91 protein-coding genes and 1 pseudogene (1 of these 92 running past the window's edge) are annotated in these 115,048 nt (G+C 70.9%); 40 read left to right on the top strand and 52 right to left on the bottom strand.

The window, feature by feature from the left end:
* Positions 1-6 precede the first annotated feature (6 nt).
* Entirely contained in the window at positions 7-525 is a 519-nt protein-coding gene (locus WMF12_RS09670; RefSeq protein WP_437870130.1) for an SUKH-3 domain-containing protein, read from the top strand.
* Between the two features lie 14 nt (positions 526-539).
* Here WMF12_RS09670 and WMF12_RS09665 read toward each other — a convergent pair whose 3' ends face one another.
* A complete protein-coding gene (locus WMF12_RS09665; RefSeq protein ID WP_437870128.1) occupies positions 540-725 on the bottom strand; it encodes a hypothetical protein in 186 nt (61 codons plus the stop codon).
* 450 nt (positions 726-1,175) lie between these two features.
* On the opposite strand from WMF12_RS09665, the gene WMF12_RS09660 reads away from it, so the two are divergent.
* From WMF12_RS09660 to WMF12_RS09650, 3 genes are all read left to right on the top strand, one after another.
* Positions 1,176-1,568, top strand: a complete 393-nt coding sequence (locus WMF12_RS09660; protein WP_437745300.1) for a hypothetical protein — start codon at positions 1,176-1,178, stop codon at positions 1,566-1,568.
* 680 nt (positions 1,569-2,248) lie between these two features.
* A complete protein-coding gene (locus WMF12_RS09655; RefSeq protein WP_437745299.1) occupies positions 2,249-2,884 on the top strand; it encodes a hypothetical protein in 636 nt (211 codons plus the stop codon).
* Positions 2,885-2,895: 11 nt separating this feature from the next.
* On the top strand, positions 2,896-3,483 hold the full coding sequence (locus tag WMF12_RS09650) for a cytochrome P450 (RefSeq protein WP_437870127.1): 588 nt from the start codon (positions 2,896-2,898) through the stop codon (positions 3,481-3,483).
* Positions 3,484-3,573: 90 nt separating this feature from the next.
* On the opposite strand, the gene WMF12_RS09645 is transcribed toward WMF12_RS09650, so the two are convergent.
* Entirely contained in the window at positions 3,574-3,699 is a 126-nt protein-coding gene (locus tag WMF12_RS09645; protein ID WP_437873985.1) for a hypothetical protein, read from the bottom strand.
* Positions 3,700-3,923: 224 nt separating this feature from the next.
* Between WMF12_RS09645 and WMF12_RS09640 the strand changes: the two genes are divergently transcribed.
* Complete coding sequence (locus WMF12_RS09640) at positions 3,924-9,476, top strand: AAA family ATPase (RefSeq protein ID WP_437870126.1); 5,553 nt, start codon at positions 3,924-3,926, stop codon at positions 9,474-9,476.
* 102 nt (positions 9,477-9,578) lie between these two features.
* Here the strand turns inward: WMF12_RS09640 and WMF12_RS09635 are convergent, their stop codons facing one another.
* The 4 genes from WMF12_RS09635 to WMF12_RS09620 form a co-directional block, all read right to left on the bottom strand.
* Positions 9,579-10,049 (bottom strand): SRPBCC family protein, encoded by a 471-nt coding sequence (locus tag WMF12_RS09635; protein ID WP_437745296.1) that lies wholly within the window; start codon positions 10,047-10,049, stop codon positions 9,579-9,581.
* Entirely contained in the window at positions 10,046-10,666 is a 621-nt protein-coding gene (locus WMF12_RS09630) for a TetR/AcrR family transcriptional regulator (protein ID WP_437870125.1), read from the bottom strand. Before WMF12_RS09630 ends, WMF12_RS09635 begins: the two co-directional genes overlap by 4 nt.
* Before the next feature lie 88 nt (positions 10,667-10,754).
* Entirely contained in the window at positions 10,755-12,236 is a 1,482-nt protein-coding gene (locus WMF12_RS09625) for a hypothetical protein (RefSeq protein ID WP_437870124.1), read from the bottom strand.
* Between the two features lie 607 nt (positions 12,237-12,843).
* Entirely contained in the window at positions 12,844-13,521 is a 678-nt protein-coding gene (locus WMF12_RS09620) for a hypothetical protein (RefSeq protein WP_437870123.1), read from the bottom strand.
* Between the two features lie 1,471 nt (positions 13,522-14,992).
* Here WMF12_RS09620 and WMF12_RS09615 point away from each other — a divergent pair.
* The 12 genes from WMF12_RS09615 (at position 14,993) to WMF12_RS09560 (ending at position 30,287) form a co-directional block, all read left to right on the top strand.
* Entirely contained in the window at positions 14,993-16,045 is a 1,053-nt protein-coding gene (locus tag WMF12_RS09615) for an NAD(P)H-dependent flavin oxidoreductase (RefSeq protein ID WP_437870122.1), read from the top strand.
* Between the two features lie 82 nt (positions 16,046-16,127).
* On the top strand, positions 16,128-16,517 hold the full coding sequence (locus WMF12_RS09610; protein WP_437870121.1) for a VOC family protein: 390 nt from the start codon (positions 16,128-16,130) through the stop codon (positions 16,515-16,517).
* Between the two features lie 245 nt (positions 16,518-16,762).
* Positions 16,763-17,695: a hypothetical protein gene (locus tag WMF12_RS09605; RefSeq protein ID WP_437870120.1), complete on the top strand. Its 933-nt coding sequence runs from the start codon at positions 16,763-16,765 to the stop codon at positions 17,693-17,695.
* 127 nt (positions 17,696-17,822) lie between these two features.
* Positions 17,823-18,728, top strand: a complete 906-nt coding sequence (locus tag WMF12_RS09600) for an ATP-grasp domain-containing protein (protein ID WP_437870119.1) — start codon at positions 17,823-17,825, stop codon at positions 18,726-18,728.
* Positions 18,729-18,878: 150 nt separating this feature from the next.
* Positions 18,879-19,412 carry a 2'-5' RNA ligase family protein gene (locus WMF12_RS09595; protein WP_437870118.1) on the top strand — a complete coding sequence of 178 codons (534 nt, stop codon included), beginning with the start codon at positions 18,879-18,881 and terminating at the stop codon, positions 19,410-19,412.
* Between the two features lie 153 nt (positions 19,413-19,565).
* Positions 19,566-21,275, top strand: coding sequence for a protein kinase domain-containing protein (locus tag WMF12_RS09590; RefSeq protein ID WP_437870117.1), 1,710 nt, complete (start codon positions 19,566-19,568; stop codon positions 21,273-21,275).
* A 139-nt stretch (positions 21,276-21,414) separates the two neighbouring features.
* Positions 21,415-22,410, top strand: coding sequence for a tetratricopeptide repeat protein (locus WMF12_RS09585; protein ID WP_437870116.1), 996 nt, complete (start codon positions 21,415-21,417; stop codon positions 22,408-22,410).
* Positions 22,407-23,555: a hypothetical protein gene (locus WMF12_RS09580; RefSeq protein WP_437870115.1), complete on the top strand. Its 1,149-nt coding sequence runs from the start codon at positions 22,407-22,409 to the stop codon at positions 23,553-23,555. The genes WMF12_RS09585 and WMF12_RS09580 overlap by 4 nt, the downstream gene beginning before the upstream one ends.
* Positions 23,556-24,047: 492 nt before the next feature.
* Complete coding sequence (locus WMF12_RS09575) at positions 24,048-27,068, top strand: carboxypeptidase regulatory-like domain-containing protein (protein ID WP_437870114.1); 3,021 nt, start codon at positions 24,048-24,050, stop codon at positions 27,066-27,068.
* A gap of 120 nt (positions 27,069-27,188) precedes the next feature.
* Positions 27,189-28,109, top strand: coding sequence for a LysR family transcriptional regulator (locus WMF12_RS09570; RefSeq protein ID WP_437870113.1), 921 nt, complete (start codon positions 27,189-27,191; stop codon positions 28,107-28,109).
* Between the two features lie 154 nt (positions 28,110-28,263).
* Complete coding sequence (locus WMF12_RS09565) at positions 28,264-29,358, top strand: 2Fe-2S iron-sulfur cluster-binding protein (RefSeq protein WP_437870112.1); 1,095 nt, start codon at positions 28,264-28,266, stop codon at positions 29,356-29,358.
* A gap of 32 nt (positions 29,359-29,390) precedes the next feature.
* Complete coding sequence (locus WMF12_RS09560; protein ID WP_437870111.1) at positions 29,391-30,287, top strand: sterol desaturase family protein; 897 nt, start codon at positions 29,391-29,393, stop codon at positions 30,285-30,287.
* A 32-nt stretch (positions 30,288-30,319) separates the two neighbouring features.
* Here the strand turns inward: WMF12_RS09560 and WMF12_RS09555 are convergent, their stop codons facing one another.
* Both WMF12_RS09555 and WMF12_RS09550 read right to left on the bottom strand, forming a co-directional pair.
* Complete coding sequence (locus WMF12_RS09555) at positions 30,320-33,670, bottom strand: HEAT repeat domain-containing protein (protein ID WP_437870110.1); 3,351 nt, start codon at positions 33,668-33,670, stop codon at positions 30,320-30,322.
* Positions 33,671-33,828: 158 nt separating this feature from the next.
* On the bottom strand, positions 33,829-35,499 hold the full coding sequence (locus tag WMF12_RS09550; protein ID WP_437870109.1) for a glycoside hydrolase family 30 protein: 1,671 nt from the start codon (positions 35,497-35,499) through the stop codon (positions 33,829-33,831).
* A gap of 304 nt (positions 35,500-35,803) precedes the next feature.
* On the opposite strand from WMF12_RS09550, the gene WMF12_RS09545 reads away from it, so the two are divergent.
* Entirely contained in the window at positions 35,804-36,589 is a 786-nt protein-coding gene (locus WMF12_RS09545) for a hypothetical protein (protein ID WP_437870108.1), read from the top strand.
* 47 nt (positions 36,590-36,636) lie between these two features.
* On the opposite strand, the gene WMF12_RS09540 is transcribed toward WMF12_RS09545, so the two are convergent.
* Together WMF12_RS09540 and WMF12_RS09535 are read right to left on the bottom strand one after the other, a co-directional pair.
* Positions 36,637-37,458, bottom strand: coding sequence for a metallophosphoesterase (locus tag WMF12_RS09540; protein WP_437870107.1), 822 nt, complete (start codon positions 37,456-37,458; stop codon positions 36,637-36,639).
* Between the two features lie 18 nt (positions 37,459-37,476).
* Positions 37,477-38,718, bottom strand: a complete 1,242-nt coding sequence (locus WMF12_RS09535; protein WP_437870106.1) for a radical SAM protein — start codon at positions 38,716-38,718, stop codon at positions 37,477-37,479.
* Between the two features lie 241 nt (positions 38,719-38,959).
* Here WMF12_RS09535 and WMF12_RS09530 point away from each other — a divergent pair, with 241 nt between their 5' ends.
* Positions 38,960-39,385, top strand: coding sequence for a putative metal-binding motif-containing protein (locus WMF12_RS09530; RefSeq protein ID WP_437870105.1), 426 nt, complete (start codon positions 38,960-38,962; stop codon positions 39,383-39,385).
* 83 nt (positions 39,386-39,468) lie between these two features.
* Here WMF12_RS09530 and WMF12_RS09525 read toward each other — a convergent pair whose 3' ends face one another.
* The gene (locus tag WMF12_RS09525; protein ID WP_437870104.1) at positions 39,469-40,875 is read right to left on the bottom strand and encodes a hypothetical protein; all 1,407 of its coding nucleotides are present in this window, start codon (positions 40,873-40,875) and stop codon (positions 39,469-39,471) included.
* Between the two features lie 204 nt (positions 40,876-41,079).
* Positions 41,080-42,270, bottom strand: coding sequence for an SMP-30/gluconolactonase/LRE family protein (locus WMF12_RS09520; protein WP_437870103.1), 1,191 nt, complete (start codon positions 42,268-42,270; stop codon positions 41,080-41,082).
* A 219-nt stretch (positions 42,271-42,489) separates the two neighbouring features.
* Between WMF12_RS09520 and WMF12_RS09515 the strand changes: the two genes are divergently transcribed.
* A complete protein-coding gene (locus WMF12_RS09515; RefSeq protein ID WP_437870102.1) occupies positions 42,490-43,470 on the top strand; it encodes a 2-dehydropantoate 2-reductase in 981 nt (326 codons plus the stop codon).
* Positions 43,471-43,581: 111 nt separating this feature from the next.
* Here the strand turns inward: WMF12_RS09515 and WMF12_RS09510 are convergent, their stop codons facing one another.
* Positions 43,582-44,229, bottom strand: a complete 648-nt coding sequence (locus WMF12_RS09510; RefSeq protein WP_437870101.1) for a hypothetical protein — start codon at positions 44,227-44,229, stop codon at positions 43,582-43,584.
* Positions 44,230-44,470: 241 nt separating this feature from the next.
* On the bottom strand, positions 44,471-45,136 hold the full coding sequence (locus WMF12_RS09505) for a hypothetical protein (protein WP_437870100.1): 666 nt from the start codon (positions 45,134-45,136) through the stop codon (positions 44,471-44,473).
* A 1,025-nt stretch (positions 45,137-46,161) separates the two neighbouring features.
* Here WMF12_RS09505 and WMF12_RS09500 point away from each other — a divergent pair.
* The 5 genes from WMF12_RS09500 to WMF12_RS09480 all read left to right on the top strand — a co-directional run bounded on the left by WMF12_RS09500 (position 46,162) and on the right by WMF12_RS09480 (position 52,552).
* Complete coding sequence (locus WMF12_RS09500; protein ID WP_437870099.1) at positions 46,162-48,210, top strand: DUF7507 domain-containing protein; 2,049 nt, start codon at positions 46,162-46,164, stop codon at positions 48,208-48,210.
* A 179-nt stretch (positions 48,211-48,389) separates the two neighbouring features.
* Positions 48,390-49,205: an SAM-dependent methyltransferase gene (locus WMF12_RS09495; RefSeq protein ID WP_437870098.1), complete on the top strand. Its 816-nt coding sequence runs from the start codon at positions 48,390-48,392 to the stop codon at positions 49,203-49,205.
* Between the two features lie 2 nt (positions 49,206-49,207).
* The gene (locus WMF12_RS09490) at positions 49,208-49,414 is read left to right on the top strand and encodes a hypothetical protein (protein ID WP_437870097.1); all 207 of its coding nucleotides are present in this window, start codon (positions 49,208-49,210) and stop codon (positions 49,412-49,414) included.
* Between the two features lie 245 nt (positions 49,415-49,659).
* Positions 49,660-50,781 (top strand): multiheme c-type cytochrome, encoded by a 1,122-nt coding sequence (locus WMF12_RS09485; protein ID WP_437870096.1) that lies wholly within the window; start codon positions 49,660-49,662, stop codon positions 50,779-50,781.
* Between the two features lie 148 nt (positions 50,782-50,929).
* Entirely contained in the window at positions 50,930-52,552 is a 1,623-nt protein-coding gene (locus tag WMF12_RS09480; RefSeq protein WP_437870095.1) for a hypothetical protein, read from the top strand.
* A gap of 90 nt (positions 52,553-52,642) precedes the next feature.
* Here WMF12_RS09480 and WMF12_RS09475 read toward each other — a convergent pair whose 3' ends face one another.
* Positions 52,643-53,047 carry a GFA family protein gene (locus tag WMF12_RS09475; protein WP_437745262.1) on the bottom strand — a complete coding sequence of 135 codons (405 nt, stop codon included), beginning with the start codon at positions 53,045-53,047 and terminating at the stop codon, positions 52,643-52,645.
* Positions 53,048-53,365: 318 nt separating this feature from the next.
* Between WMF12_RS09475 and WMF12_RS09470 the strand changes: the two genes are divergently transcribed.
* Positions 53,366-53,935, top strand: coding sequence for a hypothetical protein (locus WMF12_RS09470; RefSeq protein WP_437870094.1), 570 nt, complete (start codon positions 53,366-53,368; stop codon positions 53,933-53,935).
* Between the two features lie 239 nt (positions 53,936-54,174).
* Here WMF12_RS09470 and WMF12_RS09465 read toward each other — a convergent pair whose 3' ends face one another.
* The 10 genes from WMF12_RS09465 to WMF12_RS09420 all read right to left on the bottom strand — a co-directional run bounded on the left by WMF12_RS09465 (position 54,175) and on the right by WMF12_RS09420 (position 66,612).
* Positions 54,175-54,678, bottom strand: coding sequence for a hypothetical protein (locus WMF12_RS09465; RefSeq protein WP_437870093.1), 504 nt, complete (start codon positions 54,676-54,678; stop codon positions 54,175-54,177).
* 96 nt (positions 54,679-54,774) lie between these two features.
* Positions 54,775-55,755, bottom strand: coding sequence for a hypothetical protein (locus tag WMF12_RS09460; RefSeq protein WP_437870092.1), 981 nt, complete (start codon positions 55,753-55,755; stop codon positions 54,775-54,777).
* Between the two features lie 38 nt (positions 55,756-55,793).
* The gene (locus WMF12_RS09455) at positions 55,794-56,858 is read right to left on the bottom strand and encodes a hypothetical protein (RefSeq protein ID WP_437745258.1); all 1,065 of its coding nucleotides are present in this window, start codon (positions 56,856-56,858) and stop codon (positions 55,794-55,796) included.
* Positions 56,855-57,568, bottom strand: a complete 714-nt coding sequence (locus WMF12_RS09450; RefSeq protein WP_437870091.1) for a hypothetical protein — start codon at positions 57,566-57,568, stop codon at positions 56,855-56,857. Before WMF12_RS09450 ends, WMF12_RS09455 begins: the two co-directional genes overlap by 4 nt.
* A 220-nt stretch (positions 57,569-57,788) precedes the next feature.
* Positions 57,789-59,168 carry a DUF5050 domain-containing protein gene (locus WMF12_RS09445; protein ID WP_437870090.1) on the bottom strand — a complete coding sequence of 460 codons (1,380 nt, stop codon included), beginning with the start codon at positions 59,166-59,168 and terminating at the stop codon, positions 57,789-57,791.
* A 568-nt stretch (positions 59,169-59,736) separates the two neighbouring features.
* Complete coding sequence (gene purK, locus WMF12_RS09440) at positions 59,737-60,927, bottom strand: 5-(carboxyamino)imidazole ribonucleotide synthase (RefSeq protein ID WP_437870089.1); 1,191 nt, start codon at positions 60,925-60,927, stop codon at positions 59,737-59,739.
* A 65-nt stretch (positions 60,928-60,992) separates the two neighbouring features.
* Positions 60,993-61,496, bottom strand: a complete 504-nt coding sequence (purE, locus tag WMF12_RS09435) for a 5-(carboxyamino)imidazole ribonucleotide mutase (protein WP_173427451.1) — start codon at positions 61,494-61,496, stop codon at positions 60,993-60,995.
* Positions 61,497-61,611: 115 nt separating this feature from the next.
* Entirely contained in the window at positions 61,612-61,938 is a 327-nt protein-coding gene (locus WMF12_RS09430) for a TerB family tellurite resistance protein (protein WP_437551368.1), read from the bottom strand.
* Between the two features lie 258 nt (positions 61,939-62,196).
* Complete coding sequence (locus WMF12_RS09425) at positions 62,197-63,954, bottom strand: hypothetical protein (protein WP_437870088.1); 1,758 nt, start codon at positions 63,952-63,954, stop codon at positions 62,197-62,199.
* Between the two features lie 30 nt (positions 63,955-63,984).
* Positions 63,985-66,612: a HEAT repeat domain-containing protein gene (locus WMF12_RS09420; RefSeq protein WP_437870087.1), complete on the bottom strand. Its 2,628-nt coding sequence runs from the start codon at positions 66,610-66,612 to the stop codon at positions 63,985-63,987.
* Positions 66,613-66,861: 249 nt separating this feature from the next.
* Here WMF12_RS09420 and WMF12_RS09415 point away from each other — a divergent pair, with 249 nt between their 5' ends.
* Positions 66,862-67,863: an LLM class flavin-dependent oxidoreductase gene (locus WMF12_RS09415; RefSeq protein WP_437870086.1), complete on the top strand. Its 1,002-nt coding sequence runs from the start codon at positions 66,862-66,864 to the stop codon at positions 67,861-67,863.
* Positions 67,860-68,051, top strand: a pseudogene (locus WMF12_RS09410) (PfkB family carbohydrate kinase); the annotation flags it as partial. The gene WMF12_RS09415 and the pseudogene WMF12_RS09410, both read left to right, overlap by 4 nt.
* A 52-nt stretch (positions 68,052-68,103) precedes the next feature.
* On the opposite strand, the gene WMF12_RS09405 reads toward WMF12_RS09410, so the two are convergent.
* Positions 68,104-68,892, bottom strand: coding sequence for an FkbM family methyltransferase (locus WMF12_RS09405; protein WP_437870085.1), 789 nt, complete (start codon positions 68,890-68,892; stop codon positions 68,104-68,106).
* 478 nt (positions 68,893-69,370) lie between these two features.
* Here WMF12_RS09405 and WMF12_RS09400 point away from each other — a divergent pair, with 478 nt between their 5' ends.
* Complete coding sequence (locus WMF12_RS09400) at positions 69,371-70,324, top strand: alpha/beta hydrolase family protein (protein WP_437870084.1); 954 nt, start codon at positions 69,371-69,373, stop codon at positions 70,322-70,324.
* Here the strand turns inward: WMF12_RS09400 and WMF12_RS09395 are convergent.
* On the bottom strand, positions 70,303-71,709 hold the full coding sequence (locus WMF12_RS09395) for a PQQ-dependent sugar dehydrogenase (protein WP_437870083.1): 1,407 nt from the start codon (positions 71,707-71,709) through the stop codon (positions 70,303-70,305). The two genes, WMF12_RS09400 and WMF12_RS09395, sit on opposite strands and share 22 nt — an antisense overlap.
* Positions 71,710-71,760: 51 nt before the next feature.
* Between WMF12_RS09395 and WMF12_RS09390 the strand changes: the two genes are divergently transcribed.
* Both WMF12_RS09390 and WMF12_RS09385 read left to right on the top strand, forming a co-directional pair.
* Positions 71,761-72,936: a hypothetical protein gene (locus tag WMF12_RS09390; protein ID WP_437870082.1), complete on the top strand. Its 1,176-nt coding sequence runs from the start codon at positions 71,761-71,763 to the stop codon at positions 72,934-72,936.
* Between the two features lie 304 nt (positions 72,937-73,240).
* Positions 73,241-74,554, top strand: coding sequence for an inositol-3-phosphate synthase (locus WMF12_RS09385; protein ID WP_437870081.1), 1,314 nt, complete (start codon positions 73,241-73,243; stop codon positions 74,552-74,554).
* A gap of 35 nt (positions 74,555-74,589) precedes the next feature.
* On the opposite strand, the gene WMF12_RS09380 is transcribed toward WMF12_RS09385, so the two are convergent.
* Positions 74,590-75,414, bottom strand: coding sequence for a calcium-binding protein (locus WMF12_RS09380; RefSeq protein ID WP_437745245.1), 825 nt, complete (start codon positions 75,412-75,414; stop codon positions 74,590-74,592).
* 187 nt (positions 75,415-75,601) lie between these two features.
* Complete coding sequence (locus tag WMF12_RS09375; protein ID WP_437870080.1) at positions 75,602-76,597, bottom strand: diacylglycerol/lipid kinase family protein; 996 nt, start codon at positions 76,595-76,597, stop codon at positions 75,602-75,604.
* Between the two features lie 600 nt (positions 76,598-77,197).
* Between WMF12_RS09375 and WMF12_RS09370 the strand changes: the two genes are divergently transcribed.
* Positions 77,198-77,881, top strand: a complete 684-nt coding sequence (locus tag WMF12_RS09370; RefSeq protein WP_012234436.1) for a hypothetical protein — start codon at positions 77,198-77,200, stop codon at positions 77,879-77,881.
* A 34-nt stretch (positions 77,882-77,915) separates the two neighbouring features.
* Here WMF12_RS09370 and WMF12_RS09365 read toward each other — a convergent pair whose 3' ends face one another.
* Positions 77,916-79,430, bottom strand: coding sequence for an ATP-binding protein (locus WMF12_RS09365; protein WP_437870079.1), 1,515 nt, complete (start codon positions 79,428-79,430; stop codon positions 77,916-77,918).
* 99 nt (positions 79,431-79,529) lie between these two features.
* Here WMF12_RS09365 and obgE point away from each other — a divergent pair, with 99 nt between their 5' ends.
* Both obgE and WMF12_RS09355 read left to right on the top strand, forming a co-directional pair.
* A complete protein-coding gene (gene obgE, locus WMF12_RS09360) occupies positions 79,530-80,570 on the top strand; it encodes a GTPase ObgE (protein WP_437745242.1) in 1,041 nt (346 codons plus the stop codon).
* A 402-nt stretch (positions 80,571-80,972) separates the two neighbouring features.
* Positions 80,973-82,721: a hypothetical protein gene (locus tag WMF12_RS09355; protein ID WP_437870078.1), complete on the top strand. Its 1,749-nt coding sequence runs from the start codon at positions 80,973-80,975 to the stop codon at positions 82,719-82,721.
* On the opposite strand, the gene WMF12_RS09350 is transcribed toward WMF12_RS09355, so the two are convergent.
* Entirely contained in the window at positions 82,713-84,770 is a 2,058-nt protein-coding gene (locus WMF12_RS09350; RefSeq protein ID WP_437870077.1) for a CotH kinase family protein, read from the bottom strand. The two genes, WMF12_RS09355 and WMF12_RS09350, sit on opposite strands and share 9 nt — an antisense overlap.
* A 191-nt stretch (positions 84,771-84,961) precedes the next feature.
* Here WMF12_RS09350 and WMF12_RS09345 point away from each other — a divergent pair, with 191 nt between their 5' ends.
* Positions 84,962-85,600, top strand: coding sequence for a Uma2 family endonuclease (locus WMF12_RS09345; protein WP_437870076.1), 639 nt, complete (start codon positions 84,962-84,964; stop codon positions 85,598-85,600).
* 58 nt (positions 85,601-85,658) lie between these two features.
* Here WMF12_RS09345 and WMF12_RS09340 read toward each other — a convergent pair whose 3' ends face one another.
* Positions 85,659-86,549 (bottom strand): NAD-dependent epimerase/dehydratase family protein, encoded by an 891-nt coding sequence (locus WMF12_RS09340; protein ID WP_437870075.1) that lies wholly within the window; start codon positions 86,547-86,549, stop codon positions 85,659-85,661.
* A gap of 554 nt (positions 86,550-87,103) precedes the next feature.
* Between WMF12_RS09340 and WMF12_RS09335 the strand changes: the two genes are divergently transcribed.
* The gene (locus WMF12_RS09335; protein WP_437870074.1) at positions 87,104-88,594 is read left to right on the top strand and encodes a protein kinase domain-containing protein; all 1,491 of its coding nucleotides are present in this window, start codon (positions 87,104-87,106) and stop codon (positions 88,592-88,594) included.
* Between the two features lie 216 nt (positions 88,595-88,810).
* Here WMF12_RS09335 and WMF12_RS09330 read toward each other — a convergent pair whose 3' ends face one another.
* Entirely contained in the window at positions 88,811-90,319 is a 1,509-nt protein-coding gene (locus WMF12_RS09330) for a phenylacetate--CoA ligase family protein (protein WP_437870073.1), read from the bottom strand.
* A 104-nt stretch (positions 90,320-90,423) separates the two neighbouring features.
* Positions 90,424-91,452, bottom strand: coding sequence for an NAD-dependent epimerase/dehydratase family protein (locus tag WMF12_RS09325; RefSeq protein WP_437870072.1), 1,029 nt, complete (start codon positions 91,450-91,452; stop codon positions 90,424-90,426).
* A 159-nt stretch (positions 91,453-91,611) separates the two neighbouring features.
* On the opposite strand from WMF12_RS09325, the gene WMF12_RS09320 reads away from it, so the two are divergent.
* Positions 91,612-92,607: an ATP-binding protein gene (locus tag WMF12_RS09320; protein WP_437769327.1), complete on the top strand. Its 996-nt coding sequence runs from the start codon at positions 91,612-91,614 to the stop codon at positions 92,605-92,607.
* A gap of 37 nt (positions 92,608-92,644) precedes the next feature.
* Here the strand turns inward: WMF12_RS09320 and WMF12_RS09315 are convergent, their stop codons facing one another.
* Both WMF12_RS09315 and WMF12_RS09310 read right to left on the bottom strand, forming a co-directional pair.
* Positions 92,645-93,247, bottom strand: a complete 603-nt coding sequence (locus tag WMF12_RS09315) for a hypothetical protein (protein ID WP_437870071.1) — start codon at positions 93,245-93,247, stop codon at positions 92,645-92,647.
* Positions 93,244-94,008: a thiamine phosphate synthase gene (locus tag WMF12_RS09310; protein ID WP_437870070.1), complete on the bottom strand. Its 765-nt coding sequence runs from the start codon at positions 94,006-94,008 to the stop codon at positions 93,244-93,246. The genes WMF12_RS09315 and WMF12_RS09310 overlap by 4 nt, the downstream gene beginning before the upstream one ends.
* A 122-nt stretch (positions 94,009-94,130) precedes the next feature.
* On the opposite strand from WMF12_RS09310, the gene WMF12_RS09305 reads away from it, so the two are divergent.
* On the top strand, positions 94,131-95,645 hold the full coding sequence (locus WMF12_RS09305; RefSeq protein ID WP_437870069.1) for a hypothetical protein: 1,515 nt from the start codon (positions 94,131-94,133) through the stop codon (positions 95,643-95,645).
* A 63-nt stretch (positions 95,646-95,708) separates the two neighbouring features.
* Here WMF12_RS09305 and WMF12_RS09300 read toward each other — a convergent pair whose 3' ends face one another.
* From WMF12_RS09300 to WMF12_RS09285, 4 genes are read right to left on the bottom strand one after another with little or no spacing between them, the layout of a single operon-like run.
* Positions 95,709-97,271, bottom strand: a complete 1,563-nt coding sequence (locus tag WMF12_RS09300) for an acyl-CoA carboxylase subunit beta (RefSeq protein ID WP_437747959.1) — start codon at positions 97,269-97,271, stop codon at positions 95,709-95,711.
* A gap of 37 nt (positions 97,272-97,308) precedes the next feature.
* Positions 97,309-98,094, bottom strand: coding sequence for an enoyl-CoA hydratase/isomerase family protein (locus WMF12_RS09295; protein ID WP_437870068.1), 786 nt, complete (start codon positions 98,092-98,094; stop codon positions 97,309-97,311).
* A complete protein-coding gene (locus WMF12_RS09290; protein ID WP_437870067.1) occupies positions 98,091-99,029 on the bottom strand; it encodes a 3-keto-5-aminohexanoate cleavage protein in 939 nt (312 codons plus the stop codon). Before WMF12_RS09290 ends, WMF12_RS09295 begins: the two co-directional genes overlap by 4 nt.
* A gap of 24 nt (positions 99,030-99,053) precedes the next feature.
* Positions 99,054-99,542, bottom strand: coding sequence for a MarR family winged helix-turn-helix transcriptional regulator (locus WMF12_RS09285; RefSeq protein WP_437551312.1), 489 nt, complete (start codon positions 99,540-99,542; stop codon positions 99,054-99,056).
* A 34-nt stretch (positions 99,543-99,576) separates the two neighbouring features.
* On the opposite strand from WMF12_RS09285, the gene WMF12_RS09280 reads away from it, so the two are divergent.
* Positions 99,577-99,699 carry a hypothetical protein gene (locus WMF12_RS09280; RefSeq protein ID WP_437870066.1) on the top strand — a complete coding sequence of 41 codons (123 nt, stop codon included), beginning with the start codon at positions 99,577-99,579 and terminating at the stop codon, positions 99,697-99,699.
* A gap of 65 nt (positions 99,700-99,764) precedes the next feature.
* On the opposite strand, the gene WMF12_RS09275 is transcribed toward WMF12_RS09280, so the two are convergent.
* From WMF12_RS09275 to WMF12_RS09225, 11 genes are all read right to left on the bottom strand, one after another.
* Positions 99,765-101,135, bottom strand: coding sequence for an STAS domain-containing protein (locus tag WMF12_RS09275; RefSeq protein WP_437870065.1), 1,371 nt, complete (start codon positions 101,133-101,135; stop codon positions 99,765-99,767).
* A 34-nt stretch (positions 101,136-101,169) separates the two neighbouring features.
* Positions 101,170-101,580, bottom strand: a complete 411-nt coding sequence (locus WMF12_RS09270; protein WP_012234416.1) for a hypothetical protein — start codon at positions 101,578-101,580, stop codon at positions 101,170-101,172.
* A 34-nt stretch (positions 101,581-101,614) separates the two neighbouring features.
* Positions 101,615-102,106, bottom strand: coding sequence for an ATP-binding protein (locus tag WMF12_RS09265; protein ID WP_231864758.1), 492 nt, complete (start codon positions 102,104-102,106; stop codon positions 101,615-101,617).
* Positions 102,106-103,095: a PP2C family protein-serine/threonine phosphatase gene (locus tag WMF12_RS09260; protein ID WP_437745227.1), complete on the bottom strand. Its 990-nt coding sequence runs from the start codon at positions 103,093-103,095 to the stop codon at positions 102,106-102,108. The genes WMF12_RS09265 and WMF12_RS09260 overlap by 1 nt, the downstream gene beginning before the upstream one ends.
* A 48-nt stretch (positions 103,096-103,143) precedes the next feature.
* A complete protein-coding gene (locus tag WMF12_RS09255; RefSeq protein ID WP_012234413.1) occupies positions 103,144-104,061 on the bottom strand; it encodes a slr1658 superfamily regulator in 918 nt (305 codons plus the stop codon).
* A 24-nt stretch (positions 104,062-104,085) separates the two neighbouring features.
* On the bottom strand, positions 104,086-106,470 hold the full coding sequence (locus WMF12_RS09250) for a PP2C family protein-serine/threonine phosphatase (RefSeq protein ID WP_437870064.1): 2,385 nt from the start codon (positions 106,468-106,470) through the stop codon (positions 104,086-104,088).
* An 82-nt stretch (positions 106,471-106,552) separates the two neighbouring features.
* Positions 106,553-107,716, bottom strand: a complete 1,164-nt coding sequence (locus tag WMF12_RS09245) for a methyltransferase domain-containing protein (protein WP_437298817.1) — start codon at positions 107,714-107,716, stop codon at positions 106,553-106,555.
* Between the two features lie 71 nt (positions 107,717-107,787).
* On the bottom strand, positions 107,788-108,345 hold the full coding sequence (locus tag WMF12_RS09240; RefSeq protein WP_437534412.1) for a hypothetical protein: 558 nt from the start codon (positions 108,343-108,345) through the stop codon (positions 107,788-107,790).
* A 1,054-nt stretch (positions 108,346-109,399) separates the two neighbouring features.
* Positions 109,400-110,608: a tetratricopeptide repeat protein gene (locus WMF12_RS09235; protein WP_437870063.1), complete on the bottom strand. Its 1,209-nt coding sequence runs from the start codon at positions 110,606-110,608 to the stop codon at positions 109,400-109,402.
* Positions 110,605-112,167 (bottom strand): SpoVR family protein, encoded by a 1,563-nt coding sequence (locus WMF12_RS09230; protein WP_437870062.1) that lies wholly within the window; start codon positions 112,165-112,167, stop codon positions 110,605-110,607. The genes WMF12_RS09235 and WMF12_RS09230 overlap by 4 nt, the downstream gene beginning before the upstream one ends.
* A 6-nt stretch (positions 112,168-112,173) precedes the next feature.
* Positions 112,174-113,283: a DUF444 family protein gene (locus WMF12_RS09225; protein WP_044964401.1), complete on the bottom strand. Its 1,110-nt coding sequence runs from the start codon at positions 113,281-113,283 to the stop codon at positions 112,174-112,176.
* A gap of 188 nt (positions 113,284-113,471) precedes the next feature.
* Between WMF12_RS09225 and WMF12_RS09220 the strand changes: the two genes are divergently transcribed.
* A complete protein-coding gene (locus WMF12_RS09220; RefSeq protein WP_437870061.1) occupies positions 113,472-114,752 on the top strand; it encodes a hypothetical protein in 1,281 nt (426 codons plus the stop codon).
* Between the two features lie 227 nt (positions 114,753-114,979).
* Here WMF12_RS09220 and WMF12_RS09215 read toward each other — a convergent pair whose 3' ends face one another.
* Positions 114,980-115,048 carry the 3' portion of a hypothetical protein gene (locus tag WMF12_RS09215; RefSeq protein WP_437870060.1) on the bottom strand. Its footprint extends 675 nt past the window's final position, so the window shows 69 of its 744 coding nt (coding positions 676-744); its start codon lies off the right edge, out of view; it ends in the stop codon at positions 114,980-114,982.

The raw sequence follows: 115,048 nt of genomic DNA, 5'->3' as shown, positions 1-115,048 counted from the left end.
GGCTCGATGTCCGACCTCGATCTCCCCGCGCGTCTCGCCGCGTACCCCGCCGTCCTCGATGCCCTCGTGGCCGCCGGCTGGACGCCCGATCGTCGCGTGCCCCTGCCCTCCGACGCGCACCTGCCCGGCTTCGTGTGCCACGCGTACGCGGAAGCCTTCCTGGCGTCGTTCGGCGGCCTGCGCGTCCGAGTCCCCTACGCCGCCGGCGGCATCACCCAGCACCGCGGCTTCGACGTCGCGCTCGGGCCGCCGTTCGAGCAGATGGACGCCGTCCACCACGCGCCATACATCGAGGCCCTCGCCGGCACCGCCGTCGTCTACCCCGTGCTTCACTCCGGCGACGCCGGCACCTTCGTCCTCGAGGACGGCCGCGCCCTGTCCATCGGCCTCAACTTCCTCGGCTACGTCCGGGCGCGCGACCCGTTCCAGATCTTGGACTGGCACCTGCGCGGCCTCGACGCCGGCGTGCGCGTCATCTATCTCGCCGACGACGAGCGCCCGCCGGCCTGGCGCGGCGTCTGGTAGCGGCCAGAGGACCGCTAGAGGCTGCAGGCCGCGCCGTCGACGACCGACGTGACCAGCCCGTTCTCCGCCGCCACCTCGCGGCTGTGGCAGGCCCCCGGCGCGCGCTCAACGTACGCCTGCCGGCTGTCGTTGACCGCGCCCACCAGCGCGCCCGTCGCGTCGAGCGTCAGCGTGCTCGACGGCGACACCTCGTTCGACACCTGGCGGGCGGCGAGGTGACGATCAGGGTGCGCGATGGACTAGGGGGTTGCTGCGAAGCAGCCGTGGTGTTGGCGCTGGGTCAGGCGGGCGCGATGGAACCGCCGCCCGATTCCGCGCCGCAGATCTCGCCGGCACCACCGTCTCGGCCTGCGGCGGCGGACTCGACCACGGCGCCGCCGGTCGTCGTGCCGCCGGCTGCTGGCGCCGCCCCGCCCGCGCCGCTCGCGCAGCCTGCGGGAGAGGCGGGGGGCGTACCATCTCAGCTTCCGTCAGGCGTGAGGAGCATGCCACAGGCGGGGTATCCGCCGCCCGGGTACGCCCCGCCGCCCGACGGCTGGCGCGCTGGCCCATGGCAGCCCGGGAATCAGTGCCCGGGCACAAAGGGCACGTCGCGGCTCGTCTGGTATGGCTGGAAGCACGTCATCGTGCTCGGCGGGAGTCTCCTGCTCATGCCCTTCGCCATCGGCGCCGAGACCCCGGAGCTCCTCCTGGTGAGCCTCGGCGGCATGGCGTTCGGCGGCCCGATCATCCACGGCGGTCACGACAATTCCGGCAAGGCCTTGGCCAGCCTCGGCATCAACATCGGGGGCACGTTGGTCGGCGGCCTGATCGGAGCGGAGACCGCCGGCAAGGCCGATGAAGGTGATTGGTTCGATCCTTCGGTCACTGGCGCGATCCTCGGCGGCAGCCTCGGCCTGCTCGCGGCGAACATCGTCGATATCGCCGTCCTCCCGTACGAGGAAAGCGAACCGGAGAGCTATCGTTCCACCCGCCTCCGGCTCGAGCCCCAGATCGGCTTCGCGCCCGGCGGCGTCACCTTCGGCCTCGGCGGCACCTTCTGAGTCGCGAGCCGCTCGGGCTGTGGAGCCAGGGTCGAGAGGGTACCCTGGGCAACGGGGAAGTCCCCAACGACCCATATTCTCCCATGGGAGGATAGGCATGTTGGGAACGTGGCGTCGCAACCTCGTCCCCGCAGATCCTCGCAGGTGCCGACCGCACCGGTCCCACCGGTGACGTCGGCGCATCTCCGCCGTCGCCTGCGGGCGGTGGCACCGTGCTCGCTCGTGTCCAGGCGCTTCGCCCCGCTGCGCGGGCGCCTGCGGCGGCCCGGACACGAGCTGCGCGCGGTGCCTCACGTGAAACGTGGGCGACGGCGGAGGGGCGCTCCGCTGGGGGCTCGAGCTCGGGGCAGGTGGACCAGGCTGGCCGCGAGGCGAGGTCGAGCCGAGCGAGCTCATGACAGCCCGCGCAAAGCCATTCCGACCTGTCAAGAATTTCCCGCCAACGAATAGGCGTTTGCGGGACTGCGCCTGAGCAGCAGCGGCGGCGAGGTCTCGCACACGCCTATTCGTTGGGACACCTTCCGCCGGTCCCAGGTCCGAAGCGCGATCGTGGACGAGGAGGGCCGGACGGTCGCAAGGGATGTGCCCCCGTGCCTCGTGCTGTGGATGCTTCGTGCCCTGAACCACTGGGCGAAGGACCCCCCGCCGCGAGACGACGACTCAGCAGGGAGCAGCGACGCATGAGCGATGAGACCCGGTGCGACGTCTGCGGCGAGGCTGGGCGCCGGCGCCACGGCCGGCTATGCCCCGTCGGCTGGCTCTACGGCGTTGCAGGGGTTGACGAGTGCGTTGCCAGCGTCGACCCGCACTGCCTCGAGGAGACCTTCCGCGCCCCCGGTCCGTGCGACTTCTGCCAGGCGCGGAGCTCGACCGCATGGAGCGTGCTGCCAGCGGTCGCCGACGACCACGTCCCGCCGGCGGCCCGTGTCCTGTGGGCCTGCGGTCAGGCGTGCGTTGGCCGGCTCTCGTGCGTCGATGGCGTGCGGGAGGCGTCCCGAGGGCTCGGCCCCTGCGACTTCTGCGGCGCGGCGTTGGCGGCCGAGTGGCTGGCCTTCCCGACGCAGCACCACGAGCAGGACCCGCCCGAGGTGCGCGTGCTCTCGATCTGCGGCGTGCACGGGCCCCGTGTGTTCTGGCGACGAGGCCCGGGCCGGCGGGGCGCTCCCCTGAGGCGGCCAGCGGAGGGTGAGGTTGCCGGCACCGTCGAGCAGCCGCACCTCGCCGCGGCGAGCTGGCGCGAGCTTCAGCCGCGCCGCTGGGACGGGCTTCGCCGGCCCCAACCCGGATTGTGGCCCCGACGGACTCAACCCGGGTGAGGACTTTGTCGATGTTCCTCGCCGGGCACGAGACGACCTCCGTCGCCCTCGCGTGGGCGCTCCACTTCCTTGTCGAGAACCCCGACCTCCTGGAGGCGCTCGCGGCAGAGGTCAATGCGGCGCTCGGCGACAGGAAGCCCGGCTTCGCGGACGTCCCCAGGCTGCCGCTCGCGCTCGCGGTCGTGCAGGAGGCGCTCCGGATCTACCCGCCGGCGTACTGGATACCTCGCACCGCGATCGAGGACGACGAGATCGACGGCTTCCACATTCCCGCCGGCACCCTGGTGGGCGTCATGAGTTATGTCCTGCACCGGCACCCGGACCACTGGGAGGCCCCGACGCGCTTCGACCCGGGCCGGTTCACGCCCGAACGCGCGCGCGCCCGGCACCCGCTCGCGTTCATCCCGTTCGGGATCGGGCAGCGCCAGTGCATCGGCAAGGAGTTCGCGCTCATGGAAGGGCAGCTCATCCTCGCCCGGCTCCTCCAGCGCTACCGAGTCAGCGCGGTGCCGGGGCGGACGACGCGGCTGCACGTCGCGACCACGCTGCGCACGTCTGGCGGCGTGTGGCTCCGGCTGGAGCCGCGCCCGGGAAGGTGAGATGACCGAGGTGAGCAGGCGCCGAGCACGGCGCCTCCGTCTATCCTGATGGCGCCCTACGTCGAGATCGTCGGCGTGAGTTCGCGCAGGTCACCGCGCCCTGACCAGCTGCAGCTCCTTGTTCTTGAGGGTGACCTGCGCGAGCAGAACCGGGCCGTAGTGCAGCTCCCAGACGTCATCGGCGATCCCCCTTGAAATCGGCGTACCATGCGCCATTCGGCTGCTCGGCTGGAGCCAGCGGCGACGCCAAGGGGTGCGCCGAGCGTCCGGACTCCAGGGCGGCGTTCGGAGTTTCCTGACGACCTCACGCGCCTGCACACCCAAGAGTCGCACGAGCTGGGCGTGGGCCAAACTCCGCCGGTGCCAGGTCACACCCTTTGGAATATATAAGTGGCTGGTTGTAGTGCGTCGCATTGACGAGCGAGCGAGCAAGGTTTTCGATGATCGTCGAGAGAGGCTACGCGCTCCGCGAGAAGATCGAGGAAACCGCCGACTTTACCCTGTACCGCGCATGCCGCGAGGGCGACGGCGTTCCGGTCTTGCTGAAAGTCCTGCGCGCGGAAAGATCGACCGGCGCCGAGATCGCGCGCTTCAAGCACCAGTACGAGCGCATCGCGCGCCTCGCCTCGCCCCGCCTCGTCGCGCTGCGCGGCGTCGAGGCGCTCGCCGGCTCCTTGATCGTCGTCCTCGAGGACTTCCCGGGCCGCGATCTCGCGCGGATCCTCGCCGCGCGCCCGTCACGCAGGATGCCGGTCGGCGAGGCGCTCGATCTCGCGGCCGCGCTCGCCGAAGGTCTCGCCGCGGTGCACGCGGCCGGGCTCGTCCACCGCGATCTGCGCCCGAAGAACGTGCTCGTCGGCGCGCGCGGCGCGGTCAAGATCAATGGCTTTGGCGTCGACGCCGAGGTCACCCACGCGCACGAACGGCTCTACGCGCCGGCGGTCATCGCCGACGTGCTGCCCTACGTCTCCCCCGAGCAGACAGGCCGCATGAACCGCGGCGTCGACTACCGGACCGACCTCTACGCGCTCGGCGTCATCCTGTACCAGATGCTCACGGGTCAGCGCCCCTTCGAGGCCCTGGACCCGATGGAGCTGATTCACGCGCACCTCGCCCTCGCGCCCGCGCCGCCGTCCCGCGTCGATCCGACCATCCCCGAGGCCGTTTCCGACGTCGTGCTCAAGCTGCTCGCGAAGAACACCGAGGAGCGTTACCAGAGCGCCGAGGGCCTGCTCGCCGACCTCGAGCGCTGCCGCGAGGCCCTGCGCGGCACGGGGACGATCGAGCCATTCGTCGCGGGCCAGCGCGATCGTCAGGACCTCTTCCAGATCCACCAGAAGCTCTACGGCCGCGAGCAGGACATCGAGGCGCTCACCGCCGCGTTCGTGCGCGCGCTCGAGGGGAGCCGTGAGATCGTCCTCGTCTCCGGCTACTCGGGGATCGGGAAGTCCTCGCTCGTGCACGAGATCTTGAAGCCACTCGCGCGGAAGAAGGGCTATTTCACGAGCGGCAAATACGACCAATACAACCGCGACGCGCCCTACAGCCTGGTGATCCAGGCGTTCGACGGCCTCGTGCGGCAGATCCTCACCGAGAGCGATGCGCGCATCCTCCGCTTTCGGAGCGCGCTCCTCGAGGCGCTCGGGCCAACCGCGCAGGTCGTCTGCGACGTCATCCCGTCGCTCTCCCACGTGATCGGCCCGCAGCCGCCCGTCCCGGCGCTCGGCCCGATCGAGGCGCAAAACCGCCTGAACCGGTGCTTCTTGCTGTTCGTCTCGGTGTTCGCGCGGCGCACGCACCCGCTCGTCCTGTTCCTCGACGATCTTCAGTGGATCGACCCCGCGAGCCTCGGGCTGCTCCGCGCGCTCCTCGCCGACGACTCGCTCGATGCGTTCTTCTTCTGCGGCGCTTACCGTGACAACGAGGTATCGCCCGAGCACCCGTTCGTCCTGGCGATCGAGGAGCTCGAGCAAGCCGGGCTCGTCGTGCGCGACATCGCCCTCGCCCCGCTCGCGCGCCCTCACCTGATCGAGATGCTCTCGGATAGCCTCAAGCGCAGCGACTGTGGGCCGCTCGCCGATGCGGTGCAGAAGAAGACCGGCGGCAACCCGTTCTTCGTCAAGGAGTTCGTCCGGTCGCTGCACGACCACGGCGCCCTGGCGTACGCAGCCGGATCAGGCTGGCGCTGGGACCTCGCCTCGATTGACGCGCTCGGGTACACGGACAACGTGGCAGACCTCATGGTGCGCACCATCGCGCGCCTGCCGCCGGCGACGGTGAAGTCGCTCAACCTGGCCGCGGCGATCGGCAACCGGTTTGACCTCGACGTGCTCGCCGTGGTGAACGAGTGCTCGCCGGAAGACGCGTACGCCCGCCTCGATCCCGCCATGAGCGAGGGGCTCGTGATCGCCGGGCGCGGCGGCTACCGCTTCGCCCATGACAAGGTCCAGGAGGGCGCCTACGCCATGATCCCGGAGGCCGACCGACCGGCCTTCCACCTCCGGATCGGCCGGCTGCTCGCGGACAAGCTGGATCTCTCGGAGAGCCAGAGCCTCTTCGACGTCGTCGGCCACCTGAACAGCGCAGGCGACCTCGTGTCGGACCCCGTGGAGCGCTTGCACCTCGCCCACATGAGCCTCGAGGCCGCATGCCGCGCCGAGGACTCGGCCGCCTTCGGCGCCGCGCTGCACTACCTGCAGCTCGGCCTCCTGCGCCTTCCGGAGGACGCCTGGGCGTCACAGTACCTGCTCCGCCTCGAGTACGCGAAGAGAACCGCCCTGATGCTCTCGCTCTGCGGCCGGCATGACGACGCCCTCGCGATCCTCTCCGATGGCCTGGAGCGGGCCGCGAGCCGGCTCGATCGCACCGAGGTGCTCCGGCTCAAGATGAACGTGCAGGTGCTCAAGAACGACCTGCCAGCCGCGCTCGCGGAGGGGCTCGAGGCCCTGCGCCCGTTCGGGATCGACCTGCCTCCCTTCCCGGACGACGTCATGCTCGACGCCCAGGTGCGGGCGACGATGGATCTCGTCCGGGAAAGGACGCTCGAGGCGCTGCCAGGCCTGCCGCCGCTCGCGAACCCGGAGATCCTCGCCATGCAGGACGTGCTCCAGGAGCTCTTTCTCCCCTGCTACTTCCTGGCCACGAACAACCTCGGCATCACGGTCGCGAAGATCCTCGAGAACACGCTGCGCCACGGGCTCTCGAAGAACTCGATCTTCGGCTGCATGAACTTCGGGATGCTCCTCTGCGCCCGCGGCGACATCGCGCTCGGCTACCGCTTCGGCCGCGCCGCCATCGACCTCGCGGACCGCTACACGGACAAGAAGTCCGAGGCGATGCTCTGCAATATGTGGGGCGCCTTCGTGCAGCATTGGCGAGAGGGCTACGCCGCCTGCAAGGCGTCGCTGGTCGCCGGGATGCACGCCGGGCTCGAGACGGGCCAGTACATCTGGTCGTTCTACAACACGGTCAATGGCATCACGAACAGCCTCCTGCGCGGCCTCCCGCTCTCCGACCTCCTCGCCGAGGCGCAGAGCTACCAGCCGATGCGCAAGCTCGACGAGTTCAATGCCATCACCTGGGCGGTCGGCGCGGTCGGACAGATCGCGCACCAGCTCTCGGTCGAGGCCGAGCGCCCCGCCACGCTCAAGGGGGCGTGGGTCGATATCGACGAGGTGATCGCGGAGTCCCGCCGCATCGACAACCAGGCCTCGTTCTTCTTCGCCAACTTCTACATCGTCGTCCTCTGCGTGTTCCAGGGGGCGTTCGAGGAAGCGGCGCGCGCCGCGCTCTTGCCGAACATCGAAATCCCGGCCGTGGCGGCCTGGCATGGCAACCCCGCGTTCCATTGCTACGCAGGCATCGCGTTCACGCAGGCGGCGGACGTCGTCTCCCCAGAGGAGCGCGCGCTCTTCCTCGCCCGCGCCGAGGTCTCCGCCGAAAAACTCTCGCGCTGGGCGGACCTCTGCCCGGAGAACGTGGCGCACCGCCGCGCCCTCCTCCTCGCCGAGCTCGAGCGCGCCCGCGGCGACGCGCGCGCCGCCGCGGACCGCTACGACGAGGCGATCGCGCTCGCGCAGCGCGGCGGCTATCTCCACGACGAGGCGCTCGGCAACGAGCTCGCAGGCCTCTGCTTCCGCGCGCTCGGCAAGACCACCATCGCCGGCGCCTACCTCACCAAGGCGCACAGGGCGTACGGCCGCTGGGGCGCGACGGAGGCGATGCGGCGCCTCGAGCGCGCGTACCCCGACCTCGTCCCCGGCGAGAGCCTCCGCGGCGAGAGGAGCCCGCAGGCCGGCGCCGCGCTCGACGTCGGCTCGGTGCTCAAGGCCTCCCAGGCCATCTCGGGCGAGATCGTCCTCGACCGACTGCTCGACGCGCTCATGCGCATCATGGTCGAAAACGCCGGCGCGCGGCGCGGCGTCCTCCTGCTCCTGCGTGACGGACGGCTCGTCGTCGAGGCCGAGCACCACATCCGGGATGCGTCGGTCCACGTGCTCGGCGCGGCGCCCCTCGAGGGCCGCAGGGACCTGCCGGACAGCGTCGTCACGTACGTGGCGCGGACGCGCGAGACCGTCCTGCTCGACGACCTCGCGATCGACGGGCCGTTCGGGCGTGATCCCTGCTTCGCCGGCGGTGCGCCGCGCTCCTCGCTCGCCGCGCCCATCGTCTACAAGGGCCGCTTCGCCGGCGTGATCTATCTCGAGAACGACCTCACCCGCTCTGCCTTCACCCCCGATCGCGTCGAGGTGATCCGGCTCCTTTCGGCCCAGGCGGCCAACTCCATCGAGAATGCGCGCCTCTATGCGGATCTGCAGCAGGAGAACGCGGAGCGGCGTCGCGCCGAGGAGGTGCTCCGCCATTCCTACTCGCTCCTCGAGGCCACGCTCGAATCGACGACGGACGGCATCCTCGTCGTCGACCTCGAGCAGCGCGTCGTGCGTCAGAATCACAGGTTCGCGGCGATGTGGCGCATCCCGGACGAGATCCTCTCCACCGGGTCGGACGACACGTTCCGTACGTTCGTCTGCGACCAGGTCCTCGATCCCGAGGCGTTCCTGCAAAGGATCCGCGCTCTCTATGCCTCGCCCGAGGAGTCCGGCTTCGATGCCATCCCGTTCGCGGACGGGCGCGTCTTCGAGCGTTATTCGCAGCCCCAGCGCCTCGGCGGGCGCGTGGTCGGGCGGGTCTGGAGCTTCCGGGACATCACCGCGCGCGTGCGCGCCGAGCAGCAGCGCGATCGGCTCCTCCTGGACGAGCGGCGGGCGCGCACGGCAGCGGAGAAGGCCGTGCACCTGCGGGACGACTTCCTTTCTATCGCCTCGCACGAGCTCCGCACCCCGCTCACCAGCCTGCAGCTCGCCATTCAATCGCTGGGGCGAAGGCTCGCGCAGGGCATGGACGTCGAGCGCGTGCGATCCGCGGTCGCCCTCTCTGTCCGCCAGGTCAAGCGCCTCACCGACCTCGTCGATATGCTCCTCGACGTCTCCCGGATCCAGGCGGGGAGGATCGAGCTGGACACAGCGCCCGTCGAGCTGCGCGCGCTCGTCGACGAGGTCGTCGCCCACCTCGGCGATCAGATCGCGCAGTCAGGCAGCGCGGTCGCCGTGCGCGCGGAGCAGCCGGTCATCGGCCGGTGGGACCTGCACCGCCTGGAGCAGGTCGTGACCAACCTCCTCACCAACGCGATCAAGTTCGGGGAACGCCGGCCGATCGAAATCGCCATCACCCGGGAAGATCGGGTCGCGCGGCTCTCGGTGACGGACCGTGGGATCGGGATCCCGGCCGAAGTGCAGGCCCAGCTCTTCGAACGATTTCGCCGCGGCGTCTCGTCGAAGCATTACGGGGGGCTCGGGCTCGGCCTCTACATCACCCGCACCATCGTCGAGGCGCACGGCGGCCGAATTCGCGTATCGAGCGAGGTCGGCCGGGGCTCGACCTTCTGCGTCGAGCTGCCGCTCTCGACCGAGCGCGCGGGAGATCTGTCGTCGTAGCGGTCGCCTCGAGCGGCCTCGTGAGTGATCGTGCATCACGACAGAGAGGAGCGACTCACTGCGAGGCCGCTGCGCCGAGGTGCGCTCGAACGTCGGCACCATTCACGACGGATCGCGCTCCAGGTTCTCGCGCAGCTTACGCAGTCCGTCGCGCGCTCGACCGCGCATCACGCGGCGCAGGAGGGGGACCACAAGCCAGCGAAACCACCACCGCTGGTTGCGGCTGACCATGCGCCACTCGACGCGCGTCTCGTCGTCGGAGAGCGCCTCGAAGTCCACACTCATGCGGGCCAAGAGGAAGCCCTCACTTTCGGTCAGCAGACGCTCCCCGACGCGCGCCTCCTTCACCTCGATGTCGATCGTGCCGGTGCGCCCGAAGGGCATGCGCACGGTCTCCCGGTAGCGCTTGCCGACCTGCCCGTGTTCCAGCGTGTCGAGCTCGCGCATGGCTGCGACGCCCGGGAACCAAGTCGGGAAGTTCTCCATGTTGGACACGTACGCGAACGTTTCGCGCAGGGGCCGCCCGATCTCCACCGAGCCCTGCGCCAAAAGCTCCGGCTGCGCGCCGCTCACGAGCGCCTCCTCGGTGCCGTCTTCATCTCCATCGGCCTGAGCAGGCTCTGCTCCACGCTCCGGCGCATCGCGCGGACGTAGCGCGGCCGGGACCAGCTCCGCTCCTCGATGAGCTCCTGCCAGTTCCCGATCGACAGGATGGTGGCCAAGAAGTCCGCCGCATCCGGCGCCGACCATTCGTCGGCAAGCGCGCCTTCGGCCTGAAGCCGCGCCACGAAGCCCGCGCAGACGCCCGTGAAACCACGCATGCGGTCGCGCCACGCGAGCTCCGCGTCCTCGTCCGTGGCCCGTGCCACCCGCATGGCCCGCGCCACATCGGTGATGTGGGCGACGTAGCCCGCCCACGCGCCGATGAACTCGGAGAGGACCGCGCGCGCGTCGGGGAGGCGCTCGCACTTTCGGACCAGGTCGGCGAACCCATGCACCTCGTCGACGTGACGCACCAGCGCGACCAAGAGCTGGGTCCTGGTCTCGAAGTGCAGATAGACCGCTTGGCGCGACACCCCGGCCGCCGACGCGATCTCCGCCATCGAGACGCCGCGACGCCCCGGCTCGGTCACCAGCCGGCGCGCGGCCTCGAGAATCACGGCGCGGGTTTCCCCGTCCTTGCTTGACATGGTGTCAACATGGGGCATAGTTTACACTGTGTCAAGGCGGGCGCCACGTTCCCCTGATGCCCTTGTACTCCTCGCGCCTCCGCTCCCGTCAGGGCATCGGGTACACGAGCGAGAGCCCGGCGACGCACATCTCGTCGAACGTATTCCCCTCGCCGTAGGCCACGTCGATCGTCGAGATCAACTTCGCCTCCTTGAGCGCCTTGACCACGTACGGGTTCTCCGTCGAGTTATTGTACGTGCACCGGATCTGGAGCACGTCGCCCGGCTCGAGCGTCGGGAGCGTCTCGATGGGCGCGTCGTACGAGTACGAGCGCTGCCAGCCGAACTCCCACTTCGGCGCGTGCGCCAGGCACTCCTCCTTGGGTTGATCGGGTGAGCCGTTCGCCCGCGTGACCGTCACCTTCTCGTCGAAGCCCAGGTAGTGCATGTGCAGAAAGTCCCCATAGATGCGCGTGCCCGGCGGGAACGGCATCTCTTGCGATCCGGGCGAGTCCGGGGCCGGGACCGTGAACTGCTCCGTCTCCACGTGGTCCTTGCTGTCCGCGGGGATCAGGAACTCGACGCCGTTCTTGTCGCCCGGACCCGGTAGCAGCCCGAAGCCAAGCTCGCCGACCGGATCATCGAAGTTGCCGATCAGGTGGTACAGGAAGCCGTACTTCGGCTTCTCTTTGGTGAGCCTGAGCTGGATGCGCGTCAGGTCCGGGTCGGCCGTCGTGCCGGCGGGGTGGTAGTGGATCTGCATCATGATGAGCGACCCCTTCGGGATCAGCTGACCCACCCCCTCGGGCAGATCGACCGGGTCGGCGCCGGGAGCCCAGGCTGTGACCATCTGGAGCGCTCCAATCTCCGCGCCATTCGCGACCTCGCCGGCGCCACACGGAAAGCTCCCGTCGGGGCCGGCCAGGCTCGCGGACTTCCCCTCCGGATCGATGGAGATGATCCCATGGTGAACGACCTTGTGGTTGCCGGGCACCATCTGTAGACCATTCAGGTACTGGTCCTCGGTGAGCCCGGGATCGATGATGAAGCAGCGGAACTCGTCCTGCTCACCGGAGGTGACGTAGGGCTCGTTCGGATGAACCTCGAGGGTCATGCCCGGCAGGTCGGGGCTCTTCGGCACGAACGAGGCGGGCGCGTCCTTCGGATCACCCTTGGGGGTGCCGGCCTTGCTCCAGGCCTCCAGCGTGCTGATCTCCTCCTCGGAGAGGCGGATGTCGCCCTTCCACGCGTGACGGGTCGAGCACTCGTCCGTGTCACGCACGGCGAAGGGCGGCATCGTGCCCGCCTTGGTCGTCTGGACCATGAGCGCCGCGACAGCCCTGGCGTCGTCGTACGCGGTAAGGCTGAAGGGCGCGATATTGCCCGCGGAGTGGCAGCCCATGCAGCTCTTCTGCAGGATGGGCTCGACGTCTTTGTGGAACGTGGGGCTGCTCCCGGTAGCCTGGGGCTCCGTGGGCCCGTCGCCCCCGGAGCAGCCGGTGAACGAGGCGGCGGCTGGCAGGGCGAGGGCGAGGGTGAGGGCGGACAGCGAGGCTCGGGCGACGGAACGCGAACGTACTGAAGCAGGCATGAGACCTCCGGGCAGCCGGATCCTTCACGAGCGGAGGGCCCGGGCGCTTGGTAAGGAGCCACGTTTTGTTCGACTGCGTTTCAGATATGTGTACTATGCATATAGTCGCCCCTTCCGGAGCGTCAAGAAAATTTGTGCAAAATACACATATTAAAAAAAGCTCCGCGAGCTCCACGGAGCCATGGTCGATCTGATCGCGCTCATGAACCAGCTGCAGCGCGATCAGGCGCTGCTCGCGGAGGCGGGCATCTCGCTGGATCGAGCCCACTTTGCGCTGTCGTGGCGCTGAAGGACGCCGCAGGTAGATAGCCCACCTGCGGGAGTTGCCCGGTTCAGCAGAAGGACCGCCATGGCGGTTCGCTTCCCGTCCGACTTCCCGCGGTAGCACGTGTTTCGCTTCGTCGCGCAGCGCGGCCGGGAGAGGCAGAACAGCGCGTTCATGCAGTGCGCGACCGCCAGCGGGAGGACGTCCCAGCAGACGATCGATCAGATCGCCCAGTTGGCGCTCCGCCGCACGAGGGCGCGCCCACGAGGCCGAGGAGTCGAAGGGGCCGACCGGCCAGCTGCTGTCGGAGTTCCTGACGCGATCGAAGCCCTGACCGGGGCGTCAGCGCCCCGCGCGCTGGCGACGATCGATGAGCGCGGTCACGATCGGGAACAGCGGCAGCGCCATCAGCACGTAGAACCCCGGCTCATCGAACGCGGGCCCCCGCGGCCGGTAGATGCCGCCGCTGAGCAGACACGTCGCGAGGTACGCCGCCAGGATGGCCGCCCCGCACAGGCTCCACAGCCGCAGGTCGATCGGCGCTGGTGACGAGGCACGCGCGGCCCGCGGCGTGGCGTCCGGCGCGTCGAGGACGCCGCGCCACCGCTCGACGTCCCACAGCGCCAGCCCGACCAGGCCCGCGAACATCAGCGTGACGACCGTCGCCGTCGGGACGACCGCCGTGCTCCAGCAGAACGCCAGGATCGCGCCCGTCACCGGCAGCGCCATGAATGCGCCGGCCGTCGCGAACCGCTGCGTCATGAGCAGCGTCGCGGCCACCAGCTGGACCACGCCCACGAACGTGTAGAAGTGCCCGGTCGCGTGGAACGCGTGCAAGAACTCGTGGAACGGGCCGCGATTCCCCGGATCCGTGAACGGCTCGCCGAGGATCTTCTTCAGCCCCGCCGGCAGGAACGCGAAGCCGATCAGGATGCGCAGGTTCACCACGGCGAGGTGCGCCCACCGGCGCTGCCGGAACCAGGCGACCATCGCCTCGATGCGGTCCATCACGGAGTCCACGGGCCGCGCAGTGTAGCCGCGCCGCGCACCGGCGCGAGCTCCAGCCGCGCCGCTGGGACGGGCTTCGCCGGCCCCAACCCGGACTGGGGCCCCGACGGACTCAACCCGGGTGAGGGCTTCGCGTGGTGGGAGGCCACAAAAGGCAACGAACTGGTGGACTGTTCGACAGATCTTTCAACATAATCCGCGGTGGCCAGTCGACCCCGCACACCGGCGGCGAGCCGCGATCGGACGGCTCTGCTCCACGACCATGTTGAACGACTTACCGAACTGTCCACTGGACAGACCTCGTCCTGCGGCTTCGGCTGACCAATCGACTGATAGTTAGACAAACTAACCAACATGCGCATGAAGACGACACAAGCACCGCTACTCGTGATACTGCTGTTGCACGCCGGCTGTGCCCGAAATGGTCCGTCGCCGCTGCCCCACGGCTCTGCAACTCGACCGCCCGCCCCTGCGCAAGAGATATCAAATAGTAGCTTGCCTGCATCGAAACAGCCAAGCCCGCCAAGCGCTGCTGCGCAAGACGTTGTCAGCCTGCAAATCACCGCTGTCGCGAGCAGCCCTGGCTCCCACGCGTTCCGGCTTCGCGAACGAGCATTGGTATGGCTCAAGGCACCAGGGTGCCCTGCTACTGGTATCACGCCGTCACTTCGGCGAGACAGCACGGAATTGACGAGAATCGAGGAAGAGCGCACGATCGAGCTGCCGGCGGGGGTTTATCAACTCGGGTTCAGCTGGCCAGACGCCGGTGCCCCCAGAGACATCAGCAACTGTGCCGTCTTCTTCCAGGCGCGGTATCTCGCGGAGGCGCCATGCTCCGCGAAAGACGCACTATTTGGGGTTCTTCCGTTCGACAGCGAAGCGCCCAGCGTCGAGTCGATCGGCGACATCAACGCGGACGGCCGCGAGGACCACAGGGTGACATTCAGCGCGTCGCCAACACAAATGGGAACGCGCGTGGTGGTGTCCCAGGAGCCTCCGGCATGCGTTCGCACCGTATTCGACGGCGTTGGCCATGTGGTGCCTCTGCCTGAATCGAAACATGGCTGGAAGCGGCTCTACTTTCTGAAATCCGAGCATCTGGCGACTGGCGCCCCGGATTGGCTTGCAAGGACCCATGGATCAACGTGGTCCGTCACGTGGCACCTCGATTATGAATCCAGCTCCCAGTCCTACCGCAAGAGCGATGCCCCGGTTCGTTGCGAGAGAACTGACGGTGTTCAGCGCGCCCTCGGAGATCCAGGCCCGAATGCCCGAGCCACGCTCATCCCCAATACCTCATGTCGACCTTCGTACTGGCAGAGGAACGACTAGCGCATCGTGCAGGTGAGCATGTGCCGCCCAACCCGGCGTTGCTACCGATGGGCCCTTCGATTATGCTCAGGTCCCACGGCCGAACGCTCTCTGTCGGGCGAAATAGGGACAAAAGCTGGACTCTGCCTCGGCCGTGGATCTGGAGATTCTCATGACGACGCTGCAGGAGCTCCTTGGAATCGATTATCCAATCATCCAGGCACCCATGGCCGGCGTGCAGGGCAGCGCGCTCGCGGTCGCGGTCTCCAGCGCTGGTGGGCTCGGTTCGCTGCCCGGCGCCGTGCTTGGTCCGGACGCCCTGCGCAAGGAGCTGGCAGCCATCCGAGCGCAGACGACGAGGCCGTTCAACGTGAACTTCTTCTGTCACACGCGGCCCGAGCCCGATGCCGAGCAAGAAGCGATCTGGCGTGCCCTGCTCTTGCCGTACTTCGCTGAGCTCGGCGTCGACGCGAGCGCGATCCCGACCGGCCCCGGCCGGTTGCCCTTCAGCGATGAGGCCGCTGATGTGCTCGACGAGCTCAGGCCTGCTGTGGTGAGCTTTCACTTCGGCCTGCCCTCGGAGGCTTTGCTCTCGCGGGTGCGCCGCTGGGGCGCGAAGATCCTGTCCTCTGCGACGACGGTCGACGAGGCGCGCTGGCTGGAGGCGCGCGGCGTCGACGCGGTCATCGCCCAGGGCATCGAGGCGGGCGGTCATCGCGGCAGCTTCCTGTCCGACGATCTCAGCGTCCAGCTCGGCACCTTCGCGCTGGTGCCGCAGATCGTGGACGCCGTGAAGATCCCCGTCATCGCCGCGGGCGGCATCGCGGACGCGAGGGGTGTCGCAGCCGCCATCGCGCTCGGTGCGGCCGGCGTGCAGATCGGGACGGCCTACCTCTTGTGCCCGGAGGCCACCACGAGCCGGGTGCATCGCGCGGCCCTCGCGAGCGGCGCAGCCAGCATCACGGCGCTCACCAACCTCTTCACCGGGCGACCCGCTCGGGGCATCGTGAACCGCCTCATGAGGGAGCTTGGGCCGATGAGCGGCGCCGCGCCAGCTTTCCCCTTGGCGACGTCGGCCATCGCCCCCCTGCGCGCCAAGGCCGAAAGCCAGGGCAGCGGCGACTTCTCGCCGCTCTGGGCGGGGCAAAACGCCAGCGGGTGCAAGGAAGTGCCAGCGGCGGAGCTCACGCGACAGCTCGCGGGCGCACTCGCAGGCGCACGCTGACCCGCCCAACCTGCCGGTGGATCCGACGGGCGCCTGCGGCGCCCGCGGCGCATCGGCCGACGCCAGGCCGCAGGAGGAAGCGATGAAACGCACGTGGACAATCATCGGTGTTGCTGACGTTGCTCGTAGCTTCAAGTGGTATCAGTCGCTGTTTGGTCAACCGGAAACGAACCCCGCCCATGATGATTTCGGCCAAATACTGGACTCCGATGGAACGGTCTTGCTTTGCGTTCACCAGTGGGGAGCCCACGAGCATCCACCACTGACCAGCCCCGATCACGCTCAGCCTGGCAATGGGCTGCTCTTGTTCTTTCGTGTGGACGACTTCAATGAGACGCTGCTTCGGGCACGCGCCCTCGTCGCCGGACTGGAAGAGGAACCCCGTTTGAACCCCAGTACAGGCACCAGCGAATTTGCGCTCCGTGATCCTGATGGGTATTACGTCATGGTCAGTGCGCTCGCCGCGGCCTGACGATTCACTCCCATCGTGACGACCGTCGCGTCGTCGGATAGAGTCAGGGAGACGCTCCCAGCCCCGCTCGTCCTGTTCCCGAGCAACCCGCTGCCCTTGATCGCGCCGGACAGCGCCTTCGAGGAGGAAGCCCGACATGCCGCGAGCGCAGGGGCCCCGGCTGGACCTGCGCGCCGGCAGGTAACCGGGCGCCGCGCCAGGGGCCATGGGGTGAACGGCTCCTGTTCGTGTATCCTGCAGCGACCATGTGCTGCACCTTCTCCCCCGCGAGGCTCTCCAGCACCCTCCTCTATGCCGGCGATGCGCAGTGGAACGGCGCTTACGTCCACGTCCTCGCCTACCAGAACACGGCGTCGACCTCCGGCCCGAACGCCATGATCCTGCCGATCCCGGCCACGCGGATCGGCCCGCAGAACGCGGTCGACACGCGCCCGTTCCGCACCTTCCTCGAGGACATCCGCCAGGCGACGCGCCGGCCGATCCCGCCAAGCTACGGCCCGCCGCCGTTCGCCGCGCCCCCCGCCGCCCGGGCCGTGGTCTTCGACGTGGGCAGCTATGCGGTGGTGCTCGCCGAGTCGCCGCGCGCGGTCCTCTCCGTCCTCGGGCAGGTCCCGGAGCCCAAGCGGCCTGCGCTCAACGACCGCATGCTTCAGGCGCTCGAGGCCTACTACCCCGGCTGGCCGGTGGCGGTCTGTTGCTGGAACGGCAACCTCCAGCCCGAGCCGCTCCTGTGGTGGTACGAGCCCAGGTACCCGGAGTGGCTGTTCGCGCCCGCGCTCGACGCGCACGACGGCAACCCGCCCGATCTCCGGGCGACGGTCGAGGTCGATCACCACATCGCCTTTGGCTCGGCCCTGAAGCCCGAGGGCCAGCCGGTCCGTTACCGCGATGAGGCGGGGGCGCACCGGCCGCTCTTGCCCTCGAGCGTGCACGGCACGGAGCTGCGGTCCCGGATGAGCAACGGCGATTTCTGGGCGCGGCGCGACCAGCTCGGCGGGCCGGCGCTGCGTTGCGTGCCGGGCGACAGGGCGGGCGCGCCGATCGCGCTGAACGGCTGGGAGGGAGCTCCACCGCCCTGGCTACCGCCGGAGCCCATGGTGTTGGAACTGGAATCCGCCGCCGCCCCGCCCGCCCATGCCGCCGCGTCCCGATGGAAAGAGGCACTGCTCGAGCTGTGACTTCCTGCTCGATCCCTCGGCGAAGCTCTGCACCATGTGCGGAACGTGGATGGATGTCGAAGGAGCAGCCAAGAGCTGAGCTCGACGGCCACGGACGAACGATCTGAAATCGAATAGAGTCTGCGAGATGCTCCCAGCCCCGCTCGTCCTGTTTCCGAGCAACCCGCTGCACCCGACCACGCCGGACGGCGCCTTCGAGGAGGAAGCCCGGCATGCCGCCAGCGCAGGCTTCGACGTCGGCTTCATCGACCTCGACGTGTTCCTCGGCGGCGACGTGAAGCTCCGCCGGGTGCCGGAAGGCCCGGGCGAGGTGGTCTACCGCGGCTGGCTCCTGGGCCTCGACGCTTATCGATGCATGAGCGAGGTCGTCGCCGCGCGTGGCCGGCGGCTGATCACGGAGCCGGCGGCGTACCAGCACTGCTATCACCTGCCTGAGTGGTACGAGGCGATCGGCGGCGCCGAGCACACAGCGCGGTCGATCTGGATCCCGGGCTCCACGTTCGACCTCGAAGCCGTCGTCGTTCACGTGGGAGAGGCGTTCGGATCGGGCGCCGTGATCCTCAAGGACTATGTGAAGTCCCGCAAGCACGAGTGGTTCGACGCGTGCTTCATCCCAGCGGCGGACGACGAGGCCAACGTGCGGCGCGTCGTGGGCAACTTCCTCCGCCTCCAGGATGACCACGTCGTCGGCGGGCTCGTCTTCCGCGAGTTCGTCGCGCTGCGACGCATCGGGCTGCACCCGAAGAGCAGGCTGCCGCTGGTGAACGAACATCGCTTCTTCGTGCTCGACGGCCGGCCGTTCTACGCGGCACCGTACTGGGCCGACGGTGACTATCCGGGTGAGCCGCCGAGCGCCGACGTGCACGCGCCCGTTCTCGGCCACGTGCGCAGTCGTTTCTACGCGGCCGACGTCGCCGAGAAGGAAAGGGGCGGCTGGATGCTGGTGGAGCTGAACGATGGCGGGTCGGCGGGCATCCCCGAGGGCGGGGCCGCGGACGCGTTCTACCGGAGCCTGCGCGCGGCGCTCGGCTGAGGAGCGGCTCGTTGCTCGATCCGAACCATCCGCCGCGAACCGCCCCCCTGCGCACGCCCTGAGCGGGCCGTGAGCCGGAGGGGGCGCTCACGCGAGCTCCGGCGCGCGGCGGCTTGCCCGCGAGGCGCGGCGGCGCAAAGGGTGTCGGCCATGGCGCAAGAGACAGCGTTCGCCCTGTGGCTCATCCCCGGCGGAGCGCCGGCCGCGCGGCTCGAGGAGCTCATCGAGGCGCTCGCCCGGGAGACCGGGGGCCCGGCGTTCGCGCCTCACCTCACCCTGCTCGGCGGGCTGCGCGGCGACGGCGGCGCGCTCGCCGCGAAGCTCGGCGGGCTGCGCGGCGACGGCGGCGCGCTCCGCCCCGTCGCGCTCGAGGCGCGCGGCCCCGCCACCGGCAGCACCCGCCACCAGTGCGTGTTCCTCGACGTGACGCCGTCCGAGCCGCTCGCGGCGCTGCGCCGCGCGGCCGAGGCGGCGCTCGGCGCGAACGAGGCCCCCTTTCGCCCGCACGTGAGCCTCGTGTACGGCGAGCTGCCGGCCGCGCGCCGCCAGGAGCTCGCCGCGGATCCTCGGGTGCTTGCGCTCGCGCACGGGGTGTGGCGGGCCGACCGGCTGGAGCTGTGGGCCGTGGAGGGGCAGACCGAGCGGTGGCGCTGCGTCGAGGGCGTCGCGCTGGAACGCCGGTGAGATCTCGCCGGCGCGGGTGTCATGCCTGCCCACCACGCGCCCAGACGCACGGCTCCGCCGCAGCGGAAGCGTCGACGAGGGATTTCCGCCCTGCGCGCAGATCGCGGCGCGCCGAAGTATGTGATCTCGTGGATCTCGGCTAGCCTGGGGCCCATGGCGATGGCTCCCGTTGCTGTGGGCGACGTCCTCGCGGGCAAGTACCGCGTGGAGCAGATCGTTGGCGCCGGTGCGATGGGCACGATCGTCGCCGCGTGGCATCTGGAGCTCGAGCAGCGCGTCGCGATGAAGTTCCTGCACTCGCTGCGGGCAGATGGCGGCGACCCGGCGGAGCGGTTCCGGCGCGAGGCGCGCGCGCTGGCCAGGATCAAGAGCGAGCACGTGGCGCGCGTCCTGGATGTCGGCTCGCTGGAGGGCGGGATGCCCTACATGGTGATGGAGTTCCTGGAAGGGAACGACCTCGCCCACGAGATCCGGGCGCGCGGTCCGCTGCCCGTGGTGGAGGCCGTCGGGTACATGCTCCAGGCCCTCGACGCGATGGCCGAGGCGCACGCCACGGGGATCGTGCACCGCGATCTCAAGCCGGCCAACCTGTTCCTCTCGCTCCGGCCCGACGGCGACCGGGTCATCAAGGTCCTGGATTTCGGTATCTCGAAGTCGCTGCTCGGCATATCGCGCGACCAGGTGGCGCTGACCCAGACAGCGTCGCTCCTCGGGTCGCCGCTCTACATGTCTCCCGAGCAGGTGCGCTCCGCGAAGGATGTGGATACGCGCGCAGATATCTGGTCTCTCGGCGTCATCCTGTACGAGATGCTGACCGGGCGGACTCCGTACGACGGCGACTCCGTCGCTCAGCTCTTCCACGCTCTGCTCTACGAGAACGCTGCCCCGGTCGCCCAGCTGCGCCCCGACGTCCCGCGCGAGCTGGACGCCGTGGTGATGCACTGCCTCGCCAAGGAGCGCGAGCAGCGGTGGACGAACGTCGGCGATCTGGCGGCCGCGCTGCTCCCGTTCGGCCCCGCCACGGGCCACATGCACGTCGACCGGGCGCGCCGCATGCTCGGCAGCTCCTCGGACATCGCGCGGCCGTCGCTCCTCCAGACCGGCGTGCCGAGCGGGGGCGCTCAGGGCTTCGGATCGCGCCCGTCCATACCGCACGGGGGCGCGCCCTTCGCGCCGGGCTCGCCGTCTTCGCCGTCCTTCGCGCCGGCCTCGCCGTCCTTCGCGCCGGGCACGCCGTCCTTCGTGCCGGCCTCGCCGTCCTTCGCGCCGGCCTCGCCGTCCTTCGCGCCGGGCACGCCGTCCTTCGTGCCGGCCGCACCAACTGCGCCCAACGCGGAGACGGGGCCGACGGTCAACTCGTGGAGCAACTCGGGCCATCCGGTGCGAACGGTCCGGCACGGGGCGCGCGTCGTCCTGGCGATCGCCGCCGGCGCCCTCCTGGCAGGGGCCTCGCTCGGCGCCTTGTTCTTCCTGCGCTCCGGGCTCGCCACCGACCAGGGACAGCCCCCCGCAGCCGCGGCGGCGCCCACCGCCGAGGCCACGACGGCGCCCACCGCCGAGGCCACGGCTGCGCCCACCGCCGAGGCCACGGCGAAGGGCGACGCGCGCGAGGCTCCCGGCGCCACCGGCGGCGCGCCCGAGGTGGCCGGCGGTTCGCCAGCCCCGACCGCGCCGGCGGCCTCTGCCAGCGCGCCCGCGCCGGCGGCGGCGTCCTCCGGCCCGGCGGCGCCGCTCGCCGCGCAGCCGGGCGCGCCTCGGGCGACCGCCACGGCCCGGCCCGTCGAGCGCGCGCAGCCCGACGCGGGGGCGCGCCCGGAGCCGACGCGGGGCAATTCGATCAGCGACTTCGGCGGGCGGCGCTGAGCGTGGCGCTCGCGTCGATCCGGCGACGGCCCCCGGGGCCGCCGTGGCCAGCTTGGAGGAGAACACGGGACGTATGAGGCGTACGAAACGTCGTCAGCGAAGCATCGCACACTGCGTCGGCCTGGGTCTGTGCGCGGCGTTGATCTCCGGGGGGCTCCCCGCGCGGGCGGAGCCGAGCGCCGCCGACAAGGCGACGGCGGAGGCGCTCTTCGACGCGGCGCTCGACCTGATGAAGCAGGGGCGCAGCGCGGAGGCGTGCCCGAGGCTGGAGCAGAGCCAGCGCATCGATCCGGGCATCGGCACGCTCCTCTACCTGGCCGAGTGTTACGAGAACACCGGCCGCACGGCGAGCGCCTGGGCCACGTTCCGGCAGGCCATGTCGGAGTCGCAGGCCGCGGGGCAAGCCGACCGCGCCCGCAAGGCGCAGGCGAGGGCGGCCCGGCTGGAGCCGGGCCTGTCGAAGCTGAGCATCGGCGTCGCGGCGGAGAACCTCGCGATCGAGGGCTTCAAGGTGCGCTCCGCCGGAAAGGCGGTCGATCCTGCGGTCTTCGGCGTCGCGATCCCCGTGGATCCGGGCGAGATCGCGATCGAGGCGAGCGCCCCGGGCCACGAGACCTGGACGACGACCGTGAAGCTCGGGGGCGACAACAAGGGCCCTGCGAGCGTCGATGTCCCGGCGCTCAAGCGGCTCGAGGGGCCGCCACCTGCGCCTGGCGATGCGCCGCCTCCCGAGGCGGCGGGCCCTGCGCCGGCGCGCGGCGCCCCTGCGCCGGCGCCCGCGGCGTCCGGGGGCAACACGGCGCGCTTGATCGGCCTCGTGGTGGGCGGCGCGGGCGTCGTGGGGCTCGGCGTCGGTACGTTCTTCGGCGTGAAGGCCATCTCGAAGAACAGCGACGCGGAAAGCTACTGCAAGGGCGGCAGCACGTGCGAGGACGAGCGCGGCGTCACGCTGACCGAGGAGGCCAAGAGCGCCGCCACCGTGTCGAACGTCGCGTTCGGGCTCGGGGCGGCGGCGGCGATCGGCGGCGCCGTCCTCGTGTTCGTCGTCGCGCCGAGGCAGGCCCCGCCCGTCCAGGTCGGGGCGTTCGTGGACGGGCGCAACGTCGGGTTGCGCGTGGGAGGTACGTTCCAATGAGACGCATGACAGGGCTCCTGTCGCTCGCCCTGCTCGCCCCGCTCTCGAGCCTCGCGTGGCTCGGCTGCCAGGCCATCGCCGGCATCGAGGACCGCACCTTCGACCCGGGCGGCGCGGAAACGGGGGGCGGGCAGGCGCCCGTGAGCGAGCAGTGCGCGTCGTACTGCGCCGACGTGATGGCGAACTGCACGGGAGAGCACCAGGTCTACGCCACGCTGGCGACCTGCCAGGGCGTGTGCGCGCTGCTCCCGGAGGGCGATCCGCTGGAGCCCGTGGACAACACGGTCGCGTGCCGCGCCCGCCAGGCGGAGCTGGCCGGCGCCACCGGCGAGGTCGGGGTGCACTGTCCGGCGGCGGGCCCGGGCGGCGGCGGCGAGTGCGGGAGCAACTGCGAGAGCTACTGCGCGCTGCGGGCCGCGGCGTGCACGCTCGAGGTCGCCACCGAGGAGGAGTGCGTCGCCATGTGCGCGGGGCTCAAGGACGTGGATAAGTTCGACGTCATCGAGAACCACGACGGCGACACGCTGCAGTGCCGCCTCGTGCACGTGAGCTCCGCGACGGTGGACCCCGACGAGCACTGCCCGCACGCGAGCCTGACGCCGGTGCAGCCCTGCGGCGATCCGGAAGGGACGGCGCCGAGCTGCGAGGACTTCTGCCAGGTGGTCATGACCTCGTGCACGGGCGATCTGGCCGTGTACGAGTCGAGAGCGCAATGCCTCTCGGTCTGCGCGGCGCTCCCTCCCGGCGCGACGGAGGACCGGACCGAGAACACCGTGGGCTGCCGCAAGTACCACGCCTACAGCGCCATGCTGGCGCCGACCACCCACTGCCCGCACGCGGGGCCGGGCGGAGACGGCCATTGCGGGGTCGAGGAGCCAGGCTCGGGCACGACGGGCAACTGCGTGTCGTACTGCACGCTGTTCGAGGCGGCCTGCAAGGAGGCCCTCGGCGAGGCGTACGATGGCTGGGGCGCGGCGTGCCAGGACGAGTGCAGCACGATGACGGGAGCCGCCCATGATTCCCACTACTCCGTCGCGAGCGCCGAGGGCGGCGACACGGTCTCTTGCCGGCTGCTCCACGTGAGCCGCGCGTTCGAGAACCCGGACGAGTGCGCCGCGCTGGCCGACGGGACCGCCTGTCAGTGATGGGGGCGCGGTAGCCCCACCGCGTTCGGGAGGGCGTGTCGGCGGTTCCGGGGCATAGGCGTTAGGCGTTAACCAAGCTCGTTCGGTCACGCTCAGGGCACGAAGCCCGCCCCTCTCCTCCGCACCATCGTTTACCAACGCGAACGTTTACGTGGTCGTGGTCGTGGTCGTGGTCGTTCACGGCTTACCGTTGACGACCACGACCACGACCACGACCACGACCACGACCACGACCACGACCACGACCACGACGGCGTAAACGTTCGGATGTAGGAGAACGCGGCGCGCAGCTTGGTTAACGCCTATGGGGGTCGCGGGACGGGTCGAGCCGCTCGATACACCCTCGATGAGGCAACAGGGCAAGCACCCGCGCCCCGCCGTGGGAACGCGCCGTCATCCTGCTCCCCAGGACGAGCGCCCGCCGCGCGTGCGCGCGATGGATTAGTGATCCCGGCGGCAGGGGGCCATGCACGAAGGAGGGGCTGTCAGGCCATGAAGAGCGCGGAAGCGAGACGGTGGCTTGCCCTTGTCGTGCTCGGGCTGGCGGCGGCGGGGATCCTGGGCCTCTTGTTGTGGCTCCGCGCCGGAGGGGCGCCGGCGGACGGCCCCGCGCCTCCGGCGAGCGCCGCTTCGACGCGGGGAGCGCGGCGCCTCCGCGCGAGGGACGCGCCGCCACCGACGCTCGGGAGCATCGCGGGGCGGGTCGCCAATGCGGCCGGCTCGCCCGTCGCCGGAGCGCTGGTGTGCGCCAGCGCGAGCGGCGGAGCGAGCGGCCTGACGCCGTTCGATCTGGGCGAGCCGACGTGCGCGCCCGCAGGAGAGGACGGCCGCTACCAGATCGCGGATCTCTCCCCCGCGCGCTGGACGATCTTCGCCTCGGCGCCGGGCCACCGCCCGGCGAGCTACACCTCCCCTGCCCCGGACCGCGCCCGCTGGCTCGATCTCCGCCAGGGAGAGGCGCGCACCGGCGTCGATCTGACGCTCGTCCGCGGCGGCGTCGAGGTCCGGGGCCACGTCAAGGACGTCAGCGGCGGGCCCATCGCCGGGGCGCTCGTCATGATTCATGGCTTCCTGGGGTCGCACCAGGGCGCCGCGGTGACCCGCTCCGACGCGGAAGGCTCCTTCTCCGCGTGGACCGAGGAGGGATACTGCCTGGCGCGCGCCACCGCCGACGGGTACGCCGAGGGGTCGCAGCACGGCATGGCGCCGGGACCGCCGCTCGAGATCTTGATGACGCCCGGCTCGGCGATCGAGGGGCGGGTCGTCGAGGCGGGGTCGGGCGAGCCGATCGCCGGCGCGACGATCCGTCCCGGGATGGCGCAGAGGTGGGGCCCCGGGGAGGTGAAACCCGTGTCGAGCGACGCGGAGGGGCGCTTCCGCATCCCGGGCCTGCCGCCCGGGCGGTACAAGCCCACGGCGCGCGCCGCGGGCGGCTATGGCCAGGCGCGCGCGAGCGTGGTGCTCGGGATCGGCCAGACCGCGAGCGAGGTGGTGATCGAGATGCACCCCGCCAGCAGCGTGGCCGGCCGCGTGGAGGTCGCGCCCGGGGGCGGGCCCTGCGCGAGCGGCTCCGTCACCCTGTTTCACGAAGGGAGCGGCTGGCTCCCGACGGTCCTCGGGGCCGACGGTTCGGCGCGCTTCGAGGGGGTGCTGCCCGGCTCGTACCAGGTGATGGTGCTCTGCCAGGATCACGCGTCGGAGCCGGCCTACCCCGCCGTGGAGGTCGGCGAGGCGGACGTCGAGGGACTCGTGTGGACCGTCCGCGCCGGGCTGTCGCTCCGCGGCCGGGTGGTGGACCGAGAGGACAAACCTGTGCGCGCCATGGTCCACGCGAGCCCGACCGACATGGGGGGGATGCAGCCGATGCAGCCCGGCCCCGTCGGGCAGAGCGATGACGACGGCCGCTTCGTGCTCCGGGGGCTCCTCCCTGGCAAGCACAGGGTCATGGCGCACTCGAACGATCACATTCCGCCCGAACCGGTGATGGTCGAGCTCGTCGATGAGCGCGCTCCCGAGATCACCCTCGTGATGGATGGCGGGGGCAGCGTCGAGGGCACCGTGACCGACGAGGACCGCCGCCCCGTTGCAGGCGCGGACGTCATGCTGAGCGCGCAGCAGCCCGGGTGGGGCGGCCCTCCGAGAAAGTCCCTCGCGGACGGGACATTCGTGATCAAGGGGGTCGCGCCGGGCGCGTACCGGATCTGGGCCATGCAGGGGGGTATGCCCATGAGGGCGCCAGGTCAGGCCGGCGGCGGCGACCCCGGGGTCGCGGTCACCGTGAAGGCAGGGGCGGCCGCGCGCGTGAGCCTTGTCGTGGAGCGCCAGAACGGCGAGATCCACGGGCGCGTCGTCGACGGGAGCAGCAGGCCGGTGGCGGACGCGTTCGTCAATGTCCAGCGGGAGCCCGAGGGCGCGGGCGAGCCGGGCGCCCCGGCCCCTCCGCCCCCGCCGCCGGAGAGCATGGGGCCCCACGCGCCGGTGCTCACCGATCCCGACGGGGAGTTCGTGATCGGGAACCTGGGCCGGGGCACGTACACGGTCCAGGCGCAGCGCCGCGGAGGGGGCCGTGCCGCCGTCGAGCACGTCGAGATCGGCGGCACCGTGACGCTCACGATCCAGGAGACAGGCACCGTCTCCGGCGCCGTCTCCAGCCCCGGCGGCGCGCCGCCCGATCAGTTCACGATCCGCGTCACGGGCCGCGAAGCGCCGTTCTTCCGGAACGAGTCCTTCGCGTTCACGGACGGGGCCTGGACGATGAGCGACCTGCCGGCGGGCAAGTACGAACTTGCAGCCGACGCCCCGGAGGGGACGGCCACGGGGGAGGTGACGCTCGCGCAGGGGGAGCAGCGGAGCGGGGTGGTGCTCACGCTCGCCGGGCGCGTCGCGCTCCGGGGTCAGGTGGTGTCCCTGGAGGACGGCGCGCCCATGGCCGGGGTGACCGTGCACGCGTACCCGCGCGCCGGCGGAATGGCGCCCTCGCCGGTGCAGCAGCACGAGGTCACGGACGGAGCGGGTCATTTTCACCTCGACCGCGTGCCCAGAGGTCCCCTCGTGCTCATGCTCATGCCCGCGGATCCGATGAGCTCGGCGTTCGACGCGGCGATGATCCCGGTCGATGTGCAGCCGGGCGCGGAGACCGACGTCGGGCGGTTGTTCATGGCGAAGCGCCGGGTGAAGCAGGACGAGCCTCCCGGCGATCTCGGGTTCACGGTCGAGCCGCCCCAGTCGCCGATGGATGTGGCCATGCGGCCGCACAAGGTGGTCGAGGTGCGCCGCGACGGTCCGGCCGCGGCGGCGGGCCTGCAGGTGGGAGACGTGATCGTCTCGGTGGACGGCCACGATGTCACCGGCAAGCTGGGGTATCTGGTCGGGTCCCTGCTCCGCGTGCCCGCGGGGACCCGGGTGACCCTCGGGCTCTCGCGCGGGGCGCGCGTGGCCCTGGTGGCCGCGGCGATGCCGCCGCCCCCGGGCGTCGGGCAGGGCGGCATCGAGGCCGCGCCCGGGCCACCGTAGGCGCCGGCCGCCACCTCCCGGTGCCCATGAGGTCTCGGGGATCTCCTTCATGGACCGTACGCGCACGCCGCTCGGGCCCCCAGCGGCGGGTGTCTGTCGGGGCAGCGCTACCCTCCCCGCATGAACGCACCGCCGCTGCCTCGCCTGCGCGCCGTGGACCTGAACCTGCTCACCGTGCTGGACGCCGTGCTGACCGAGCGCAACGTGACGCGGGCGGCCGAGCGCCTCGGCATGACCCAGCCGGCCGTGAGCAGCGCGCTGAACCGGCTGCGCCTGCTGTTCAACGACGATCTCATCGTGCGCCGCGGCAAGGAGATGGCCCCGACGCCGCGCGCCCTCGCGCTCGCCGGCCCGATCCGCAAGGCGCTCGACCTGATCCAGGCATCACTCGCCCACACCGGCGCCTTCGATTGCACGGCGAGCCGTACCTTCAGGCTGGGGATCAGCGACATCGGGGAGGCCCTCCTCTTGCCTCGTTTTCTGCAGTGGCTCGAGCAGCTCGGCGCCCGCGTCCGGCTCGATTTCTGTCGCGAGCCCGGAACCTCCCTGCAAAACGAGATGCGGCTCGGCAAGATCGAGCTCGTCCTGGATCACATCGCCATCCCGGGCGAGGAGTTCCGGCGAACGCGCGTGCTCGACCTCGAGTTCGTCACGCTGGTGCGCCAGGATCATCCGACCGTGGGCCCCTCGCTGACCCTCGACGAGTACATGGCGCTCGAGCACGTGATCATCGAGCCGCGCGAGGGCCAGACCAACCTGGCAGAGCAAATTCAGGCCGTCGTTGGGCGATCGCGGCGCGTGCGGGTGCAGGTCCCCCGCTATCTCTCGATGCCGTTCATCGTCTCGCAGTCGAACGTCGTCTGCACGGTGCCGCTCCCCCTGGCGCGGCTGTTCGAGCAGCACTTCCCCGTGCGGGTGGTGAGCTGTCCGCTCCCCATCCAGCCGATCCCGCTGTTCATGATGTGGCATGCCTGTCAGGACGGCGACCCGGCCCACGAGTGGCTCCGGCGATCCCTCATCGAGCTCTGCAGCCGCGTCTGACGCGTCCCATGCGGGCGGGCTCGGCCGGAAAAGAGGCGGGCCGCCATGGATTCGGAGGAATATTCACGCCGGCAATCTGCCTCATACCATTTCCTGATTGGGCTTTTCGGGGGCCGCCTCCATGAAGCCACGTGCAACAGGGAGCCATGACATCGTGAAAGCCATCTCATTCGGCGGCCGGACGAGGGGTCGAGCCGGGACCCTCCATATCCTGGGCAGCGATCGCGCGGCCCGTATCGAGGCCGGGGAAACGCTGCTCAGCGCAGCCGTGCGCGGGAACATCCCGTTTCCACACATGTGCAGCGTGGGCGAGTGCGGCACCTGCAAGTGCCGCCTCATCAAGGGGCATATCCGCCTCAAGAGCGATATCTCGCGCCACGTCGCGCCCGAGGAGATCTCTGCCGGCTTCGTCCTCGCCTGCCAGAGCCTGGCCGTGTCGGAGGACGTGGCGGTCGAGGTCCCGGGGATGGGCCGCGGGCGCTCGACGGATCGAGCGCCGGTGCAGATCGACGCGAGCGTCGCGCGCGTGACGCGGCTCGCGCCCAGCGTCCTCGCGCTCGAGGTCGACCTCGCCGCGGACGTCCGCTACGTGGCCGGGCAGTATGCGCAGCTCACGGTTCCCGGCGCCCCGGGGCTCGGCGAGCCGCGCTGTTACTCGTTCGCCGAGGCGCCGGATCGGGCCTCGCCGCGCAGGGCGCTCTTTCATATCCGCCACGTGCCGGGCGGCGCCTTCACCGGTTGGCTCTTCGGGGCCGATCGCACGGGCGCGCGCCTTCGCTTCTCGGGGCCCCACGGCAGCTTCCGCTATCACGAGGCCGATCGGCCGCTCCTCTGCGTGGCAGGAGGCACGGGGCTCTCTCCGATCAAGGCGATCCTGGAGCAGGGGCTCTCGGATGGGCTCGCCCGCGACGTGACGCTGGTCGTCGGCGCGCGCGCCCGGCAGGATCTCTATGCGCTCGACGCCATCGCCTCGATCAAGGAGCGATGGCGAGGTCGATTCGTCTTCCTACCCGTGCTCTCGCACGAGCCCGAAGGCTCGAGCTGGACAGGGCGGAAGGGGCACGTCACCGACCACCTCCGTGAGGTCGCCGCGGGCCACGCCGATTGCGCGGCCTACGTGTGCGGGCCGCCCGGGATGATCGACGCCGTGCTCGACGTGCTGCGCGGCGAGATCCCGCCGATGCACTTGCATCACGATAGATTCCTGGACCGCGGCTCGGTGGCCCGCGCCGCCGCTGCGGTTGCCTGAGCCCGGCCACGACGCTCGAAAGGAGAGCCCTCATGCTCCACAGCACGGTGTTCGTCCTCGTCTTCCTCGCGCTCTTTGCCGCCCTCGAGCTCGCGCTCGGCCTGTATCGGCGCACAGGCGTGCTCACCATGCGGGAGCTCGGCGCGAGCCTCGTGTCCGTCGGCGTCTACCTCGTGATCCGCGGCGCGTCCTTCGTCGCCGTGACCTGGGCGCTCGGGGCGCTCTGGCCCGGCTCCGAGGGCGCGCTCGCCGGCGTGAGCTCCTGGCTGGTGTTCCCGATCTACGTGCTCCTCGATGAGTACGGGATCTACTGGGTACACCGCAAGAGCCATGAGTGGCCCTGGCTCTGGCGGATCCACAAGCCGCACCACGTGCCGCGCAACATGAACATCGCGGTCACGTACCGGGAAAACTGGCTATGGGATGTCCTGTTGCCGGGCATGTGGATGGCCCCGCTCGTCGTCTGGCTCGGCCACCCTGGCGCCTATGTCGTGGCATTGGCCTTCAGGACGCTGATCGTGCTGGTGGAGCACAGCGATCTCCGCTGGGACCTGCACCTCCAGCAGAGCCGCTTCACGCGCCCTGCCATGCGGGTCCTCGAGCGCATCGTCTCACTGCCCGACACGCACCATGTGCACCACGGGGTGGGCCGCTTCGGCAATGCCACGAAGAACTATGGCGCCGCCCTCATTTGCTTCGATTGGATCCATGGCACGCTCATGATCCCGCACGCGCGCCAGGAGGGCTTCGGGCTCCCCGAGGGCGCGCCGGTCGAGCCCTGGGCCGAGCAGCTCTTCTGGCCGTTCGTGCGCTCGACGAAGAAGTCGGCTCGTCGCCGGCCGATCGAACCGACGCCACCGGAGGCCGATCTCCCCATGGCAGAGGCGGTGATTTACACCGCCGATGGCTGCGCTGTCGTCGTGAGGTGAGCCCTGCCAGGGGCTCGCCCCCGCGCGCCGCCTCACGGCGGCATGATGAACGACGCCGGCCCCGCCACGGCGGGGGACGGGTCCTTCCGGTAGCGCTCTGCCAGCAGCTCGCGCCGGTCCGCCGTCCAGCCGTTCTTCGGCGACGCCGCCTGCACGAGCGCCTCCAGCGCGAGCCGGCGCAGCCGCGGATCGGGGCTCGCCCGGAGCTCCTGCTCGAGCTGCGACGGGTGGACGCAGCCGTGCACCGCGGCCATCGCCGCGACCATCGCGTCGTGGTGCAGGAGGTCCCGCCGGCCGAGCTCAATGAGCGCCTGCCAGGGAAGGAGGCGCGCCGCGAGCCCCAGGTACTGGGGCACGGCCAGAGCGTCCGCCTTGAGCGCGGCGAGCAGCCCCTCGCCGACGGCGACGTGGTGCTTCGCGGCGTACGAGCCCAGCCGCGCCGAGAGCGCGGGCAGGAACGCCACGAGGTGCCGGCGCCTCGGCAAGAGCTCCGCGAGCCGCTGGACGACGATCGCGACCTCCCCCGGCTGCATCCTGGCGAGCGCCGCGGACAGCGCCTCCGCCGCCTCCTCGGGCGCAGGCGCGGCCATGTGCTCGAGCAGCCGGCGGAAGAGCGCTCGCGCCTCGTCCCGGAGCGGCAGGTGCGCGGCGCGCCGCAGCAGGTCGAGCCGCGCCTCCGGCTCTGCCCGCCCGAGGATCGCGGCGAGCAGGTCCACCACGCGCCGCTCGGCCTCGGTCGACAGCCTGCCGAGCGGGACGTCCGCGAGCTTCGAGGCCACGATCCAGTCGGGATCCCGCGCGGCGCGGCCGAAGACGTCCCAGGTCTCGGGCTTGTCCAGGTGGTCCCAGAGCGCCCGGAGCAGCGCGATCCGCACGTCGCGGTGGGTCTTCGGGGCGTCCAGCCGGAGCAGGTCCCGGTAGGCGTCGTCGCCGCCCAGCTCGCCGAGCAGGCGCACGACCTCCTTGGCCACGGTCACCTTCGTGGTCGGCACCGCCCGGAGCTCGGCGAGCACCCGCTCCCGGGACATCTCCGCGAACGCCTTCCGGAGCGCGTAGATCGCCCAGCGCGCGCGATCGTCGCCCAGGCACTCGATCAGGACGGGGACGCCCTGGCCTGCGTCGAGCCACGGCAGGCCCCGGATGGCCATCTCGCGAAGGGGCGGCCTCGGATCCGAGGCGAACGGGGTGATCGCCGACGCGTCGACGTACGCGAGCCGGACCAGCGTGGAGAGCGCGAACCGCAGCGTGGGGACGTCGCTGGTCTCGTCGCCGAGCAGCGCGCGGAGGCCGGCGGCGTACTTTTCCTGCTGCCTCGCCGTCCAGCGGCCGTGGCCCCCGCCGAAATCGAGCACCCAGCGCGTCTTGCCCGTCGCGAACCTGCCGGTCATGGGCTGCGCCCGGTCCAGCAGGGGGTCCAGGAGATCCTGGCGCTTCTGGCTCACGTGCCGGGCGACGGCGCCGATCAGCACGAAGCTCCTGTCCTCGCGCAGCAGCGCGGGCACGAGCCGCGCGAACCGCGGCCTGTCGTGGGCGCGCAGGAGGCCGAGCGCGCCCGCAGCGACGCCGACGAACGGGAGCTCGCGGGACAGCCGCTCGAGCGCCTCGAGCAGCGGCGTGACCACCTTGAGGCGGATGCCGAGGCTCTGCGCGAGCGAGAGCACCGCCCCTGCCCGCTCACCCGTGCACCACGCGCCCGCGAGCTGCGCGAGCGCCGGGCTGAGCCGCTCGGCCTCCGCGCGGGTCAGCCCCTCCCCTAGCCCCGCGGTCGAGACCGAGCCGCGCACCGCGAGGATCTTCGCGATCCAGCGCGCCCCCCACGCCCCGTCGATGCGGAACAGGCGGACCACGAGCCGCTCCACGGCCGAGGCCGTGGCGTGGGACAGATCCGCGGCGTCGAGCGCGTCCTGCGCCACGGCGCCCACGGCCTCCAGGTGCTCCTGCGCGAACCGGCCGAGCGGCAGCGCGGCGAGGGCGCCGATCATCGCCCGCCGCACCGGATCCTGCTCGAACTTGCGGGCGCGCACGTTCGCGAGGGCGTCCGCGAGCGCGCCCCGGTCGTGCAGGACGCTCGCGAGGAGCAGCGCCTGCGCCTTCGCCCGCTCGTCGCCCTCCGGGTGCCCGAGGAGCGGCGCGAGCACCTCCCTGGCCTCGGCGAAGGACAGGAGGCGCGCGTAGCTCATCCGCCGCTCCGGCTTCGAGACGAGCGACGGGCAGCTCGAGAGGTGCCGCCTCGCCTCGCGCTCGCGCAGGTCGCGGGGCAGCGCGTCGAGCACCTCGGGCGCGATCGAGCCGTCGGCGGCCTGCGCCGCGCAGGACCAGCGCTCGAAGGCCCGCTCCCGGAGCGCCTGCTCCTCGGCCGACTCGGCCTTCACGTAGCGGAACAGGAAGGCGCCGAAGCCCCCGCGCCCTCCGAGCAGGAAGGCCCGGAGGACGGCCTTCTGGTCGTCGTGGCCGAGCCGCAAGAACCACCGCGGGCCCTGCTTGCCGTCGCTCAGCGCGCCCCAGGCGTGGCGGATGAGGTACTCGAGGCGCTCGGCGCCGAGGGCGGGCGCGCCCTTGTCGAAGCGCACCACCGCGAAGGCGCCGGGCGGCCGCGCCGGTCGCCCGCTCTCGTGGCGCGCCTTGAGGAGGTCGAACGTGGCGGCCGGGCGCGATCGGGCCAGGAGGTGCAGGGAGCCGGCGAGGAACGAGGGCTCCTCGCCGCGCTCGAAGAGGGCCTGGATCAGCGGCAGCGCCGCGTCGGGCGCGCGCCGGGCGAGCGGGACGAGCAGCGGCGCGAGGCGGTAGCGCAGGCGAACGTCGAGGGACGGGGAGCGGGCGATCGCCTCCCCGAACCAGCGCGCCGCGGCCGCGGGGTGCCTCACGCCGAGCCGATCGAGGCAGCTCGGGCCGCCCGCCTCGTCGATGGCGCGCCGGTGCGCCGACACGAGCGCCTCGGAGCCGAACGGGAGCAGATCCACGATCAGGGGGTCGCGCCCCGCCTGCATGCGCGCGCCGAGGAAGGCGTCCACGGCGGCCTGTCGCTTGCGCCGCGCGAGCTGGGCGACGGTGCGCCGGAGGGTGCGCCGCTCGAGGAGGGCGCCGAGCGCCGCGAGCGCCTGCGCGTCGTCGCAGAAGCGGGCGACCATGCGGCATGCCCGCCGCCGCACGGTGCGGGACGGGTCGGAGACGGCCGCCACGACGCGCGCGCCGTCGCCCGAGCCGTAGACGCTCATGAGCGCGAGGAGGCGCTCGTAGGGCTGAGCGCTGCTCCAGAGCGCCCCAAGGAGCGCGCTTGCGCCGGCGTCGCCGCGCGCGGCGGCGCGGCCCACCTCCACCACGCGGCGGACGCGGTCGTAGTGGGCCAGCGGCTCGATGTCGGCGAGGAAGGAAGCGGCATCCATGGAGGGCGATCATAGCGCCCCGGGGCCGGAGGCTCGCAAGGCCGAGCGCGGCGACGCTCCGGAGCGTCGACACCCTCCGGTTCAGGTTTCATCTCTCCCGGGAGGCTGTCGACAGGCTCAGGCCGCGATGGGTCGATCCGGGTCGGGTCGCGCGCGCCTCACTTCCAGTTGACGGTGGCCCATCCGCGGGCAGGAACGCTGAACTGGAGCTTCTTGGAGGCCACGCTGAGGGTGGTCGTCTTCGCGGAGCTGCCCGAGTTGTACATGACCGTGACGATGCTGCCGTCAGGGTTCTTGAACGCCAGCGCGTCACCGCCGGTCGTGTTGACGCGCATCGCTCCAGGATCGACGTACTGCGAGACGTGGCGGAAGACGTAGTAGGCAGGGGTCAGTACCAGCTCCTTCGTGTCGGCTTTCACGTTGAGGAGCGCGTTCTGGGGCCACGGCCGCTGCGAGTCGATGTTCTTCCCCACCGGGTCCAGCACCATGTTCCAGGCGTTGTACGAGTTCACCCCCGCCTTGATCCAGTCGCGGATGAGCCCCCAGCTCTCCTGCCCGTAGGCGTGATCGTTCGCTGCCGTGTTCGGGTTGAACGCTGGCACGCCCGGAGGGTTCCAGTTGTAGTTGCCGCACTGGTGCTCCGTTTGCACGATCGGCATATTCCGCGATTTCAAGCCGTTCACGCTGCCCCGCATGTTCCACTGCAGCCCGAAGCCCTTGACGTACTTCATCGCGGTGGCATCGCCCGTCACGGCGCTGAGGATCCCCGGGTCTGCCGCGTCGTTGGACATCGTGCCGAGGAAGATCTGAGCCTTGATCCCGCGCTCTTCGAACAGCGGCCCCAGGTGGGTGCCGATGAACTTGGCCATGAGCTGCCCCGTCCACGCGCAGCTCGGATACCTCGTCTCGTAGGTCGGCTCGTTCTGGGGGTGGACCGCCTCGATGGTCATGCCCTCTGCGGCGTACGCCTCCACGAACTTCGCGAAGTAGAGGGCATGCGCCTTCAGGGTGTTCGCGTCGTCCTTCATCTTGCCACCATCGAAGGCGCCGTTGCTCTTCATCCAGGTGGGGGGCGTCCAGGGGCTGGCCCAGAGGTGGAGGCCGGGCCTGACGGCGAGCGCCGCCTTGATGTACGGGATCAGTTTCTCCTTGTCCCGCGCGATGGAGAAGCTCTCCATCGTGAAATCATCTTTCTTCTCGTTGAGGCTATAGCGGTCCATCGCATAGTCGCTGGCCCCCATGGGGATGCGCCCGTAGGCGAACCCTGCGCCCTCGTTCTTGTCGAAGAGAAGCTTGATGGCTCGCTGCCGCTCAGCCTCGCTGAGCATCGAGAGCATGTTCCATCCCATCTCGTTGAAGGAGCCGCCGAAGCCATCCCATCGCTGCTGCGTTGCCGCGTCATCGACGGTCACGTCGGCATTGCCGCTCGTCACCTCCGTCGGCGTCCCGATCTTCCAGTACTCGTTCGCGCCCGAGGTGATCAGCGTGGGCTCGACAACGTCGGGCTCACCGCCGCCGGTACCGGAAGACGAGCCGCCGCCGCCGTCTCCGCCCGGATCGCCGCCCGCACCGTCCGAACCGGTCGAGCCGCCCGTCCCCGCGCCGCTGCCTGCCGTCCCGCTCCCGCTCGCGTTTCCGCTCCCGCTCGCGTTTCCGCTCCCGCTCGCGTTTCCGCTCCCGCTCCCGCTCGCGTTTCCGCTCCCGCTACTGCCCGCACCCGCACCCGGGCCGCCCGAGCTCTCGGGTTCTTCCGGGCCGCTCGAAGAACCGCAACCCACCAAGAGAAACGCGAGCAATATGCCGGCGGTCGAAGCTCGTGCCCTGTTCATCACAAAAATCCTCCATCCCAGGGGTGCAACCCCTTGGCGGCGCCTGCAGCAGGCGTCAGAAAGTGGCCGTCCTATATGCCCAGAAGGCCCGACGGTGATCGGTCGGGTGGGATAAAAGGCGGCAAGCTCCACGTCGATGACCCGGCGCACGCACGCGCCATGCGCTCGCGTCACGCCTCCCGTGCCGAAGGTCCGCGTCGACGTCGCGGATGGCACGGCGGCACGCGTTCCAGATCGTGCACAGCAGATCCAACCCGGCCGTACGATTGCTGGGTTTCGATGCGCGTGTTAGCGTCGGCCCCCGATGCGAACCGCGGTTTTCGCCCTCGCCCTCCTGGCCGGCTGCGGGGGCGCATCCGGGGCGGCGCCCGGCGCGGCCCTCTCCCCCTCCTACGCGACGAGCCTGGGCTCCACGTCGGCGAGCATGCCCAGCATGCCGTCCGCGCCCGCGTTGCCCAGTCGGGCTTCGGTCCAGGCCGATCTGGTCGTCCGCCCCGACGTGCTCGTCCTTGGCTTCGCGCTCCAGGAGACCGACGCCGATCCGCAGCGCGCCCTCACCGCGGCGCAGGCCGCGGTGGAGAACCTCGAGCGGCAGTTCAAGGAGGCGACCGGCGGCGCATCCACGGTGAGGATGCTGGGCGCGTCGTTCAGCACGGTCTTCACCGACAAGGCGGAGAGCGAGGGCGACGCCGTATCGGCCGCTGTCGACGGCGTGATCGAGGTGCGCCTCGCCCCAGAGCTCGACTTCTGGGCGAGGAGCCGGCTGGCCGCAGCCATGGCGCAGGTCAGGCGCGAGGTGAGCGCCGCGGTGCAGGCTGCGAAGGACGGGCGGCGCGGGGCCACCTTCGGGCAGCCTCGGGCCGAGGTGAAGGAGCCGGAGGGGCACCGCGCGCAGCTGACCGAGCAATGGCTCCGGAGGGCGCGATCGTTCGCGGAGGCGGCGCAGGCCGCGTCGGCGCCGCTCCTGCTGGTGGACTGCGCGCCGCCGGGGGCCATCGAGCAGCGGCCCATCTCGCTGCTGGAGGTGGGGCTCTCTCTGTCGGTCGTGTGCCGCCTGGACGCGCTCTCCGCAGAACCGAAGCGCGACTGACGGCCTCCGGGCGGCTCACCCCCGGCCATCCGTCGTCGGGCAGGGCGTCACCCGGCGATCAGCCGGTACACGGGGAGCTCTGGCCGACATGTGAACCGCACAGGAAGGACGCTTGTGCCGACACCGCGGCTCACGTACACCCTGCCATGGGCCGTGTCGTACATGCCCGAGCGAAATCGGCCTGATCCAGGCGGAACCCACACCGCTGTTCCGAGCGCTCGGATCTGTCCTCCATGCGTATGCCCCGCGAGGCCCAGATCGAAGCGCGGCGCGCCGGGAGGGAGCGTCTCGAAGACGCCGGGCTCATGCGTGAGAAAGAGCCGAACCGGAGCGGACGGCACCCTCGCCAGGGCGGCTCGCAGGTCGGCGTTCCCGCTGCAGAAATCGTCCGTCGCGACGATGGAGACGCCGCGCTTCAGCAGCACCGACTCGTTCCCGAGGAGCCTGGCTCCGGCGCGCGCGTACACCTCGCTCAGCCTTTGCAAGGGGACGTGCCCCCAGTGTTCCCAGTTGCCGACGGTGGCGAGGACCTCACGCCCCGGCGCGGCGAGGCTGCGGCAGAACTCCTCCAGCACGCCGAGCGAGCCCTCGCCCTCGATCGAGTCGCCGGTCAGCACGACGAGATCAGGCGCCAGCCCGCGGATGGCGTCGATGGCCTTCTCGTGGACACTGCCCAGCGCGCGCAGGTGGATGTCAGAGAGGTGAGCGATCCGAAACCCCTGGAGCGCGGCCGGGAGCCGCGGGATGGGGACATCGTGCTCGGCGACATCGAGCCAGGAAGGTTCGATGGCGATCCCATCGAAGGCGGCAATCCCTGCAGCGCAACAGCTGGCGTGGAGGAAGGCTCGGCGGGTGACCGGTCGGACCATTTCGGAACCTTAGCAAACTCAGCTGGAGGGCCGCGGCTTGCGCGTGAGCTGGACCAGCCGCTCCGGGGAATCGCGCCCGGGATCGGGACCGTCGAGATCCTCCAGCACGAGCTCGAACAGCCCGTTGTCGAACGGCCTCCCCGCGGCCGGCGCGGCGGGCACGAGGCGCTCGCGCTTGCCCTGCGCGGCCAGCGTGCGCGCGCGGAAGTGGCAGTACGGGTTGTTCCCCGGCCGCCCGAAGAGCGCGTGCGCCGTGAAGGTGCACCCGCCCATGCACACCTCCGCGAACGCGCAGCTCCGGCAGAAACCCCAGAGATCGTCGGCCGTGCGCGCCCGCGCGAACGCGAGCCGCGGCGCCTCGTCCCAGATCTCCTGGAGCGCGCGCCCGCGCAGATCGCCGCCCACGTAGGCGTCGCTCTGGAGCGACGGGCAGCCCTTCACCGCGCCGTCGGACTCGATCCCCAGCACCAGCTTCCCGGCCTGACAGCCGCGAAAGTGGTCGCGGCCGCCCTCGCGCAGCGAGCGCAGGAGCGCCTCCTCCGGGCCGAAGTAGCCCAGGTTGTTGCCGGGCATCACCGTGATCCCGTCCCGGAAGGCCCGCCGCTTCAGCTCGGCGATGCGCGGGAGCACGTCGAGCAGATCGTAGGGCTGGAGCAGCATCGCCGGCCGGTCGGCCGCGCGGCCGAGCGCCGCGGTGATCTGCACCTGCCACGCCGTGATCCCCTGCTCCCGGAGCAGGTCGTAGAGCGCCTCGAGGTCGCCCTGGTTCACCCGGTTGAGGTTGGTGTTGGCCGCGGTGAGCAGCCCCGCGCCCCGGAGGTGCCCGAGCGCCGCGAGCGCGCTCCGGTGGCTGCCCGGGGCCTTGCGGATGAGGTCGTGGGCGCGCTCCAGCCCGTCGACGCTGACCGAGACGCTGTGCAGGCCGGCCTCCTTCATCTGCACCGAGATCTCCGCCGTGATCCCCCGCCCTCCGGTCGTCATGGTCGGCCGCACGCCCGCGGCCTTGAGCGCCGCGATGATCTCCAGAAAGCCGTCGTGCAGGTAGGCTTCGCCGCCGATGAGCACCACCTCGCGCGCGCCCATCGCCGCGAGCTGCTGCACCACGCCCAGCGCCTCCTCGGTGCCGAGCTCCGAGGGCCGCGCGGCCCCTGCCCTGGATCCGCAGTGCCGGCAGGGCTGATCGCAGCGGAGCGTCAGCTCCCAGACCACGTACGCCGGGTAATACTCGCCGGGGACCACATCGAGACGGCGCAGCGCCATGCCGGAGCCTACCGCGAACTCCGCCGCCGGCTCCTGCTCTCCGGCGCCCTTTCGACGCGCGGGGGGGATGGTGAATGGGGTGACCTGCGCACGCGCACGCCGGGCCGCTGCGCCATTCCCCTTCATTTTCCTTGCGCGTCGCCGAGGCGCCTTGCCATAGAAGGGGACGGTTTGACCTCCCTGGCTCGGCCTTCCGAGGCGCGCCAGGGCTCGGCCCCATGGCCCAAAGGCGGAGATCCTCATGCTCACCCTCGGCGCTTGTCCTTGCTGCGATGGTTTCTTGCCTCCCGGCGCTTCCGCCTGCCCGCATTGCGGCGCGACGCCCACGGCCGAGCGCGTCACCTGCGCGCAGGCGCGCCACGGGATCGCGGGCCGGCTGCTCGCGGCGGCGTCGGGCGGCATGATGGCTGTCACGCTGATGGCCTGCTACGGCATGCCCCCGTGTGACGAGCCCGCGACCGACGGCGACGGCGACGGCTACCAGGCGACATGCGAGGGCTACGGGCCCGAGGAGGACTGCGACGACGGCAATCCGGACATCCACCCCGGCGCGACGGACGTGGCAGGTGACAGCATCGATCAGGACTGCAGCGGCGACGACACCCTGCTCGGCACCGGCGGCGCGGGAGGCGGCGGAGGCGGAGGCGGCGCTGGCGGCGCCTCCTGACAATCCCCTCACTTTGTTGGCATTTTAACGAGAAATTGAACAGGGAGACGGGGAGACGGGGAGACGGGGAGATTGATGGGATTTCACTCCCCGCCTCCCCGCCTCCCTGTGAACTCTCCCGAAAACGGAGCCGCCGCCCATTCGGACAACGCACGGCGGACGTGCTCGAGATATCCCCCCTCGCGCACGATCTCCTGGTATCCCGGCACCGCGCCGACCCACTCCCGCATACGCACGTTCGACGCCTCGGTGAGGTACATCGTGGGAAGCCCCATGAGCGCGGGCCCGTCCATGCCTGCGGTCGTGACGCCGAGCTGACCGACGAGGCCGTGCGCTCGCTTCAAGTGCTCGAAGAACTGCAGCTGCGCCCGGCGCATGTCGAGCTGCCGGAAGGTCGGGTCCTTCCAGAAGAGCGTCATGTCGATCGCGCCTTCGGGGACCTGTGCGTCTCGAAGGGCGTCGCCGGTCAGCACAGGCACGAGCCCCGTGCGTTGAACGAGGTCCGTCAGCTCGAGCAGCTCGGCGAGTGTCGTGTTGCGGTGCGGGTGGTGGACCCCCTCGCGGATCCAGAGCAGCACCTTCTTCCGGCGTGACTCTCCCGCGCGCGCTTCCGCGAGCCTGCGATCGACCCAGGCGATCACCGATCCCGGAATCGGCGCGTCCGCTAGAAACGCTGTGCGAAGTCTCCCCTGGGCGGACGACGGATCGGCCTTGAAGGCGCGCGCGACGATCTCCGTGGTCTGCTTCATCGCGCGCGGGCGCGAGCGGTACGCCTGAAGGTGATCGCTCAGGCCTGCATCGCGGAGAAACGCCTCGGCTTGCGCCGTTCCCGCTTTGCCTGGCTCGACCTGGATCGCCGCGCCCGCGAGGACGGCGGCCGCGGCGACGTACCACCCTTCGCCGAACGAGAAGCCGCCGTCCGTGTGGAATGTATACGCGTGGTTTCGCTCCTCGATGATCCTGCGCGCCGCGCGGGCGGCGACCTCGGCCTCGTGAGCCGCCGCGCGCGCCGCGCATGCGACCTTTGACCGAGAAGAGCCGCCCTCGAGCTCCGAGGCGCGGATGGCGGCCGCGCGGGCCGAGGCCTCTGCGCCGGCCACGATCGCCTCCACGCGCCGCCAGCCGTCGTCGCAAGCGTCGCGCGTCGGCGCGCGCTGCGCGCTCAACGAGAGCTGGCCCGCTCCGTGGAGCGCGTCTGCCGCCCGCGCCGCGTGGGCCCTTGCCAGCGTCGAACGGGCGCCCATCGCCGTCGCGAGGATTCGCTCTCTTCCTGCGGCGACCTCATGTTCCTGGAGGGCGGCGCGCTCCTGCTCGGCGGCGGCCAGCGCGCGATCCGCCTGCTCGATCGCGCAGTCGAGCAGACGCCGGTAGCGCTCGCGCTGCCCCGGCGCGTGCAGCGTGGTCGCCAGGGCGAGCGCGGCGTCGAGGCTGCTTTCGGCGTCGTGCCCGATGTGCTGCGCGGCGAGCGTCTCGGCGACAACCACTCCCATGTACACCGGCTCGAGTCCCTCGATTATCGTGACCTACGCCGGACCGCCAGACCGGTCAAGCGCTGTCGCCCGCTCGGTGTTCCGCGTCGGTGAATCCATCACGGAGTTCCTGGACAGCGCGCTCGCGCGCAGGGGCAAGCCGCCGGGCGCTCGCTGCTGGAACGCCGGCGCGGCCGAGCACCGGCGGTCTGCATCCAGCAAGGTTCAGTAAGGGTATCCGGGGATGTTCATCTCCATCGCATAGAGCGACGCGCCCGACGTGATGTAAAGGGTCTTTCGATCGGCCCCGCCGAACGCGACGTTCGACACCTCGCCCATCCCCGTGATCGTGCCGAGCCTCGCGCCGCTCGGCGCGAGGACCTCGACGCCGTCGCGCCACGCGATGTAGAGATTGCCCGCGCAGTCGACGCCCATGCCGTCGGCCTTCGGCAGGTTCGCCGCGAAATTGGACGAGGCGCCGGGCGCTCCTTCGGCGCTCAGCGGATAGCGATGGATCCGGCCGGGGGTGAACTCGGTCACGTACAGCACGCTCTCGTCCGGCGAGAGCGCGACGCCGTTGGGGGTCTCCAGCGTGCCGATGAGGCTCACCGCGCCGGACGGGGACACGCGGTAAGCTGCTGTCGGCAGCTCCGGCCTGCCGCCGCTGAGCTGAAAATCGGGATCGGTGAAGTAGACGTTGCCGTCGCTCCGCACGACGACATCGTTCGGGGAGCTGAACCGCTTGCCCATGTACGACCCGGCGACCTCGCGCCGCGCCTTCGTGCCGAGATCGAACACGGAGACGCTGCGCGTGTCGTGGGTACACGCGATGAGGTTCCCGTCGCTGTGGATGCCCAGCCCGTTCGTCCCGCTGTTCTCGAGGAACACCTCGATCGTGCTCGGAGGCGTGAGCTTCTGGATCTTCGCCTTCGGGCCGTTGAGCGGCGGAGCGTTCTGCGCCTGCATGTTGATCTCCGAGAAGAACAGCGCCCCGAGCTCGGCGACCCAGACCGGGCCCTCGACGTACGTGAACCCCCCTCTCACCAGCTGCGCCCTGCCGTTCGCCGGCACCGGATCGGCCGCGTACGGGCCGCCCGGGCAGACGGCCGACACGTCATCACCGCCGCCCGCCCCGGCGCCGCCCGCCCCGGCGCCGCCGCTGCCGCTGCCACTCCCCGCCGCGTCGCCCCCGCTGCCGCTCGTCGCCGCAGCGCTGCCCGAGCCCGCGCTGCCCGCGCTGGTGCCGCTGGAGCTCGTGGCGCCCACGCTGCCCGTGGAGCCGCTCGAGCCGCCAGCTCCAGCGCCGCTGGAGGCTCCGCCCCCGCCCTCCGACTGGAGCGGGTCGTCGCCGCCGCCACAGCCGTTCGCCGCAACGAGCACGATCCAAGAAACAACGAGCGAGTACCTGATCTTCATAAGCAAGTGCCTCCAAGCGCCCCCGGATGGTGTGCCGATCGGGCGCGCTCATCATCGTCAGCTCGCCTCGCGCCGCAAGGGCCGAGGTGACCGAGCGGCACAGCGCCTCGATCGCGCGCTCCGCGCAGGCCAAGGACCGGCGCGCCGCGGTGCGCCGTGAACGGCGGCGGCAGGCGAGGAGGCAACCGGCGGTCCACGACGATAGGATGCATGGACATCATGAAAATTGCTGTTTACGGCTTCGGATCCATCGGCGGTTTGCTCGGGGCCCGGCTGGCCACGGCCGGCTGCGACGTCAGCGCCGTCGCGCGCGGAGAGAACCTCGCCGCCTTGCAGGAGCGCGGCCTGCTGCTGCAGGTCGATGGAGAGATCACCCGCGTGCCGATCCGCGCTGCAGAGGATCCGGCCGCGCTCGGCGCGCAGGACGTCGTGATCATCGCGGTCAAGGCCACCGCGCTGGCCGACGTCGCCGCGCGCGTCGCGCCGCTGCTCCGCCAGGACACGATCGTCGTCCCCGCGATGAACGGCGTGCCGTGGTGGTTCTTCGCGCCCGAGAACGTGCCGTATGCCGGCGCTCGGCTCCGCTCGCTCGACCCGGGCGATGTCGTGCCGCGCGCCATCGGGCTCCGCCAGGTGGTCGGCTGCGTCGTGCATCTGTCGGGTTCCAGCCCGGAACCGGGGCTGGTGCGCGCCGGCCTCGGCAACCGCCTGCTCCTCGGCGAGCCGGCCGGCGGACCTTCGGACCGGGTGGGCGCGCTGGTCGAGCTGCTGCAGCGCGCCGGCTTCGAGGCCGAGGCCAGCGCCGATATCCGGACCGACATCTGGTACAAGCTGTGGGGCAACATGACGATGAACCCGGTGTCGGTGCTCACCGGTGCGACGTGCGATCGGATACTGGACGATCCGCTGGTGCGCGGCTTCTGTCTCCAGGCGATGCAGGAAGCGGCGGCGATCGGCGAGAGGATCGGTTGCCCGATCGCGCAGAGCGGAGAAGACCGGATGGAGGTCACGCGCAGGCTCGGCGCGTTCAAGACATCGATGCTGCAGGACGCGGAAGCGGGCAAGTCGCTGGAGATCGACGCGCTGGTGACCGTGGTCCACGAGATCGGCGAGCTGACCGGCGTGCCGACGCCGACCATCGACGGCTTGCTCGGCCTCGTGCGCCTGTGCGGCCGCACGCGCGGCCTGTATGCCGGATGATCCTCCCTTGGCCCCTGCGTCGTCGACGCCGCCGCGGCGCCGCCCGGGCGGCGGCAGCGCTCGCCGCGCGGCGCCCGCGAGAACCTACCGGCGGCTCGGGTCACGGGCGCGTCAGAGCGGGTCGCAAGTGATGCCAAGCCGCACCAGCGACACGGGCACGAGTGTGGTTCCGATGGAGATGAGCCGAGGCTCGCCCATGGTTTCGGGGTCATGAATGGATGAGTAGGGGACTTGCTGCTTCGTCACGTCGTGCTCGACGGCGACGGCGAGGCCGAGCTCGAAGTGCACGGGGCCTGGACCGAAGATCCAGCTCGCCCCGGCGCGAGCCCCGACGAAGGTCGTGTCGCCATCGACGCCGGGGCCGCCGTCCCAGCCGAGAGATCCCACCCCTTGGTAGGAATGTTTCCCCAAGGAGCCCGCGAGCGAGAGTCGAAGTCCAACCGGCGATCGCCACGCGACGCCCGCCGTCGCGCCGACGCCGGAGAAACTCTCCCCGAAGAGCTCACCCCCTGTCTCGGCGAAGCCACCTACCTCGATGACGCTGATGCGGTACGTGAGCGCGAGATTGAGGTGCAGCCCATCGCTCTTCGAGCTCGAGTAGACGCCGGCGCCGACCTGCACGTTGAAATCCATGCTCGGCGCGGACCTGCGCGCGGGAGCGACGTCAGGGGCGCTGCCCTCCTGCGCGCGGGCCGCCCCGGCGCAAAGAAAGAGGGCTGTCGCGAACAATCGAGGCGAGTTCGATCGAAGTGAGCGCATGTCGCGCCCTGGAGCATCCCCTGTACCAGGCGCGTCGTATTCATGTGGCCCGCCGCCGGGCGCCGCCGCGCTGGCCTGTCCGACGCGAGATCACGAGTCCTCCATCGCTCCCTGGGCCGCCGGCCGCTCTGGCTCGCCTGCCGGCGTGCGCTGGCGCTCGCGCGGCCCGTGACAACCTGGTCGCGGTGTCGCTCGAACAGCACAGAGTGTATCGCGATCACAACAACCTGGGTCGGGCCGCTCAGGGCCGGGCTCCACCGCAGTCGCCCGGGCAATTGCAGTCGTTCTCACCCGCGCCGCAGGCGCCGTCGCCGCATTTCGCGCAGAGGTGCGCGTCGGGCGCCGTGGTCACGCACGCGCCGTCGACGCGCGCCATGCTCTCGATGGGCGTCAGACCCGGGCAGCAGGTCGTGAACGACTTGCTCGACGCCATCCCTCCCTCGCCCGAGCAGCGCGACGCGAGCGCTGCGCACGAGCCGTCGGCTTGCTGGACATACCCGGGCAAGCAGTCGCACTGCGGCCGCCGGGGGCGCAGCACCGGCACCGTGCCGGCCGGGCCTCTCGGCCCGAGCTGAACGGTAGCCGCCGCCGGAGACCGCGCCGGCGCAGCGCCGCCCGGGCTCGCTGGCGGCGCGGGACTGGCTCCCTCCGGGTCCGTCGGCCCCGCGGGAGGCGTGGCGATCATGCCGTCCGGCGTCTGGGACTCGAGCGGGATCCAGTCGACGATCTGGCCGTCCGGCGTGACCGTGGTGGCCACGACGTGCTTGCGGGGAGGCCGCGGCGTTCCCCCCGGCGCGCAGGGGTTGTCAGCGCCCGGGTGAGGGGGATCCGCCGGGTCGGGCTCCCTGGCGGCGCAGGCCGTGGCGAGGAGCAGCAGGGGGCACAGGAGCAGAGCAAGCGCTTGCATGGGTATGGAAACACGGGGGCCCGCGGGATCTTACAGCGCAGCGCCACCTGCAGCGGCGGACACGGCGACGGAGCAGCCGGCGTCGCGCGGGCGCATCGGAGGTGACGCAGCGGCGGGGGTGTTCTAGCCGCAACGATCGCGGTGCGGCGCTGCATACCTGACCTCAGCGCGCGGATAGCGTGCGCCCTCGCGGGCGCGGCTCAGGGCGGCGGCCGTCGCCAACGAGACCTGCGAGGGGTGCCACGAGGAATGTGCAGGCCGATCCCCGCAGGATCGCAGCAGGCGAGCTTCTCAATGCAACGCACTGCGCGGGGACGAGGCATCCGCGGCCGGCCCTCCCGGGGAGCGTCGTGGACGACGTGCACCCCGATGCCTCGGACCGCCGATCGAGCTGCCAAATCGAGGCGCGCTCCACCGCGAGACGGTCTGCCAGATCCTGCACGACGGTCGCTGAATCCGCCATGGCTGATAGGGGCCAGGCTCGTGGAACCACCCGCTGCTCCTTACGCCCATCACGGGTGAGCTGGTCCAGACTCACGACATCGTCCGGGGACACTTCGAACACGCGCGGCAGGCGCATTCGTATCCGCGAGGTCGAGCGGACGCGTCCCGACGATGTTGAAACACGGATCGAACAGTCCACTGCCCCGCGCCTCGCGAACGGTCCCCATGACGACGGTCAGGCGCTCATGGTGCGGCGTCCCTTAACGCCATGGCCACCATGCGTTAGGGACGCCCTCAATGTGAGGCACGTTGGAGAGCGCGAGCAACGCCGGCCAGGGCGCGTGTCCGAACGCCGGCGACAGGCGATACCATCAGACGATCGCTGCCCTGGGCGACGACCTGCCCTGTGCACACGCCGCCTCGTTCTACCTGCCTTCCGGCGCCGTCCCGCTGCTGCAAGGGGCAAATGCCATGTCGAGTTGCTTGACGAAATCCTCTTTTGCTTCACCTTCCTGGCGCCTGCGGAGCCCGCGCGAGCACGCGAGCCAGTGCAGGACCACCGCACCGACGGAGGAGACATCATGAATCGATCACCGTCAGGACGGCGCCTCTGCGCCGTCGCGAACGGTCTTTTGTCTGCCGGCCTCTTGTCCGCGTCCCTGCCCGCGATGGCACAGACGACGGTCAACAACGTCTGCATGGACGACCTGGCCCCCTTCGGCTTGACCTGCTCCGCCAACGACATCTCGATCGCGAACGCGACGAACATCACGATCCTCGACGACGGCTGCCTGTTCCCGGGGGACACCGTCGACTTCGAAGCGACGTTCACGGTGGAGGTGACCGCGAAAGAGAAGTTCGACATTGGGCTCTACTTCGCGAGGGACGGGGACGTGAACGGCGACGGCGCGCTCAGCGGCTTGTGCTCCATCTCCACGCTGCCTATCAGCCCCGACCCGCCGTGGCTCGATCTGGACCACCTGGTCGGCGGGGTGCAGGACACGTGCGGTGATATCAGAAAGCCGGACCACAGTCCGCTGTTCCCGCAGATCACGCTGACCGACGTCGTCTGTGCGGACCAGGACGGCGACGGCTTCTTGAACCTGCCGAACTGCACGAGCTGGCGCCAGTCGGGGTCCAACGGGCTCTGCACCAGCCCGCTCCAGGCGTTCCCGGGGGCCCCGTCGAAATGCAACTGCGACCCCGGCTTCAACGTGCCCATCCCGGTGCCGCCGGCCACGCTCGAGGTCGTGAAGACGGCGAGCCCGACGTCGGTGAGCGAGCCCGAGGGGACCGTGACGTTCACGGTCTCCGTGACGAACACGGGCACCGATCCGAACAACGACGTCATGTTGAACAGCCTTGTGGACACCGTCTACGGCGACATCACGACCCCCGGCCACGACGGGATCACGTCCACCACGTGCGCCGTGCCACAGACCCTCGTGTCCGGCGTCCCGTACGAGTGCACGTTCACGGCCACGGTGGCGGGCAACGTCGGCGCCGAGACCGACGTCGTGACCGCGAGCGGCGAGGACGAGAATGGCAACACGGTCACCGGCCAAGACGACGCGACGGTGACGATCACGGACGTCCTGCCACTCATCGAGGTGCAGAAGTCGGCCGCTCCGGATCAGGTGCCGGAGTCGGGGGCGGACGTTACGTTCACGGTCTCGGTCACCAACCAGAGCGCCAGCACGGATCCGGTCACCATCGACTCGCTGATGGACGACACCTACGGCGACCTCGACGGGCAAGGCGATTGCGAGGTCCCGCAGATCATCCTTCCGGGCGCCACGTACACGTGCTCGTTCACGAGGTTCGTCAGCGGCTCGCCGGGCACCTCGGAGACCGACACGGTCACCGCCACGGGCTCGGACGACGAGGGCAACTCCGTCAGCGACTCGGACTCGGCCACGGTCGACATCAATAACGTCCCGTCGATGATCACTCTGACCAAGACCGCCGCTCCGACGGCCGTCCCCGAGGGGGTTGGGGGGCTTGTCGTATTCACCTACACGATCACGAACACCTCCGCCGTGGACACCGTAACGATCGACACACTGACCGACTCGGTGTACGGGAACGTCGCGGCGCTGCCGCCCCCGCCAGGCGGCGTCTCGTGCACGATGCCGCAGACCCTCTTGCCGGGGGCGTCCTTCACGTGCCAGATCCAGGCCCAGGTGCAGGGAGACGCCGCGGACGTGAACGGCGTGACCAACACGGCCACAGCCGCGGGCTTCGACGACGACGGCAACCCGCTCAGCGACACCGACGACGCGACCGTGAACTTCACCAACGTCCCGCCGTCGGCGACGCTCACGAAGACCGCGAAGAGCGCGATCGTGACCTATGAGGTCGTGGTATCGAATACATCGAGCGCTGAGGAGCTGTTCCTGACCAGCCTCGTCGACGACTCGTTCGGCAACGTCACCCAGACCGGGGCGGTTATCAGCCGCACGACCTGCTCGGTGCCGCAGACCCTGGCCATCGGCGCCACCTACACGTGCGAGTTCGACGCGCTGGTCACATCGTCCCCGCACACCGACGAGGTGACCGGCCAGGTCAACGACAACGACGGCTCGGCGACGCTCCAGGTCTCAGACACCGCGACCGTGACGTTCAACTGAGCTCCTCGCGAGCGGGGCGCCCTCGCGGGCGCCTCCCGCGCGGCCCGCGCGGCCTGCGCTGCCTCCGCCCTGCTCCGCGAATGCACGGGCGGAGTACCCGCTCTTGTGACAGCGCACTACCCGATCCGGCCAGATGCGTCCTTGTCGTACCACGGAGTGCGTAGTACACTCGACGCTGAATGGCTGGCTCCCTGGTCATCGTGGGCACTGGGATCCAGTGGGGAGGCCAGATGACGCTCGCTGCGCGGCGGGCGATCGAGCAGGCCGACCGGGTGCTGTTCGCGGTGGCCGATCCCTGGAATGCGCGCTGGATCCGCAGCCTGAACCCGGCGGCCGAGTCGCTGCCGTACGCGACCGGGAAAGGCCCGCGGCGCGACACCTACGCCGAGATGCTCCGGCGCATCCTGGCCCCGCTCCGTGAAGGGCTGCGGGTATGCGGGGTGTTTTATGGCCACCCGGGCGAGCTGGTCCGCGCCGCCCACGCGGCCATCCAGGAGGCGCGCCGCGCGGGCTATCCGGCGCAGATGGCGCCCGGGGTCTCGTTCCTCGATTGCATGTACGCGGATCTGGGCGTGGATCCAGCGCGCGATGGCTGCCAGATCCATGAGGCGACGGATTTCCTGGTGCGGCGGCGGCCGTTCGACGTCCATACGCCGCTCGTGCTCTGCCAGATCGGGGTGATCGGCAACACCGGCTTCTTCGACGCCGCCGATGCCAGCCGCATCGAGCGCGGGCTCCGGGTGCTCTGCGATGTATTGACGACCAGGTTCCCGGCCTCGCACGAGGTCGTCGTCTACGAGGCCTCGGTGCTGCCCATCGAGCCGCCGCGGGCGTCGCGCGTCGCGCTGGCGGAGCTCCCGGCGACGGCCGTCTCGGAGGTCTCCACGCTCTACGTCCCCGCGGTGGGCCCGGCTCCCCTGGACGAGGCCATGATGGAGACGCTCGGCATCGACCCCGCGGCGCTGCATTCAGACAACATCACCAGAGAGGAATGACCATGGATCGCGTCTACGATTTTCTCACCGAGCTGAACATCGACCCCTTCCAGCAGCTGGCGTACGCGCAGGATCCCGCGGGCGTCGCTGCGGCCGCCGGGCTCGGGCCGGACGAGCAGGCGGCGCTCGCGCGCAGAGAGCTCGTGGAGGTCGCGGTCGGCGAGTCGAGCGGCCGCTACGAGCGGTGCGCTTGCATCTGGCAGCCCTAGACAGGGCCGCGGCCTCTGGCGTCGAAGCTGGGTAGTGACGTTGTAGCTGCCCTCGCCACCCCGACCTGCGCCATCCCAACGTGGGTCGGCACGCTCAACCTGGGTCGGGTCACTCCCGCGCCGCCTGCGCCGGCGGACATGGCGGCGGAGCGGCCGGCGTCGCGCGGATGCCTCGGAGGTGACGCAGCGTCGGGGGTGTTGTAGCCGCAATCATCGCTGTGCGGCGCTGTGTACCTGGCCTCGGCTTGCTGGTCGCGGGCACCCTCGCGGGCGCGTGCGCTGCCGCGCCGGACGCGCCCGCGCGGCCGACAGGCGACGTCGAGGCGCCGGCCGGCAGCGCCCTGCCTGGGGCCGCGGAGGCGGCGCGGGTGCCCATGCCGAGGCCGGCGCGAGCGCGGCTCGGGGCGGCGGCGATCGCGAACCAGGCCTGCGAGGGGTGCCACGAGGAGGTGGCGCGGGAGTGGCGCGCGTCGCTCCACCACCGGGCGAACACCGAGCCGGCCTACCGGCGGGCGTTCGCGATCGAGCCGATGCCGTTCTGCCGGGCGTGCCACGCGCCCGAGGCGAGGCCGGAGGAGCCAGAGCCGGAGGCGCTCGGGGCGCTCGGGGTGGGGTGCGTGACGTGCCACGTGACGACCGACGGCGAGGGCGAGCTCGCGGGGCAGGCGGTGCCGCCGGTGCTCGCGGCGCCGTGGGCGGGGAGCGGGGCGCCGCCGGCGGCGCCGCACGCGGTGATCCGGGACGCGCGGTTCGGGGGCGCGGACGCGTGCGCGGCCTGCCACGAGTTCGCGTTCCCCACGGCGCGAGGGCGGTCGGCCGCGGAGCTGATGCAGTCGACCGTCATCGAGCACCGCGCGTCGCCGGCCGCGGACCAGCCCTGCGCGGCGTGCCACATGCCCCGCGGGCCGGGGGGGCGGCGCGGCCACGGGTTCGCGGGATCGCGGGACGAGGCGCTCGTGCGGAGCGCGGTGGCGGTGACGGCGCGGCGGCTCTCGGCGACGCGCGTGGCGGTGACGCTCGCGCCCGCGAACGCGGGGCACGCGTTCCCGACGGGGGATCTGTTCCGGAGGCTCGAGGTGTCGGCCGAGGCGCTCGGGCCCGACGAGCTGGTGCTGGGTCAAGCGGAGCGCTACCTGACGCGGCACTTCGCGCTGCGGCCCGGGGCGATCGGGCGGAAGCTCGTGGCCGACGACCGGGTGCACGCGGAGCCCGTGACGGTGGAGCTCGACGTCGGGGCCGCCGGCGAGGGGCAGACGATCGCATGGCAGGTGGCCTACCAGCGGGTGGCGCACCCGAACGGGGTGGACCTGCGCGACGCGGAGATCGAGGGCGAGATCCGGGTCGCGTCGGGGAGGCTCGCGCCATGAGCGGACGAGGGATCGGCGCGAGGGGGATCAGGCCGGCGTGGCGAGCGGTCCGGGGTGGTGAGCGGCCGGGCAGCCGGCGGGTCCAGGATGAGAGCATGGGAGCGCGGCGCGGCAGTCCGGCGCGGCCGTGCCTGGAGGAGGACGAGCGATGATCGGGCGAAGGGCGTGGAGGGGGCTGGGCGGGCTCGTGATGGCGATGGCAGGGTGCGTACCGGCGCCTGGGCCGCAGGCCGCGGACGGGCCGCGCGTGGAGGCCGCGGCGCAGGGGCCGGGCACGGCAGGCGCGGCGGGCGCATCGAGCACCGCGGGCGCGCCGGGCGCGCCGGGCGGGGTGAAGGCGGACGAGGCGGCGAAGCCGGAGCCGCCGCCGAAGTCGGCGTTCGCGCCGGTGGCGCAGATCCCGGAGGAGGTCGAGCTGCGGCTGCACCCGGTGGAGGGGGCGCTGCTCGTGTCGACCTCCAACCTGACGATGCTCGAGGGGGAGCAGACGGCCGTGGCCGCCGCCGTCGGCGTGCTGAAGGAGGGGAAGATCGAGTTCCCGAAGCGGCTGCACCTGCCGGGGTGGTGGGTGTCCGTGATCGGCGTCCACGGGCGCTATCCCGACCAGCTCGACCTGATCGCGACGGGCACGACGGGCCGCACCGGCGTCGCCGAGCACTACGCGCTGGGGGCGAAGGGCTGGGTGCAGCGCGTGAGCGACGCGGGGCAGTGGTTCACCGGGGTGGCGAGCATGGGCAGCTCGCTCGTGGGGCTGGTGGGGCCGACGATGATCGGGCCCTCGAGGTTCGTCACGCTGCGCGGGCCCAGGGTGGGGCTGACGATCACGCCGGCGCCCAAGAAGGGGGAGTGCCGCGGGTTCGACTTCGAAGGGGCATCGCGTTACTCGGAGACCGAGGTCCGCCCGGAGGCATTCGGGGCGACGCGCGATGGGACCGCGCTGAGCTACGGGCTCGACTGCAAAGGGGAGAGCGCCCTGGAGGTCTGGAAGCCGGGCGAGAAACGCTCGACCATCCTGCCCATCCCGGCGCCCTCCGACGAACAGAGCGCCGACGATGTGCGCACGCTGATCCTGCCGGGCCCCGGCGACGGCGAGGCGTGGATCGTGGACGGGGGCGTGCTCCGCTACCAGGGCGGGGAGGCGAAGAAGATCGACCCGCCGGCGAAGGGCGCGCGCGTGCTCACCGCGTCGGCGGCGCCGGACGGGACGCTGTGGGCGCTCACGGACGGCGCGCTGTTCGCGCGCAAGGGCGATGCCTGGGAGCAGGCGCCGCTGCCCGACGGGGTGAAGGCCCGCGACGTGGCCGTGGGGAGCGACGGGGCGGTGTGGGTCGCGGCCGGCGGGGCGATCCTGAAGCACGGCGGCGCCAGCGAGGCCGCGGGCGCGGCGCCGGGGACCATCCAGCTCCAGAAGGGGCCGCCGCCGAAGCCCAAGGAGAACCGGACCTTGCCCAGGCCCGGCGGGCCGAAGTGCCCGCAGAACCTCGTGGTGCTCTACACGTTCAGCAAGACGGCGCCGGATGACTACGACTTCCCGCTGACGCGCAAGGCGCTCAAGGGACGCACGGAGTTCTCGCCAGCGCGCTTCGTGGTGACGCGCGACATGGGGCAGCGCTTCTTCGCCGCGTTCGTGCCGACCTGGGATCTCGCCAAGAAATTGGAGGAGCGGATCAAGACCGATGTGCAGGGCTCGACGCCGCAGATCGTGTGCGCCAAGCCGGAGGTGGTGCGGGAGCTCAAGCTGGATCTGAAGACGGGAGAGGTCGCGAAGTAAGACGGGTGAAGACGGCGCGGCGGGGGCGCCGGCGTGCGGCGGCGCCCCCGTCGATGGGCCCCCGTCCGCCGCAGGCAGCGGCGGCGCCGTTCACAGGTGCCGGGTCTCTCCCGGCGGCGCGCCCCAGTTGTTGTTGCGTCCGTCGGCGTACCGGATCGGCGCGGCGATGAGCTCCTCGAGATCCACGCCGTCCAGCGAAGCGAGCTGGACCGCCACATAGTCGCCGCCGATCGCCTCGACATACCCGCGCCCGAACGAGCGCACGCCGCAGTGTCGACAGAACAGGTGGTGCCCGAACTTCATGCCGAACTGGTAGTCGCTCAGCGCGTCCTCACCCGCGAGCAACCGGAACGCGTCCGGCTTGAGGATCACGTTCCAGTTTCTCGTCTTGGTGCAGATAGAGCAGTTGCACTTGTTGGTTCCAGCGCTCAGGTCGATGTCGGCCTCGAAGCGGACCGCGCCGCAGTGGCAGCTCCCTGTATAGGTCTTCTTCATGTGCAAACCTCCTGGCAGGACGGGCGTTCGCGTTCGGACGCGCGACCACCTGAAGGCCTGACGGTACCCGAATCCGCACCGGCGGGAGCCCCCTTCGAAGCGCCGCCGCGCGGTCTGGAGGCGCGCTGCGCCGGCGGCGCCGGGGGGTCCTTCAGCCGAGCCGCGGGTTCGTCGCCCTGACACACCTGTCATGCCGCTCGGCGGGCGCCTGGCACAAGGCGTCAGGAGCGCCGGCTTCTTGCGCCCGAGCAGGTGGTCTACCCGTTGCTTCGCCAGCGCCTCCATCCACGGCGGTCCCGCCGGAGAGAGGATGGCTCCATGACCTTATCTCTTTTTTCCCTCGTCCCGCTCGGCCCTTGCGCCCGCAAGGCCGCCGCGCTCGCCGCCGGGTTCGCCGTGACCGCCGCCATGGCCGGCTGCATCATGAACCCGAAGCAATGCACCGAGATGGCCTGTAGCGACACCTTCACCATCACCGCCGCGACGGCGAACAAGAGCTGGGCAGCGGGAGAGTACACGCTGGAGCTCACGGTGGACGGCAACGCGGTGTCGTGCGCCTACAGCTGGACGAACACACCGAACGTCGGCGGCAGCGGCGTGTTCGTCCAGTGCAGCCCGACCGTCGGTGTCTCGGTCAATGCGGTGACAATCTGCACGGAGACGAGGCGTGGCGGCGGCGTCTCCCAGAGCTGCGTCCCGGCCCCCGGGCAGTTCACCCAGCAGCTCGCGATTCGTGGCACGCCGGCGCGCGTCGACGTCGTCGTGCGGCGGGACGGCGCGCTCCTCGGAGAGCGGAGCTTCACCCCCGCGTACCGGACATGGTACCCGAACGGCGAAGACTGCGGGCCTGGGTGCCGACAGGACGCGCAGGACTGGGCGCTCCCGTAGCCGCCGGCGCCGGAGGGGCGCCGCAGCGAGCCTAACGACGCGGATGAGCCCGTAGCGCACGAAGATGCGCCCCGCTCTACAGCGGTTTCCGCCCACCTCTGCACCATGCAGAGCAGAGCGGCGGTCTCCCGCACAGGAGACGGGCCCAGATCGGCGTTTTCGGCGCGCAAGCGCACTCCGGTGCGCTGAGCACCGAAAACGTCGAGGTGGGCCCGTATCCGAAGCGGGTGACCGTCGCTCTAATCCCAGCGAGCGGAGAGGACGCCTCTCATCCGGTCTATCCGCAGCGCCCTCTCCAGGGCGCGCCCCTCGTAGGCGCTCAGGAGCGCGGGGAGCGCCTGCCGGGCCAGCGCCAGCAGCGCGCGGCGGCGGACCTCCGGATCGAGCCTGCCCTCGACGACGATCTGGCTGAAGGCCAGGGCGAGGATCGCCTCATCGCGGGTGAGCAGGCCGTACTCGTCCTCTTCGCCGAGCGCCTCGACCTCGGCCGCGTCCACGGCGTCCCAGCCGGCATTGCCGACCTCCCAGCGCTCGAGGAGCGCGTCGAGGAGCTCGATCGGGCTCTTCTTCGGGTGCTCGTCGCGGAAGTCGCGGAAGGCGGTGAGGGTCTCGTGCGCGGTCTCGTTGCCGAACGGAGCGGTCTCGTCGGTGAGCGACCAGAAGAACGGGTCGGCGAGGGCAGCGGCGGCCCGTGGGTGGCAGTCGTCGGGGGAGAGGTCGGGGAGCTCGGGCGCTTCGGTCATGGGAGAGGGCTTTCCGTCGGGTGAGGCGCGGGCGCGCCGCGCCGCCACCTTACCGCGTCGGCGCGCCCCGTCCGAGCGCGGCGCCCTCCTCCCCCGTCATTTCCAGTGCCACTTGCCCTTCCCCTTGCCCTTGTGCTTGTGCTTGTGCTTGTGGATGACGAGGACCCGGTCGTCATCGTCGTCGTGCACCACCACGGTCGGCTTGACGTCGACCTTCACGGCCCACGTGGTCGCCACCAGGATGCCGATCACGGGCGCGCTCGGGCCGACCACGATCACCGCGCCTGGACGGTAACCGCAGAGGACCACGTGCGTGTGCCCGCCTTCCTTGAGCACCACCGTGATCTTGGTCGGATTGACCTTCACGTCGAGCTTGCCGGTGAAGTAGAGCCGATCGGGCCCAGGCGCGAGCACGATGACGTCCGGCCCCGACGCCGTCTGGATCGCGAGCTTGATCTCGCGCTCGCCGATCGGCACCGGCTTGAGGTTGAGATCCAGCACGTACACGCGCAGATCGCCGCTCTCCTTGTCGGCGACGATCTCCACGATGTCGTCTCCGACCGGCTGGAGCACGCCCCCGTTCGGCCCCTTGGTCCCGTCGAGCTGGGTGGTCTGGTGCTCCCTGGCGCTCTCCTGGAGCTCCCGGGTCCCGCCGCGCGGCACGTGCAGCACCCCCTTGAACGGCTCGCCCTTCACCTTGAGCTCGTAGCTGACCTCGGTCAGGTCGTCCTCGAGCGGCGGGAGCTTGGCCAGCAGCACGCCCCCCGACTTCGGCTCCGGCACGAGCGCCGCGCTCATGGGGGCTCCGCCCTTGCCAGGCACCTTGACCGAGACGCTGCCCGACACATCCGCCGCGATGGGCTTGCCGTCGCGATCCTTCACGAGCGCCGTCACCTGCCCGTCCTGGGCCACCGTCATGACGACGGACCCGGGCTCGTGCTGCTCTGTCAGCGCCCAGTTGTCCTCCATGCTCTCCGCCGTGATCTGCGGCGACTTGCTGCAAGCGGACGAGACGAGCGCCGCGGAGGCGACCCCGAGCGCGACGACCATGGACCGGAGACAACGTTGGATTCGCATACACCCCTCTTTGGCAACACCTTGAAGGCGCGATCGCCTCATACCTGCTTGCGCGTCACGGACCAGATGAAGCCGTCGTACCAGAAGTGCATCAGCGCGACGGTCTGCGTGATCGACCACAGCGCGCGGTCGTCCGCCGGCGCGAGCTCGGCCCAGACCCCGTACACAAGGACACCCCCGAGGAAGACCGCCACCGCGATCGGCGTTCCGGCCCGGAGCGCGTCGAGGCGCAGCCGGCGGCGGAGGCGGCCGCCCTCCGACCACCAGACGAGCGCCAGGTACTGCACGGCGTGGAACAGGTTCATGATGAAGAAGGCCTGTCCCCAGGGGTTGAAACCCCACGTGTAGATCGAGCAGAGACCGGTGCTGACGAGCAGCCACACCTTGGGGAACGACACCCGATAGCCCCGCCGGCATATCGCGCGGTAAGCGAGCGCGTAATAGATCAGGTACGACGTGCCCGCGGCGATGACGGCCCAGCTGAGGGCGCGGTGGCTCGACGTCATCAGCGCAGGGACGGCGGTGAAGAAGGCGGGGCCCACGCCCTCGAAGGCGTCGAAGCTCTGGAAGTGGAGGAGCATCGTCGCGCCGCCCAGGATGGGGCCGGCATAGAGGACGAGGTTGAGCCAGAGATCCAGCCGGCGGCCGAGCGCCGGCGCGTTCCCCGCGCGCGCGTCGTAGATGCGCCCGAGGCCGAACGTCTGGAGCGCCGAGTGGTAGACGTCCCAGAACACCACGAGGACCGACACGCAGGCGACGGCCCACATGGACAGCATCATCGCGGCGAACAGGGCGACCGGCGCCACGAGGAAGCGGAGCCGGTGCCGCCGGAAGATGTCCGCGTTGCCGTGGCTCCGGAGGAGCACCGCGGCGAGGTGGCCGTGGATGAGCGTGCCGATGAAGAGCCCCGCCCACGTGACCTTCTCCCCATGAAGCCTGAACGTCGCGTCGGCGAACGGCGTCCCCGCGATCAGGGCGCCCGCGGCCAGCGCGACGAGCGGCGGGAGCAGGAAGAAGGCCCAGTCGTACCAGGGGCCGACGATGTACGCGGCCCGGCCCACACCGAGCAGCGCAGCGGACGCGGGCTCGGCCCGTGCGCTCATGCGGGACGTGGGGCCGCCGCGGGCCGCGGCTCCGGTGCTGCTGGCGAGAAGCCGATCGTCCATCCCTGCACGACGAGGTGATCGACGAGCGACAGCAGGAAGAGATTCACGCCGAGCATCTCCATCGACTCCTCCACGAAGTCGATGAGCGCGTAGATCAGGTTGTCGCTCCCGGCCCGCTCGGTCCAGTACCCGAGCGGCAGCTCCAGGACGAGGGCCCCGGTGACATAGATCCCGCCCGAGAGGAGGAATCGATTCCGCGTATCTCGCGGGAGGTGCGAGAGGAACTGGAGGTAGGCGGCCGCGAACATCGCCACCGCGGCGGCCGCCGGGATCACCCAGCTGAAGTACAGGACCCCGCCCAGATCGAGCCAGGAGCTCGCCGCTTCATGGATCTCGACCACCTCGTCGAGCGAGATGTAGAGGAACGCCGCGGAGAGCCCCCACCAGTGCTTCACGAACTTGCCCGTGCGCCGGGCGCCGACGGCAATGACAGCGAGCGTGAGTGAGCACACGAACAGCAGTGACGAGGTGTACCACGTGGGCACATTCTGTTCGTAGCTCAGCGAGAACAACGGGACGACGCCGCTCTGGCTCCTCAGGTGGAGGAGCGGCTTGAGCACCTCGACGGCGAGCCCGGCGCCCGCAATCACCGCCATCACGGCGAGCAGCGCGACCTGGAGCCGGGCCCTCGGGAGGGTGATCTGCATCGAATGAGAAGAACTACGCCAGGACGCCGGACACGGTCAACGCGTAAAGCAGCCGACACCGGCGCAGCGGGGCGGCGCAACGCGCCCTGGCGAGCGGCCTCGGGAGCGCTCGCCATGCGCTCTCGAGCCACTTCGGTTCAATGCGGTGAGGGCGAACAGGCTCCCTCCGCCGCGTTCGCCCCTGCTGTCCTGCTGCCCGCAATCGCCGCCGGACGCGCGCTCAAGGAGCGCTGTAGGACACGATCTGGCCTTCGAAGCGGTAGTCACCGCCGTTGGTCCAGAACACGTCCTGACCTTCCGGGGCGAGGATGCGCCAGGCGAAGTGCTGGCCGAGCGCGAGCACGACGGTCGTATTGCTCGCGAGATCGTGGGCCTGGACGCTGCGGTTCCGGCTCATGTCCGTCGAGAAGAGCGTCGAGCCCCTGAGGGCCAGCCCCGCCATCGAGCCCCCCCGGTAGATCAGCGTCTTCGCCCCTCCGGCGATCGGCGCCTTGAACACGCCGCCGTCACCGGCGTTGGCCCAGTAGACGAACTGCGCGTCCACCGCGATCCCGGCCGGCTCCCCCTCGTTCTCGGCGATGACGGTCACGTCCCCGCCCGACTTCGCCACCTTGTAGACCTTGTTCGTCGTGGCGCCGCCGGTCCAGTAGATGTTCTCTGCGTCCTGCGCCAGGTACTCCGGCGCGCCGGCGCCCTGCGCGAGGACGACGGGCTCACCGCCGTCGAGCGGCATCTTGTAGATGTTGTGTCCGTCGCCATCGCCGAAATAGACGGACGACTCGTCTCCGGTGACGCTCAGCACGTAGCCGATTTCGACCAGCGTCTCCATCTCCAGGGTCGATTTGTCGACGCGCTTGAGCGCCGAAGGGATGACCGGATCGTTGTCTCCGCCGCTCGCCCAGTACACGTGGGAGGCATTGACCCACAGCGCCTTGGGGTCCGGATCCGCGGGGGTCATCGCCTCCACCTCGGTCGTGCCCGGCTTGACGCGATAGATGTAGCCGTCGTTCGAGTCCGCGGGCGCGGTGGACTCGGTGCCGCCGCTCGCGAAGTAGAGGTAGGTGTCGTCGGCGGCGAGCGCCATCGGGTAGGCGTGCTGGCTCGCCATCACCCCCGCCGGGATCATCCCGGCGTAGAAGGTGCCAACGGAGGAGGTCTCCGTGATGAGCTCAGCGGCCGAGACCTCGTGACGCTCGAGCAGCGTGAAGGCGTCGGAGCCCGTCGGCGCGGAGAAGCCGTAGGCATCGAGGACGGTATTCTCCCCGAGCTCCGCCTCGAGCTCCACGGTGATCGGCAGCGTGAGCTTGATCGGCTTGGCGAACGTCTGCCCCTCCGGACCGAGGCGGTACGTGGGGCCTACCGCGCCTTCGCGGGCGTCCACGATGTTCTCGATGGTCAGCTCCGTCGCCGCGCTGACCGCCCCCGGCGGCACTTCGATCTTGAATCCATCATCCCCGGTGAAGACCCCGCCCTGAGCGTCGACAGAGAACTGGGGCTCAGTCTCCTGCGTGGCGTCGTCGCCCGCGTCCGCCCCCCCGCACGACACGCTGCCCAGCCCGCCCGCCACACACGCCAACACCATGAATGAGGTTCTTTTCATCGACTTGCTCCTCCTCGGGCGGTCACCGCCGCCCAAGATGGACAGGGTTGCAAGCAGGGGCACGGCCGGAGTCTCCACGGTCGTGACCCGTCAAGAATCGAAACTGCCACAGCGGCGCCTCTGTGCGAGCTATTCGTTGAAGTCCAGGGCGTGTGTTCAGATCAAATGCATCCTATATCGGTGTTTCGTCCCGATAGCCAGTGTGCGTGATTCCGCCCTGGCCAGCGTGTGCTGCCCCTGTGGACGAAAACACAGTGAGATGTCTCCGCACGAGCGCTCGAGACCATTGAATCCGCCGAGATCGCTTGCGCGCGGCCGCGGCGTCGCCGTCGCGCCCAGACGCCGGCCGCTGCGCAGTCGACGCCGAACCTGAGCGCGAGAGAACACACCTCCCTACCCTCCAGGGCCATCCCGAACATGCAGTTGCGCCGCGGCTCACCGGCGGCTCATGAATCGACGCGAACGGGACGAGTCCGTCGACCGTCGACGTGATGGCGCGGCGCGCGCCGCGCCACCCTGGGCGGCAGCGGAGAGCGTCGTGCGCCGGCGGAGGCCCGCCGGCGGCGCGTCAGCGCCCGGGGAGCGGCAGCCCGGCCTGCGCCGAGAGCCGGGCCATCGCGAGCTTCGCGGCGACGAGCGCCTCCTCCGGGGTGCGGCCCGTGGCGGAGAGGTGGCCCATCTTGCGGCCGGGGCGGGCGACCCGCTTGCCGTAGAGGTGGAGCCGGACGCCCGGGATCTCCAGCGCGGCCTCGAACGGGGGCGGCGCGCCGCCGAGCCACACGTCGCCGAGCAGGTTGAGGATCGCCGCGGGGCGGACGATCTCGACCGAGCCGAGCGGCAGGTCGCACACGGCGCGGACCGCCTGCTCGAACTGGCTCGTCGCGCAGGCGACCTCGGAGGCGTGGTAGCTGTTGTGGGGCCGCGGCGCGAGCTCGTTGATGAGCAGGCGGCCGTCCTTGAGCAGGAAGAGCTCGACGACGAGCAGCCCCTCGACGCGCAGGCCGACCGCGAGGTCGAGCGCGATCTGGACCGCTTGCCCCGTCACCGCGGCCGAGAGCGGGCCCGGCAGCAGCGACCAGTCGAGGATCTGGTCGACATGGTGGTTCAGCGCCGGCGGGTAGACCGCGAGCTTGCCGCTCGGGCTCCGCGCGACGAGCACCGAGAGCTCGGCCTCGAGGTCGAGCGCCTGCTCGACCACGCAGCGCTGGCCGCCGAGCGACGCGAAGAGCGACGCGGCCTCGCCCTCGAGACCGCCGGCGCCGCCCGGCGACGCATCCCCCGAGAGCCGCAGCTGGCCGCGGCCGTCGTACCCGCCGACGCACGACTTCACGAAGCACGCCCCGCCCATGGCGCGCGCCGCCTCGAGGAGCTGCTCGCTCGTCGCGACCTCGCGGAAGGGCCCCACCGGGAACCCGTTGCGCGACAGCCAGCCCTTCTGGACGCCGCGGTCCTGCACCATGGCCAGCACGTCGGCCGACGGGCGCACCGGCGCGAACCGGGCGGCGGCCACGAGGCCGTCCGTGGCGACCTTCTCGATCTCGAGCGTCACCACGTCGCACTGCGACGCGAGCTCGGCCGCCTGAGCTACGTCGTCGAACGAGGCGACGATGCAGTGATCGAGCACCGAACGAGCCGGGCAGTCCGGGTCAGGGTCGAGGGCGTGGACCTTGTACCCGAGCGTGCGGGCGGCCAGCGCCGTCATGCGGCCGAGCTGGCCGCCACCGAGGATACCGAGCGTGGAGCCGGGAGCGATGGGCATTTCCGGAGGACCTGTACGAGGGGGAGCAAAACGAGGCCTGACGAGGCCTGACGAGGCCTGACGAGCTAGACGATGACCGAGTCGCGTAGCACCGCCGCCTCCTGGGCGCCGCGGAAGGCGGCGAGGCGCTCGCGGAGCTCCGGGTGCTTGCCCGACAGGACCGCCGCCGCGAACAGGGCCGCGTTGGCCGCCCCGGGCTTGCCGATCGCCATCGTGGCGACGGGGACGCCCTTCGGCATCTGGACGATCGAGAGCAGCGCGTCCATGCCGTTCAGCGCCGTGGCGGGGATGGGCACGCCGATGACGGGCAGCACCGTCTTCGCGGCGACCATCCCGGGCAGGTGGGCGGCGCCGCCGGCGGCGGCGATGATCACCTCGATCCCGCGCTCCGCGGCCGTGCTCGCGTACTCGAACATCCGGTCCGGCGTGCGGTGCGCCGAGACGACGCGCACCTCGTGCGGGATGCCGAGCTGCGTGAGCAGCTCGCTCGTGACGGCGAGGTGCTCGTAGTCGCTCTTGCCGCCCATGATCACGCCGACCCAGGGCTTCTCGGCCGAGCTCGCTCCCATTTCCGCTGGGGTCCGGCCCTCGCCGGCCCCTCCCTGCGCCATCGTGCTCATCGTTCCACCGCTCACCGGCTCATCGTCCGTCCGTCGTCCGTCATCCGTCGCCCCCCCGCCCGCGTCAGCGCGTGAGCTGATCCAGGAGGCTCAGGCTCTCGCGCTCTTCCTCGCCGATCTCGCCGTCGGACGAGATCATCTCGCGCGCGGCGTTCAGGAAGAGCTGCCGGTGCGCGCGCGGGATCTTCATCGGATCCACGTCGTCGGCCGCGGGCGGCACCTCGAGCCAGCCGCGCACCTGCTTGGCTTCCTCCGCGTCCAGGTGGAGCCGCAGGATCATCTTGCGCACGAACTCGCGCTCCTGGTCGCGCACCTGGAGGTCGGCCCAGGCGAACGAACAGATGAACCGCATCAGCTGGAGGCGTTCTTCGCGAGAAAGCTTGTCGAGCATGGGCGGGGACTCTAGCCCGGATCCGCCAGCGTTTTGTGTGGAAATCAGCGAGCCGCGCGCCGCGTAAGGGGATTCCCGGTTCCTCGCCTTTCCTCCTTCTCGCGCTCGCGCTGCCGCGCTTTCGCCTTCCCGCGCTCGCGCTGCCGCGCTCCCGCATTCGCGTTTCCGCCCGCGCGTCCTCCTGGTGGGCTGGTGGGTGGGGCCGCGCGCTCCAGCGCGGTCGCCGCAGCCCCCGCCCGGGCGCCCGCTCCTCGCCGCTCAGCGGTACGGGCGGGCGGCGCGCGGGCCGCGCAGGAGCGCCGCCACGTGCAGCTGCTCGCCGAGCAGATCGCGCAGGGTGGCGGGGTCCTCGAGCGGGGCCGGCAACGTGATCACGATGGCGTGCGGGGCGATCCGGAGCGCGCGCGTGCGGGCCTGCAGGCCCTTGACCGCCTCGCGCGCCCTGGGCGAGGCGGCGCGCAGCTGCTCGGGATCGTCGGGATCGAGCGCCGCGTCGAGGGGCGGATCCACCACCAGCGTGATCTCGGAGCGCTCGGGGTGGGGGCCTCGCTCGAAGCAGGTGTCGACGTGAAACGTCGCGCCGTCGACCTGCGCGTCCCGGATGCGCATGCGGCCCACCTCGAAGCGGCCGTGGACCTCGGCCGCGAACCGCTCCCAGGCCGCGCGCATCCCCGCCATCGGCGTGGGCGGCGGGATGCGCTCGTTCGCGGCGCCGATCTCGGCCGCCAGCGCGGCGAGGTGCTCCAGGAACGCGCCGAGCCAGGGCTGATCGTGGCCCGGCGTCCGCGACCGGACCGACACGTGCTCGTCGTCCAGCCGGACGTCGTCGAAGGCGAGCAGCGCCCGGCGCAGCGGCCCCGCGACCACGGCGCGCACCTGGCCGGGATCGCGCCCGCGCACGCGGTAGCGGCGGCCGAAGCCCTCGTCGTCCTCGGACGACAGCGCGAGCAGGAAGCGCTTCACGCCGACCTCCAGGTCGAGCCCCCACGACGGCCAGCGCAGCTCGCCCACGAGCGCGCCGCTCGACGAGGAGCCCGCGTCGATCCACACCGACGCCGCGGCGCCGGAGAGCGTGCCCGAGAGGCGGAGCTCCAGCGCGTCGAGGGACAGGCCGTGGCGCGCGCCGACCGCTTCCCAGACGGCGCGCCACCTCCCGGAGCCGATCTGCCGCCGCATCGCGCCGAGGCCGGGCGGGCTGTCGAAGACGCCGAGCACGAGCGGCGTCGTGTGGACGACGCCGTCCGCGCGCGCGAGATCGACGCGCACCTCGAGCCCCCAGACGAGGGCGACCCAGCCGGCGTCGAACGACGGCGCGACGGAGCGGGGGATCCTGAACCGGAAGGGCAGCTCCCGCCCCTCGTCGCGGCCGTCCGCGCGGCGGAAGGCGGTGAAGCGGTGCGCCTCGGTCGCGCGGTTCGGCGCGGAGCGGTCGGCGCTGAGGAGGCGCTCGACGCCGACCAGCGAGATCTCGATCCCGCGCACGCCGCGGCCCTGCACGTTGCCGAGGGCCACCGCCCCCGAGATCTCGTCGCCCGGCGCGAAGACGCGATCGTCGAGCGAGACCTCGACGAAGGGGCTGTCGCCGCGCGCCGTGGTCCCCGCGGCCGGCGACCGGCCCGGGCGGGTGACGGGGCGGGGCGTGACGAGCACCTCGTAGGACTCCTGGACGTCGAGCCACCACGGGATCGCGATGGAGAGCGTGAGGCCGTAGCGGATCTCGGCGCGCGTGCCGAGGTACGAGCAGGGCGCGTCGGCCGGGACCGGGAAGCTCGCGCGGTAGCGCTGCTCCCCCTCCGGCAGCGTCGTCGGCCCCGAGACGCGGGCGACGAGCGAGAGGAAGTGGGGCGGCACGAGGACGCGCTCCTCGACGCGGGCGACCTGCATGCCCTCCAGGTGGAGCTCGATCGCGTCGACCGGCGTCCTCCCGCGGCAGCGGAGCACCAGCTCGACCAGGACGACGTCGCCCGGGTGCACGGTCCTGGACATCCGGAGCTCGACGTCGGGTCGGGTTCGCATGGTGTCCGGCTCAGCGCGGCGGGCGCGGGCTCACTTCACGAGCGGGGCCGGCACGGTGAGGCGGATCGGCCCTCGGGGAGCGCCGCGCTCGAAGAGCTCTCCGCGCCGGTCCGCGACGCCGAGGCGCAGGAGCCCGTCCGCGCGCACGAGCGCGAAGGGCGCGCGCGGGGCCGGCGCGTCGCGGACCGAGCCGCCCCGGCCCGCGTCGAACGGGACGATGAAGACCACGACGTCCTCGGCGCCGGCGGCCGGCGCGCGGGGCGGCGCGGCGCGGGCGCAGCGCCCTGCGACCGCGGCGTTCCTGTCCTCGGCGGCGCAGCGGGCGAGCGCGCGGCGATCGTCGTCGGCGCCGCTCCGCGCGAGGTGGTCGGCGGCCGCGAGGCGGACCGCCTCCGCGGGGTCGCGCGCGAGCAGGTCCCGGGCCGCGTCGCCGTCGCAGCGGGCGCCGGCCACGGTGAGGGCCGCGAGCGCGTTGGCCCGCACGTAGGGGCGCGCGTCGGGGAGCGCCGCGCAGAGCGCCGCGGCCGCGCGGGCCGGCTGCCCGAGGCGGCCGGCGGCGCGCCCGATCGCGCCCGCCGCGTTGCCCGCCACGGCGGCGTCGGGGTCCTTGAGGAGCGGCAGGAGCAGCGGCAGCGCGTCCTTGTCCCCCGCCGCGCCCAGCGACCAGATCGCGTTGGCGCGGACGCCGGGATCCGGATCGCCCGCGAGCTTGCGGAGCGCGGCGGCGGCCTCCGGGTGCCCCGCGAGCGCCTCGGCGATCTTGCGGCGATCGTCGATGGGCGCCGCCGAGGCCATCCGCGCGAGCGCGGCGCCCGCGGCCTGCCCCGGCATGCGGCCGAGCCCCTCGATCAGCGCGTCGCGCGCGGCGTCCGGCGCGCTCGCGATCGCGGCCGCGACCTCGTGGACGAGGCCCTTGCCGCTCGCGTCGCGCGCGGCCTTCGCGTCCGCCGCGCCGCCGGCGTCGTCCGCGCGCGACAGGGCGCCCGAGAGGGCGATGCCGAGCGCGCCGCGGTCCTGCTCCGCCGCGACCGTGAGGCGCTGGAGCAGCGGCCGGGCGCTCCCTGGGCCGGCGACGCGGGAGAGCGCGATCGCCGCCCGGAGCCGCACGTCGGCCGACTCGTCGTCGAGCGCCGCGAGCAGGGCGGCGTCCACGGCCGCGCCGAGCTGTCCTGCAGCGCGCGCGGCACCGAGCGCCTCGATCACGGCGAGGCGGAGCGGCGTGGAGCGCGCCTTGGCGAGCGGCAGCAGCGCCGCCTGCGCGCGCGGCGACCCGGTGCGCCCGAGCAGCTGGACGAGGGCGAGCTTCTCGTCGGGCGCGGTCGCCGGGTCGACCAGCAGGGCGCGCGCCGGGTCCACCGCGCGCCCGTCGGGCCGCGCTGGATCGAGCAGCGCGGTCGCGGCGCGGATGGCCTCCGCGCGGACCGCGGGGTCGCCGTCGCCGAGCAGCTCCAGCACGCCGGGCAGCGCCGCGGGATCGCCGAGCGCGCCGAGGGCGCGCAGCCCGTGCCGGAGCGGGACGACGCCCCGCTGCATCCCCCGCGCGAGCGCGGGCAGCGCTTCCCTGGCCTTGAGCTCGCCGAGCACGAGGGCGGCGCCCGCCGCGGTGTTGGCCGACGGCGCGGCCGCGAGCGCCGCGACGAGCGCGGGGACGGACGCGGCGCCGGCGCTGACGAGGGCGTCGCGGACCGCCGAGCGCGGCGCCGCGGGGTTGTCCTTCGCGAGCGCCGCGAGCAGCGCCTTCACGGCCGCGTCGGAGCCGATGCGGCCGAGCGCCCGGAGCGCCGCCTCCCGCACGTCGTTGCTCGAGGTGGCGCTGTCGGACGGCCGCGCCCCCGGGAACGCGCCCGCGGCCCCCGGCGACACCGTGACGAGATCGGCGATCGCCGACGTCGCGTCGTCCGAGCGCAGCCGGCCGAGGGCGGTGACCGCCTCGACGCGCACGTCCTGGGATGCGTCCTGGAGCGCGAGCAGCAGCGCGCTGACCGCGCGCGGGTCTCCGAGCTCTCCGAGCGCGCGCGCCGTGGCCTTGCGGACCTCCGGGATCGAGTCCTGCACCTTGCCGATCAGCGGCACGACGGCGCGCGCGTCGCCGATCCGGCCGAGCGCGCGCGCGACCTCCGCGCGCACCTCCGGCGCGGTGTCGTCGAGGTGGCCGAGCAGCGGCGAGACCGCGTCCGGGAGCCCCGCAGCGCCCATCGCGGTCGCGGCGGCGAGGCGGACATGCGGGTCGGGATCGCCGAGCACCCGCCCGAGCGCGACGACGGAGCGGTCCGTGGGCGCCGCGCGGATCACGTCGCAGGCCGCGAGCCGCAGGCGCGCGTCGCCCTCGCCGAGCCACTCGATCACGAGGTCCCCCGCGCGCGGCATCCGGAGGCGCACGGCCGCCCCGGCGAGGTGCAGCCGCACCTCGACGTCCGGGTCGCTCATGCCCCGCTGGATCAGCCTGATCGCCGTCTCCGGGGCGAGCTCGCCCACGCGGGTCGCGGCCAGGCGCCGCTCCAGGGCGTCGCCCGACGTGAGCGCCCGCGCGATCTGCTCCGGCACGTTGGGCCAGAGGGTCGCGGCCGCTCCCCCGGGCGACGCGACCGCGGCGGCCGAGGCGGCGACGACGAGCAGGACCTGCGGTAGGCGGCGCAGCGGCGAGGACGAACGGCGCACGAGCCGAGCGTAATACAGCGGGCGCGGCCGCGTCATGGCGTTCCAGACGGCTCGAGCGCCGCGGGGCGACGCGCCGCGGGGCGCGCTGGCGGGGGCGCGCGCCGGCGGGGGCGCGCGCTGGCGGGGGCGCACGCTGGCGGGGGCGCCTCCTCGCCGCGATCGCGCGCGGAGACCGCGCACAGGCCGCGCCGGTCCCCGAGCGCTCCCGCAACCGTCCGTGGCGTGCAACAGTCTGGCGAGGTGTCCAACATGATTCCGTTCTCCGTTCTCGACCTTGCCCCGATCGTCCAGGGCGGAGATGCCGCGCAGGCGCTCCGCAACTCGCTCGATCTCGCGCGCCACGCCGAGCGGCTCGGCTATCACCGCTACTGGCTGGCCGAGCACCACAACATGGGCGGCGTCGCCAGCGCCGCGACGTCGATCGTGATCGCGCACGTCGCCGCCGGCACCTCGACGATCCGCGTCGGTGCGGGCGGGATCATGCTGCCGAACCACGCGCCGCTCGTGATCGCCGAGCAGTTCGGCACGCTGGCGTCGCTCTTTCCTGGGCGCATCGATCTGGGCCTCGGGCGCGCTCCGGGCTCCGACCCGATCACCGCCCGCGCGCTCAGACGCAACCTGGCCGGCGACGCCGACGGCTTCCCCCAGGACGTCCTGGAGCTGATGGGCTACTTCCGCCCCGCGGAGCCTGGCCAGCTGGTTCAGGCCGTGCCCGGCGCCGGGCTCCGCGTGCCGATCTGGATCCTCGGCTCCAGCCTCTTCGGCGCGCAGCTCGCCGCGGCGCTCGGCCTCCCCTACGCGTTCGCCTCGCACTTCGCGCCGGGCCAGATGACGCAGGCGATCGCGCTGTACCGCAGGGAGTTCCGCCCCTCGGACGAGCTCGCAGAGCCTCGCGTCATGCTGGGGATCAACGTGGTCGCGGCCGGCACCGACGAGGAGGCGCGCCGGCTGTGGACCTCGCTCCAGCAGGCCTTCGTCAACCTGCGCCGTGGCCGGCCGGGGCCCTTACCGCCGCCGGTCGACGATTTCGAGCGCGACCTGAGCCCCCTCGACCGCGCCGGCCTGGAGCAGGCGCTGGCCTGCTCGGTCGCCGGCTCGCCCGAGACCGTGCGGCGGTGGCTGGACGGCTTCATCGCCCGCACCCGCGCCGACGAGCTCATCGTGAGCTCGCCGATCTTCGATCACGCCGCGCGGGTGCGCTCGCTCGAGCTCACGGCAGCGGTGCGCGACGAGCTCGCCCGCGCCGGGTGAAGCGCCTTGCCCGGAGGCGCGGGCTCGCGCCGGGCGGGGCGCCGGCTCGGCACGCAGCGCTCTCCGTCCGCCTCGACGCGGGGGCGCCGCGGGTGGAGGTGGTGGACACGACCGGGGCCGGCGACGCGTCCGCGGCCGGGTTCATCACCGCGGAGCTCGAGGGCGCGGGCCAAGCGGAAGCCGTCGTACGACGCGGCGAAGCGGCTCGCTTTGGGGAGGCGTGCTCGAAGATCGGCGAGCTCACGATGAGCTCGTCGGCGCGGGTGCGGGCGATGAAGGCGTCCAGCCACCGAGGCGGGCGTAGACGTCGCCCGATCCCGATCCGAGGGTCCGCGACGCGAGGAAGCGGCGGATGCCATCCGCGTCGAGCCACGCCGTTTCGCCGAGGACGAGGCTCTCTCCGCGGGACCAGTTGTAGCGGTAATCCCCCAGCGAGGTGAGCCGCTCGACGCACTCGAGCGCGATCTCCCGCGCGGCGGGCAGGTATTCGAACGAGAGCGCGGGCAGCGGCCTCGAGAGGCCCGAGAGCACCTCGGCCTCGAAGCCTTCGACGTCGATCTTCACGAAGGCGGGAACGCCGAGCTCGTCGATCAGCGCGTCGAGCGTGCGGACCTCGACCTCTGCGCCCTCGGACCATCTCACGCCCCGGAACGACGGATCCCTCCGTACCTTGTCGATCCAGGCGCGCGACAGCGTCGTGACCGTCGGCGCGCGCTCGCTGACGAAGAGGCGCGCTCGTCCCGGCGCCCGACCGAGCGCGGCGTGCAGGACGACGACGTCCCCGTCGCGCCCATAGAGGCCACGAAGCAGGCGAACGAACGGGGCCTGGGGCTCGACGGCGACGACGCGCGCGCCGAGACAGCGGAACGCGCGGATGCGATCCCCCGCGTGCGCGCCGACGTCGAAGCAGAGCGAGCCCGGCGTCACGAACTGCCCGTAAAGACGAGCCATCCGGCCGCCGCGGAGCGGCACGCCGTAATACATCGCGAGCGAACGCGCGATGCCGAACCAGCTCTCCACGCGCGTCATCACGCTCCTTACCGCCCCGCGGGTCGAGCCCGGAGCGTCGCAGGCCCCACCCGGCGGCCTGGCGTACCTCGTGTCGTCATTCCGCGGCGCAGCTCCGATCGTGAGCCGCCGCGAGCGACGGTAGCACGGCGCCCGCTCACCCGCCGCGTGCCCGCCGCTCCATGGGGAGCGTACCGATTCTACGTTACCGAGCGGCCGTTACGTCCACGTCCGGCGCGTCCGTCCGCTCGGCGAAGGCGACATCAACGGCTTCACTCGAAGCCGGGGAGGATGCGCGGCGAGGCGGATGGATCCGTAGCGGCGCGCGACGGGTCCCAGCCGCCGGCGTCACCGGCCGTGGTTGCGGGTCCACGGGGCGTCGGTGTTACCCCACCATCGGTCACCAAGGTCGGGGTGGTCGTGCCGGTGAGCTCCTGATAAACGGACGGGCATCGTCCTTGGTCTTCCCATCCCCCCGACACCGTCCGGAGAAACGAGCATGAGTCGATTCGTGGGCTACCGCAGCCTGACCGTTCGAGATCCGATGAACGACCTCTCGTTCCCGGTCCTCGTGATGTACCCGACGCACGTCCCTGCCGAGGTCGTCGCCATGGGGCCTTACTCGCTCGAGGTGGCCCGGAACGCGCCCGTGCACGGCGGCCCTTTCCCCTTCGTGCTCATCTCGCATGGCGGCGGCGGGACGCCCCTCGCGTATCGGACGCTCGCGTCCCACCTCGCACAGAGCGGCTATGTCGTCGCGATGCCCGAGCACCCCGGGGACAATCGCAACGATCGGTCCCTGACCGAGGCGGTCGAGAACCTGGAGCGCCGGCCCCGGCACGCCCGGCTGGCGGTGGACGCTGTCTGCTCCGACGCCGAGCTCGGGCCTCGCCTGCTGGGCGACGACATCGCCGTCATCGGGCACTCGATGGGTGGCTACACCGCGCTCGCCCTCGCGGGCGGGCAGCCCTGGACGGGGCCGGGGCAGAGGGTCGCGGTCACGAAGGACCCGCGCGTCAAGGCGCTGGTCTTGATGGCCCCCGCGGCGTGCTGGTTCGTGCCCAACGATGCCTTGAAGGACGTCGAGGCGCCCATCCTCCTGCTCGTGGCGGAGCACGACCGCATCGCGCCGCGATGGCAGGGGCAGCTCGTCCTCGACCTCGTCCCCGACCCGGCCCGGGTCACGTTCAAGGTCGTCGAGAATGCGAACCATTACTCGTTCCTGAGCCCGTTTCCTCCCCAGATGCGGCGCCCGGACTTCCTGCCCGCGATCGATCGCGCCGGGTTCGATCGCGAGGCGTTCCACCGTCGGCTCGAGCGCGACGTGCGCGAGTTCCTCGACGCGGCGCTGCGGCGGAGCCCTTCGTCGCCGCCACGTCGACAGCCCGTCCCGGAGGGAGCAGGCGACGCGCCGGCGGCCGTGGAACCACCTCACCCCGAATCGAGCCGGTAGACGCGCCCCGTGTTGAACATCACCACGTAGACCTCCCCGGCCGCGTCCTCGCCGAACGAGGACGGGAGTCCATTCGGGTTCAACGCCGAGGTCAGCTCGGCGGGATCGGTCGCTGCCTTGCCGTCCCACACGAAGGAGAAGAAGCGGCCCGTCACGTAGTCGGCGTACAGGTAACGGCCGCGCAGGCACGGGATCTTCGCCCCGCGGTAGACATAGCCGCCGACGATGGAGCCCGCCTCGCTCCGCGGGTGCTCGACCGCGGGCGGGAGGCCGCGCGGCTTGCACGTCGCGCCGGGAGGGTAGCAATGGGCGCCCTCCATCGCTTCCCAGCCGTAATCGTTCCTGCCCTGGCCAGGGCGCTCCACCAGGATCTCCTCCCAGCTCTTCTGGCCGACATCGCCGATGTACATGTCCCCGGTGAGCCGGTCGAAGCTGAACCGCCACGGGTTCCGGAGCCCATAGTCCCAGATCATCGGGTCACCGCTCGTCATGTTGCCCGCCGGCGCCTTGCCCGGCTGATCGACGTCGATGCGGAGGATCTTGCCGAGCTTCGAGGTGAGATCGGCCGCGGGGCTCGGCGATCGCGCGGAGTCGCCGATCGCGGCGTAGAGATGGCCGTCCTTGCCGAAGGCGAGCATCCCGCCGACGTGGTTCCAGGCGCCGTGCTTCACGTCGACCAGCGACCTGACCGGCTCGGGATGGGCGGAGTCGCCGCCCTGCGCCGCGCGCTTCCACTCCTCGATCACCACGTTGCCGCGCGGGGCCGACGAGTAGTGGAGCCAGAAGCGCCCGTTCTTCTCGTAGTCCGGGTGGAACGCGAGCCCGAGCAGGCCGCCCTCCGCGTTCGGCGCCGGAAAGAACACGCGCGAGCGCACGTCGAGGAACGGCGCCTGCTGGACGGCGCCGCCCTTGATGAGCCGGACGACCCCCGTCTTTTCGAGCACGAGGAGGCGCGACGGATCGCCGGGCGGCCCGGCGACATACGTCGGCTGCTCGAGCCCGCTCGCCACCATGGTGAGCTTCAGCTGCGGGACGCCCCCGCACTTCGCCGGGCGAGCGAGATCCGCGGCGCTCGCGGGCGCCCCCTGCGCCGCGGGGGCGCCTTGCGCGGCGGGCGCCCCCTGCGCGGCCGGCGTGTCTTGCGCGGCGAGCGCCGCGCCAGGCGCCCCCGTGCCCCCCTGAGCCGCCTGGACCGGGTTCCCCGCCGTGGCATGGCCGGGAGGGCCGCCCTCGCGAGGCTCCTCGGGCGGCCCCGCCACCTGCACGCGCCTGTCGCAGGCGGCTACACTGCCTGCGAGCAGGAGGCACCAGGCGGTCCGATGGCACGCTCTCGTCACATAGGCAGCGCGCCCCACGTCGCGCCGGTGGCTCGGTCTCTCGGGCAAGCGGGCACCTCCCTCTCCACCTTCACCACGAGAGGCCGCGCCTGGCAAGCCGTGCTCGCATCGCTGCTGCTGGCCGGCTGCGGCGGCTGCGGCGCGCAGGAGACGCCCCGGCCCGAACCTCTCCCCGCCCCACCGGCCCAGACCGGCCCGGCGGCCGCGACCACCACGCGCGCCCCCGGCACAGGCGATCGCCCCGGCCAGGGCGCGGCCCAGGCGCCCGGAGGCCTGCCGCCTTGCAAGGACGGCGACACCGATCCTCACGATCTCCGCTGCACCGGGCTCTACGGCGACCCCGGCGCGCGCTCGCTCGCGGCGGGTGTCCGCGAGTTCAAGCCCGCCTTCGAGCTCTGGAGCGACGGCGCGGAGAAGACGCGGTGGATCTACCTCCCTCCGGGCGCGACCATCGATGTCTCCCGGATGAACGACTGGACCTTTCCTGTCGGCACCAGGCTGTGGAAGGAGTTCCGTCTGCCCGTCGCCGGCGCGAGCCGCCGTATCGAGACGAGGTTCCTGTGGAAGACCGCGGAGGATCGCTGGACGCGCGCGACCTACGTCTGGTCGGAGGACGGGGCGAGCGCGACGCAGGTGAAGGCCGGTGTCCCCCACGTCCCCGGCGCCCCCGACTATGCGATCCCGGCGCAGGTCGACTGCATCCGTTGCCACGCTGGCAAGACCGACAACCCGCTTGGATTCGAGGCGATCCAGCTCGCCGCGCGGGGCGCCGGCGGCCTGACGTATGCCGAGCTCGTCGAGCGCGGCCTCCTGTCGACGACATCCGGCGGCCCGCTCCCCGACGCGGCCGCGCTCGAGGTGCCCGGGACCGCGACGGAGCGGCGCGCCCTCGGCCTGCTGCACGTCAACTGCGGCGTCTCGTGCCACCACCCGCTCGGCGTCGCGACGCACTTCGAGATGCGCCTCGACGTCGACGCTGCCGGCCGGGTGGGCGACGTGCGCGGCACGCGCGTCTACCAGACGGCGATCAACCAGCCCGCGAAGGTCCGCCCGCCCGGAGCGCCGCCGGGAGCCCGCTATGACCGGCTGAGGCCCCTCGATCCGGATCGCAGCGCCGTGCTCCGCAGCATGTCCCGGCGCGACGCGCCCGGCGCGCCGTCCGAGCAGATGCCGCCGCTCGCGACCCGGCGCGTCGACGAGGAGGCCGTCGCCGCGATCCGCGCCTGGATCGAGGCGATGACCCCTGCCGCCGGCTACCCTCGCCCCTCCCCTTGATCGCGATCGCCCGCCGGGGTTGCCCGGCGCGTCGCGAACATGCCATCTCGTGGCAGCACCTCATGCCGCCGTCCGAGGCGCCGAGAGGAAGGGAGCGCCGGAAACGCGCGAAGGGAGCCCGCGGGAAACGCCATCGCGCGCGCGCCGCGCCCGTGGTGATCGCGGCCCTCGAGCTTCATGCTCCCGGCGGGTCGCAGCGCCGCGCGGCCTCGACCGACGTCGCGCTCGCCGCGCCCACGGCGCCGGCGGATGCCCCGCCTTGCCCGGCGAGCGCCCACGACCACGACCGGGGGGAACACGTCACGTGAAGCAGCCGAAAGAGATCAAGACCGCGGAGGGCAAGCTCGGGGTCCTGCTGCCGGGGCTGGGCGCCGTCTCCACGACGACCATCGCGGGCACCCTGCTCGCGCGGCGCGGGCTCGCGGCGCCCATCGGGTCGCTCACCCAGATGGGCACGATCCGGCTCGGCCGGCGCACCGACGAACGCGCGCCCAGGATCAAGGATTTCCTGCCGATCGCGGCGCTCGATCAGCTGGTGTTCGGCGCGTGGGACATCTTCCCCGACAACGCCTACGAGTCGGCGCGGCACGCGGACGTGCTCGAGCACCGCCACCTCGACGCCGTCCGCGAGGAGCTCGAGCGGATCCGCCCGATGCCCGCGGTGTTCTACCCGCAGTACGTCCGGCGGCTCCACGGCAACCACGTGAAGAAGGGCGCGAGCAAGGCCGCGATGGTCGAGCAGGTCCGGGAGGATATCCGCGCCTTCCTGCGCGACAGCGGCGCTGCGCGCGCCGTCGCCGTCTGGTGCGGATCGACCGAGGTCTATATCGCGCCGGCGGAGGTCCACTCCTCCGTCGCGCGCTTCGAGGCGGGCCTCGCCGAGGACCACCCGGCGATCTCGAGCTCCCAGATCTACGCATGGGCCTGCCTGAAGGAGCGCGTCCCGTTCGCGAACGGCGCCCCGAACCTGACGGTCGATTTCCCGGCCGCGTGGGAGCTCGCGAGCAAGCAGGAGGTCCCCATCGCCGGCAAGGACTTCAAGACCGGCCAGACCCTGATGAAGACCGTGATCGCCCCGGGGCTCAAGGCGAGGATGCTCGGCGTCGCAGGGTGGTTCTCGACGAACATCCTCGGCAACCGCGACGGCGAGGTGCTCGACGACCCGGACTCGTTCCGATCGAAGGAGGTCTCGAAGCTCGGGGTGCTCGAGCACATCCTCCAGCCGCACGTCCACGGCGAGCTCTATGGCAAGCTCTTCCACAAGGTGCGGATCGAGTACTACCCCCCTCGGGGCGACGCCAAGGAGGGGTGGGACAACATCGATCTCGTCGGCTGGCTCGGCTACCCGATGCAGGTGAAGATCAACTTCCTCTGCCGCGACTCGATCCTCGCCGCGCCCCTCGTGCTCGACCTGGCGCTCCTCCTCGATCTCGCGCAGCGCGCCGGGCTGCGCGGCACGCAGGAGTGGCTCAGCTTCTACTTCAAGAGCCCCATGACCGCGCCGGCCCTGTACCCGGAGCACGATCTCTTCATCCAGTCGATGAAGCTCAAGAACACGATGCGCTGGCTCATGGGGGAGGACCTCATCACCCACCTGGGCAACGAGTACTACGACTGATCGCCCGGCAGCTCCGCGCCGCCCCCGCGGCGGCGTCACTGCCAGCGCAGGTGCACGTCGACGACCGCGCCCGTCCGCGTCGAGGCGCCCTCCGAGAACGTGAACGAGGCCCGCTCGATCTCGCAGTTACCGCGCGTGTCACAGCGCCGATCGCGTCCATACGAGAGCTCGATCGCGACGAGCCCGCGCGACGCGAGCGGCTCGAGCTCGCCGGCGCTCGACGCGCGGTTCGCGTCGCGGTCGCTCCAGAGCACGAGCCGCGACCACGCCTCGTCCCGCGCCGTGATCCGGCCGTCTCCGTCGGTGTCGAGCTCGCGGAGCGCGGTGAACCCGTTGTCCGCGCGGGCGCCGCTCGAGAGCACCGTCGCCGAGCCGAACAGCTCCTCGCCGCCGTCGATCGCCCCGTTGTCGTCCCGATCGAGCGCGAGCCACGGCGTCGCCGCGGTCGGCCAGTCGGTGGCGATCGTGGCCCCGAGCCCGCTCAGATCGAAGGCGCCGCTCATCGCGGTCACGTACTCGACCGGCCGTTGCTCGAACGAGAGCACGAGCGGCGTGCTGGTGACGCTGCCGCCCGCCTGACACCCGGTCCAGGTCGCCACCCCGTCGATGTTCTCGCACTGCTCGAAGCCCTCCGTCCCGTTGACGGTGCAGCTCCGGGACTCGCCGATCTCACACGCCGCCTCCGCCTCGTCGCCTTCGAGCTCGTCGCCTTCGAGCGCGCCCTCGTCGGTGCCCTCACCGCTTTCCCCTTCTGTCACCTGCGCGGCGCATCCAGCGCCGATCGACGCCACGCCGAGGAGGAGCGCAAGCGAGGCAATTCCCACCGAACCGGAGCGAAGAATGGTCAGCTTGATGTTCATGGCACATGACCGGAGCAAGCGTTGCGCCAGCCCCTCGCCGCCCGCTCATCCCGCGAAATCCCCGGGAGTCGTGGCACCAGGAGCCCCCGAAGCGCTCCACCGTGCCACCCTGCGCCAGGAGCACGACGCGAGTCGTGCCAATCTGGTCCAATCCGTGTCGTCTCGCGCCCTGCCGGACGGGTGAGCCTCATCCGCGCGGCGGCGCGTAGAAATCCACGATCCGGATCGGCTCGGTCAGGCGCACGCGCACCCGCGATCGCTCCCCGCGGACGTCGCCGCCGATCTGAAAGCTCGTCACCGGGTCCATCTCGATCGTGACCTCGTCCACGAAGTAATCGAACACCGTCTCCAGGTCGTCGTACTCTCCGCTCCAGATGCTCGAGAAGTTCCGCACGAACGTGAACGGCGAGACCACCGACACGCGCAGCTGCATCCGGTCCTGGCGATCGTCCGCATAGGGGAACATCCGGAAGCCGAAGCCGTAATAGGGGATCGTCGACAGCGCCGCGATCTTCGCCGGCCCCTCGTAGATGACGCCGCCCTTCTTGATGGGCGCCCCCAGCATCGCCCCCTTCTCGCCGACGCGGATCGCGTCGTTGCCCTCGTTGATGATGCGGCAGTGCGGTGTTCGCCGCACGAGGTAGCTCGGGATCGTCCGCGTCGTCGCGGCGATGGCGTACGCCACCGGCCCCGGCGCGAGCCGCTTCAGCGGGCCCCGCGCGAGCGCCGACTTCACCGCGTTGTAGTCGCGGAGCATCACCGCATCGATCCCGAAGCCGCAGAACGGTGACAGGATGTCCTCGGCCTCCACCAGCCGCAGGTTCCGGCTCCCGGCCTCGGCGCGCAGCCGCTGGAGGTCGACCGCGAGCCCGGGCTTCGCGCCCGCGCCGCCGGACGCGCCGAGCACCCACGCCAGCGAGTTGCCCGTCCCCAGGCGCAGCAGCCCGAACCGCGGCAGCGGCAGCCCGCGCCGCTTCGCCTCGTTGACAACGGCCGTCACCACCACCGTGAACGTCCCGTCGCCGCCGCCCGTGAGGATCGTGCCGTAACCCCGGTCGACCAGGATCCGCGCGATGCCCTCGCTCTCCTCCACCCGCCGCGAGACGAACAGATCCCCTGTGTCAAGGATCTGATCGAGCGTCTCGATCACCTCCGCCGTCACGCTCTTGGCGTTGCCGTTCACCACCACGGCAATCCGGCTGCTCGCCGCGCCTCGTGGTATTTCGCTCGCACGACGCGGCGCATCAGCGACCACGGCCTTGGGGACGTCATCGGCGGGGTCGCGACCGGCGGGCGGAGAGGTCATACACCGCGATCTACCACGACCCACGCCTGCGCTTGGAGCGCGGGATGACGCGGGATCGCGCGGGACGGCTGGATGGATGGATGACCAACCGCCCGGCAGGCGGCCGGCGCGCGACAGGCGTCGCGGGCGCGGCTCTCGCCGGACCCCAGCGCTGAGCCCGCCGGGGCCGGCGATTGTGGACCGATGTGGCCGACGAAACCCAGCGGTCCCGCCGGACGACCAGCTTTCCGGGAGGCCCGATAGCGTGCGATGCTCGCTGGTTTTGGCTCCCGGACCGATCTTGGGTCATGCTGCCCTTCGGGAAAGCGAGGAGCCTCCCCGAAACTTAGTGGACGGGGTGGTCGATTTTTTGGTAAGGCGACGACCTGGTGAGCCAATTGGGCTTGACAGCCGTGCGGGTCTTTACCGCCGCGCGGGCGGCGCGCGCTTGAGGCGAAGGGCCGCGACGATCTCGTACCCAGCGGGGGACGCAGCGACATGCCGAAGATCACAAAGCAGGGCAGCTCCGAGAAGGCGACGGGTATGAAGAAGAAGGCCTCTTCGAGCAGCAAGGGGGGCGCAGAAGCTCAGCTTGCGAAGCCCGTGAATCCGGTAATCAAGGAAGATTCGAAATCGGCGTCGAGCGCGTCGAAGCGTAAGCTCGGCCTCCGTGGCGCTGCGCCCTGGGCTGCGCGGCACGCTGCGAAGCACGCCGCCGAGGCGCGGGCCCGGGCCGCGGAGCCGGCGCCCCCTGGCAGCGCCCGGGCGACCATCCGCGTGCCGAGCGGCGCCGAGGAGATCAAGGCGAAGATCGCGGAGCTCCACAACCAGACCCAGAAGATCCGCACGCTCCGCAAGCGGCTCGACAAGGGGTTCTTCGATATCGGGGTGGTGCTCGCCGAGATCCAGCAGCAGGAGCTGTATCAGGCGAAGGGCTACGGCTCGTTCGAGGCGTTCCTCGAGCGCGAGATCGACCTCGGCAAGCAGACGTCGTTGCGCCTCATCAAGGTCGCCCACGTCTTCCAGCGCGAGGTGGCCCTCGACTACGGCATGGACCGGCTGTTCGTCGCGCTCGCCGCCCTCGAGGGCGAGGTGCCCAAGCCCGCCCCCTCCGCGATCCCCTCCGCCCCTGGCTCCAAGCCTCCCCTCCCCCTGAAGCCCCCCATGCGCATCGTGGGGTGAGCGCCGCTCGGCGGTGCGCGTTCCGGGCGGCGAGTCAGACGCCAGCGACGCGGGGGGGTGACGAGCCGATCGGGCGCTCGATGGGCTCGGGGACGAAGCGGGGGAGCCTCACCCGGACCGTCGTGCCGTCGGCGGCGTGGGCGTCGACATCCACACGGCCCGCGTGCTGGTCGACGATCTTCCGGACGATCGCGAGCCCGAGGCCCGTGCCCGCCGCCTTCGTGGTGAAGAACGGATCGAAGATCTCGGCGAGGATCGTCGGCGCGATCCCTGGCCCCGTGTCCCCGATCGACAGCCACACCTCGTGCGCGTCCCCCGACGCGCACGCCCGCAAGACCCCGCCGTCGGGCATCACGTCGAGCGCGTTGACGACGAGGTTCAAGACCACCTGCTTGAGCTTCTCGACGTCGCCCAGCGCGAAGCAGTCGTCCGCGAGATCGCGGACGACCTCGACGTGGTGGCTCGCGAACGCCTCCTCCTCGAGGTCGAGCACGTCGCGCACGACGCGGGCCAGATCGACGGGCTCCCGGTGGGGCGCGCGCGGCCGGGCGAGCTCGAGGAACTCGCCGAGGAGCCGGCCCAGGCGGGCGATCTCCGCCTCGACGATGCCGACGCGCCGCTTCATGGGCTCGCGGATCGCCTCGTCGGAGAGGCGGTCGATGCCGCGGCTGAGCAGGTGGAGCTCCAGGACCGCGGCGTTCAGCGGGTTCCTGATCTCGTGGGCGAGCCCGAGGGCGAGCGGGGCCATGGCGTTCAGGGCCTCGGCGTCGGCGGCCCGCCGCTCGAGGGCGCGCCGCTCGGTCACGTCGATGCCGATGCCGTAGACGAGGTCGGTCCTGCCGCCGCGCCCGCCGCCGCGGACGCCGGAGAGGTGCCAGCGCACGCGGCGGATCGCGCCCACCGCGTCCCGGACGCCGACCTCGACCTCGGCGGCGGCGTCGCCCTCGACCACGCTCAGGAACGACTGGTTGAACCGGCGCTGATCGGGCTCGTCGACGAGCGCCTCGCAGAACGCCATGCCGAGCGCGGCGTCGCAGGACACGCCGGTCAGCGCGGTCAGGCGCGGGTTGAAGAGCGCGACGCTGCCGCCGGCGTTCAGGCCGAGGATGAGCACGTCCGCCGCGTCGATGATCGCCCGGTACCGCCGCTCGAGCTCTTCCCGCTCGCGCTTCAGCGAGATCTTCTCGATCGCCTGGGCCACAGTGGAGATGAGCTCCTCGGGGCGGAACGACTTGAGGATGAAGGCGAAGGCGCCGGCGCGGAGCGCGGCCATGGCGGCGTCGACGGTCGCGAAGCCGGTCACGAGGACGATCTCGCCGTGGGGGGCGGCGGCGCGGAGCGGGGCGATGAGCTCGAGGCCGCTCGCGTCCGGGAGCTTGACGTCGACGACCGCGACGTCGAACCCGTCGCGCCGGGCGGCCGCGAGCCCCTGCTTGCCGTCGGGCGCGAGGGCGACCTCCACGTCGAGCTCGCGCGCGCCCTCGAGGACCTCGCGGAGGTTTCCGGCGAGGCTCGTGTTGTCGTCCACGATCAGGATTCGAGCGGGCACCTGGGGTCTCCTGGGCGAGCGGTCAGGCGGGCGGCCCGATGCGCGGGGCGCCCTTCCGCTTTGGGGTCTTTCCTAAATTGTATGCTATGAGCCGCCGTCATGCGGTTCGTCGATCGGTGCCGTCTGAAGGTGATCGCCGGGGATGGCGGCAATGGAGCGATCGCATTCCGTCGTGAGAAGTACATCCCGTTCGGCGGCCCCGCGGGTGGAGACGGCGGCCGCGGCGGGGACGTCGTCTTCGTGGGCGACGGAGGCCTGTCCACGCTACTCGACTTCACCTACGCGCGCACGCTCGAGGCCGACCGGGGCGAGCACGGGATGGGGAGCGACTGCCACGGGCGCGCCGGCGCCGACCGGGTCGAGAAGCTCCCCGTGGGGACGCAGATCTTCGACGCGGAGAGCGGCGAGCTGATCGCCGACGTGACCGAGCACGGCCAGCGGGTCATCGTCGCCCGCGGCGGCAAGGGGGGCCGCGGCAACCTGCACTTCAAGTCGCCGCACGACAGGGCTCCGCGGCGCGCCGAGCCGGGTGAGCCGGGCGAGGCCCGCGAGCTCCGCCTCGAGCTGAAGGTGCTCGCCGACATCGGCCTGCTCGGCTTCCCCAACGCCGGCAAGAGCACCTTCGTCGCGGCCGTCTCGGCGGCCCGGCCCAAGATCGGCGACTACCCGTTCACGACGCTCACCCCGATCCTGGGCATGGTCGAGATCGGCGGCGGCGTCCGGGCGGGCGGGTCGAGCTTCGTCATCGCGGACATCCCCGGGCTGGTCCCGGGCGCGAGCGAGGGGGTAGGGCTCGGCATCCAGTTCCTGAGGCACGTGGAGCGGACGCGGGCGCTCCTCCACCTCGTGACGCTCGACCCGGGCGAGGGCCGCGAGCCGCTCGCCGACTACCGGGCGCTCCGCAAGGAGCTCAAGAAGTTCAGCCCGGAGATCGCGGAGCGCCCGGAGATCGTCGTCCTGACGAAGGCCGATCTGACCGAGGTGCGCGAGGCCTACCCGAAGCTCAAGGCGCGGTTCGCGAAGGCGAAGGTGAAGCTCCACCTCATCAGCGCCGCGACGGGCGAGGGGATGCCGGAGCTCGTCCGCGAGCTCGCGGCGCTCGCGCGCAAGCGGGAAGAGCCGGCAGAGCAGGACGGCTGAGCGCCTCGGCCCGGACGGGCTGGCGCGGCGCGCACCGACGGCGCGGCGTGAGCGCCGCCGCCGTCGGCGCATCGTGACACGGCAGAGCCCGCTGGCTCGCTGGCTCGAACGGACGCTGGCTCGCGGAACGCGAAGAACGCGAAAGAACGCGAAAGAACGCGGACGGCGGCGCAGAGCCGGCGCCGTGCGCCCCTTCGTCATCACATCACCCGTCATCCGGCGCACTGGAAAAAGGGGATCACCCGCCTTCGTGCGTACAGACACGAAGTGTTCTCACGTGGGCTGGTCCTCCACATCCGTCGTTATTTGGTTCGAGCGTGCGCGCACCACCTGGACAGGAGAGCAAAACTCGAGTCCAATTTAAGATCCGGACTCACGTGTCCTGTCGGAAGGAGAAGCCCTATGCGCTGGTCGACCCCCAACAAACCGTCTTCTCTCGCGTGGCGTGCGGCCCTCCTCGTGGCGCTCGGCACGGGCGGGGCGGCGCGCGCGGATGTGGTGCAGCCGAACGGCACCGTCGTCCCCGTGATCACGAGCCGATTGAGCGATCTGCTGAACGGCTCGACGAAGAACGACATGCTCGACGAGATGATCGACGTCGTGGCCGACGCCGCGGTGGAGCCCCAGGTGTTCTCGCCGCTCTGCGAGTTCAGCGGCAAGTACATCGAGAAGGGGGGCGGCGCCAACTTCGCGGTCGGCTGGTACAACGTCGACGATGGCCGCGACAGCGGCGACCCGCCGCTGTATGTCCCCGTCGACGCCGGAGCCAACCTCAGCACGCCGGCGCCGGAGAGCGATATCCAGATCCTCTTTCCGTTCTCTGGCTCCCTGCCGCCCGCCGAGAAGCGCGAGCTGACGGCCGTCTCGATCCGGGAGAACCCCGCCTACGCGGGAGGCCTCATCGGCTTCGTGCTGATCCCGAACCCGAACGGCACCGGCAACGGCAACGCCACGCAGTACCATTACACCGAGCACCGGTTCAACGTGGAGTGTACGGCGTGCGAGAGCCCGGGGCCCTGGTACTCCGATCTCATCTACAGGTCGAACCAGCTCGCCAACACGTTCTACCTGGGGTTCGAGGATCTCGATTTCCGGAACGCCGCCGGCAGCGCGGGCGTCAACGGCAATGATCTCGATTACGAGGACTTCCTGTTCCGCTTCTCCGGCATCACGTGCCCCGCGGCCGGCCAGCCGTGCGAGGTCGAGGAGAACGTGGGCGCGTGCCGCGCGGGGATCTCCGACTGCGACGCGCAGGGACAGGCGATCTGCACGCCGATCGTCGAGCCTGGCAGCCAGGCCGAGCAGTGCGACGGCATCGACAACGACTGCGACGACATCGTCGACGAGGAGGCGCCCTGTCCGGAGTACCAGGTGTGCAGCCGCGGCCGCTGCGTGAACCGCTGCGGCTCGGCCGAGTTCCCGTGCGAGCCGGGGCTCGTGTGCGTGGAGGGCCTGTGCGTCGAGCAGGCGTGCGTCGACGCGATGTGCGATGTCGGCGAGGTGTGCCATGACGGCGAGTGCCGCGCGCCCTGCGACGGCGTGGTTTGCCCGCACGGTCAGACCTGTCGCGGCGACCGCTGCCTGGATCCGTGCGACGGCGTGACGTGCGGCGCGGGCGAGGTGTGCGAGAGCGGCGTCTGCGTGGTCCAGTGCGGCTGCCGGGGCTGTCCGTCGGAGGACCGCTGCGCGGCGGACACCGGGAGGTGCGTCGAGGCCGCGTGCGCCGACGTCGCGTGCGGCGCGGGCACCACTTGCCGTGGCGGGGCGTGCGTCGACCTCTGCGACGGCGTCGTGTGCCCCGCGGGCGAGCGGTGCGTGGCCGGCATGTGCGCCGAGGAGCCGCCGGCTCCTGCCACCACGACGGCGGCGGGTCCGACGCTCGACGTGGCCGCCTCGGTCGGCGCGGGCGACGCCGGATCGGGCGCGGGCGGGGACGGATCGGGCTCGGGTGGGGCTCCCTCCACCGGCGCGGGCGGGGACGCGAGCGGGAGCGGGGAGTCGGCGGGCTGCAGCTGCAGCCTCGGCGGCGACGCGCCGTCCGCCGGCGGCGTCGCCGCGCTGCTCCTCGCCGTGAGCCTCGGGCTGCGCCGCAGGAGGGGCGGAGACCCGGAGCGCTCGGCCCCGGGCCTCCGTATCCGTCGTTCAGGGTGATTCGGACGTCGGCCCGAAGAACTCGACATCATCGATCTCGATGGTGCCCGAGTCGGCCTTGTCCTTGCCGAGGAAGCCGTTCGCGCGGACGCCGTTCATCTCCGCGCTGAAGGAGAGGCCGACGATCGACCGGAGCACGTCGTTCACGTCGTCGCCCGGGTCGCGCCCCTGATCGATGGCCCAGCCGGGGAGCGCCATGTCGGCGAACCTGAGCTCGATCAGCGTCGGCTCCGCGGTGAGCCGCACGTCCCATCCGTGGCGAACGCCCGAGAGCCCTTCGCTCTGCGCCGGGCTCTCGACGTCGAAGCGCATCCCGCGCGCCGCCTCCGCCCGCGCCCAGAAGCGGACCCCCTCGAGCGCCGTCGCGTCGATCATGCCCTCGGCGAGAGGCACCCCGAAGTACACGTACTGCCCCCAGGGAGACGCCTCGTCGCGGAAGTCGAAGCGGAGGAGCATGCTCTGCGCGCCGTTCAGCGGATCTTCCTGCGAAAGGCCCTGCACGGCGCTCGACGCGTTGTTGGTGGACAGCACCGTCCCGACGTACAGCCCGAGCGTGTCCGCGGCCTCGAAGTCGTTGATCCCCGTCGCGGTGAACGAGAAGGGCGCGAGGGGCGTGCCGCTGGCGAAGCGGCCCAGGCGCTCTCGGAGGATCGGCAGCTCGTTCCTGAGGCGCTCCACCGCGGGCTCCCACCCGGCGAGCCCGGGCCCGAGCGGGTCCTCCTCGACGGCGGTGCGGATCAGCGCCGCGTACTTGTCGACCTGCTCCTCGAGCCGCCCGTCGCTGAACGGGCCCTCATGGAGCGCCTGCAGCGCGGCCTTGTAGCCCGCTGCGTCCTGGTTCAAGGCGGCGAACAGGGCGTCGCAGCCCGGCGGGCGCACGTGCTCGGAGCCCATGAACACCGGGACCACGGCGCTGCAGTCCGCCGGCGTCTCCGTCCATCGCGGCACGTGACCGAAGTAGGTGCTGGGGCCGAGGGTCTGATCGAGATCCCACGGGATGAGGTGGAACTTGCCCGAGGACGGCTCGTCATAGAAGTAGAAGTTGTGGTTGAACGCGGCGCCCGCCTCGTTGGCGTAGTAGGTCGTGACGCCGTCCCAGTTCACGATTGCCTCGTCGACGGCCATGTAGCGCTGCAGCTGCTCGATGTCCGTCCACTCCGACAGCGCGGTGAGCCGCTCCGCGCCCTCGACGGACGCGAGGGCGGTCGAGAACGCGATGAATCGCTCGTGCGTGGCCACGTCTTCGTTCGTCTCGATCCGCTCCGCGTAGTAGCCGGCGTCGTCCGAGACCGGCCACGCTTCCTTGTAGAGATCGCCGTCCGGAGCCTCGGAGAAGTGGTGTTCCAGGAAGCGGCCGTCCACGTCCTCGACCATCGAGAAGAGCCCTTGCGACTCGCCGTTCACGTTCAGCGTCGCCCACGCGCTCCGCGGGGCGGCGACGCCCATCTCCCGGAACAGGCCATAGGCGATCCGCTCGTGGAGCCGGGTGGGGTCCCAGATCATGGAGTGGAAGTTCAGGCGCTTCTGCGCGTAGAAGCGCTGTCCGCCGACGACCTCGTCGAACTTCACCTTCATGCTGAGCTTCGGACAGGTGAGGTTCCCCTCCCCGTCGAAGCACATGTCGAGGGTGCCGTAACCGCCCTTGAACCGCAGGCCGACCACGCCCAGACTCTTGCCCTTGTAGCAGGCCTCGGCCTCGACATACCGCTCGTCGCGGGCGTTCGCCTTGAGCTCCGCCCAGCGCTCTTCCGGTAGGTAGAAGTCGAAGCGCGGGACCTCCTCCGCCGCGTACAGCTCGTCCGCGTCGCGGTCGGCCAGCGCGGGGTCGGACGGCTCGCACCGCGGCGTCGGGGGTTGCCCGCCGCTCCCGCCGTCGCTCGTGCCGCCCTCTCCGCCAGCGCCTCCGGCGCCTCCGGCGCCTCCGCCTCCAGCGCCAGCCCCGCCCGAGCCGCCTGGCCCGACGCCGCTGCTCGCGCCTTCGTCATCACCGCAGCCTGCGCCCACCGCGGCAGCCGCAAGTGCAAGCACCATCCAATATCCAAGCTTCATTCAACGATCCTCCAAGAGCCTCGACCCTAGTCGTGGTCATCCCGTCCGTCGATGCCTGATTTTCACGGCAGGGATGGACGCCTCGCTGGACATCGTGCGTCGCCGCGCCGCGCCGTGCAGGCGCGCCGCGTGACCTCGCGATCCCGCTCATGACCCGGCACGAGGCGCGCGGTGATGGTAGTTTTCCAGGCGTGAGCCAGCGCCCGTATCCTGAGCCCCAGGCAGCCCGCCTCTTGTCCGTCGCGGAGTGGGCAGCGCTGCCGGAAGACGAAGCCGGTGAGCTCATCGATGGCCGCCTGGTCGAGGAAGAGATGCCCGATTGCGTCCACGAGCTGGCCGTCGCCTGGCTCATCCACACCCTGCGGGCCTGGCTCATCCCGCGCGGCGGCTTCGTCTTCGGCTCCGAGGTGAAGTACGCGCTCAAGCCGCGGCGCGGGCGCAAATCCGACGTGTCGGCGTTCCTTCCGACCTCGCGGAGGCCCCCGGCCCGTGGCGCCGTCGGCATCCCGCCGGACATCATGGTCGAGATCGTCTCCCCCTCGCCGCGGGACAGCCGGCGCGATCGCGTAGAGAAGCTCGAGGAGTACGCCGCGTTCGGGGTGCGCTGGTACTGGCTGCTCGATCCGCAGCTCCGCACGCTGGAGATCCACGAGCTCGCGCGCGGCGGGCTCTACCAGCACCGCCTCACCGCGCCCGGAGGGGTGCTCCGGGAGGTTCCGGGCTGCGAGGGGCTGACGCTCGATCTGGACGCGCTCTTCCGCGAGCTCGACCGGCTCGACGCGACGGAGCCGCAGGAGCCGCCGCAAGGCACCGCGGACGACGAGGCGTGACAGCGCGGGCGGCGAACGGCGCGGCCGCGCGGCGGTTCACCCGCGATGCCAGCGCGGCTCACCCGCGGTGCCGTACGGCGCGCTCACTCGCGGCGGAGGCCGGCGCCTCGGCCTCGACGGCCAGGCACGCCTCGAACCCCTCGATGTAGCTCGGGTAGAGCAGCGCCATCCCGAGGGCGCGCTTGATTTTCGCGTTGTCCACGGCGCGATCGTGGCGGAGCGTCTCGTGCAGATCCTCCCGCGGCGCCCCGGCCGGCAGCGCGAGGCCGAGCCGCGCGCAGAGCCAGCGGACGACCTCGATCTGCGGCACGGGCGCGTCGTCCGCGACCAGGAAGGCCTCGCCGGGGGCGGCGCGCTCGACGCGCTCCAGCGCCGCGAGCGCGAGGCGCGCGAGGTCCTCGACGTGGATGCGCGAAACGACGTTCCTGCCCTGCCGATCGCCCTCGCCGGTCATGCGGAAGTCGCCGCGCAAGAGCCGCTGGTGCAGGCCGCGGCCCGGGCCGTAGATGCCCGTGGCGCGCAGCACCACGGCGCCGCGCGCGCGGTACACGTCCTCGGCCGCGAGGCGCGCCGCCGCGCGGGGGCCGTCGGCCGACGTGGGCGTCGCCTCGTCGATGCGCCCCGTCGCGTCGCCGTACACGGCGGTCGACGAGACGTACGCGATCGCGCGCGCGCGGCGGAGCGAAGGCGCGATCGCGGCGTCGGTCGCGCCGTCGGGCGGGAAGGCGACGAGCACGTCCGCGCCGTCGGTCACGAGCCGGTCGACGGCCTCCGCGGTGAGCGCCGGGAGGACGCTCACCTCGATGCCCGCCTGCGCGAGCTCCGCGGCGCGCTCCGGCGAGCGCGTCGTCGCGACGACGCGGCCGCCGGACGCCCTCCGCAGGCCGGCGACCACCGCGCCCGTGAAGCCGCAGCCGAGGACGATGAGCGGGGGGGAGCTGTTGAGCATGAGTTCTGGGCGACGCTTCTACCAGCAAGCGCGAGAGGACGCCTCCGCGGCGCGAGAGCGCTGCCGGCCGCGCCCGAGGTGCACGGATGGGGTCGCGACGTCGTCGTCGTCTTCGTGCGGGCGGGTCGCCAGGTCTGCGCACCGCCGCCTAGGATGGTCATGGTAGGGCTGGCCGCCGCGCTGCGACCGCCGGCGACGTCGGGCTGCGCGCGCCGGGCGGCGACGACAACGAGCGCGTCCCGCGGACGAAGGCCGCTGGCACCACCGAGGCAACGGCCGACGTGGCGCGCGGCGACGCTGGCCGGAGGGGCCGGGCAACGACCAGGCGAAGAGGCTGAGCGAGCGCGGCGAGCACGTCTCCGCGCTGGCATTGTGGCCCCTCGATCTCGCAGGTCGACGGCCCGCGCCCCGGGGCCCCGCCCCGGCCGCTTCCAGGGCCGGGGCGGCGCGGAGCCAACGGAGGGTCGAGAGCCCACGCCGCGTCTGGTAGCCTGGTCGGCGGGGAGCGGGCGGCCGGGACGCAGCGTGCTCGCCGCAGCGACGCTCCTCTGCGCATGGCGGTCCACGTCTTCATCTCCTACGCCCCCGCGGATCGGTCGCACCTCGAAGCGCTCGAGGCGCACCTCGCCTCCCTGAAGCGGCAGGGCCTGGTGAGCACCTGGCACCGCGGCCGGATCGGCCCAGGCGCGATGCGCGACGAGTCGATCGCGGCGGAGCTCTCCTCCGCCGAGGTGGTGCTGCTGCTGGTGAGCGAGGCGTTCCTCGCCTCGGACAGCTGCTACGAGCGGGAGCTCGGGCGAGCGCTGGAGCGGCATCGCAGCGGGGCGGCGCGCGTGGTGCCCATCCTGGTGCGCGCGTGCGACCTGGAGGGCACTCCGCTGGCAAAGCTCCAGGCGCTGCCGCGGGACGGCGCGGCGGTGACGAGCTGGGCCAACCTGGATGAAGCGTGGAGGGATGTCGTCCGAGGCATCCGCGCGACGGTGGAAGAAGCCGCTGCGAGCGCGCAGCCGGAGGCACCGGTCAACAAGCCAGAGCCGCCCAGCACGTTCGCCTCGACCCTGCGCGAGGCCGAGGACGCGATCCGCGCGATCGACAAGAGGCTTGCGGCAGCGCAGCAGCGCAGGGTGAAGCTCCAGGCCGCGTGTGCGAGCACCGCGGAAGTGGACGGGGAGATCCTCGACCTCCGGCGTAAACGCCGGGAAGGCGGCCAGCTGCACGTGGGCGAGGAGCTCGGCGAAGGCCGCTATCTGCTGCTCGAGCGGATCGGTCGAGGGGGGTTCGCGACCGTGTGGCGCGCGCTCGACGCGGGGCGGGGCGACCTGCCCGTGGCGATCAAGGTGCTGCACCCGAACCTCGCGGGCGACGAGATCCGCCGGGAGCGGTTCTTCCGGGGAGCGCGCGCGATGGCTGCGCTCGACCACCCCGGCGTGGTGCGCATGCTCGATCCCAAGGGCGAGGACAGCGGCTGGCACTACTTCGTGATGGAGCTCGTCCATGGCGAGGACGTGCACAGCGCGGTCATCGGGAAGCGGCTGCCAGCAGAGCGGGTGATACCGATGCTCGTCAGCGCTGGAGAGGCGATCTCGTTCGCCCACGGGCAGGGGCTCGTGCACCGGGACGTGAAGCCGGCAAACATCCTGCTCGACGCGGACGGGCTGCCCCGGATCACGGACTTCGATCTGGTCTGGGCGCGCGACACGACGGGCGGCACGAGGAGCGGCGCGCTGGGGACCTTCCTCTATGCGGCGCCGGAGCTCATGCACCGCCCGCACGAGGCGGACGCGCGCGCAGACGTGTACGGGCTCGGCATGACGGCGGTGTTCTGTCTGCACGGAGCGGAGCTGCCACCGATCATGATGCGCTATCCGGGGCGGGTGCTGGAGCAGCTTCCGTGCAGCGATGCGGTGAGGAAAGTGCTGGAGCGAGCAATCGAGTTCGAGGCATCGGAGCGATTTCCCGACGTAGCGGCGTTCTGTTGGGCGCTCCTGGACGCGGTTTCCACCACCCTCCCCCCGCCGGCGGACGAGGTCGAGGTCGATCCCTGACATCGGCCTCCTTCTCTCCCATAGGCGTCAACCGGGCTTCGCCCCATGTCGTCCACGTGGACAGGAATGCGTGACGGCCGCCGACATTCACGCTCGGCCCTATGGCCTTGCCACAAAACATGAAGACAGCCCGGCCCGGCCGCAGGCCGAGGTGATCCAGGCACAGTACAGGAATTGTGCAGAGAACGACGCGAGGTGCCTGTACCGCTTATGCCCTCACCCCCCCGGCTTTCTCGTATACCGGTGCTTCACCCCGAGCGGGAAGTACTCCGGATCCCCCGCCGCCCTCAGCGTCACCCTCGGCGCCCGCTTCCCGGCCGGCACGTAGCTCCTGAACTCGCTGTTCAGCCGGACGAGGTGCTCCTCGATCGACCGCGCCGCCGCCTCGCGCCGCGCCTCGCTCTCCCCCTCCCCCGGCGCGAGCTCGACCACCACCGAGAGGTACGCATCTCTGTCCGCGCCCTCGCGGACTTCCAGCACGAACTTTCCGGTCACCCACTCCTTCACGCCGGGCTGCTCGATGCCCACGACCACGTTCTCCGGATAGATGTTCGCCCCGAAGTACGACACCGTGAAATCCGAGCGCCCGAACACATGGACGAACGGGAGCTCCCTGGCCCCACGCTCCCCGTCGAGCTCCCGCCGCGGGTCGAAGCCGAAGCTGGCCAGGGCCGCCATCATCTCCGCGTGTGAAGTGACGCCCCCGCTGTCGAGGATCGCATAACGGACGAGCGGGACGCCGTTGTCGCCCGAGAACAGGAGCATCCCCTCGCGCTGCTCGAAGAACCGCTCCGCGGGGTCGTACTGCACCAGCGTCGGGAGCCGGTCCTGCCCGAAAAGGGCGCGCGCGGCGTCCGGCCTCCCCGCGAGGAACCGGCGGATCGCGACGCTGAGCGGCGTCTCGTTGCCCAGCACGCCGGCGTCCGCCGTCCCGTACAGCGAAGCCGAGTCGTAGCAGGGCGACGCCGACCCGACGCGCTCGCCGACCAGGGTCCGCCACTCCTCGCTGAACACCTCCCCGGCCATCACGAGCTTGATCCGGAAAGGCGCCCAGTCGACGCCCCGGGCCCGCCCCGTGTCGATGACGTCCTTCAGGAACGGCGGATAGCCGAGCAGGACGACCTGCTCGAACGCCGGCCCCAGATCCTGCACGACGCGGAAGATCTCGTCCTTGTTGTTGCCCGGCGTGACGACCGTGATCGGATACCCCTTCGCCGCGAGGTGACGGCAGCACGCGGCGGTGTACATCCCGCCGACCCACGAGCCGAGCGCGAAGCACACGACCGCGAGCGTGCGGCGCGTGTCGGCCCGGAAGCCGTCGTGGAACACCTGCTCGAAGCGCCGGGCGACCGGGAGCTCGTCCGTGACGGAGCGGGGCCAGAACGTCGGCTTTCCGGTCGAGCCAGAGGAGACCGCGATCATGTCGCACGGCTCGACCCGCCCCCCGCGGCAGAGATCCGCGATGGGGTGCCGGAGCACGTAGTTCTGCTTCGTGATCACCGGCAGCGCCGCGAAATCCGCGGGCGTCCGGATCGCCGCCGGGTCCACGCCGTGCTCGGCGAGGAAGTGGCGGTAAGCAGGGACAGCGGCGGCGACCTCGTGGAACAGCGCGAGCGCGCGGTCGGCCGGATCGGCCTCACGGTGCCGCGACAGCGCCGCGTCGAGCGGCGTGCTCAGGAAGGCGTCGATGGCCGCCAGGACCCGCTTGGGTTGCACATCCTGCATCGCGAGATCTCCCTCCGTCCGATGTTCGCAGGAACGCAGGAGCCGGTCCAACGCCCGCCTGCCTTCCTCCCCCTCGCCTCGCGGGCGAAAGCGCCCGCGCAGGGTCAGCGCCCTCCACCCCCCGCCGCGCCGGCGAGCTCCGCCGCGAGCGCGATCTCCTCGGCGCGCTTCTCGTAGCCGTCCGGCGGCTCGGGACGCGGGTTCGCGAGCAGCGACGTGATCACCGTCTCCAGCCAGCGCCGGAGCGGCGTGTGCTGGAAGCCGAGCTCCGCCCTCGCCTTCGCCGGATCCAGCATCGACATCCAGCGGTCGCTGAACGGCGACATCGCGACCGGATCGATGCCGCGGGCCCTGATCGCCGCCGACGGGATCGGCGCGAGCCGCGCCGGCGCGCCGAGCAGCGAGGCGATGAGCTCGAGCAGCTCGGTGAGCGTCGGCGTCTCGTCCATGCAGAGGTTGTACGCCTCGCCGAAGGTCGACGGCACGAGGAGCAGCTTCACGATCGCCCTGACGACGTCACCGCTGTAGACGTGCCGCACCGCGTGTCCGCCGCCGTCCGGGACGAGCAGCGGACCGCCGTCGAGCATGCGGACGATGTACCGATCGAGGCGGCGGTAGGGATCGCGCTCCCCGTTCACCATCGGGATGCGCAGGACGGTCGCGGGGAAGCGATCCCTCTGCCAGGCGGCGGCGATCTCCTCCTCGCAGCCGCGCTTGTTCACGCCGTAAGACCACGCCTCACGGTCCTCTTCGCCCGCGGGCTCAGGGAGGAGCGCGCCGTGGTAGTCGCGCTCGCGCGACGGCCGCGGGCACGCCTCCCGGACGAGGTACACCGAGCCGGTGCTGATCATCACGTAGTGGCCGATGCGCCCGCAGCCGAGCGCCTGGGCTGCCGCGCGGCCGTCCGCGGCCGTGTACGCGGTGAAGTCCACCGCGGCGTCGAACTCGCGACCTCCGAGCGCCTGCGCGAGATCGCCGGCCGCGCGATCGCAGCGGACCCGCGCGACGCGATCGCCGAACGCGTCAGGCGTCGCGCCGCGGTTCAGGAGCGTGACCTGGTGGCCCGCCGCGAGCAGGCGATAGACCAGGAAATGACCCATGAATCGAGTGCCGCCGAGCACGAGGACGCGCATGCGCGGCAAGCTATCACCGCCGCGCGCAATGACGATGACGAGGACGCCATCGCGCGCGGGAAGAATGAAGGCGCGCGGGAAGGAAGCCGCCGCCGGGCGGCCTCGCGCGCCGCGCGGACCGGGACCAGGTCGACCCCCGGTCGTGCTAGATAGCGGGCCGTGCCGTTCTCCCACATCCTCGGCCAGGACACCGCGGTCGGCACGCTCGTGCGCGCGCTCGAGGCGGGCCGCGTGCACCACGCCTACCGCTTCGAGGGCCCGCCGGGCGTCGGCAAGGAGCTCGCGGCCGTCGCCCTCTCCCAGGCGCTCGTCTGCACCGGGGGCGACCCGCTCGGCTGCGGGCGCTGCGACGCGTGCCGGCGCGCGGCCGCGCGCTCCGACGGGCGCCCCGCGGCGCCGCTCCACCCCGACGTGCAGATCGTCGCGAAGAACTTCTACCCCGCCGCCGTCATCGGCCGGAGCCGCGACGAGCTGACCGAGATCTCGGTCGACCAGGTCCGCGCCATCGTGCTCGCCCGCGCCGCCTACCCGCCCCACGAGGGGCGCGCTCGGGTGTTCATCGTCCGCGACGCCGAGGACCTCAGCGTCGGCGCCGCGAACGCGTTCCTCAAGACGCTCGAGGAGCCGCGGCCCGGCACCCACTTCATCCTCTTGACCTCGCGCGGCGATCGCCTGCTCAACACGATCCGCTCGCGCACCCTGCCCGTGCGCTTCGCCCCGCTCTCCGAGGCCCTCATCCGCCGCATCCTCCGCGATCGCGGCGTGCCCGAGGGGCGGCACGACCTCGCCGTCGAGCTCGCCGCCGGCAGCGCTTCCACGGCGCTCGATCTCGCGGACGAGGAGCAGACCGCCTCGCGCGACGCCTTTGTAAAGGGTGTCCTCGAGGCCGCGGCCGCCCGGGACCTCGGGCCCGCCGTCGCGTTCGCCGAGTCGGTGGACCGCGACAAGGGCGCTCTCAAGGACGACCTCCGCGCGCTGAGCGCCGCGCTCGCCCGCGAGGCCCGCGCCGCGGTCGCGTCCGATCCGCGCCACGCAGGCCTGTCGGCCCGGCGTTACGCGGCGGTCTCCCGCGCCGTGGCGCAGCTCGAGCGCAACGCCTCGCCGAGCCTCGCGATGGCGTCGCTGATCGCGGAGCTGCGCAGCGTCGTCGGCTGACAGGCGCCGCGCGCCCACGTGGCCGCGCGGGCCGGCGTCAGCCCTCGCCGCCTCCGCCCAGCCGCTCGTATCCGCCGTCCTCGATGCGCCGCCCGGCCCACGCGTGGATCCGCCCCTCGCTGGCGAGCACCACGGCCGCGTCGCGCCCGGGGCCGTCGTAGAGGGCGATGATCCCTGCGTCGCCCACGGGGGGCGCGCCCTGCCCGCACCGCTCGAGCGCCGCCGGCAGCCGCGCCCGCCGCCGCATGGTCGCGCCCGCGATCTCGAGCGTCGCCGGCGGCTCGTCCGGCGAATCGGCCGCCGCGGGCGCGAGCCACAGGATCTCGCGCCGAGGCGCGGGGAAGGCCACGACCGCCCCGTGCGCGCCGCCCTCGGGCGCGAGGAACACCGCGGCGACGATCTCGCCCCGCTCGCGCGCGACGATCGCGCCCGAGAGCCAGCGCTCCTCGCTCCCGGCGAGGACCACGTCGCCGAGCGCGAGCGGCAGCTCGTGCCACGGCGCGTCCCCCGGGGGCGCCGCCGGCGCGTCTCCCGCGCGCTCGCCGCCGTTCCCTCCCGGCGCCTCCCGCTCGCGGCGCGACGCCATGTAGCCCACGGTCGCGGCCACCGCGGCGGCCGCCGCGAGCAGCGTGAGGCTCATCGCGCGCCCCCGTCCACCGGCGCCGCGCGCGCGCCCGCCAGCGCGAGCGCCTGCGAGAGCGCCTGCTGGAGCGCCCGCGCCCGCGCGCTCACCTCCTCGAGGGCGCGCGGCGCGGGCGTGCCCTGATCCGGCAGCAGCGCGGCGATGATCGCGGCGGCGGAGCAGCGCGCGCCCACCTCGGCCGCCCTTTCCAGGGAGATGCCGCCGATCGCCACGACCGGGAGCCCGGGACGCACCCGCTCGACCAGGGCGCACAGCGACGCGAGCCCCTCGAGGCCAACCACGGCGTCGGGGCGCTCCTTGCTCGAGGTCGCGAAGATCGGCCCGATGGCGACGTAGTCGAGGCGCTCGAGGGAATCGCCGGAACCACAGGCATCGCGGAGCTCGCTCGACGCCCGCAGCGCGGCCTCGATCTGCGCGGACGTGTGGGTCGAGAGCCCGACGCGCAGCGGGACGGAAGCGCGCTGCGCCAGCCTGCGCACCGCGGCCACCGGGAGGTCGTCCTGGCCGACGTGCACGCCGTCGCAGCGGGCGAGGATCGCGAGATCCGCCCTGTCGTTCGCGAACAGCGGCACCCCCGCGCGGGCGGCCAGGAGCTGGATCGCGCGGAGGAGCGAGAGCGTCTGGGCCGCCCCGCCCCGCTTGTCGCGCAGCTGGATGGCCGCGGGGCGCGCGTCGAGGACGGCCTCGGCGAACGCCGCAGGATCGAGCCCGCGGCGCGCGAGCGAGTCGGTGTCGACGATGGCGTACAGGCCGCGCATGACCACGCTTCGAGCGATGGGAGAGCGCCCGGGCGCTCCAGAGGAGGCCAGGCTCGCTGGCTACGCTAAGGTTGACGCCCCCGGAAAGAAAGCGGAAGCGTTCGCTCCCGAACGGATCCTCCATGCGTACACGTCTCGTCCGGATCGCCTGTCTGTTCACCTCGATCGCTCCTGCTGCAGCGGCCGTGATGGGGCTCGCGTCGAGCCCTGCGCCCGCGCTCGCGGAGGAGAAGTCGAGCCCCGCGCAGCAGAGCGAGGGGCCGGGCTCCGCCGTGCCAACGGAGGGGCCGAAGGCTGGCGCGGCCCCGCCGCCTGCAGGGAGCAAGGTCGCCGCGCCCAAGGCGAGCGTCGGCGCGCCCAAGACAAACGCGAAGAAGAAGGCGCCCGAGTCCCCGCCGCTGCCGCCTTCGCCGGCGCGCCTGTGGCTCATCGCGCCGTCGCCTCACGGGCCATGGACGCTGCGGATCGACAACGAAGGGGAGCGGCCGATGCGCATCCCGGCGGACGTGCGGCTGCTGCGCCTGGAGGTCGACACGCTGAACAAGCGCGCGAAGAAGACGGTCCGCTGCGCCGCGCCCGCGGGGCTCAAGCCGAGCGGCTTCCCGGAGCGGCGCGCGCTGCTGCTGGCGCCCGGTCAGTCGTACATGGAGCATTTCGACCCGCGCCTGCTCTGCTTCGGCAAGGACGAGGCGGCGCTCGCCGGCGGCTCGGTGGTGAGGACCTGGTACGGCTGGGGTCCTCCGCCCAAGTGGTCGAAGAAGCCGCCGGCGGCGCCGTTCGCTGCGGAGTCGACGGACGATCCGCCGGCGTTCGCCCCTGCGCCCGGCCTCGCGGCGCCCACCGTCGTGCTGAGCTACGGCCTACCCCCCAAGGAGGCCGCCGCGAACGATGCGGGCGGCGCCGAGCCAGCCTCTCCGGTGGACGAGACGGCTCAGCCTCCGGGCGACAAGGCGGCACAATCCTCGGGCGACAAGGCCGCTCAGCCCAGGGGCGACAAGGCTGCTCAACCCACGGACGACAAAGCGGCCCAGACGTCCGCGGACAGGCCAGCTGGCGAGTCCCCGGAAAAGCGTGTTCCGTCGGACAAGAGCCACAGCGCCGGTCCGCCGATCAAGCCGATCGTGGACGCCAACGCGCCTCGCCTGGAGCTCACGAGCGAACCCTGGTCCGACGCGGCGAGCCCTCGCTCGATCGTCGTCCGGGTGAGCGCCAAGAACGCTGGCAGGCGCGCAATGACCGTCGCCATCCGGTCTCGGATGCTCGAGTTCCACGTCGCCGGCCCGAACGGCGAGACGAGTTGCGCGGCGGCCCCGCCGACGGGGGCGATCCCGCGCGATCTCTTCAGGACGCTGAAGCCCGGCGCATCAGCCGACGTCTCGCTCCTCCTCCGGGAGGTCTGCCCCGCCGACACGTTCAACCGCGAGGGCCTCTACGAGGTCACGGCCACGCTGCACGCGAACGAGCCGGGCAGCGAGCTCGGCCTGGACGCGTACACCGCCGTCGTCCCCGCCAAGAACACGACGCTCCTTCGCGTGAAGAGCGCTCCCGAGCCGTTCTACGCGGCCGCGCCGCGAGCCGTGCCGACGCCCAAGCCCGAGGCCAGCCAGGCGTCGGAACACGAGGCTCACGACGAGTAACGACAGGGATGCGCCGGCGCGCGGCTGGGACACCCTGAGGCCGAGCACCCCGTCCCTGGCTCCCTACACCGGCAGGATCCCCCGCTTCTTCTCCGGCCGCTCCACCCGCTTCTTCCGCGCGAGCTCCAGCCCCCACGCGATCGCCCTCCGCGTGTCCCGCGGATCGATCACGTCGTCGATGAGGCCCCAGCCGGCGACCTTCATCACGTCGATGTTCTTCTGGATCGCGTCGACCATCCCCTGCTTCACCTCCGGCGGCGGCGGCGCGTCACCGAACATCTTCCTCGCCGCGATCCCGAGCATCCCCTCCGGCCCCATCACGCTGATCTCGGCGGTCGGCCAGCCGACGATGAGGTCCGGCTCGTACGCGCGCCCGCACATCACGTAGTAGCCCGCGCCGTACGCCTTGCGCACGACCACCGTGATCTTGGGCACCGTGGCCGCCGCCATGACGTGCAGCATCTTCGCCCCGTGGCGGATGATCCCCTCGTGCTCGACCTTCGAGCCGATCATGAACCCCGGCACGTCCTGCAGGAACACGAGCGGGATGTTGAACGCGTCGCAGATCTGCATGAAGCGCGCGGCCTTGTCCGACGCGTCCACGTCGAGGATGCCGCCCATCTGGGTCGGCTGGTTGGCCACGACGCCGACCGGCTGGCCGCCGATGCGCGCGAGGCAGGTGATGATCGACCGCGCCCACCGCGGCTTCAGGTCGAACCGCTCGCCGTGATCGACGATGGCGTCGATCAGCTTCAGCATGTCGTAGGCGCGCCGCGGGCTCTCCGGCAGGAGGTCGAGCAGCGACTCCTCCCGCCGGTCGATCGGATCCGTGATCGGCAGGCGCGGCGGCTCCTCGTCGCAGCTCGAAGGGAAGAACGACAGGTACCTCTTCACCGCGGCGATGCACTCGGCGTCGCTCGGGTACTCCGCGTCCCCGACGCCGCTCTTCGTCGCGTGCACCTTGCTGCCGCCGAGCTCCTGCTCGGAGATGTCCTCGCCCGTCATCGCGCGCACGAGCGCGGGGCCGCCGAGCGCCAGCGAGCCGACGTCCTTGACCATCGGCACGAAGTCCGCGAGCCCCGGGATGTACGCCGTGCCCGCGGCGCCGGGCCCCACCATGGCCGCGACCTGCGGCACGACGCCGCTCATGTGCACCTGCTCGCGGAACAGGTGCCCAGAGCCGGCGAACAGCGAGATGCTGTCCGGGTGCATCGAGCCGGGATCGATGCGCGCCCCGCCCGAGTCGATGAACCACACGATCGGCCAGCGGCCGCGGAGCGCCATCTGCCGCAGGCGGGTCACCTTTTCCTCGCCCGTCTGCCCGATGCTGCCGCCCTTCACGGTGAAGTCGTACGCCGCCGCGCAGACCATCCGCCCGTCGACCTTGCCGAACCCGCAGACCACCGCGTCCGCCGGCGGCCGGTCGCTCCCGTCCGGCCCGGCCGCGAGCCCCATCTGCGTGCCGTGCATCCCCACCTCGAAGTGCACGCCGTCGTCGAAGAACGCCGCGAGCCGCTCCCGCGCCGTCATCTTCCCGCGCGCGTGCTGCTTCGCCACGCGCTCCTCGCCGCCCATCCGCCGCACCTGCTCCCGGCGGGCCTCGAGGTCCTTCACGAGCTCTCGCATGTTCACGGGCCACCTCTCCCTGCGCGCCCCGGCGCGCCTACTTGCCCGACCAGCGGGGCTTTCGCTTCTCCAGAAAGGCCAGGAGCCCTTCCCGCGCGTCGTCCGTCGCGAGGCAGCCGGCGAGCCGCTCGCGCAGCAGCGGCAGCGCCGACTCGAGGTCGAGATCATCCTGCGCCGCGAACGCCTCGAGGCCGAGGCGCACCGCGATCGGGCTCTTCGAGGCGATGGCGGAGGTCACCTCGTCGACCGCGGCGTCGAGCGCGCTCGGCTCGACCACCTTGTTGAGGAGGCCGCACTGCGCGGCCTCGTCGGCGTCGAGGCGCTGCCCGAGGAGCATCATCTCCAGCAGCTTGCGCCGGCTCACGTGCCGCTGGAGCACCGCCATGATCATCATCGGGAACAGGCCGACGTTGATCTCCGGCGTCCCGAGCTTGGCGCCGCGGGCGCCGATCGCGAAGTGCGACGCCGCGACGAGCCCGAGCCCGCCGCCCAGCGCGTGCCCGTTCACCCGCGCCACGATCGGCTTGCTCGAGTTCGCGAAGGCGAGCAGGAGGTCCGCGTAATCGCCCTTCATCTCGGGCGGCGGCGCCCCTTCGGCGCCCGCGATCTGCGCGAAGTCCCCGCCCGCGCAGAACGCGTCGCCCGCGCCGGTCAGGACCACGCAGCGCACCGTCTCGTCCGCCGCGCCCGCCGCGAGGGCGTCGAGGAGCTCGCTCACCATCGCCGGCCCGATCGCGTTCTTGCGCCACGGGTTGTTCAGCGTGAGCCGGAGGACGCCCCCCGCGGAAAAGGCCTGGATGACCGTGTACGCGCGCTCCGTCACGAGGCCGCCCCTCCTGCCGCGCCGGGCGCGCCGTCGTCGCGCAGGCCCAGGATCTGCCGGGTTTCCTCGACCGTCGCTGGCCTGCGGCCGACGTCGCGCACCATGCGCACGGCCACCTCGCAGAGCTCTCCGTTGCTGCGCGCCATCTCGCCGCTCGGCAGGTAGAAGTGGTCCTCGAGCCCGCACCGCACGTTGCCGCCGAGCACGAGCGCCGCCGCCAGCATCCTCCACTGCCCGTGGCTGATCCCGATCACCTCCCACTCCGAGCCGGGAGGCATGATCCTGGTCTGGAGCTGGAGCGACTCCACGTGCGCGGGGATGCCGCCCAGCACGTTGACGATGAACGAGAACTGGAGCGGGGGTTTGAGGAGCCCCATGTCGACGAGCGGCCAGGTGCCCTGGGTGTGCCCTGTATCGAAGCACTCGAGCTCGGGCTTCGTCCCGGCCTCGTTCATTGCGTTGAGGAGCTTGCTGATCTTCGCGTACGTGTTGGGAAACACCATGTCGAAATCGAAGGTCTTCCGCGCGCGCGAGTACTTCGAGTAGTTCATGGTGCCCATGTTGAGCGCCGCGATCTCGGGGCGGCTCTCCCGGAGGGTCGCGCACTGCTCGCTCACGTCGTCGAGGAGGGTGCCCGTCGAGAAGTTCAGGATCACCGGGCAGCGCTGGCGCACCTCGTCCTTGATCCGCGCGAACACGGCCGGAGAGAACGTCGGTGATCCGTCGTCGTTGCGCGCGTGGATGTGCACCGCCGCCGCCCCTGCGTCGTAGGCCCGCTTCGCCTCCTCGGCGATCTCGACCGGCGTATAGGGGATGGCGGGGCATTGCTTGCGGCCGGCGAGCACCCCTGACAGCGCGCAGGTCACCACGCAGATATCGGGATCTCGTCCGTTCGGATCCCTCGGTTCCCCGGTGAACGTCGGCTTCTCTCTCATGCCCCCTGCCTCCCTTTCGCGTCCTCAGCGCCGTCGCTCTTCTTCTGTCCGGCTCTGTCCGACCCGCGAGACCACCTGTTTCTGCAGCTTCGTCAGGATCCGGAGCAGATCGCGCAGATCGGTCGAGCTCAAGCTCAGCAGCGCGCTCCGGAAGATCTCCATCGGTTCGACCTGGATCTCGCGGGCGAGCCGCGCCCCCTTCTCGCTGAGCCGGATGTGGACGACGCGCCGGTCGGCCTTCGAGCGTTCGCGGCGGACGAGCCCCTCTCGCTCCATGCGATCGACGATCCCGGTCACCGTGCTGTTCTGCGCCCGGATGCGCTCCGACAGCGTGGACAGCGAGAGATCCTGGAACGACTCGAGCAGCTTGAGGATGGTGAGCTGTGGCCCGGTGAGGCCGAATCCGCTCGCCATGCCCTTCGTGAGCCTGCGCGACTCCGTGTAGAGATAGATGATCATCTCCACGATGGCGTCGATCTCCGGCCTCTCGGGCGGCGGCAGGGTCGCTGTCACGATGCTTCGTGTACGAAATATTCGCTCCCCGGGGGTGCGTCAAGCTCCCGCGCCCCCGCCGACCGAGCGGGCGCTGCCCCACCGCAGGCCCCCGGTCACCAACGTGGACGTTTACGTGGTCGTGGTCGTGGTCGTGGTCGCCAACGATAGGCCGTGAACGACCACGACCACGTAAACGTCCACGTGAACGTTCGGATGTAGGAGAACGCAGCGAAGCCGGGTCTACCGCCGTCCCCGCCGCCGCTTCTCTGACCCCCGGTCTGCCCGGAGCTCCCGGATGCACCACCTCAGCGCCTCCTGGAGGTCCCGATGCACCTGGACGGACGAGAGCTCGACGCCGAGCGACGAGGCCGTTTGCGCCACCTGCGGCTGGACTCCGGCCACGACCCCTTGCGCGCCGAGCAGCTCGATCGTCTGGAGCATGCTGATGAGGTGCTGCGCCGTCGTGGAGTCGACCTCTTCGACCCCCGTCACCTCGACGATCGCGTAGCGCGACTTCGTCTCGACGATCGTGCGCAGCAGCTTCTCCGTGATCTCTGTCGCCCGGTGGCGATCGATGCTGCCGACGAGCGGCAGCACGAGCACGCTGTCCCAGACCTGGATGATCGGCGTCGACAGCGTCTCGATCGCGGACTCCTGCCGCGAGATCACCGCGCGCATCGACTCCTGCTGCTCGACCACCTCGCGCAGCGACTCCTCGGCGCGCATGCGCTCCAGCGTGATCGCGAACATCTCGCCGATGACCTGGAGCAGCGCCCGGACGCTCTTGTCCCACGCGCGGGTGGATCGCACCGCGTCGAGCCCCACGACGCCCACGAGCCGCCCCGCGTACGCTGCAGGCATCCGGACCAGCGAGGCGATCCCGAGCTCCGCGAAGGCACGCCGCTCGCTCGCTGCCTCATCCGGCAGGTCGGCCACGCGCGGCACGTCGCACACCTCGAGGCGGAACAGCCGCTCGACGAGCCACGGATACACGTCCCTGGACACGACTCCCCGCTCCGCGCGCAGCGACGGCACCCCGTCGGCGCACCACTCGTGCGTGTTCAGGAACCGCCGCCCGTCCTCCGCGAGGAGGAAAAGGCTCGTCCTGTCGGCGCGCAGCGCCTTGCCGAGCTCCGCGAGCGCCGAGTGGAAGCCGCGGTCGACGTCCGCCAGCTTCACGTTGATGAAATGGGCCGAGATCGACGCGACCAGCATCTTCGTCTCGATCCGCTGCATCAGCGCCCGCTCGAGGCGCTTCTGCTTGCCCACGTTGCGCGCCCACCCGTACACGAGCCCTTCGCTCGGCACCGAGAGCATCGACCACGACAGCCAGACGTAGAGGCCGCTCCTGCTCCTGCACCGGTTCTCCAGCCCGAGCGTGACGGGCCCCTGGAGGAGCCGATCCATCTGCTCCCTGGTCGCGACGACGTCGTCCTGGTGCACGAGATCGAGGAGGCTCCGGCCGACGAGATCCTCGGTCCCCAGGCCGAGCGTCCGCTCCCAGGCGCCGCTCACGCGCAGGAACGATCCATCGCTCCGCAGAACACACAGCGGATCGGGACAGACAGCGAAGAACCTCTCTACGTCCGCTTCGTTCGCAGGTGTGTCCATCGCCGGTCGCCTTCCCCAGCCCACACCCCCACGCCTAGGTCTCCTTGACGTCCTCGAACGTCGTCCGCGCGGCCACGTGCTCCTCGTTCAGGTTGAGCAGGATGGGCAGCGTCTCGTGCTGCCAGTCATCGTCGAGGATCCGCCGCACGGTCACCCGGCCGGGCACCAGGTTGTACACGGCGTCCACGATATCCATGATGACGTAGAAGCCGTTCGAGTTGCAGAACCGCATCTTCACGAAATCCATCACCGTGGACGTGATCGGGTGCTGCGGGAGGACTCGAGCCAGCTCGTCCAGGTAGCTCGACAGGTACCGGTACGGGTTGTCGATCCGGATAGCGCCCTCGAAGGTCAAAACGAGGCGGTTGTCGTCATCGAGCCGGGCGACCGACTGAAAGACGCTCAGCCCGCCATCCGTGATTTCGCCATAGCTGAGAGCCTTCATACGCGACCTTTCGTGAAAAACATACGCAGCCTTTTCAAGGGAAAGTAGCCTGGACGACGAGGATTCCATCGACGTACTGCGTCGAGAGATGGAATTTGTTCTCGGCGGTCAACCGAATGAGCCCTAGACCGCCCCTGCGTCGATCGTTGCGCCGCTCGCGCACCGTCCTGGCAAAGAGCTCTCTCGGGTCCTCCGCGGCGAAGATCTCGTCGAATACCGCCTTGACGGTCCGGTACTCTTCCGGCGTAACGCGGTTGGATACCTTGATGAGCAATCGATCCGGATCGATGCTCAGATCGAGCCGCACCTCGCTCTCACGCTCGGTCCCGTGCTGGAGCACGTTGGTGACCAGCTCCGTGACCACCACGTTGACCTTCTGGCAGATCCGTCTGGGATAGAACCTCACCAGAAGCGCGTCCAAAAAGTTCGCAAGCAGGCCGGCCACGTCGCCCGTGATGTGATCGATCGGAGAGATATATATCGATGCACCGACCGACGTCTGCGAATGATTCTTCTCGGGCTTCATCAGGCGCACCTTCGCAGGATGATCAGTGTGATGTCGTCGGCGTCCGCCACCCGGAACCGCGTGTAGTCCTCGATGCACCGGTCGAGGATCACCTGCACCGGTTCCTCGCTGTGCTTGACGACGATTTCGTTGAGACGTTGCACGGAATATATCTCCCCGCTCGCGTCCTGGGCCTCGAACATCCCGTCTGTGTACAAGGCGAGGACGTCATCCTCCTCGAACGGCAGCTCGAACTCGTGAAATGGCTTGATGCGCAGACCGATAAAGTTGCTCACCCGGTTGAACGAGCGAGGCGTGCCGCGACGGACCAGGAGCCCGTACCCTCCGCCCGAGACGTAGCGGAGGAATCGGTCAGTAAACATGACAAAGTTCACCGTCGCGTACCGGCGAACCTCCCGCAGGAACGAGTAAGCGCTCCGGTTCACCCAGTCCACGATCGCCCCAGGGCTATCTAGCCGCTTGGTAGCGTGGGCGAACTGCGCCTTCAGAAACGCCATGATGAGCGCCGACGATACTCCGTGACCTGAGATATCGTAAACCCCTATCGCGTGGCGCTCGCCGGGAAGGTAGAAGAAGTCGTAGTAGTCTCCTCCGACCTGGGCGAGCTGCTTGTGGAAGATGGCCATGTCGAAGGACGAGGCGATGGCCCCGCTCGCCTCCGGAAGCAGGGCGCGCTGGACCTGCCGCGCCACCGCGAGGTCGTCGTCGATGGCCCGGTTGTACCCTTCGAGCTCGTTCTCGATGCTGGTCGCGTGTTCCAGGATCGCCTCGTGCACCAGGGAGAGGTCGTCGAAGTCGAGCTTCAGCTTGTCGACGTACTCCAGCAGCGCGTTGCAGCGCTCCATGAAGTCTGTGAAGTTCCCCTCCTCGCGGAGCAACGTGTTCCACGCTTGCCGCTCCTTCACGATCGCCCTGATGGCATCCAGATTGCTCTGCTTCTGCAGGAAGCCTCTGGAGTGCATCGAGCTGATGTCCTTGGGTGCAGTCATGGCTCGACCTGGACGCGATTCGGGTTGGACGGAAGAACCCATCCGATCTCAATCACAGAGTATCATCTCGAAGTTCTGATTGAACTTCTTGAGGTTGGGCAGCGACTTCCCCTGCCACGGGATGGACTTCGACCCGCGGACGATGAGCTGGAGCTCACCCTTCTTCCGGGTGGCGATCGCGAACTTGTAGAGGACGTTGATCCCTGAGCTGTTCAGGAAGTTCAGCGCCCTGACGTCGAGTGTGATGGTGGGAGGGTTCGTGGCCAGGACCTTGTCGAGCAGCTCCTCGATGGGGGCGTACTCGGTGGTGCCGCCAAGACGAAGGATTCCTTCCAGGTACACCACCACCTCAGAGGGATCGTACCAAACCCGATAGTTACCACCCTTGATTTCCATTCTCGACCTTTCATTCAAAATAGGAATCCTGGCCATCGTCTTGATGCTGAAGCTGTTGACCGAGATCGGATCCAGCTTCCAACCAAGACTGACACCGTAATCATTCATGATGATGAGATACCCGAGCCCCGACCCGGCGTTCTCCGCGTCCTCGGCGTTCGCCTCCGCCTGTCGACGCAGGAGCTCCCCAGGGTCCTCCTGTGTGAGCTCTAGGAGCTTCTCACGAAGCGAGGGGACGGCGGCGTTCGTGATCTGGTTGCTGACGAGACACACCAGATCCTCACGCCCGATACCCACGGTCACGGTGATGTCACCGTGCTGATTGAACTTGACGGCGTTCTCAACCAGTTCGTTCAGAACGTACCCGATGGCGCCTGAGACCTCGTCTCGGCTGATGAGCCTGTCCTCGCCGTCTATCTCCGGAAAGAGCTCGCCGAAGTACTCGGCCATGAAATTGGCCGTCAGGTTACAAAGGCTCCATCTCACCGCGAACGAGTCGGGGTACAACGTCAGCGACATGTGTTCGCTGAACGAATCGTCTAAAGAGTAGACGCCGATGATTTCGCTCATGGTAATGCCCAGTCTCCCCCTTGCTCATACCCTCTTAATGACAAGTACAGTGATGTCATCATGGATTTTGTTGTAGCCTACGTGCGCCAAGACGTCCTCGATGATAGCGTCCTTGATCTCCCGCGAGGTTCTTTCGTGGTTTCGTGAGATCACCTGACACAGCCGGTCGATTCCGTACTGTTCCTCTGAAGAGTCCTCCGCCTCGGTGATGCCGTCGCTGAAGAGCGTCACGACGTCCCCGGGCTCCAGCTTCACCTCGATGCTACCGATGAAATCGCTGATATCCAGGTCGATGCCTATCGGCAACCCGAGCCCCATGGTCTCGACACGATCGAGGGTCCCGTCCTTCCGGACGATGATCAGATCCTCGTGCTGACCGGTGAGCTGGAGCCCGCCGTCGCTGTAGTCGAGCAGCGTCAAGGACAGGTTCTTGTCCGACCGGATGCGCTGGATGTTCTGGTAGATGACCTTGTTGACGATGCTCAGGAACTTCTTCGGATCCCGCTCGTTGGCCGCGAGCAGCGTCCGGACGGCCGTCTGGACCATGAGCATCAGCACGCCGCTCTCCAGCCCGTGGCCGGTGACGTCGCCGATGCCGATCTTGACGAGCCCGTCGCTCCGGAGCACGTCGTAGTAGTCCCCGCCGACCTCGTCGGCAGGGGCCATGTAGCCCGCGATGTCGAGGCCCGGGATCTCCTGGAGCTCGCTCGGCGCGGGGAGCACCATGAGCTGGAGCTGCCGCGCGACGTTCAGCTCGGCGCCGAGCCGGATGTTCTCCTGGGCGAGCTTCGCGTTCAGCTCGCTGATCTCCTCGTTCGCCTTCTCGAGGGCCCTCGTCCGCTCGCCGACGAGCTCTTCGAGGTTGTTCGTGTAGGCCTCGATCTCGCTCGCCATCTCGTTGAACGCGACGCCGAGCTGCCCGATCTCGTCCGCGGAGTTCACGTCGATGCGAACGCCGTAATCGCCCTCGCGCATCCGCGTCGCGCCGGTCGAGAGCGCGACCAGGGCGCCCGTCATCTTGCGGGAGATCAGGTAGACGCCCAGCATGAGCACGAGGAACGAGGCGATCGTGATGAGGACCTGGGTCCCGACGATCACCGTCCTGCTCTTCTCGATGCTCTTCTGCGCCGCGAGGAGCGAGGCGTACATCTCCTTCTTCGGGACGACGAAGCCCATCGTCCACCGCTCCTTGGCCACGCGCGCGTCCGGCCCGGCCCAGCCGTTCACCGGCGCGAGCCGCTGGAGGGCGATGATGTACGTCTCGCCCGATATCACCATCTCTCGGTAGTCGACTTTATCATCGTTCGGAAGGACGATGCCAGACACCCCCGAGTCCTCGCTGTCCTTGAAGAACCGCTGCAGCATGCCGACGCCGGAGTTCTGGCCAGCGCCCGCGTCCGTGCGCAGCCGCAGCGTCTTTGCGCCGAGCTCGTTGACCGCGAAGACGTTCCCGTCCGCCTGCGCCAGGAAGGCGAAGCCCGCGGTGGCCAGCTTGACGTCTTTGATCGACGCGATGAGCTGCGCGAGCGTGAGGTCGAGCCCGACCGAGCCCACTAAAGCTTTGCGGTCCTTCGCCCAGAGCGGATGGAACGCCGTCATCACGATGCCGCCGCCCGCCGCGTCGTCGTACGGCGCCGTGACCGTGGTCTGATCCGGGTGCGCGCTCAGCCCGGCGGGGTCCTTCGCCCACTCGTTCCAGCTCTCGGCCATGCCGGGGAAGAAGAACTTGTACCACCCCTGGTCGTTGTGCCCCGGATACAGCTTGTCGAAGGTCGACGCCATGTCCGTGTACGGCGTCAGCCGCACATACGGCTTGTCCTCAGGACCGATGTAATAGATCTGAAGCTTGTCGGCGCCGTACTTGCCGAACGAAGGCAGGATGAGATCCAGAAACGCGGTCTCGTTGACGGCCCGCTGGACCTCGGGCAGGATCGTCCCGTCCTTCCCCAGGTAGCCCCAGACGCTGACGACGCTCGGCTCGCTCGGATCGTTCTGGTACCAGTTCCCCTTCGGGTTGAACTTCATCTGATCGCGGAAATACGGGAAGTCGGCGGCCGTCTGCAGGAACGGGGCGACGTCCTCCTCGCGATCGATCACGGTCTGCAAGACGCCGGCGAGGGTCTGGAGATCCCTGTACGCCTCGCCGAGCCTGAGGTTGACGTGAGTGGCCTTGTCCTCCAGGTGATTGGTCAGGTACTCGCGGTTCGCCGAGTTGAGGCCGGCCTCGATCTCCGCGGCGGCCTCGCTGCTCAGCCGGTGGATGCCTTGCCGCCCGACGACGACGTTCCACACGGCACCGAGCAGGACGCTCACGCCCGTCACGAAGATGATCTTGGTGCTGAACTTCCTGAACCTGAAGAGCAGGCTCTGAGGCCGCTGTTCGCCAGAGTTCCGAGGTTGAACGCTCACGGCTGGCAATCTCCTAACGGCACGGCCCTGGGCCACTCGATCGGCATCACGACGCGGCGGAGCATGACGACCCGGCCTCCCCTCACATGACCCGCATCGGCTTGCGGCCCGAGCCGGCGTAGATCGGCCACGAGGCGAGGCCGTGCGGGTGCGTGATGGCCGCCATGTGAGCGCGCAGCCCGGTGCTCAGCTCGGCGTGGTAGTCCGGCGGGGCGCCGGCGGTCCGGGCCATGTTGGCGGTCACCGAGATCCAGCACTCGACGACGCGCGCGAAGTCGAAGCAGTCCGTGTTCATGTTGTTGATGTCGATCAGGTTGACGCGGATGTCCTCGAGGCCGGCCTCCCCCATGATCTGCCGCGTCTTTATCCCCGTATCGAGATCCATCCCGATCGACCTGCCGAGCTCGACGAACCGCTTGTAGGTCGCGCGGATGAGGTCCTGCTCCGGATAGCCGTACGCGCACGACAGGAGCTCGTTCGTGATGTAGATCCGGCCGCCCGGCTTGCAGATGCGATAGAGCTCCTGCATGATCCGCTCGGGCTGCGGAAAGACCTGGAGAGACAGACGGCAAGACACGAAGTCGAACGAGTTGTCCGGCAGGAGCAGCGCCGCGGCGTCGCCGTACTGATACTCGACGTTCTCCAGCCCGAGCCGCCGCACGTGGTCCTGCGCGTAGCGGAGCGCGGGCCGGGAGTGATCGACCCCGACGACGTGCTCTGGCTTGAACTCCTTCTGGAGCAAGATCGCGAAGTCGCCGAAGCCGCACGCGATGTCGGCGATCTTCATCCCCGGGTAGAGGCCGTGGTTCGTCAGCCCCGTCTTCTCGTGCTCCCAGATGATGCGCTCCTGGAGGCGGAGGACGTCGATGAACTCGGCATCTTCGAGCATTCCCTGGCTCGGGTAGAACGCGACGTCGTAGATCTCGACGGAGACGCTCGAGTAGATCTCCGCGATGACCTGAAACTTGCGGATCGCCCAGGGGATGACGCTGGAGATGATCAGCCTGATCTTCAGGTTGGGACGAGCCTCGACGGCCCAACGGACAAACCTGTTTATCTCCAGGAATGCCACGTTGTTCATGTACTTGAGCCGCTTGAAGTCCAGGCAGAGCTCGCCGCTCGCGTTCTTGGCCGCGGTCTCCAGCGTGCCGCGGATGGCCCTCATCTGATCGGCACCGAACGGCCGCAGCATGCCCGAGAGCGCAACCTCCTGGTCGGTCTGGTCGACGCGCATGCTGAAGGTCACCTGCGAGCGCCACGAAGGGAGGCCGCTCGCAGACGAGGGCGGTACGGCGGATTCGCGACCGATCGGAGCTGTCATAGTTCTTCTACCTCAGTGAACGGGAACTGAATCGCCAGAAGGAGCCAGTCCCCGCTCGTGGGTTCGGAGATACTGAGCTTCGAGCCGTAGACGACCGCGAGTTCGAGCAGCCCGAGCGCCTGAGCGTCATCATCCGGAACGTCGTGCTCGAGCTGCTCTCGATACCAGGCCATCGGGTCCGGCTGATTGGCCAGCTGGACGGCGTGGTTGTAGAACTTGGCGCTCTGCTCGTTGATCGGGACCTCCGCCTCGACGAGGATGTGGTTCTGCTTCTTGCGGAACCGCATCTTGATCTCGCCGGTGGAGCCGTGATTCCGGTATATCGCTTCCAGCAATTCGTTGAAGAACGTCGAGAGCAAGGTCGCGTGGCGCTCGGGGTCATCCTCATTGGCGCTCGCGTACCTCGCGAGGAAATTGGCTAGCTGATGACAGTGGTTCCACCGTTTACTGAAGCCACCGACCGAGAAGTTCGCGGAAATGACCATGCCGTCCGCCGGTAACGCGGGCGGCGGTCGCAAGGTCGGAGCTATGTCGGCCTGCTTGGAAACGGACATCAAAGCCTCGGGGGTTGGTTGACAAGTGAGGCACGAACGAGGTTACCCGGGTTCGGGGTGCCCCGTCGAGTGCATCGCGAGGTTTCCAGCGAGCGCCATCCGGGCCTTCACGCGGCAGAAACGTCAGCGACCGCCCGGCCGGTTGCACCAGGCATGCCACCGCGCCGTAGACTTTCTGTAATACAGCTCGCATTTATCGAAGACCACTGGTCTCATGAACAGGTGAACCGATGTAGGGTGCCGCCTGCTGGTCGACGGCTCCGTTCGGTCGTTTCGCGCATATCCGGGTGAAACGGGCTCCGCTTGCCTCAGCACGCGATGTTCGTGGGTCACCACGACAGGCAGACATTTTGTCCACAGAGCACCCGCGCCGGCGGCGCCATTTGTAATTCGCTACACATGTGCTCCCCGCTCGCCTCGGCGGGGCGCACAGTCGTTGACCATCAGACCATTTGGAGCAGCAGAAGAGAGGTAATCGAAAGTGCGTCGCTGCTGTCAACCCCTTCCTGCGCGCGGCGGAGGTGCGCTCAGACATCGTGTGGTCCAGCGAGTCGCCGCGGGAGTGCGAGGAGATCCGTGCGCCCACCTACCACGTGGCCCATCGCGCGCCGGAGCCGAGTGCGTCTCTCGGGCGCGGATTCGGTATGCGGCCCTCTCGCGCGGGAGTCGGCGTCTCGGGGCAGCGCCGCGACGAGCCCCACGCCGGGCGAGCGCTCGCGGCTGGCGCCGGGTGTCGTCAGGCGTCCGGGAGCGCTTCGCAACATCGATGGTCCCGCAGCCCTCGTCCTGCTGCTGGGCGCCGCTCGACCGAGCGCCCTCACCTTCGCCGCGAGCGGCGCGAGCAGCGCGAGCAGCGCGAACGGCCCAAAAACGCGCGAGGTCGGACATCGCAACGATTGAGCTTGACAATCATCCATGCAGGCCGCGTGTGTTCACCGTCGCGCTGTCCGGCGCGGCAGCGCGCCGCCCTCCCGAGCGCAGCGCGCAGCGCGCGCCTGACCGCGGGCCCGCGCCGCGCAGCGCCGCTGTGGCGCACGCGACCGGCGCCTCGGCGTCACCGCGGCGGAGCGCCGCGCCGCTCGATGGCGTCGAGCTCGTCCATCACCGCCTTCACGCGCGGATCCGTGGGATCGACGGCGCGCGCCTTCTCGTACGCTGCGCGCGCGTCCTTCAGCTGGCCCGACTGCGCAAGGGCGTTGCCCAGGTTGATCCAGGCGCTCCCGAGCTTGTCGTCGAGCTTGAGCGCCTCGCGGTAGAGCGCGGTCGCCTTCTGCAGGTCGCCGCGGAGGTGGTACGCATACCCGAGGTTCGATCGGTAGGTGGCGCGCGCCGGGTCGCGCGCCACAGCCGCCTCGAGGTGCGGAACGGCGCGCGCGGGATCGTTCGCGGCGAGGAGCGCCGTCCCGAGGTCGTTCTGCAGGCGCGCGTCCGCCGGCGAGAGCCTCGCGGCGCGCTCGTAAGCGCGGATCGCGTCGGCCGTCCTCCCCGCGGCCAGGAGCGCTGTCCCGAGGTTCGCCTGCCGCTCCGCGTCCCCGGGGGCGAGCTCCGCCGCCCGCGTCAGCTCACGGACAGCGTCTTGCAGGTTGCCGAGCGCGAGGTGCGCGACACCGAGCGCGGAGTGCGCCTCGGCGTCGCTCGGGGCGAGCTCCGCGGCACGTGTCAGCTCACCGAGCGCCGCGTCGGCCCGGCCGAGGACAAGGAGTGTGCGGCCGAGCTCGAGGTGCGCGAGCGCGTGGTCAGGCTCGAGCGTCACCGCACGCTTCAGCTCAGGGAGCGCGGCGAGCAGCGTCCTGTCGCCCGGCGCCCCGTTGTAGTCGGTGGACACGCCTGCCCTGGCGATCGCCGCGCGCTGGGCGCCGACGATCGCCGCCGCGTCCTTCTTGTCGAGCTGCGCGGCCGCACGATAGGCCCTCTCGGCAGCGGCGAAATCGCCGCTCGCATAGGCAGCGTCGCCCTCTTCGAGCTTCCTGTCCGCCGGCGTGCCGGTGCCGCGCGCGACGCGCGGAGGAGGGCTCGCCGCCGCTGCCTCGCTGGTGGACGGCGCGTCGAGCGGGACGCCCGAGCCGACCGGCGCGCCCGGGGCAGCGCCGCTCCCCGGAGGCGGCGCGGGCGCCGCGTTCTCCGTCGGATCGAGCCGGGCAGGCGGCGCAGGGGCCTCCGCCGATGGTCGCGGCGCCGGCGAGCGCGACGTTGGCGCCGCCGGGGCGCAGCCGGCGAGCGCGAGCAGGACGCCGAGCCGGCGGATCGCTCCGCAGGCGCTCACAGCTTGTACGGGGTCATCGCGTGCTCCTTGCCGTCGTACCGGAGCAGCACAGGCTTGTTATCCATCTTCGTCGCCACGCCGACCGGCCGCTTCCAGCACCGGACGAGCGCCACGAGCGTCTCGCGCGCGTAGTCGGCGCGGAGGTCGAAGCCGCCGTGCACGTGCTCGAGCAGGAGCTCTCCCCGGTTGCCGTAGTTGGCGTCGACGACACGGATGTACGGGTCGCCGAAGTTCGTCAGCTGGAAGAGGAGCTTCTCCTTCACCTCCTTGAACTCGCGGCTCTCGATCTCGAACCTGTCGTTCCGCCCCGAGAAGCCGAACGTGTACATCTTCTGCTCGATCACGAACTCCGGCGTCAGGAACTCGTCGATGAAGGTCACGTCGTTGTAGAGCGCGCGCACCTGGAAGATCTTCTCGCGGCCGAGGCCGAGCCGCATGTCCCAGGTGCGCTTCGCGTCGAGGTCCGCGCACTCCTCCCACTCGCGGCCGAAGCGGCCCTTGTTCCATCGCTCCTCGATGTAGCGATAGAGCTCCACGCCGACCTTGTAGGGGTTGAAGCGCCCCGGCGCAGTCGCCATGACACCGGCGTTGTTCTCGGCGTAATCGATGATCTCCGACGCATCGAGGACCTTCTCGGTCATCATCTTCGAGTGCCAGTACGAGGCCCACCCCTCGTTCATGATCTTCGTCTGGCGCTGGGGGACGAAGTAGTAGGTCTCCTCGCGGATGATCTCGAGCACGTCGCGCTCCCACCGATCGAGCGGCGCGTGGTCGAGCAGGAACTTGAGCACGTCGCGCTCCGGGCGCTCCGGCACCTTGCGCTCCGGCTTCTTCTGGTCCTGCCGCTTCTTCCGCTGCGCCGCGAGGATCTCCTCCGGGTTGATGAAGGAGTCCATGTACTCCTTGGCCCGGAGCTTGTAGGTGTCCATCGGCTCCTCCGTGGGCTCCTCGTCCTCCTTGGCCACAGGACGGCCGCTGAAGGGGGCCCACGGGTCGATCAGGTTCTCGAGCGAGAGGCAGTGGTCGACGAACGCCTCGACCTTGTTGATGCCATAGCGCTCGATGTGCCGCGACACGCGCGCGCCGTGGTTCGCCATCTTGTCGATCCACTTGCGGTCCGGATCGTAGGCCTCGCTCTTCCGCACCGGGTCGAGGATCGGGCCGCGATGGTCGAGATCGGTGGACCGGAAGCAGAAGTTGTTCTTGAAGAAGTCGACGTGCGCGTACACGTGCGCCATGACGAGCTTCTGGTCAGTGAGCGAGTTGCCCTCGAGGAGGTAGGCGTACGAAGGGTTGTTGTTGATGACCATCTCGTAGATCTTCGAGAGGCCATACTCGTAGCTCTTCGAGAGCTGCTCGTACTCCATGCCGAACCGCCAGTGCGGGTAGCGGCTCGGGAAGCCGCCGTACGCGGCGATCTCGTTCATCTGGTCGTACGTCAGCATCTCGAAGATGACGGGGAAGAAGTCGAGCCCGTAGTCCCGGGCGATCTTCTCGATGCGCTCCTTCTCGGTGCGCAGGTAGCGGGGAAGCGCGGTGTTCAGGGCGAACTTGCTCATACCGCTCTACTTCCCCTTCCCCAGGAAATCCTTGATGCTGCCCACGATGGCGTCCTTGTCCCTGATCTCGCTCACCACCACCCGATCGTCCTGCGAGAAGTGTTCTTTCAGATCCTTGATGAACTGGCCCGAGCCGTACGGGCTCTCGACCTGCCCGTAGGCGAACATGTTGACCCGCGGCAGGATCTGGGTCTTGAGCACGTCCACGCAGGAGAGCGTGTCGTCCATCGACCAGTTGTCGCCGTCGGAGAAGTGGAACGGATAGATGTTCCACTCGTCCGGCGGGTAGTCGTTGTCGATGATCTGCGAGCACAGCTTGTAGGCGCTCGAGATCATCGTGCCGCCGGACTCGCGCGTGTGGAAGAACGTGTCCCGGTCGACCTCGCGGGCGATCGCGTCGTGGATGATGAAGCGCGACTCGAGGCCCTTGTACTGGCGGGTCAGCCACGCATCGATCCAGAACGACTCGATGCGCACGATCTCCTTCTGCTCGTCGCCCATCGACCCGGAGACGTCCATCATGTAGATGATGACCGCGTTCGCGACGGGCTCGGTGATCGTCTTCCACGAGCGGTACCGCTTGTCGTCCGGGACGGGGACGACGACGGGCGCCGACGGGCGGAACGTCCCGCTCGAGATCATCCGCTTCAGCGCCTCGCGGTACGTCCGCTTGAAGTGGCGCAGCGACTCGGGGCCCACCCTGCGGATGCCGGAGTAGCGATCGTGGGCGTTCGAGATCTTGCTCTTGCCCTTGTCCTGGATGTCGGGCAGCTCGAGCTCCTCGCCGAGGATGCCGGCGAGCTCCTCGAGCGTGACGTCGACCTCGAGGAGGTGGTCCCCCTCGCCGCTGCCCGCCTGCCCCTGGCCGGGCTGCTTGTCGTCCGAGCCCCCCACTGGATCGCCGGGGTTGCCGTCGCCCTGCCCCACGCCGCCGCGTTGCTTGTCGCCGAAGCGGAAGCGCGGGATGTCGATCTGAGGGATGGGAATCGAGACGAGGTCCTTCCCCTTTCGTCCGATGAGCTCGCCCTGCGAGATGTACTTGCGCAGGTTCTCGCGGATGCGGCCGCGAACGATCTGACGGAAGCGCCCGTGATCCTGGTCGATCTTCAACGACACGCTCGCGAGTGTAGCATCGGAAGCCGCCTCGGGTCCGCACGTTCGGCGGGCCGCCGAGGTCTCCCGCCCCGGCGGCGCCGCTTCCCCGCTTCCGTTCGACATCTCCATCTCCACTTCCCCACGTCCTCGCCGTTGCCCCACCGCCACGCCCGCCCGTCGTGAACTGCCCCCGTGTTCGCCTCCGCGCCGTGCTTTTCCGAGCGCGCTCCCTCCTCGTGTTCCTCGTGCTCGTGGTCCTCGCGGCGCTGGCCCTCGGGTGCGGCTCCCGAGAGCAGCTCGTCGGGCTGCCCGATCTCGCGGGCGCAGGGGGCGCCCCCGACGCGCCGCCCCCGGACCCGCCGGTGTGCCGGGAGGACGGGCTCCCCTGCCAGGGCGCGGCGGACTGTTGCAGCGCCGCGTGCGCGCAGGGGATCTGCGGCGGCGACAGCTGCGCGCGGGACGGCGCGCCGTGCGCCGCCCCGGGCGACTGCTGCGCCGGCCTGTGCACCGGCGGGCTCTGCGGGCAGGGCTGCTCGGCCGACGGGGCGCCATGCCAGAGCGCGGCGGCGTGCTGCGCCGGGGTCTGCATGGGCGGGGCCTGCGGACGGGGCTGCTTCCGGGACGGGAGCGCGTGCGGGTCCGCGGGACAGTGCTGCTCGCTGAGCTGCGTGGAGGGCGCATGTCGCGCGCCGTGCATCCCGAACGGCGCGCGCTGCAGCGCGGGCGACGCGTGCTGCAGCGGCGCCTGCGTCGCGGGCGTCTGCGCCGAGGCGTGCGCGCCCGACGGCTCCGTGTGCGGCCAGAGCGCGGACTGCTGCACCGGGCGCTGCAACGCGGGCATCTGCGGCGGGTGCAGCTCGGACGGGGTCGCGTGCGGCTCGGCCGATGCGTGCTGCTCCGGCGTCTGCGCGCAGGGCGTGTGCGGGGGCGCGGCGTGCTCGCACGCGCCCTGCGAGATCGGCGCGCCGCTCGCCGCGGACTGCGGCGGGTGCGCGGCCGAGCTCTGCCGGTTCGACCCGTTCTGCTGCACCACCAGCTGGGACGAGATCTGCGTCGGCGAGGTCCCCAGGCTCTGCGGGCTGGTCTGCGTCGAGTGCGCCGCAGACGGCAGCCGCTGCGCGTCCGGCGAGGCGTGCTGCAGCGGCGCGTGCGAGGACGGCGTCTGCCGGCTCCCGTGCGCGCGCGACGGCCAGCCGTGCGCGGACTCCGGCGAGTGCTGCAACGGCGGCTGCCAGAACGGCCTCTGCGGCGGCCCCGCTTGCCCATCGGACGGGACGGGCTGCGGAGGATGCGTGGCCGAGCGCTGCTGCGCGCAGCTGAGCCAGTGCCTGCTCAGCCCCACCTGCGCGGACGACGTCGCGTGCTTCTTCGGCTGCCTCGACGAGGGCAGCGGCCCCGCCGTCTGCGGGTTCCAGTGCATCCACAGCCCGGAGACGTTGCAGCTGCTGCGCTGCGTGGGCAGGAGCTGCGGCGGCGGCACCTGCTTCTGACGCGCGGCGCGGGGCGCGAGGGCGGCGCGAGGGGAGCGGGTCTCGCGCGGGCGTGCGGCTCGCCGCGCCCGCGGGTCTGGAGCGCGGATTTGCCGAGCGCCTGACGCGCAATAGGCGCTTCCGCCGGGGTTGGCTACAGCGGATCCTGATTTCGATTCCGGTGCTTCCCGCCGACTTTCCGACCGGGAAAGAGGGAAGGCTGTGGCACCATGAGTCCACGAGCGAGCTCATGTCGAGAGAGCTCGGGGGGAGGGCGCAATGCCGAGAGGCGAGACATCGAAGGATACGTCCAAGCA

The sequence above is a fragment of the Sorangium sp. So ce363 genome, assembly GCF_051520435.1.
Lineage (GTDB): Bacteria > Myxococcota_A > Polyangia > Polyangiales > Polyangiaceae > Sorangium > Sorangium cellulosum_B.
This window is presented reverse-complemented; position numbering and strand designations above follow the sequence as displayed.

Excerpts from the sequence above, each read along its gene's own strand:
- WMF12_RS09630 (WP_437870125.1), bottom strand. The coding sequence starts at position 10,666 with ATGTCAAGCAAGGACGGGGAAACCCGCGCCGTGATTCTCGAGGCCGCG.
- WMF12_RS09645 (WP_437873985.1), bottom strand. The coding sequence starts at position 3,699 with ATGGCGCATGGTACGCCGATTTCAAGGGGGATCGCCGATGACGTCTGG.
- WMF12_RS09555 (WP_437870110.1), bottom strand. The coding sequence starts at position 33,670 with ATGGATGCCGCTTCCTTCCTCGCCGACATCGAGCCGCTGGCCCACTAC.
- WMF12_RS09430 (WP_437551368.1), bottom strand. The coding sequence starts at position 61,938 with ATGCTCGACAAGCTTTCTCGCGAAGAACGCCTCCAGCTGATGCGGTTC.
- WMF12_RS09310 (WP_437870070.1), bottom strand. The coding sequence starts at position 94,008 with ATGCGCGGCCTGTACGCCATCGTCGACACCGACTCGCTCGCGCGCCGC.
- WMF12_RS09330 (WP_437870073.1), bottom strand. The coding sequence starts at position 90,319 with ATGCAGGATGTGCAACCCAAGCGGGTCCTGGCGGCCATCGACGCCTTC.
- WMF12_RS09290 (WP_437870067.1), bottom strand. The coding sequence starts at position 99,029 with ATGAGAGAGAAGCCGACGTTCACCGGGGAACCGAGGGATCCGAACGGA.
- WMF12_RS09500 (WP_437870099.1), top strand. The coding sequence starts at position 46,162 with ATGAATCGATCACCGTCAGGACGGCGCCTCTGCGCCGTCGCGAACGGT.
- WMF12_RS09605 (WP_437870120.1), top strand. The coding sequence starts at position 16,763 with ATGTGCTGCACCTTCTCCCCCGCGAGGCTCTCCAGCACCCTCCTCTAT.
- WMF12_RS09560 (WP_437870111.1), top strand. The coding sequence starts at position 29,391 with ATGCTCCACAGCACGGTGTTCGTCCTCGTCTTCCTCGCGCTCTTTGCC.
- WMF12_RS09445 (WP_437870090.1), bottom strand. The coding sequence starts at position 59,168 with ATGAAAAGAACCTCATTCATGGTGTTGGCGTGTGTGGCGGGCGGGCTG.
- WMF12_RS09315 (WP_437870071.1), bottom strand. The coding sequence starts at position 93,247 with ATGAGCCTCACGCTGCTCGCGGCGGCCGCCGCGGTGGCCGCGACCGTG.
- purE (WP_173427451.1), bottom strand. The coding sequence starts at position 61,496 with ATGGGAGCGAGCTCGGCCGAGAAGCCCTGGGTCGGCGTGATCATGGGC.
- WMF12_RS09340 (WP_437870075.1), bottom strand. The coding sequence starts at position 86,549 with ATGCTCAACAGCTCCCCCCCGCTCATCGTCCTCGGCTGCGGCTTCACG.
- WMF12_RS09570 (WP_437870113.1), top strand. The coding sequence starts at position 27,189 with ATGAACGCACCGCCGCTGCCTCGCCTGCGCGCCGTGGACCTGAACCTG.
- WMF12_RS09600 (WP_437870119.1), top strand. The coding sequence starts at position 17,823 with ATGCTCCCAGCCCCGCTCGTCCTGTTTCCGAGCAACCCGCTGCACCCG.
- WMF12_RS09520 (WP_437870103.1), bottom strand. The coding sequence starts at position 42,270 with ATGAAGATCAGGTACTCGCTCGTTGTTTCTTGGATCGTGCTCGTTGCG.
- WMF12_RS09275 (WP_437870065.1), bottom strand. The coding sequence starts at position 101,135 with ATGGACACACCTGCGAACGAAGCGGACGTAGAGAGGTTCTTCGCTGTC.
- WMF12_RS09415 (WP_437870086.1), top strand. The coding sequence starts at position 66,862 with ATGATTCCGTTCTCCGTTCTCGACCTTGCCCCGATCGTCCAGGGCGGA.
- WMF12_RS09610 (WP_437870121.1), top strand. The coding sequence starts at position 16,128 with ATGAAACGCACGTGGACAATCATCGGTGTTGCTGACGTTGCTCGTAGC.
- WMF12_RS09425 (WP_437870088.1), bottom strand. The coding sequence starts at position 63,954 with ATGCGAACCCGACCCGACGTCGAGCTCCGGATGTCCAGGACCGTGCAC.
- WMF12_RS09660 (WP_437745300.1), top strand. The coding sequence starts at position 1,176 with ATGCCCTTCGCCATCGGCGCCGAGACCCCGGAGCTCCTCCTGGTGAGC.
- WMF12_RS09260 (WP_437745227.1), bottom strand. The coding sequence starts at position 103,095 with ATGACTGCACCCAAGGACATCAGCTCGATGCACTCCAGAGGCTTCCTG.
- WMF12_RS09460 (WP_437870092.1), bottom strand. The coding sequence starts at position 55,755 with ATGCGAATCCAACGTTGTCTCCGGTCCATGGTCGTCGCGCTCGGGGTC.
- WMF12_RS09265 (WP_231864758.1), bottom strand. The coding sequence starts at position 102,106 with ATGAAGCCCGAGAAGAATCATTCGCAGACGTCGGTCGGTGCATCGATA.
- WMF12_RS09650 (WP_437870127.1), top strand. The coding sequence starts at position 2,896 with ATGTTCCTCGCCGGGCACGAGACGACCTCCGTCGCCCTCGCGTGGGCG.
- WMF12_RS09405 (WP_437870085.1), bottom strand. The coding sequence starts at position 68,892 with ATGACGCGCGTGGAGAGCTGGTTCGGCATCGCGCGTTCGCTCGCGATG.
- WMF12_RS09370 (WP_012234436.1), top strand. The coding sequence starts at position 77,198 with ATGCCGAAGATCACAAAGCAGGGCAGCTCCGAGAAGGCGACGGGTATG.
- WMF12_RS09670 (WP_437870130.1), top strand. The coding sequence starts at position 7 with ATGTCCGACCTCGATCTCCCCGCGCGTCTCGCCGCGTACCCCGCCGTC.
- WMF12_RS09335 (WP_437870074.1), top strand. The coding sequence starts at position 87,104 with ATGGCGGTCCACGTCTTCATCTCCTACGCCCCCGCGGATCGGTCGCAC.
- WMF12_RS09530 (WP_437870105.1), top strand. The coding sequence starts at position 38,960 with ATGCTCACCCTCGGCGCTTGTCCTTGCTGCGATGGTTTCTTGCCTCCC.
- WMF12_RS09640 (WP_437870126.1), top strand. The coding sequence starts at position 3,924 with ATGATCGTCGAGAGAGGCTACGCGCTCCGCGAGAAGATCGAGGAAACC.
- WMF12_RS09495 (WP_437870098.1), top strand. The coding sequence starts at position 48,390 with ATGGCTGGCTCCCTGGTCATCGTGGGCACTGGGATCCAGTGGGGAGGC.
- WMF12_RS09470 (WP_437870094.1), top strand. The coding sequence starts at position 53,366 with ATGACCTTATCTCTTTTTTCCCTCGTCCCGCTCGGCCCTTGCGCCCGC.
- WMF12_RS09475 (WP_437745262.1), bottom strand. The coding sequence starts at position 53,047 with ATGAAGAAGACCTATACAGGGAGCTGCCACTGCGGCGCGGTCCGCTTC.
- WMF12_RS09400 (WP_437870084.1), top strand. The coding sequence starts at position 69,371 with ATGAGTCGATTCGTGGGCTACCGCAGCCTGACCGTTCGAGATCCGATG.
- WMF12_RS09490 (WP_437870097.1), top strand. The coding sequence starts at position 49,208 with ATGGATCGCGTCTACGATTTTCTCACCGAGCTGAACATCGACCCCTTC.
- WMF12_RS09615 (WP_437870122.1), top strand. The coding sequence starts at position 14,993 with ATGACGACGCTGCAGGAGCTCCTTGGAATCGATTATCCAATCATCCAG.
- WMF12_RS09655 (WP_437745299.1), top strand. The coding sequence starts at position 2,249 with ATGAGCGATGAGACCCGGTGCGACGTCTGCGGCGAGGCTGGGCGCCGG.
- purK (WP_437870089.1), bottom strand. The coding sequence starts at position 60,927 with ATGCCCATCGCTCCCGGCTCCACGCTCGGTATCCTCGGTGGCGGCCAG.
- WMF12_RS09505 (WP_437870100.1), bottom strand. The coding sequence starts at position 45,136 with ATGCAAGCGCTTGCTCTGCTCCTGTGCCCCCTGCTGCTCCTCGCCACG.
- obgE (WP_437745242.1), top strand. The coding sequence starts at position 79,530 with ATGCGGTTCGTCGATCGGTGCCGTCTGAAGGTGATCGCCGGGGATGGC.
- WMF12_RS09590 (WP_437870117.1), top strand. The coding sequence starts at position 19,566 with ATGGCGATGGCTCCCGTTGCTGTGGGCGACGTCCTCGCGGGCAAGTAC.
- WMF12_RS09450 (WP_437870091.1), bottom strand. The coding sequence starts at position 57,568 with ATGCAGATCACCCTCCCGAGGGCCCGGCTCCAGGTCGCGCTGCTCGCC.
- WMF12_RS09325 (WP_437870072.1), bottom strand. The coding sequence starts at position 91,452 with ATGCGCGTCCTCGTGCTCGGCGGCACTCGATTCATGGGTCATTTCCTG.
- WMF12_RS09305 (WP_437870069.1), top strand. The coding sequence starts at position 94,131 with ATGCGTACACGTCTCGTCCGGATCGCCTGTCTGTTCACCTCGATCGCT.
- WMF12_RS09300 (WP_437747959.1), bottom strand. The coding sequence starts at position 97,271 with ATGCGAGAGCTCGTGAAGGACCTCGAGGCCCGCCGGGAGCAGGTGCGG.
- WMF12_RS09515 (WP_437870102.1), top strand. The coding sequence starts at position 42,490 with ATGAAAATTGCTGTTTACGGCTTCGGATCCATCGGCGGTTTGCTCGGG.
- WMF12_RS09230 (WP_437870062.1), bottom strand. The coding sequence starts at position 112,167 with ATGAGCAAGTTCGCCCTGAACACCGCGCTTCCCCGCTACCTGCGCACC.
- WMF12_RS09380 (WP_437745245.1), bottom strand. The coding sequence starts at position 75,414 with ATGAACATCAAGCTGACCATTCTTCGCTCCGGTTCGGTGGGAATTGCC.
- WMF12_RS09270 (WP_012234416.1), bottom strand. The coding sequence starts at position 101,580 with ATGAAGGCTCTCAGCTATGGCGAAATCACGGATGGCGGGCTGAGCGTC.
- WMF12_RS09580 (WP_437870115.1), top strand. The coding sequence starts at position 22,407 with ATGAGACGCATGACAGGGCTCCTGTCGCTCGCCCTGCTCGCCCCGCTC.
- WMF12_RS09355 (WP_437870078.1), top strand. The coding sequence starts at position 80,973 with ATGCGCTGGTCGACCCCCAACAAACCGTCTTCTCTCGCGTGGCGTGCG.
- WMF12_RS09455 (WP_437745258.1), bottom strand. The coding sequence starts at position 56,858 with ATGAGCGCACGGGCCGAGCCCGCGTCCGCTGCGCTGCTCGGTGTGGGC.
- WMF12_RS09550 (WP_437870109.1), bottom strand. The coding sequence starts at position 35,499 with ATGAACAGGGCACGAGCTTCGACCGCCGGCATATTGCTCGCGTTTCTC.
- WMF12_RS09540 (WP_437870107.1), bottom strand. The coding sequence starts at position 37,458 with ATGGTCCGACCGGTCACCCGCCGAGCCTTCCTCCACGCCAGCTGTTGC.
- WMF12_RS09510 (WP_437870101.1), bottom strand. The coding sequence starts at position 44,229 with ATGCGCTCACTTCGATCGAACTCGCCTCGATTGTTCGCGACAGCCCTC.
- WMF12_RS09350 (WP_437870077.1), bottom strand. The coding sequence starts at position 84,770 with ATGAAGCTTGGATATTGGATGGTGCTTGCACTTGCGGCTGCCGCGGTG.
- WMF12_RS09575 (WP_437870114.1), top strand. The coding sequence starts at position 24,048 with ATGAAGAGCGCGGAAGCGAGACGGTGGCTTGCCCTTGTCGTGCTCGGG.
- WMF12_RS09480 (WP_437870095.1), top strand. The coding sequence starts at position 50,930 with ATGATCGGGCGAAGGGCGTGGAGGGGGCTGGGCGGGCTCGTGATGGCG.
- WMF12_RS09535 (WP_437870106.1), bottom strand. The coding sequence starts at position 38,718 with ATGGCGCTGCGCCGTCTCGATGTGGTCCCCGGCGAGTATTACCCGGCG.
- WMF12_RS09240 (WP_437534412.1), bottom strand. The coding sequence starts at position 108,345 with ATGTCCGTTTCCAAGCAGGCCGACATAGCTCCGACCTTGCGACCGCCG.
- WMF12_RS09625 (WP_437870124.1), bottom strand. The coding sequence starts at position 12,236 with ATGCCTGCTTCAGTACGTTCGCGTTCCGTCGCCCGAGCCTCGCTGTCC.
- WMF12_RS09545 (WP_437870108.1), top strand. The coding sequence starts at position 35,804 with ATGCGAACCGCGGTTTTCGCCCTCGCCCTCCTGGCCGGCTGCGGGGGC.
- WMF12_RS09255 (WP_012234413.1), bottom strand. The coding sequence starts at position 104,061 with ATGAGCGAAATCATCGGCGTCTACTCTTTAGACGATTCGTTCAGCGAA.
- WMF12_RS09465 (WP_437870093.1), bottom strand. The coding sequence starts at position 54,678 with ATGACCGAAGCGCCCGAGCTCCCCGACCTCTCCCCCGACGACTGCCAC.
- WMF12_RS09525 (WP_437870104.1), bottom strand. The coding sequence starts at position 40,875 with ATGGGAGTGGTTGTCGCCGAGACGCTCGCCGCGCAGCACATCGGGCAC.
- WMF12_RS09595 (WP_437870118.1), top strand. The coding sequence starts at position 18,879 with ATGGCGCAAGAGACAGCGTTCGCCCTGTGGCTCATCCCCGGCGGAGCG.